The organism is Saccharomonospora piscinae (assembly GCF_005862235.1).
Taxonomy (GTDB): domain Bacteria; phylum Actinomycetota; class Actinomycetes; order Mycobacteriales; family Pseudonocardiaceae; genus Saccharomonospora; species Saccharomonospora piscinae.
The window spans coordinates 906,017-1,018,251 of the sequence record NZ_VCEK01000001.1 but is presented as its reverse complement, the minus strand read 5'-3'; the positions used below and the strand labels follow the sequence as shown (position 1 = coordinate 1,018,251).

General features: G+C 71.4%; 112 protein-coding genes, 1 tRNA gene and 1 pseudogene (2 of these 114 running past the window's edge). 60 read left to right on the top strand and 54 right to left on the bottom strand.

What is annotated here, in order from left to right:
- Positions 1-481, bottom strand: the start of a protein-coding gene (locus FFT09_RS04920) for a N5-glutamine methyltransferase family protein (RefSeq protein ID WP_138381934.1). Its footprint begins 1,013 nt before the window's first position; 481 of the gene's 1,494 nt are visible here — the first part of the coding sequence; it begins with the start codon at positions 479-481; its stop codon lies off the left edge, out of view.
- A gap of 80 nt (positions 482-561) precedes the next feature.
- Between FFT09_RS04920 and FFT09_RS04915 the strand changes: the two genes are divergently transcribed.
- Positions 562-939, top strand: coding sequence for a DUF3099 domain-containing protein (locus tag FFT09_RS04915; protein WP_081190913.1), 378 nt, complete (start codon positions 562-564; stop codon positions 937-939).
- 23 nt (positions 940-962) lie between these two features.
- Here the strand turns inward: FFT09_RS04915 and FFT09_RS04910 are convergent, their stop codons facing one another.
- The gene (locus FFT09_RS04910; protein ID WP_138381933.1) at positions 963-1,829 is read right to left on the bottom strand and encodes a carbohydrate kinase family protein; all 867 of its coding nucleotides are present in this window, start codon (positions 1,827-1,829) and stop codon (positions 963-965) included.
- Positions 1,826-2,812, bottom strand: coding sequence for a pseudouridine-5'-phosphate glycosidase (locus FFT09_RS04905; protein WP_138381932.1), 987 nt, complete (start codon positions 2,810-2,812; stop codon positions 1,826-1,828). Before FFT09_RS04905 ends, FFT09_RS04910 begins: the two co-directional genes overlap by 4 nt.
- Before the next feature lie 8 nt (positions 2,813-2,820).
- Here FFT09_RS04905 and FFT09_RS04900 point away from each other — a divergent pair, with 8 nt between their 5' ends.
- The gene (locus FFT09_RS04900) at positions 2,821-3,078 is read left to right on the top strand and encodes a DUF3039 domain-containing protein (protein WP_176218226.1); all 258 of its coding nucleotides are present in this window, start codon (positions 2,821-2,823) and stop codon (positions 3,076-3,078) included.
- Positions 3,079-3,143: 65 nt separating this feature from the next.
- On the opposite strand, the gene FFT09_RS04895 is transcribed toward FFT09_RS04900, so the two are convergent.
- Positions 3,144-4,415 (bottom strand): YihY/virulence factor BrkB family protein, encoded by a 1,272-nt coding sequence (locus tag FFT09_RS04895; RefSeq protein ID WP_138381931.1) that lies wholly within the window; start codon positions 4,413-4,415, stop codon positions 3,144-3,146.
- Between the two features lie 170 nt (positions 4,416-4,585).
- Here FFT09_RS04895 and FFT09_RS04890 point away from each other — a divergent pair, with 170 nt between their 5' ends.
- The 5 genes from FFT09_RS04890 (at position 4,586) to FFT09_RS04870 (ending at position 11,102) form a co-directional block, all read left to right on the top strand.
- Entirely contained in the window at positions 4,586-6,358 is a 1,773-nt protein-coding gene (locus FFT09_RS04890; protein WP_024874558.1) for a DEAD/DEAH box helicase, read from the top strand.
- Between the two features lie 153 nt (positions 6,359-6,511).
- Positions 6,512-7,648, top strand: a complete 1,137-nt coding sequence (locus tag FFT09_RS04885; RefSeq protein ID WP_081190910.1) for a sugar ABC transporter substrate-binding protein — start codon at positions 6,512-6,514, stop codon at positions 7,646-7,648.
- Positions 7,649-7,656: 8 nt separating this feature from the next.
- Positions 7,657-8,463 carry an ATP-binding cassette domain-containing protein gene (locus tag FFT09_RS04880; RefSeq protein ID WP_024874556.1) on the top strand — a complete coding sequence of 269 codons (807 nt, stop codon included), beginning with the start codon at positions 7,657-7,659 and terminating at the stop codon, positions 8,461-8,463.
- A 25-nt stretch (positions 8,464-8,488) separates the two neighbouring features.
- The gene (locus tag FFT09_RS04875) at positions 8,489-9,907 is read left to right on the top strand and encodes a sugar ABC transporter permease (protein WP_138381930.1); all 1,419 of its coding nucleotides are present in this window, start codon (positions 8,489-8,491) and stop codon (positions 9,905-9,907) included.
- 25 nt (positions 9,908-9,932) lie between these two features.
- Complete coding sequence (locus tag FFT09_RS04870) at positions 9,933-11,102, top strand: ROK family transcriptional regulator (RefSeq protein ID WP_081190909.1); 1,170 nt, start codon at positions 9,933-9,935, stop codon at positions 11,100-11,102.
- A 106-nt stretch (positions 11,103-11,208) separates the two neighbouring features.
- Here FFT09_RS04870 and FFT09_RS04865 read toward each other — a convergent pair whose 3' ends face one another.
- Entirely contained in the window at positions 11,209-11,388 is a 180-nt protein-coding gene (locus FFT09_RS04865; RefSeq protein WP_024874553.1) for a DUF7455 domain-containing protein, read from the bottom strand.
- A gap of 250 nt (positions 11,389-11,638) precedes the next feature.
- Between FFT09_RS04865 and FFT09_RS04860 the strand changes: the two genes are divergently transcribed.
- Positions 11,639-12,493, top strand: coding sequence for an EamA family transporter (locus tag FFT09_RS04860; RefSeq protein WP_024874552.1), 855 nt, complete (start codon positions 11,639-11,641; stop codon positions 12,491-12,493).
- 129 nt (positions 12,494-12,622) lie between these two features.
- Here the strand turns inward: FFT09_RS04860 and FFT09_RS04855 are convergent, their stop codons facing one another.
- Positions 12,623-14,080 carry an RNA polymerase sigma factor gene (locus FFT09_RS04855; RefSeq protein ID WP_024874551.1) on the bottom strand — a complete coding sequence of 486 codons (1,458 nt, stop codon included), beginning with the start codon at positions 14,078-14,080 and terminating at the stop codon, positions 12,623-12,625.
- 196 nt (positions 14,081-14,276) lie between these two features.
- A complete protein-coding gene (ppgK, locus tag FFT09_RS04850) occupies positions 14,277-15,038 on the bottom strand; it encodes a polyphosphate--glucose phosphotransferase (protein ID WP_138381929.1) in 762 nt (253 codons plus the stop codon).
- A gap of 66 nt (positions 15,039-15,104) precedes the next feature.
- Here ppgK and FFT09_RS04845 point away from each other — a divergent pair, with 66 nt between their 5' ends.
- Positions 15,105-15,950, top strand: coding sequence for an inositol monophosphatase family protein (locus FFT09_RS04845; protein ID WP_420852674.1), 846 nt, complete (start codon positions 15,105-15,107; stop codon positions 15,948-15,950).
- 17 nt (positions 15,951-15,967) lie between these two features.
- Here the strand turns inward: FFT09_RS04845 and cei are convergent, their stop codons facing one another.
- Positions 15,968-16,756, bottom strand: coding sequence for an envelope integrity protein Cei (gene cei, locus FFT09_RS04840; RefSeq protein ID WP_425273038.1), 789 nt, complete (start codon positions 16,754-16,756; stop codon positions 15,968-15,970).
- 366 nt (positions 16,757-17,122) lie between these two features.
- Here cei and FFT09_RS04835 point away from each other — a divergent pair, with 366 nt between their 5' ends.
- Positions 17,123-17,431, top strand: coding sequence for a DUF4193 domain-containing protein (locus FFT09_RS04835; RefSeq protein WP_024874547.1), 309 nt, complete (start codon positions 17,123-17,125; stop codon positions 17,429-17,431).
- A 157-nt stretch (positions 17,432-17,588) separates the two neighbouring features.
- Here the strand turns inward: FFT09_RS04835 and FFT09_RS04830 are convergent, their stop codons facing one another.
- A complete protein-coding gene (locus FFT09_RS04830; RefSeq protein WP_138381928.1) occupies positions 17,589-18,113 on the bottom strand; it encodes a DUF3093 domain-containing protein in 525 nt (174 codons plus the stop codon).
- 34 nt (positions 18,114-18,147) lie between these two features.
- Between FFT09_RS04830 and dut the strand changes: the two genes are divergently transcribed.
- Complete coding sequence (gene dut / locus FFT09_RS04825; RefSeq protein ID WP_167305338.1) at positions 18,148-18,603, top strand: dUTP diphosphatase; 456 nt, start codon at positions 18,148-18,150, stop codon at positions 18,601-18,603.
- Complete coding sequence (locus tag FFT09_RS04820; protein ID WP_138381926.1) at positions 18,604-19,350, top strand: DUF3710 domain-containing protein; 747 nt, start codon at positions 18,604-18,606, stop codon at positions 19,348-19,350.
- Positions 19,351-19,416: 66 nt separating this feature from the next.
- On the opposite strand, the gene FFT09_RS04815 is transcribed toward FFT09_RS04820, so the two are convergent.
- Complete coding sequence (locus tag FFT09_RS04815) at positions 19,417-20,136, bottom strand: alpha/beta hydrolase (RefSeq protein WP_244231211.1); 720 nt, start codon at positions 20,134-20,136, stop codon at positions 19,417-19,419.
- Between the two features lie 104 nt (positions 20,137-20,240).
- Here FFT09_RS04815 and FFT09_RS04810 point away from each other — a divergent pair, with 104 nt between their 5' ends.
- Positions 20,241-20,621 (top strand): OB-fold nucleic acid binding domain-containing protein, encoded by a 381-nt coding sequence (locus FFT09_RS04810; RefSeq protein WP_024874542.1) that lies wholly within the window; start codon positions 20,241-20,243, stop codon positions 20,619-20,621.
- Between the two features lie 12 nt (positions 20,622-20,633).
- On the top strand, positions 20,634-21,452 hold the full coding sequence (locus tag FFT09_RS04805) for a DUF3159 domain-containing protein (RefSeq protein WP_138381925.1): 819 nt from the start codon (positions 20,634-20,636) through the stop codon (positions 21,450-21,452).
- Between the two features lie 8 nt (positions 21,453-21,460).
- Here FFT09_RS04805 and FFT09_RS04800 read toward each other — a convergent pair whose 3' ends face one another.
- Positions 21,461-22,120, bottom strand: coding sequence for a potassium channel family protein (locus FFT09_RS04800; RefSeq protein ID WP_024874540.1), 660 nt, complete (start codon positions 22,118-22,120; stop codon positions 21,461-21,463).
- Positions 22,120-22,785, bottom strand: coding sequence for a potassium channel family protein (locus tag FFT09_RS04795; RefSeq protein ID WP_024874539.1), 666 nt, complete (start codon positions 22,783-22,785; stop codon positions 22,120-22,122). Before FFT09_RS04795 ends, FFT09_RS04800 begins: the two co-directional genes overlap by 1 nt.
- A 180-nt stretch (positions 22,786-22,965) precedes the next feature.
- Here FFT09_RS04795 and FFT09_RS04790 point away from each other — a divergent pair, with 180 nt between their 5' ends.
- Together FFT09_RS04790 and FFT09_RS04785 are read left to right on the top strand one after the other, a co-directional pair.
- A complete protein-coding gene (locus FFT09_RS04790) occupies positions 22,966-25,014 on the top strand; it encodes an APC family permease (protein ID WP_024874538.1) in 2,049 nt (682 codons plus the stop codon).
- The gene (locus tag FFT09_RS04785) at positions 25,011-26,213 is read left to right on the top strand and encodes a class I SAM-dependent RNA methyltransferase (RefSeq protein ID WP_081190902.1); all 1,203 of its coding nucleotides are present in this window, start codon (positions 25,011-25,013) and stop codon (positions 26,211-26,213) included. Before FFT09_RS04790 ends, FFT09_RS04785 begins: the two co-directional genes overlap by 4 nt.
- Before the next feature lie 140 nt (positions 26,214-26,353).
- Here FFT09_RS04785 and FFT09_RS04780 read toward each other — a convergent pair whose 3' ends face one another.
- The 4 genes from FFT09_RS04780 to FFT09_RS04765 all read right to left on the bottom strand — a co-directional run bounded on the left by FFT09_RS04780 (position 26,354) and on the right by FFT09_RS04765 (position 31,316).
- Positions 26,354-28,552 (bottom strand): MMPL family transporter, encoded by a 2,199-nt coding sequence (locus FFT09_RS04780; RefSeq protein WP_138381924.1) that lies wholly within the window; start codon positions 28,550-28,552, stop codon positions 26,354-26,356.
- 84 nt (positions 28,553-28,636) lie between these two features.
- On the bottom strand, positions 28,637-29,221 hold the full coding sequence (locus FFT09_RS04775) for a TetR/AcrR family transcriptional regulator (protein WP_138381923.1): 585 nt from the start codon (positions 29,219-29,221) through the stop codon (positions 28,637-28,639).
- Positions 29,222-29,364: 143 nt separating this feature from the next.
- Positions 29,365-30,747 (bottom strand): GntP family permease, encoded by a 1,383-nt coding sequence (locus FFT09_RS04770; protein ID WP_081190899.1) that lies wholly within the window; start codon positions 30,745-30,747, stop codon positions 29,365-29,367.
- 41 nt (positions 30,748-30,788) lie between these two features.
- A complete protein-coding gene (locus FFT09_RS04765) occupies positions 30,789-31,316 on the bottom strand; it encodes a gluconokinase (RefSeq protein WP_081190898.1) in 528 nt (175 codons plus the stop codon).
- Between the two features lie 95 nt (positions 31,317-31,411).
- Here FFT09_RS04765 and FFT09_RS04760 point away from each other — a divergent pair, with 95 nt between their 5' ends.
- Positions 31,412-32,128, top strand: coding sequence for a FadR/GntR family transcriptional regulator (locus FFT09_RS04760; RefSeq protein WP_081190897.1), 717 nt, complete (start codon positions 31,412-31,414; stop codon positions 32,126-32,128).
- Between the two features lie 14 nt (positions 32,129-32,142).
- On the opposite strand, the gene FFT09_RS04755 is transcribed toward FFT09_RS04760, so the two are convergent.
- Positions 32,143-33,699: a GMC family oxidoreductase gene (locus FFT09_RS04755; RefSeq protein ID WP_138381922.1), complete on the bottom strand. Its 1,557-nt coding sequence runs from the start codon at positions 33,697-33,699 to the stop codon at positions 32,143-32,145.
- Between the two features lie 171 nt (positions 33,700-33,870).
- Here FFT09_RS04755 and dxs point away from each other — a divergent pair, with 171 nt between their 5' ends.
- Genes dxs through FFT09_RS04740 form a run of 3 tightly spaced genes read left to right on the top strand, consistent with a single transcriptional unit; the run spans position 33,871 to position 37,685 of the window.
- A complete protein-coding gene (dxs, locus tag FFT09_RS04750) occupies positions 33,871-35,799 on the top strand; it encodes a 1-deoxy-D-xylulose-5-phosphate synthase (RefSeq protein WP_138381921.1) in 1,929 nt (642 codons plus the stop codon).
- A gap of 48 nt (positions 35,800-35,847) precedes the next feature.
- Positions 35,848-36,543 carry a response regulator transcription factor gene (locus tag FFT09_RS04745; protein WP_081190895.1) on the top strand — a complete coding sequence of 232 codons (696 nt, stop codon included), beginning with the start codon at positions 35,848-35,850 and terminating at the stop codon, positions 36,541-36,543.
- Positions 36,540-37,685, top strand: a complete 1,146-nt coding sequence (locus tag FFT09_RS04740; RefSeq protein ID WP_081190894.1) for a sensor histidine kinase — start codon at positions 36,540-36,542, stop codon at positions 37,683-37,685. Before FFT09_RS04745 ends, FFT09_RS04740 begins: the two co-directional genes overlap by 4 nt.
- Positions 37,686-37,690: 5 nt before the next feature.
- Here FFT09_RS04740 and FFT09_RS04735 read toward each other — a convergent pair whose 3' ends face one another.
- The 3 genes from FFT09_RS04735 to FFT09_RS04725 form a co-directional block, all read right to left on the bottom strand.
- Positions 37,691-38,932 carry an HRDC domain-containing protein gene (locus FFT09_RS04735; RefSeq protein ID WP_081190893.1) on the bottom strand — a complete coding sequence of 414 codons (1,242 nt, stop codon included), beginning with the start codon at positions 38,930-38,932 and terminating at the stop codon, positions 37,691-37,693.
- A 68-nt stretch (positions 38,933-39,000) separates the two neighbouring features.
- A complete protein-coding gene (locus tag FFT09_RS04730; RefSeq protein ID WP_037333459.1) occupies positions 39,001-39,717 on the bottom strand; it encodes a response regulator transcription factor in 717 nt (238 codons plus the stop codon).
- A gap of 415 nt (positions 39,718-40,132) precedes the next feature.
- A complete protein-coding gene (locus FFT09_RS04725; protein WP_081190891.1) occupies positions 40,133-40,684 on the bottom strand; it encodes a DUF3000 domain-containing protein in 552 nt (183 codons plus the stop codon).
- 94 nt (positions 40,685-40,778) lie between these two features.
- Between FFT09_RS04725 and hemE the strand changes: the two genes are divergently transcribed.
- The 5 genes from hemE to FFT09_RS04700 are packed head-to-tail and all read left to right on the top strand — an operon-like array spanning position 40,779 to position 44,643.
- A complete protein-coding gene (hemE, locus tag FFT09_RS04720) occupies positions 40,779-41,843 on the top strand; it encodes a uroporphyrinogen decarboxylase (protein ID WP_208544366.1) in 1,065 nt (354 codons plus the stop codon).
- Positions 41,843-43,270 (top strand): protoporphyrinogen oxidase, encoded by a 1,428-nt coding sequence (gene hemG / locus FFT09_RS04715; RefSeq protein WP_138382052.1) that lies wholly within the window; start codon positions 41,843-41,845, stop codon positions 43,268-43,270. Before hemE ends, hemG begins: the two co-directional genes overlap by 1 nt.
- A 4-nt stretch (positions 43,271-43,274) precedes the next feature.
- Complete coding sequence (gene hemQ / locus FFT09_RS04710) at positions 43,275-43,967, top strand: hydrogen peroxide-dependent heme synthase (protein WP_024874522.1); 693 nt, start codon at positions 43,275-43,277, stop codon at positions 43,965-43,967.
- A 20-nt stretch (positions 43,968-43,987) separates the two neighbouring features.
- Positions 43,988-44,248 carry an antitoxin gene (locus tag FFT09_RS04705; RefSeq protein WP_138381920.1) on the top strand — a complete coding sequence of 87 codons (261 nt, stop codon included), beginning with the start codon at positions 43,988-43,990 and terminating at the stop codon, positions 44,246-44,248.
- Positions 44,245-44,643 (top strand): type II toxin-antitoxin system VapC family toxin, encoded by a 399-nt coding sequence (locus FFT09_RS04700; RefSeq protein ID WP_081190888.1) that lies wholly within the window; start codon positions 44,245-44,247, stop codon positions 44,641-44,643. Before FFT09_RS04705 ends, FFT09_RS04700 begins: the two co-directional genes overlap by 4 nt.
- Before the next feature lie 3 nt (positions 44,644-44,646).
- Here FFT09_RS04700 and msrB read toward each other — a convergent pair whose 3' ends face one another.
- The 5 genes from msrB to FFT09_RS04675 all read right to left on the bottom strand — a co-directional run bounded on the left by msrB (position 44,647) and on the right by FFT09_RS04675 (position 49,134).
- Positions 44,647-45,072 carry a peptide-methionine (R)-S-oxide reductase MsrB gene (gene msrB / locus FFT09_RS04695; RefSeq protein WP_138381919.1) on the bottom strand — a complete coding sequence of 142 codons (426 nt, stop codon included), beginning with the start codon at positions 45,070-45,072 and terminating at the stop codon, positions 44,647-44,649.
- Positions 45,073-45,082: 10 nt separating this feature from the next.
- A complete protein-coding gene (locus tag FFT09_RS04690) occupies positions 45,083-45,382 on the bottom strand; it encodes a hypothetical protein (RefSeq protein WP_081190886.1) in 300 nt (99 codons plus the stop codon).
- 46 nt (positions 45,383-45,428) lie between these two features.
- Positions 45,429-46,910, bottom strand: coding sequence for a serine/threonine-protein kinase (locus FFT09_RS04685; protein ID WP_244231209.1), 1,482 nt, complete (start codon positions 46,908-46,910; stop codon positions 45,429-45,431).
- A 190-nt stretch (positions 46,911-47,100) separates the two neighbouring features.
- A complete protein-coding gene (locus tag FFT09_RS04680; protein ID WP_081191035.1) occupies positions 47,101-47,772 on the bottom strand; it encodes a TVP38/TMEM64 family protein in 672 nt (223 codons plus the stop codon).
- 90 nt (positions 47,773-47,862) lie between these two features.
- Positions 47,863-49,134 carry an AMP-binding protein gene (locus tag FFT09_RS04675; protein ID WP_138381917.1) on the bottom strand — a complete coding sequence of 424 codons (1,272 nt, stop codon included), beginning with the start codon at positions 49,132-49,134 and terminating at the stop codon, positions 47,863-47,865.
- Positions 49,135-49,302: 168 nt separating this feature from the next.
- On the opposite strand from FFT09_RS04675, the gene FFT09_RS04670 reads away from it, so the two are divergent.
- The gene (locus tag FFT09_RS04670; protein WP_420852673.1) at positions 49,303-50,085 is read left to right on the top strand and encodes an endonuclease/exonuclease/phosphatase family protein; all 783 of its coding nucleotides are present in this window, start codon (positions 49,303-49,305) and stop codon (positions 50,083-50,085) included.
- Positions 50,086-50,098: 13 nt separating this feature from the next.
- On the opposite strand, the gene FFT09_RS04665 is transcribed toward FFT09_RS04670, so the two are convergent.
- Both FFT09_RS04665 and FFT09_RS04660 read right to left on the bottom strand, forming a co-directional pair.
- Positions 50,099-51,649, bottom strand: a complete 1,551-nt coding sequence (locus tag FFT09_RS04665) for an alpha/beta hydrolase (protein ID WP_138381915.1) — start codon at positions 51,647-51,649, stop codon at positions 50,099-50,101.
- Positions 51,650-51,731: 82 nt separating this feature from the next.
- Positions 51,732-52,499 (bottom strand): pyrimidine reductase family protein, encoded by a 768-nt coding sequence (locus FFT09_RS04660; protein WP_138381914.1) that lies wholly within the window; start codon positions 52,497-52,499, stop codon positions 51,732-51,734.
- A gap of 56 nt (positions 52,500-52,555) precedes the next feature.
- Here FFT09_RS04660 and zapE point away from each other — a divergent pair, with 56 nt between their 5' ends.
- Complete coding sequence (gene zapE, locus FFT09_RS04655; protein ID WP_138381913.1) at positions 52,556-53,590, top strand: cell division protein ZapE; 1,035 nt, start codon at positions 52,556-52,558, stop codon at positions 53,588-53,590.
- Here the strand turns inward: zapE and FFT09_RS04650 are convergent.
- The gene (locus tag FFT09_RS04650; protein WP_244231208.1) at positions 53,515-54,183 is read right to left on the bottom strand and encodes a phosphatase PAP2 family protein; all 669 of its coding nucleotides are present in this window, start codon (positions 54,181-54,183) and stop codon (positions 53,515-53,517) included. The genes zapE and FFT09_RS04650 overlap by 76 nt on opposite strands.
- Positions 54,180-55,418 carry an ornithine--oxo-acid transaminase gene (rocD, locus tag FFT09_RS04645; protein ID WP_138381912.1) on the bottom strand — a complete coding sequence of 413 codons (1,239 nt, stop codon included), beginning with the start codon at positions 55,416-55,418 and terminating at the stop codon, positions 54,180-54,182. Before rocD ends, FFT09_RS04650 begins: the two co-directional genes overlap by 4 nt.
- Positions 55,419-55,589: 171 nt before the next feature.
- Between rocD and FFT09_RS04640 the strand changes: the two genes are divergently transcribed.
- Positions 55,590-57,686 (top strand): S9 family peptidase, encoded by a 2,097-nt coding sequence (locus tag FFT09_RS04640; RefSeq protein ID WP_138381911.1) that lies wholly within the window; start codon positions 55,590-55,592, stop codon positions 57,684-57,686.
- 132 nt (positions 57,687-57,818) lie between these two features.
- Here the strand turns inward: FFT09_RS04640 and FFT09_RS23470 are convergent, their stop codons facing one another.
- Positions 57,819-58,013, bottom strand: a complete 195-nt coding sequence (locus FFT09_RS23470) for an imine reductase family protein (RefSeq protein WP_425273037.1) — start codon at positions 58,011-58,013, stop codon at positions 57,819-57,821.
- On the opposite strand from FFT09_RS23470, the gene FFT09_RS04630 reads away from it, so the two are divergent.
- Positions 58,012-58,233: a MerR family transcriptional regulator gene (locus tag FFT09_RS04630; RefSeq protein ID WP_341868996.1), complete on the top strand. Its 222-nt coding sequence runs from the start codon at positions 58,012-58,014 to the stop codon at positions 58,231-58,233. The genes FFT09_RS23470 and FFT09_RS04630 overlap by 2 nt on opposite strands.
- A gap of 83 nt (positions 58,234-58,316) precedes the next feature.
- Here FFT09_RS04630 and crcB (FFT09_RS04625) read toward each other — a convergent pair whose 3' ends face one another.
- Positions 58,317-58,691 carry a fluoride efflux transporter CrcB gene (crcB, locus tag FFT09_RS04625; RefSeq protein ID WP_081190877.1) on the bottom strand — a complete coding sequence of 125 codons (375 nt, stop codon included), beginning with the start codon at positions 58,689-58,691 and terminating at the stop codon, positions 58,317-58,319.
- Positions 58,688-59,197, bottom strand: a complete 510-nt coding sequence (gene crcB / locus FFT09_RS04620; protein WP_138381910.1) for a fluoride efflux transporter CrcB — start codon at positions 59,195-59,197, stop codon at positions 58,688-58,690. The genes crcB (FFT09_RS04625) and crcB (FFT09_RS04620) overlap by 4 nt, the downstream gene beginning before the upstream one ends.
- 198 nt (positions 59,198-59,395) lie before the next feature.
- On the opposite strand from crcB (FFT09_RS04620), the gene FFT09_RS04615 reads away from it, so the two are divergent.
- The 3 genes from FFT09_RS04615 to FFT09_RS04605 all read left to right on the top strand — a co-directional run bounded on the left by FFT09_RS04615 (position 59,396) and on the right by FFT09_RS04605 (position 62,272).
- Complete coding sequence (locus FFT09_RS04615) at positions 59,396-61,345, top strand: aconitate hydratase (protein ID WP_138381909.1); 1,950 nt, start codon at positions 59,396-59,398, stop codon at positions 61,343-61,345.
- Between the two features lie 78 nt (positions 61,346-61,423).
- Positions 61,424-62,110, top strand: a complete 687-nt coding sequence (locus tag FFT09_RS04610) for a DJ-1/PfpI family protein (protein WP_138381908.1) — start codon at positions 61,424-61,426, stop codon at positions 62,108-62,110.
- Positions 62,111-62,198: 88 nt separating this feature from the next.
- Positions 62,199-62,272, top strand: a tRNA-Pro gene (locus FFT09_RS04605).
- Positions 62,273-62,525: 253 nt separating this feature from the next.
- Here the strand turns inward: FFT09_RS04605 and FFT09_RS04600 are convergent.
- Positions 62,526-63,143 carry an SMI1/KNR4 family protein gene (locus FFT09_RS04600; RefSeq protein ID WP_138381907.1) on the bottom strand — a complete coding sequence of 206 codons (618 nt, stop codon included), beginning with the start codon at positions 63,141-63,143 and terminating at the stop codon, positions 62,526-62,528.
- A gap of 78 nt (positions 63,144-63,221) precedes the next feature.
- On the opposite strand from FFT09_RS04600, the gene FFT09_RS04595 reads away from it, so the two are divergent.
- The 4 genes and pseudogenes from FFT09_RS04595 (at position 63,222) to FFT09_RS04580 (ending at position 65,853) form a co-directional block, all read left to right on the top strand.
- Positions 63,222-64,556, top strand: a complete 1,335-nt coding sequence (locus FFT09_RS04595) for a DUF4241 domain-containing protein (protein WP_208544350.1) — start codon at positions 63,222-63,224, stop codon at positions 64,554-64,556.
- Positions 64,557-64,571: 15 nt separating this feature from the next.
- Positions 64,572-64,835: a hypothetical protein gene (locus tag FFT09_RS04590; RefSeq protein ID WP_138381906.1), complete on the top strand. Its 264-nt coding sequence runs from the start codon at positions 64,572-64,574 to the stop codon at positions 64,833-64,835.
- 41 nt (positions 64,836-64,876) lie between these two features.
- The gene (locus FFT09_RS04585; protein WP_138381905.1) at positions 64,877-65,068 is read left to right on the top strand and encodes a hypothetical protein; all 192 of its coding nucleotides are present in this window, start codon (positions 64,877-64,879) and stop codon (positions 65,066-65,068) included.
- A gap of 106 nt (positions 65,069-65,174) precedes the next feature.
- Positions 65,175-65,853: pseudogene (locus tag FFT09_RS04580) on the top strand (class I SAM-dependent methyltransferase).
- A gap of 30 nt (positions 65,854-65,883) precedes the next feature.
- Here FFT09_RS04580 and FFT09_RS04575 read toward each other — a convergent pair.
- The 6 genes from FFT09_RS04575 to FFT09_RS04555 form a co-directional block, all read right to left on the bottom strand.
- Positions 65,884-66,129, bottom strand: a complete 246-nt coding sequence (locus tag FFT09_RS04575; RefSeq protein ID WP_138381904.1) for a hypothetical protein — start codon at positions 66,127-66,129, stop codon at positions 65,884-65,886.
- A 421-nt stretch (positions 66,130-66,550) separates the two neighbouring features.
- Complete coding sequence (locus FFT09_RS22850) at positions 66,551-66,703, bottom strand: hypothetical protein (protein ID WP_167305331.1); 153 nt, start codon at positions 66,701-66,703, stop codon at positions 66,551-66,553.
- A 76-nt stretch (positions 66,704-66,779) separates the two neighbouring features.
- Positions 66,780-67,460: an ABC transporter ATP-binding protein gene (locus FFT09_RS04570; RefSeq protein ID WP_138381903.1), complete on the bottom strand. Its 681-nt coding sequence runs from the start codon at positions 67,458-67,460 to the stop codon at positions 66,780-66,782.
- On the bottom strand, positions 67,457-67,981 hold the full coding sequence (locus FFT09_RS04565) for a PadR family transcriptional regulator (protein ID WP_138381902.1): 525 nt from the start codon (positions 67,979-67,981) through the stop codon (positions 67,457-67,459). The genes FFT09_RS04570 and FFT09_RS04565 overlap by 4 nt, the downstream gene beginning before the upstream one ends.
- 111 nt (positions 67,982-68,092) lie before the next feature.
- Complete coding sequence (locus FFT09_RS04560) at positions 68,093-68,686, bottom strand: TetR/AcrR family transcriptional regulator (RefSeq protein WP_138381901.1); 594 nt, start codon at positions 68,684-68,686, stop codon at positions 68,093-68,095.
- A gap of 23 nt (positions 68,687-68,709) precedes the next feature.
- Positions 68,710-70,167, bottom strand: a complete 1,458-nt coding sequence (locus FFT09_RS04555) for a glycoside hydrolase family protein (RefSeq protein WP_138381900.1) — start codon at positions 70,165-70,167, stop codon at positions 68,710-68,712.
- Between the two features lie 128 nt (positions 70,168-70,295).
- On the opposite strand from FFT09_RS04555, the gene FFT09_RS04550 reads away from it, so the two are divergent.
- The 3 genes from FFT09_RS04550 (at position 70,296) to nhaA (ending at position 73,563) form a co-directional block, all read left to right on the top strand.
- Positions 70,296-70,904 carry a class I SAM-dependent methyltransferase gene (locus FFT09_RS04550; protein WP_081190865.1) on the top strand — a complete coding sequence of 203 codons (609 nt, stop codon included), beginning with the start codon at positions 70,296-70,298 and terminating at the stop codon, positions 70,902-70,904.
- A gap of 2 nt (positions 70,905-70,906) precedes the next feature.
- On the top strand, positions 70,907-71,956 hold the full coding sequence (locus FFT09_RS04545; protein WP_244231241.1) for a phosphotransferase: 1,050 nt from the start codon (positions 70,907-70,909) through the stop codon (positions 71,954-71,956).
- 299 nt (positions 71,957-72,255) lie between these two features.
- Positions 72,256-73,563: a Na+/H+ antiporter NhaA gene (gene nhaA, locus FFT09_RS04540; RefSeq protein WP_138381899.1), complete on the top strand. Its 1,308-nt coding sequence runs from the start codon at positions 72,256-72,258 to the stop codon at positions 73,561-73,563.
- Here the strand turns inward: nhaA and FFT09_RS04535 are convergent.
- From FFT09_RS04535 to FFT09_RS04525, 3 genes are all read right to left on the bottom strand, one after another.
- Entirely contained in the window at positions 73,560-74,147 is a 588-nt protein-coding gene (locus FFT09_RS04535; RefSeq protein ID WP_081190863.1) for a DinB family protein, read from the bottom strand. The two genes, nhaA and FFT09_RS04535, sit on opposite strands and share 4 nt — an antisense overlap.
- A 98-nt stretch (positions 74,148-74,245) precedes the next feature.
- A complete protein-coding gene (locus FFT09_RS04530; protein WP_081190862.1) occupies positions 74,246-76,558 on the bottom strand; it encodes a beta-xylosidase/alpha-l-arabinosidase in 2,313 nt (770 codons plus the stop codon).
- The gene (locus FFT09_RS04525) at positions 76,555-77,556 is read right to left on the bottom strand and encodes a LacI family DNA-binding transcriptional regulator (RefSeq protein ID WP_208544365.1); all 1,002 of its coding nucleotides are present in this window, start codon (positions 77,554-77,556) and stop codon (positions 76,555-76,557) included. The genes FFT09_RS04530 and FFT09_RS04525 overlap by 4 nt, the downstream gene beginning before the upstream one ends.
- Before the next feature lie 193 nt (positions 77,557-77,749).
- Here FFT09_RS04525 and FFT09_RS04520 point away from each other — a divergent pair, with 193 nt between their 5' ends.
- The 4 genes from FFT09_RS04520 (at position 77,750) to hisS (ending at position 82,224) form a co-directional block, all read left to right on the top strand.
- On the top strand, positions 77,750-79,057 hold the full coding sequence (locus FFT09_RS04520; protein ID WP_081190861.1) for an ABC transporter substrate-binding protein: 1,308 nt from the start codon (positions 77,750-77,752) through the stop codon (positions 79,055-79,057).
- Positions 79,054-79,950: a carbohydrate ABC transporter permease gene (locus tag FFT09_RS04515; RefSeq protein ID WP_081190860.1), complete on the top strand. Its 897-nt coding sequence runs from the start codon at positions 79,054-79,056 to the stop codon at positions 79,948-79,950. The genes FFT09_RS04520 and FFT09_RS04515 overlap by 4 nt, the downstream gene beginning before the upstream one ends.
- Positions 79,950-80,780 carry a carbohydrate ABC transporter permease gene (locus tag FFT09_RS04510; RefSeq protein WP_081190859.1) on the top strand — a complete coding sequence of 277 codons (831 nt, stop codon included), beginning with the start codon at positions 79,950-79,952 and terminating at the stop codon, positions 80,778-80,780. Before FFT09_RS04515 ends, FFT09_RS04510 begins: the two co-directional genes overlap by 1 nt.
- 148 nt (positions 80,781-80,928) lie before the next feature.
- Entirely contained in the window at positions 80,929-82,224 is a 1,296-nt protein-coding gene (gene hisS / locus FFT09_RS04505) for a histidine--tRNA ligase (RefSeq protein ID WP_081190858.1), read from the top strand.
- A gap of 83 nt (positions 82,225-82,307) precedes the next feature.
- Here the strand turns inward: hisS and FFT09_RS04500 are convergent, their stop codons facing one another.
- Positions 82,308-83,861, bottom strand: coding sequence for an MDR family MFS transporter (locus FFT09_RS04500; RefSeq protein WP_081191032.1), 1,554 nt, complete (start codon positions 83,859-83,861; stop codon positions 82,308-82,310).
- Between the two features lie 143 nt (positions 83,862-84,004).
- Here FFT09_RS04500 and FFT09_RS04495 point away from each other — a divergent pair, with 143 nt between their 5' ends.
- Together FFT09_RS04495 and FFT09_RS04490 are read left to right on the top strand one after the other, a co-directional pair.
- Entirely contained in the window at positions 84,005-84,628 is a 624-nt protein-coding gene (locus tag FFT09_RS04495) for a TetR/AcrR family transcriptional regulator (protein WP_081190857.1), read from the top strand.
- A 74-nt stretch (positions 84,629-84,702) separates the two neighbouring features.
- Positions 84,703-84,912 (top strand): hypervirulence associated TUDOR domain-containing protein, encoded by a 210-nt coding sequence (locus tag FFT09_RS04490; RefSeq protein ID WP_024874486.1) that lies wholly within the window; start codon positions 84,703-84,705, stop codon positions 84,910-84,912.
- A gap of 17 nt (positions 84,913-84,929) precedes the next feature.
- On the opposite strand, the gene ilvA is transcribed toward FFT09_RS04490, so the two are convergent.
- Positions 84,930-86,195 carry a threonine ammonia-lyase IlvA gene (gene ilvA / locus FFT09_RS04485; RefSeq protein ID WP_138381897.1) on the bottom strand — a complete coding sequence of 422 codons (1,266 nt, stop codon included), beginning with the start codon at positions 86,193-86,195 and terminating at the stop codon, positions 84,930-84,932.
- Positions 86,196-86,445: 250 nt separating this feature from the next.
- Between ilvA and FFT09_RS04480 the strand changes: the two genes are divergently transcribed.
- Positions 86,446-88,521 (top strand): acyltransferase family protein, encoded by a 2,076-nt coding sequence (locus FFT09_RS04480; protein ID WP_081190855.1) that lies wholly within the window; start codon positions 86,446-86,448, stop codon positions 88,519-88,521.
- Between the two features lie 41 nt (positions 88,522-88,562).
- Positions 88,563-88,829, top strand: coding sequence for a GlsB/YeaQ/YmgE family stress response membrane protein (locus tag FFT09_RS04475; protein ID WP_138381896.1), 267 nt, complete (start codon positions 88,563-88,565; stop codon positions 88,827-88,829).
- A 42-nt stretch (positions 88,830-88,871) separates the two neighbouring features.
- Here FFT09_RS04475 and FFT09_RS04470 read toward each other — a convergent pair whose 3' ends face one another.
- From FFT09_RS04470 to FFT09_RS04460, 3 genes are all read right to left on the bottom strand, one after another.
- Entirely contained in the window at positions 88,872-89,519 is a 648-nt protein-coding gene (locus FFT09_RS04470) for a DUF5134 domain-containing protein (RefSeq protein WP_138381895.1), read from the bottom strand.
- Positions 89,516-90,910, bottom strand: a complete 1,395-nt coding sequence (locus FFT09_RS04465) for a PepSY-associated TM helix domain-containing protein (RefSeq protein WP_081190853.1) — start codon at positions 90,908-90,910, stop codon at positions 89,516-89,518. The genes FFT09_RS04470 and FFT09_RS04465 overlap by 4 nt, the downstream gene beginning before the upstream one ends.
- Positions 90,911-91,047: 137 nt before the next feature.
- Positions 91,048-91,779: a zf-HC2 domain-containing protein gene (locus tag FFT09_RS04460; protein ID WP_138381894.1), complete on the bottom strand. Its 732-nt coding sequence runs from the start codon at positions 91,777-91,779 to the stop codon at positions 91,048-91,050.
- Positions 91,780-91,840: 61 nt separating this feature from the next.
- On the opposite strand from FFT09_RS04460, the gene FFT09_RS04455 reads away from it, so the two are divergent.
- Positions 91,841-92,410 carry a sigma-70 family RNA polymerase sigma factor gene (locus tag FFT09_RS04455; protein ID WP_138381893.1) on the top strand — a complete coding sequence of 190 codons (570 nt, stop codon included), beginning with the start codon at positions 91,841-91,843 and terminating at the stop codon, positions 92,408-92,410.
- Between the two features lie 88 nt (positions 92,411-92,498).
- The gene (locus FFT09_RS04450; RefSeq protein WP_138381892.1) at positions 92,499-93,464 is read left to right on the top strand and encodes an NADPH:quinone oxidoreductase family protein; all 966 of its coding nucleotides are present in this window, start codon (positions 92,499-92,501) and stop codon (positions 93,462-93,464) included.
- Positions 93,465-93,665: 201 nt separating this feature from the next.
- Here FFT09_RS04450 and FFT09_RS04445 read toward each other — a convergent pair whose 3' ends face one another.
- From FFT09_RS04445 to FFT09_RS04435, 3 genes are all read right to left on the bottom strand, one after another.
- Entirely contained in the window at positions 93,666-95,195 is a 1,530-nt protein-coding gene (locus tag FFT09_RS04445; protein ID WP_081190849.1) for an arylsulfotransferase family protein, read from the bottom strand.
- A 211-nt stretch (positions 95,196-95,406) separates the two neighbouring features.
- Positions 95,407-95,643, bottom strand: coding sequence for a hypothetical protein (locus FFT09_RS04440; RefSeq protein ID WP_024874474.1), 237 nt, complete (start codon positions 95,641-95,643; stop codon positions 95,407-95,409).
- 185 nt (positions 95,644-95,828) lie between these two features.
- Positions 95,829-97,091 (bottom strand): NAD(P)/FAD-dependent oxidoreductase, encoded by a 1,263-nt coding sequence (locus tag FFT09_RS04435; protein ID WP_138381891.1) that lies wholly within the window; start codon positions 97,089-97,091, stop codon positions 95,829-95,831.
- A 137-nt stretch (positions 97,092-97,228) separates the two neighbouring features.
- Between FFT09_RS04435 and FFT09_RS04430 the strand changes: the two genes are divergently transcribed.
- Entirely contained in the window at positions 97,229-98,776 is a 1,548-nt protein-coding gene (locus FFT09_RS04430) for a PucR family transcriptional regulator (RefSeq protein ID WP_081190847.1), read from the top strand.
- Positions 98,777-98,785: 9 nt separating this feature from the next.
- Here FFT09_RS04430 and betT read toward each other — a convergent pair whose 3' ends face one another.
- Positions 98,786-100,915, bottom strand: coding sequence for a choline BCCT transporter BetT (gene betT, locus FFT09_RS04425; protein ID WP_081190846.1), 2,130 nt, complete (start codon positions 100,913-100,915; stop codon positions 98,786-98,788).
- Between the two features lie 167 nt (positions 100,916-101,082).
- Here betT and FFT09_RS04420 point away from each other — a divergent pair, with 167 nt between their 5' ends.
- On the top strand, positions 101,083-102,552 hold the full coding sequence (locus FFT09_RS04420; RefSeq protein WP_081190845.1) for an aldehyde dehydrogenase family protein: 1,470 nt from the start codon (positions 101,083-101,085) through the stop codon (positions 102,550-102,552).
- 194 nt (positions 102,553-102,746) lie between these two features.
- Positions 102,747-103,127 carry a PASTA domain-containing protein gene (locus tag FFT09_RS04415; RefSeq protein WP_081190844.1) on the top strand — a complete coding sequence of 127 codons (381 nt, stop codon included), beginning with the start codon at positions 102,747-102,749 and terminating at the stop codon, positions 103,125-103,127.
- A 13-nt stretch (positions 103,128-103,140) separates the two neighbouring features.
- Here FFT09_RS04415 and FFT09_RS04410 read toward each other — a convergent pair whose 3' ends face one another.
- On the bottom strand, positions 103,141-103,476 hold the full coding sequence (locus FFT09_RS04410; RefSeq protein WP_081190843.1) for a cupin domain-containing protein: 336 nt from the start codon (positions 103,474-103,476) through the stop codon (positions 103,141-103,143).
- A gap of 150 nt (positions 103,477-103,626) precedes the next feature.
- On the opposite strand from FFT09_RS04410, the gene FFT09_RS04405 reads away from it, so the two are divergent.
- The 5 genes from FFT09_RS04405 to FFT09_RS04385 all read left to right on the top strand — a co-directional run bounded on the left by FFT09_RS04405 (position 103,627) and on the right by FFT09_RS04385 (position 107,439).
- On the top strand, positions 103,627-103,896 hold the full coding sequence (locus tag FFT09_RS04405; protein ID WP_024874467.1) for a DUF1876 domain-containing protein: 270 nt from the start codon (positions 103,627-103,629) through the stop codon (positions 103,894-103,896).
- A gap of 54 nt (positions 103,897-103,950) precedes the next feature.
- Complete coding sequence (locus tag FFT09_RS04400) at positions 103,951-105,687, top strand: GAF domain-containing protein (protein WP_138381890.1); 1,737 nt, start codon at positions 103,951-103,953, stop codon at positions 105,685-105,687.
- Positions 105,688-105,776: 89 nt separating this feature from the next.
- A complete protein-coding gene (locus tag FFT09_RS04395) occupies positions 105,777-106,088 on the top strand; it encodes a hypothetical protein (RefSeq protein ID WP_081190841.1) in 312 nt (103 codons plus the stop codon).
- Positions 106,089-106,199: 111 nt separating this feature from the next.
- The gene (locus FFT09_RS04390; RefSeq protein ID WP_081190840.1) at positions 106,200-106,526 is read left to right on the top strand and encodes a lipopolysaccharide assembly protein LapA domain-containing protein; all 327 of its coding nucleotides are present in this window, start codon (positions 106,200-106,202) and stop codon (positions 106,524-106,526) included.
- A 55-nt stretch (positions 106,527-106,581) separates the two neighbouring features.
- Positions 106,582-107,439 carry an MEDS domain-containing protein gene (locus tag FFT09_RS04385; RefSeq protein ID WP_081190839.1) on the top strand — a complete coding sequence of 286 codons (858 nt, stop codon included), beginning with the start codon at positions 106,582-106,584 and terminating at the stop codon, positions 107,437-107,439.
- A 35-nt stretch (positions 107,440-107,474) separates the two neighbouring features.
- Here the strand turns inward: FFT09_RS04385 and FFT09_RS04380 are convergent, their stop codons facing one another.
- Complete coding sequence (locus tag FFT09_RS04380; RefSeq protein ID WP_081190838.1) at positions 107,475-107,930, bottom strand: VOC family protein; 456 nt, start codon at positions 107,928-107,930, stop codon at positions 107,475-107,477.
- A 179-nt stretch (positions 107,931-108,109) separates the two neighbouring features.
- Between FFT09_RS04380 and FFT09_RS04375 the strand changes: the two genes are divergently transcribed.
- A complete protein-coding gene (locus tag FFT09_RS04375; RefSeq protein WP_081190837.1) occupies positions 108,110-109,249 on the top strand; it encodes a class I SAM-dependent methyltransferase in 1,140 nt (379 codons plus the stop codon).
- A 17-nt stretch (positions 109,250-109,266) separates the two neighbouring features.
- Here the strand turns inward: FFT09_RS04375 and FFT09_RS04370 are convergent, their stop codons facing one another.
- Complete coding sequence (locus FFT09_RS04370; protein WP_024874460.1) at positions 109,267-109,839, bottom strand: helix-turn-helix transcriptional regulator; 573 nt, start codon at positions 109,837-109,839, stop codon at positions 109,267-109,269.
- Positions 109,840-109,937: 98 nt separating this feature from the next.
- On the opposite strand from FFT09_RS04370, the gene FFT09_RS04365 reads away from it, so the two are divergent.
- Together FFT09_RS04365 and FFT09_RS04360 are read left to right on the top strand one after the other, a co-directional pair.
- Entirely contained in the window at positions 109,938-110,435 is a 498-nt protein-coding gene (locus FFT09_RS04365; RefSeq protein ID WP_081190836.1) for a DUF1059 domain-containing protein, read from the top strand.
- Between the two features lie 181 nt (positions 110,436-110,616).
- On the top strand, positions 110,617-112,235 hold the beginning of the coding sequence (locus FFT09_RS04360; protein WP_138381889.1) for a glycosyl hydrolase family 95 catalytic domain-containing protein. 1,822 nt of this gene lie beyond the right edge of the window; 1,619 of the gene's 3,441 nt are visible here — the first part of the coding sequence; it begins with the start codon at positions 110,617-110,619; its stop codon lies beyond the right edge, outside the window.

Below are 112,235 nucleotides of genomic sequence, written 5' to 3'. Positions count from 1 at the left end.
TGCCGACCGGACGGCGGCTGGTGGCGCGCACCAGGCTCAGCGAGGCGTGCCCGACCCCGAGCACGTGGTCCGGCGAAACCGGCCCGCCCGCCTGGTCGGGGTCGAGGTCCGAGACCACCCACCAGCTCGTGTCCTCGTCACCGTGCGGGCGCACGTCGAAACCGGCGCGCAGTCCGTCGCCGTCACCCGGCCGAACGAGCCCGGTGCCGAGCGCGTCGTCGAGCGCCAGCGGATCCAGCGCCGTGCGCACCGCGTCGGTGGGCTCGGTGTCGCCCAGCAGGAAGAGCCGGATCAGCACGCCCAGCGCACCGGCGTCGCGACTGGCCCGGCGTGCGGGCTCCGGCTCGCCGCGACCCAGCGCGGCGTGGGCCTGCGCGCCCAGGACGCCGACCACGCCGTCGGCGTCGTAGCGGGCGGCCCGGAAGGCGTCCCGCAACCGGGCGCAGACCTCGGACGAGAACTGGGGGAGGGTATCGCTCACGGTCGTTATCGTCGCACGGCCCGCATCGGCGTGTTCTCGGCGCGACGCCCGGCTGTCAGCATCGGCCGCCCGGTGGGAGCATGGAGCGTGGAGGTGAAGCGGTGAACGAGCACGACAGGCACGCTGCTCCGGTGCTGATCACCGAGGCTGCGCCCTCCTACGAGGACGAGCAGGCCGCGCGGCGGCGCAAGTACATCCTCATGATGGGCATGCGGTTCCCCTGCCTGGTGCTGGCGGGGGTCTTCCACCAGATCTGGTGGCTGGCGCTGGCGTTGCTGGTGCTGTCGATCCCGTTGCCGTGGGTCGCGGTGCTCATCGCGAACGACCGCCCGCCCCGCAAGTCCGAGTCCGTGAGCCGGTACCGGCGGCGGGCCCCGTCGCTGGAGGACGGGCAGCACCGCGTGATCGACTCGTCCGACCCGGAGCCCGGCTCCGGCTCCGGCTCCGGCCGGAACTGAACGCGCCGTGCGGGCGCCCGGTCTCACGGCTGGGCGCCCACCTTCCCGACGGCGTGCGCGCCCAGCACGGCGCCGTGCCGCAATGTCTCCCGCGGCGACTCGCCCGCGAGCCACGCGGTGAGCACTCCGGCGTCGAAGGCGTCCCCGGCTCCCGTGCTGTCCACGCACGGAGCGTCCTCGGCCTTCGCGGTCACGATGCCGTGGCCGTCCACCCACGCGGCGCCGTCGAGGCCGAACGTGACCGCCACCGCGCCGACCGTGCCGAGCAGTGAGCGGGCGGCCCCGGGCTCAGCGGACCCGGTGAGCGCGCGCAGCTCGTCCGCGTTCGGCAGCAGCAGGTCGACACCCCGCACGTCCGCCAGGAAAGCCCGGGGATCGTGCAGGAGCGCGGCGGCCTGCGGGTCGACCGACGTCGTCATACCCCGCTGCCGGGCCAGGGCCAGCGCCGCGAGACCCCCCTCGCGCGACGACGGGTCCAGCAGGACGTAGCCGGACAGGTGCAGGTGCCGCGCGTCCGCGAGTGCCTCGTCGGTCACGTCGGCCGGCCGGAACCGCTTGTTCGCGCCCCGGTCGGGCAACATGGTGCGCTGCCCGTCGCCGTCGACGAGCACCACGACACAGCAGGTCGCCGTGTCCTCGTCGAGGGCGAAGGCGCAGCGCACTCCCGCGGTCTCCAGTTCGCCGCGCAGCAGGCGCCCGCCCGCGTCGTCGCCGACCCGCGCCACCAGCGTCGTCTCGGTTCCCCTCTCACGCAGCCACAGCGCCGTGTTCGCCCCGGCACCGCCACCGGTGACGGTGACCGCCGCGCGCGCGTCGCCGCCGTAGACGATCGGCTCGTCGTGCCGGGCCACGATGTCGAGGCCCACGTCACCCACGACCGCGACCCTCATCGGGTGCGTTCCGCGAGCGTCGTGAGTTCGCCTGCCACCTGTCCCGCGAGGGCCGCGTTGGCCACCACCAGCGCCTCGTTGGCGTCGAGGCTCGCGCCGCCGCTCGCGGTGTGGAAGTGCTCCAGCAGGACCGGGGTCACGTCCGACCCGCTGACGCCGCGTTCCCGCAGCAGTTCGAGTCCCTCGGCCAGCAGGCGGTCGTGTACGGCGCGGTCGAGTTCGTGCTCACCCGGCACGGGGTTGGCCAGCAGCACCCCGGAATCCGAGAACCGCCGGTGGGCGGCGACCACGGCCGCCGCCCGCGCGGGGTCGTCGACGCGGTGCGGCACGCGATGGCCCGACGAGCGCAGGTAGAACGCCGGGAAGTCGTCGGTGCGGTAGCCGAGCACAGGGACCGACTGCGTCTCCAGCACCTCCAGGGTCGCGGCGATGTCGAGGATCGACTTCATCCCCGAGCACACCACCAGCACGCCCGTGCGCGCCAGCGTGGCGAGGTCGGCGGAGACGTCCCACGTCACCGACTCGCCCGGGACCGGGTGGTGAACGCCGCCCAGCCCGCCGGTCGCGAACACCGCGACACCGGCCGCGGCGGCCAGCGCGGCCGTGCTCGCCACGGTGGTGGCTCCGGAGCGGCCCAGCGCGACGGCAGCGCCGACGTCGCGCAGCGAGAGCTTGTCGAGCCCGGCGTCCGGGGCGCAGACCCGCTCCAGCTCGGCGTCGGTGAGGCCCACCCGTGCGGTTCCGTCGAGCACGGCGATCGTGGCGGGGACCGCCCCGGCGTCGCGGACCGTGCGTTCGAGGCGGCGTGCCACCGCCAGGTTGCGACCCGGCGGTAGCCCGTGGGACAGCAGGGTGCTCTCCAGCGCGACGACCGGCCGCCCGCCGGCGATCGCGTCGGCCACGTCGGCGGACAGCGTCAGGATGGGGCCGTGCTGTGTGTTCACGAGGGTGCATCCTCGCCCATCGAACTCGCGGCGCCGCATGGGGCATCATGGAGGGCGTGAGTACCACGACGCTGCCAGAAGTCGAGACCCGTCCGGAGAGCACCGAGACCACGGACGACGACGCGCCCAAGATGTTTCACTACGTGCAGAAGAACAAGATCGCCGAGAGCGCGGTCACGGGTTCGCACGTGGTGGCACTCTGCGGCGAGGTCTTCCCGGTCACGAAGTCACCGAAGCCGGGCTCGCCCGTGTGCCCCGACTGCAAGCGCATCTTCGAGGGCATGCCCCCCGGCGGCGGGGACTGAGCCAACCGCGTAGCGGCCCCGCGCTGCCGTGGTGGCCTTCGCGGCATACGCGCCGCGGCACCGGCTCAGTGCTGCTCGTGCCGGTGCGGTGTCTCCACCGGCCGCTCCGGGGGCGGCTCCGCCCCGGAGCCGGTGTGAGAGCCGGTGTCGGGCTCGGTGCTCGTGCTTGGCTCGGTGTCGGGCTCGGTGTCGGGCCCGGTGTCGGTGTCCGCGCCGGGCCCGGAACCGTCTCGGGGTGCGGCGGCGGGACCGTCGTCGGCAGTGCTCTCGGATCGCTTCGGCCTGCGCAGCGGCTGGGTGGTGCGCTGCCACAGCGTCGCGCGCTCTCCCGCCGCGGCCTCCTCCCGCATGCGCTCGGTGACCCGCTCCATCTCCAGCCGCCGCCACTTCCGGCGTTGCCTGCGCGTCATCTTCGCGGGCCACAGTTCCTGGATCGCGCTGTTGAAGTAGGCGCCCGCGACGATGGCCAGCCCGATGAAGAACGTGAACAGCAGGAACGCGATCGGGGTGGCCAGTGCGCCGTAGGTGTAGCCGGTGGTGGTGATCCAGCTGATGTAGAAGCGCAGCCCCACGCTGGACAGCAGGAAGATCACCATCGCGAGCACGGCGCCGGGAAGGCCCCGGTGCCAGGGCAGCTTGCGTGGCAGCGCCAGCTTGTACAGCGTGGCGAGCGCGACGACCAGCAGCACCGCGGCGGTGGGGAAGTAGAACACCCCGAGCCAGTGCGCGATCGTGGGCTGCCATTCGACGGGGAAGAACTCCGGCAGCAGGTCGGGCCCGATCGCGATGATCGGCAGCCCGATCACCAGCAGGACCAGGCTGGCCAGGTACAGCAACAGCGCGAAGATCCGCTGCCACACCTCGTTGCGCACGCCGTACTGGTCGTGCGCCACCGTGATGGCGTCCACGAACGACGACATCGCCGACGATCCCGCCCACAGCGAGATCAGGAATCCGACGGACACGATCTCGCCCTTGCCCGTGGTGAGGATGTCGTTGACCGTCGGCTCGATGATCTGGCCGACCACGCTGCGGCTGAAGATCGTCTCTGAAAACGAGATGATTTTGTCCTGCACCTGGCGGACGATGTTCTCGCCGAACCAGTCGCCGATGAATCCCAGACTGCCGAGCAGCCCCAGCAGCAGTGGCGGCAGCGACAGCGTCTGCCAGAACGCGGCCTCGGCCGATTCGGAGAAGATGTTGCCCGCCCACGCCTTGTTCAACGTGCGGCGCACCAGGAGCAAGGGACCTTTGCGCCTGGCCGGGGGCGAGGGCCGGCCTTCCCCCTCGCCGTCGCTGGTGCCGCCGTTTCGCGTGTGCATCGCGGGTTCAAGCATGGTCCATCCCGCGGTGATCGGCGCGGCCACCCCTGCGGCGTGTCCTTTCGGCGCCCAGCGGCGGGCTGCCAGGTAGGCTTGCCGGGGCACCCTCACCGACCCCGGCGCGGCAGCCGGCCACCCGTGGTGGGGGTTTTCGCATGTGCGTGTGTCGAGGAGCAGGAGCGTCGGTGTCGGAGACCGCCAGGGCCCGGGAAGGCGCGGACGGCCACGTCACAGCCGCACCCGAGTCCGCGCACGACGCGACGGCTCGGCCGCTGCGCGCGTGGCAGCGCCGCGCGCTGACGAAGTACCTCACCCGCAAGCCACGCGACTTCCTCGCCGTGGCGACGCCGGGTGCGGGCAAGACGGTGTTCGGCCTGCGGGTGGCGGCCGAGCTGCTGTCCGACCGGACCATCGAGGCCATCACGATCGTCACGCCGACCGAGCACCTCAAACACCAGTGGGCGGCCTCGGCCGAGCACGCCGGCATCGCGATCGACTCGAACTTCCGCAACACCACCGGCGTCACCTCGTCGGATTACCAGGGTGTCGCGCTGACCTACGCTCAGGTCGCGGCTCACCCGAACCTGCACCGGGTGCGTACCGAGAACCGCAGGACGCTGGTGATCCTCGACGAGATCCACCACGCCGGTGACGCGAAGTCGTGGGGTGACGCGGTCTCGGAGGCGTTCACCCCGGCCGTGCGGCGGCTGGCGCTGACCGGGACGCCGTTTCGCAGCGACGACACGCCGATCCCGTTCGTGACGTACGAGCCCGACACCGACGGGGCGCTGCGCAGCCGGGCCGACCACGCGTACAACTACGCGGACGCGCTGGCCGACGGCGTCGTGCGGCCCGTGGTCTTCCTCGCGTACTCGGGGGAGGCGTCGTGGCGCACCAGCGCGGGGGACGAGTTCTCGGCGCGGCTCGGTGAGCCGCTCACGGCCGAGCAGACGGCGAGGGCGTGGCGGACCGCGCTCGACCCCGGCGGTGAGTGGATTCCCGCCGTCTTCCAGGCGGCCGACACCCGGCTGACCCAGCTGCGCGCGGGCGGCATCCCCGACGCGGGCGGGCTGGTCATCGCCACCGACCAGGAGCAGGCCCGTGCCTACGCCAAGCTGCTGGCCGGCATCTCCGGGGAGGCGCCGGTCGTGGTGCTCTCGGACGACCCGAAGGCCACCCGGCGCATCGCCGAGTTCGGTGAGTCGCGCGACCGCTGGCTCGTGGCCGTGCGCATGGTGTCCGAGGGTGTCGACGTGCCGAGGCTCGCCGTCGGCGTGTACGCCACGAGCGCCTCGACCCCGCTGTTCTTCGCCCAGGCGATCGGCCGGTTCGTGCGGTCGCGGCGGCAGGGGGAGACGGCGAGCATCTTCCTGCCGAGCGTGCCGGTGCTGCTGGAGCTGGCGAGCGAGCTGGAGGCCGAGCGCGACCACGTCCTGGGCAAGCCGCACCGCGAGAAGGACGGCTGGGACGACGAGCTGATCGTCGCGGCCAACCGCACCGACGACGAGCGCGGCGAGGAGGAGAAGGCGTTCACCTCGCTGGGCGCCTCGGCCGAGCTCGACCAGGTGATCTACGACGGCAACTCGTTCGGCACGGCCGTGTTCTCGGGCAGCGAGGAGGAACAGGAGTACCTCGGCCTGCCCGGTCTGCTGGACGCCGAGCAGATGCGGGCACTGCTGCGCAAACGGCAGTCCGAGCAGCTCGCCGACGCCGAGCGGCGCAAACCGGCGAAGGCCGAGCGTGAACCCGAGGCCGCACCGAGGCCCGCGTCGGTCAACGAGCGCATCAAGTCGCTGCGCAAGGAACTGAACACCCTGGTGGGGCTGTACCACCACCGGACCCGCAAGCCGCACGGCGCGATCCACAACGACCTGCGGCGAATCTGTGGCGGGCCCCCGACCGCGATGGCGACGGTGGAACAGCTCGAGGAGCGTATCGCCACGCTGCGGTCCTGGTAGCTCGCGACTTCCGGTTCCGCGCCCCGCGCACCACATCACGGTTACGTCTCGAGGCAGGGTCCTGTATCGATACAGGTTTCCCTTCGCTGTGATCGGGCGCATATGTTGTCGCGCACAACATTTCCCCGTTCCCCGCCCGAAGAAGGTGTGACGATGCGACGACGCTTCCCACTCCGCGCCAGCGCAGCCGCGCTCGGTGCTCTGCTCATCCTGTCGGCCTGCGGTGCCAACGCCGGAGGGGGTTCCGGCGACTCCGACGACTCCGCCTCGGGGGCCGAGGGGGGCGACGGCGAGCTCGGCACGGTGGGCGTGATCCTGCCCGAGACGGCATCCTCCGCCCGCTGGGAGGGCTTCGACAAGCCGATGCTCGAGGAGGCGCTGCGGGCCGAGGGCTTCGAGCCCGACGTCCAGAACGCGCAGGGCGACGTGCAGAAGTTCTCGACCCTGGCCGACGGCATGATCGCCCAGGGCGTGTCGGTGCTCGTCATCGCCTCGATCAACAGCGAGGTCGGAGGCGCCGTCGCGAGCAAGGCGCAGGCCGCGGGCATCCCGACGATCGACTACGACCGGCTCAACCTCGGCGGCAGCTCCGAGTACTACGTGTCGTTCGACAACGTCCGCGTCGGCGAGTTGCAGGGCGAGGGCATGGCGCAGGCGCTCGAGGACGAGCCCGGCGCCCAGGTCATCGAGATCGAGGGCGCTCCCACCGACAACAACGCCACGCTGTTCCACGAGGGCCAGCGCAACGTCCTGCAGCCGCTCTACGACTCCGGGGACCTGGAACTCGTGCAGAGCCAGCCCATCGACGACTGGAACAACCAGGAGGGCGGTCAGGTGTTCGAGCAGATCCTGACCTCCAACGGTGGCGAGGTGGACGGCGTGGTCGCCGCCAACGACGGGCTCGCCCTCGCGGTCATCACGGTGCTGCGCAAGTACGGCCTCAACGGCACGGTGCCCGTCACCGGTCAGGACGCCACGGCCGAGGGGCTGCGCGCCATCCTGCGTGGCGACCAGTACATGACCGTGTTCAAGCCGGTCAAGGAGGAGGCCGAGGCCACGGCCAAGCTCGCCGCCGCGCTGGCCGAGGGTGACACGGCCGCCGCCGACGAGATCGCCGGAGACGTCAGCGAGGACCCGGAGGGCGACCGCGAGGTCGCGTCGGTCCTGCTGGAGCCGTACCTGATCACGAAGGACTCGGTGAAGCGGGTCGTGGACGAGGGCTACGTCTCCGCCGAGGACGTCTGCATCAAGGACGTCGCCGACGTCTGCTCCGAACTCGGGATCGGGTGAGGTCGGCCGTGACCGAACTCGTGAACGACGAGGGAACCGGCGCCGGTGACGCCGTGCTCGAACTGCGGAGCCTGAACAAGAGCTTCGGGCCCGTTCACGTCCTGCACGACGTGGACTTCCTCGTCAGGCCGGGCGAGGTCACGGCCCTCGTCGGCGACAACGGCGCGGGAAAGTCCACGCTGGTCAAGTGCATCGCCGGCATCCACGCCGCCGACTCGGGCAGCGTGCGCTACAAGGGCCGGGACGTCACCATCCGGACCCCCAAGGACGCGGCGGACCTCGGTATCGAGGTCGTGTACCAGGACCTGGCCCTCGCGGACAACCTCGACATCGTGCAGAACATGTTCCTCGGCAGGGAACGCGGCAGCGCCTGGCTGCTCGACGAGGCCGGGATGGAGGAGGCGGCGCGGCAGACCCTCGCCTCGCTGTCGGTGCGCACGGTGAAGTCCGTGCGCACCCCGGTCGCGGCGCTGTCCGGTGGGCAGCGCCAGACCGTCGCCATCGCCAAGTCGGTGCTGTGGGACAGCTCCGTGGTCCTGCTCGACGAACCGACCGCCGCGCTCGGCGTGGCCCAGACCCGGCAGGTCCTCGATCTCGTGCGCAGGCTCGCCGAACAGGGACTGGGCGTGGTGCTCATCAGCCACAACATGGCCGACGTGTTCGAGGTCGCCGACCGGATCGCCGTGCTCTACCTCGGTCGTCTCGTGTCCGAGGTCCGCACCAAGGACGTCACCCACGGGCAGGTGGTGGAGCTGATCACCGCGGGTCGCTCGGGCGACCTCGGTCTCGCCCGACCCGAGAACGCGGCCCTGTGACCGGAACCCAGCAAGAGGACCCGTGATGACTCAGACCTCCACCGCGCGACAGAGCGCGGCGATCTCCGACTTCGGCATCGACACCACCGCGATGTCCACCTCCGAGGCCGTGCGCGACTACGTCGCGCGGCTGCGAGCGGGCCAGCTCGGCTCCCTGCCCGCGCTGCTCGGACTCGTGGCGCTCGCGGTGATGTTCGCGGCGCTGTCGGACGTGTTCCTGTCGCTGAACAACCTCGCCAACCTGCTCGCTCAGGGCGCCGGCCAGACCATCATCGCGATGGGCATCGTGTTCGTCCTGCTGGTCGGCGAGATCGACCTGTCGGCGGGGACGGCCTCCGGCGCGGCCGCCGCCGTGCTCGCGATGCACTTCGTCGAGAACGGCAACCTGCTCGGCGGCATGGGCTCGACCGTGTTCGTGATCTTCAACGCCGTGCTGGCGCTCGCCGCGGTGCTGGCCGTCCTGCTGCGGATCTGGGCGGGCGCCGTCATCTCGGTGGTCGGCATCGTCATCGCGGTGTCGGGGCTGACGGCGAACCCGTGGATCGAGATCCTGCTCGCGCTGTGTGTGGGCACGGCCATCGGCTGTATCACCGGATTCCTCGTCGCGAGGGTCGGTATGCCCGCGTTCGTGGTGACACTCGCGCTGTTCCTCACCTGGCAGGGTGTGATCCTCCAGCTCATCGGCGAGGGCGGCGTGCTGGGCATCTCCACCTCGCCGGTGCTCAACGCGGTGGCCAACGGCAACCTGTCGGTGGTGGGCAGCTGGGCGCTGTTCGTCGTCGCGGTCGGCGGCTTCGCGGCCGTCACGCTGGGCAGGCACGTGCGGCGGCTGCGGCGCGGCCTCGTCACGCAGCCGACTCCCATCGTCGCGCTGAAGGTGGGCAGCCTCGCCGTGATCGGCCTGGTGACCACCATCCTCCTGACGGTCGACCGCTCGCCCAACCCGATCGTCGAAATCCGAGGGGTGCCGTACGTGGTGCCCATCGTGCTCGCGCTGCTGGCCGCCGGAATGTTCGTGCTCAACCGCACGCGCTACGGCAGGCACATCTACGCCGTCGGCGGCAACCGTGAGGCGGCGCGCCGCGCGGGGGTCGACGTGACCCGTATCCGTGCGAGCGTGTTCGTCGTCTGCTCCTCCGTCGCCGCGCTCGGCGGGATCGTGTACTCCTCGAAGGTCGGCTCGGTCGACCCGCAGGCAGGCGGCCTGAACACGCTGCTGTTCGCCGTGGGCGCGGCCGTCATCGGCGGCACGTCGCTGTTCGGTGGCCGCGGCCGGGTCTCGGACGCCGTCATCGGTGGCACGGTGCTCGCCGTGGTGTCGAACGGACTCGGCCTGCTCAAGCAGCCCGCCGCCGTGGTGTCGATCGTGACCGGCCTGGTGCTGCTGCTCGCCGCGACGGTCGACGCGGTGTCGCGCCGCCGCGCGGCCGCGGGGTCACGGTGAGGAGCGTGATGCGACGATTACAGCTGTGACCAGCACGCCCGTGGCCCGGCCCGACGAGGTGCGCCGGTACAACAGAGCCAGTCTGTTACGCCGGTTGCATCTCGGCGGGCCGAGCACGCGAGCCGAGCTGGCTGGCGAGCTCGGCCTCAACCGGAGCACGATCAAGGCTCTGGTGGACGGGCTCGCCGGCTCGGGAGTCGTCGTCGAGCGGGTGCCCCGGCCGGGCAGGCAGGCGGGCAGGCCGTCGCTGCTCGTGCTGCCGCAGCCCGAGGCCGCCGTCGTCCTGGCCGTCGATATCCAGGTCGAACACGTCGCGCTGGCGCTCGTCGGGCTCGGGGGCGAGATCCTCGGGCGCAACAGCTGGAATCTGCACCGGCGCACCAGGACGCCGACCGAGGTGCTGACCCGGATCACCGAGTCGACCGCGCTGCTCGCGGCCGACCTGGGCGTGCGTCCGGCGGGGTGCGGCGTCTCGGTGCCGGGTGTGGTGCGCAGGCTCGACGGGCACGTCCACGAGGCACCGAACCTGCGGTGGAGTGACGTGCCGCTGGGCGAGCGGCTCGCCGCCGTCCTGGACACCCGTGTCGTGGTCGGCAACGACGCCGAGCTCGGTGCGCTGGCCGAGTACCTGCGCGGCACGGCCCAGGGCTCCGGCGACGTCGTGTTCGTGTCGGCCGACATCGGAGTCGGGGGCGGCGTCATCGCCGAGGGAGCGTCGCTGCGCGGCACCACGGGCTACGTCGGCGAACTCGGGCACATGGTGGTCAATCCCCGGGGCCGGGACTGCTACTGCGGCAGCAGGGGCTGCTGGGAGACCGAGGTGGGGGAGGCCGCCTTCTGCCGCGCCCTGGGACTGCCTGAGGGCAGCTCCCGGGGGGCCGTGCGGGTCGAGCTCCGGGAGCTGGACGCCACCCCGGAGCTGGCCCGCTCACGCCTCGCGGAGCTGGCCGAGTGGCTCACGCTCGGGCTCGTGAACGTCGTGAACCTGCTGGGGCCCGAACTGGTCGTCCTCGGAGATCTGTTCACGGACCTGCCCGACGCGGTGCTCGACGACGTGGCCGGTGCGGTGCGGCAGCGCAGCATGGTCAGCCGCGCGCTCGGCGGGGTCAGGGTCGAGCGCTCGTCACTCGCGCGGGACGCCAAACTGCTGGGCGCGGCCGAGGTCGCGTTCGAGGAGATCATCGACACGGTGTAGGCCGGGTGCCTACTCCGTGCCCCGGCCCCGGACATGCCGCGGGGGCGGGGACCCCTCACCGGGAATCCCCGCCCCCGAACGCTTCTCGAAGCGGCTGTTGACGGCGTCAGCGCTGGATGTCGGCGTCCAGCTCCTTCAGTTTGGCCTCGTACTCACGGCCGTGGTGGCCGCAGAACAGCAGCTCTCCGCCCGTGGGGAGAACGGCACGCATCTGCGCGGCTGCTCCGCAACGGTCGCAACGATCCGCAGCGGTCAGTTCGGGGCGGGTGAGCGTCGTCGTGGTCATTGGAGTCTCCCTCCGTCCCGGCATCGCCAGCCGATGCCATCGTTCAGCCGCGACCACCGTGCTCCGCGTCACCGCCGAGAAGCGGTGGCTCGCTGCCTCCACTCTTGCAGACGTTCGGGCTCGTGCAAGTGTTCCCGTGCGGCGTGGGAGCCGTGTCACGTCGGATTAGCCCGAACGTCGCAGCGGTGCCGGGAGGGCGCCACCCACCCTGCCTGGCTGCCCGTTTCCGGTGGTCAGGCACCATCGGGGCGTGACGATCTCCCGCCCCACCCGAGCACTGGACGCGGTGCCCGCACCCGCCGTGTTCGTTCTCAGCGGAATTTCCCTGTACGTCGGTGCGGCCTTCGCCGTATGGCTGTTCGACGTCGCGAGCCCCGCCGGAGTGGCCTGGCTGCGCTGCCTCGGGGCGGCGTTGATCCTGCTCGCCTGGCGACGGCCGGGCCGCGCCGCCTGGCGCGGGAGGCCGCTGCTGCTGGCCGCCACGTTCGGCGTGGTCACGGCCGGGATGAACGTGCTGTTCTACGAGGCCATCGCCCGGCTTCCGCTCGGCACGGCGGTGGCGATCGAGTTCGTGGGCCCCATCCTCGTGGCGGCGTTGGGCTCCCGGGGAGTGCGCGACCTGGCAGCCCTCGCCTGCGTCGTCACCGGCGTGCTGCTCATCGCGGACGTGCAGTGGGAGGGCAGCCCCGCCGGGCTCGCGTTCGCGCTGGGCGCGGCACTCGCGTGGGCGGGCTACATCGTGCTGGGAACGCGCGTGGCCCGCGCGGGAAACGGAATCGACAGTCTCGCCGTCGGATTCGCCGTCGCCACGGTGGTGCTGTCGCCGCTCGCGCTCGGCACCACCGCCGTCTGGGGCGATGCCGGACTGCTCGCCTTCGCCGTCGGGGTGGGCCTGCTGTCCACCGTGGTGCCCTACGCGCTCGACCAGGTCGTGCTGCGGCGCGTGCGGCGGTCGCGCTTCGCCCTGTTGCTGGCGCTGCTGCCCGTCACCGCGGCCGTCGTCGGGTTCGTGGTCCTGCGGCAGGTGCCGACCCTCGGCGAGGCACTGGGCATCCTCGCCGTGGTCGTGGGTGTGGCGCTGCGCTCGGGCACCCGGTCCGGCTGAACCGCTACCGCGGACCGGCCGCCGTTCAGCCGGACCAGCGCGCACACGCGCCGGGGCCGGGAGAAGCGGCGAGGCAGCGCGTGCACCGGCAACCTCTCCCGGCCCCGGCGTGGTGTCGGTCCGTCCGGCTCAGTCCAGGTAGTCGCGCAGCACCTGGGACCGCGACGGGTGCCGCAGCTTCGACATCGTCTTCGACTCGATCTGGCGGATCCGCTCGCGCGTCACGCCGTAGACCTGGCCGATCTCGTCGAGGGTGCGGGGCTGGCCGTCGGTGAGGCCGAAGCGCAGCCGCACCACACCGGCCTCGCGCTCCGACAGCGTCTGCAGCACCGACTGCAACTGGTCCTGCAGCAGGGTGAACGACACGGCGTCCACCGCCACCACGGCCTCGCTGTCCTCGATGAAGTCGCCGAGCTGCGAGTCGCCCTCGTCGCCGATCGTCTGGTCGAGCGAGATCGGCTCCCGCGCGTACTGCTGGATCTCCAGGACCTTCTCCGGCGAGATGTCCATCTCCTTGGCGAGCTCCTCCGGAGTGGGCTCGCGACCGAGGTCCTGCAGCAGCTCACGCTGTATACGGCCGAGCTTGTTGATGACCTCGACCATGTGGACCGGTATACGGATGGTCCGCGCCTGGTCGGCCATGGCCCGGGTGATGGCCTGGCGGATCCACCAGGTGGCGTAGGTGGAGAACTTGAAGCCCTTGGTGTAGTCGAACTTCTCCACCGCGCGGATGAGACCCAGGTTGCCCTCCTGGATCAGATCCAGAAACGCCATGCCTCGCCCGGTGTAGCGCTTGGCCAGCGACACCACCAGCCGGAGGTTCGCCTCCAGCAGGTGACTCTTGGCGCGCTCGCCGTCCCGCACGATCCACTTGAGGTCGCGGCGCATCTGGGTGGTGAGCTTCTCGCCCTCCTCCTCGATGACGCGCATCCGCTCGGCGGCGTAGAGGCCCGCCTCGATCCGCTTGGCGAGCTCCACCTCCTCCTCGGCGTTGAGCAGCGCGACCTTGCCGATCTGCTTGAGATAGGCGCGCACGGAGTCGGCGGAGGCGGTGAGTTCGGCGTCCTTGCGCGCCTGCCGCAGTGCCTCCGACTCCTCCTCGTCCCAGACGAAGTCGGGGTCGTTGCGGGTCGTGCCCGCGTTCGGGGACGCTCCGGCGCCCTCGGCGCTCTCGGCCCCGTCGGACTCCTCCGTCTCCTCGGTGACGGTGGCGTCGACGACGTCCACCTCCACGGCCTCGACGTCGAGGTCGGACAGGTCGACGTCCTCGAGTTCGGCGCCGTCGACGTCCTCGCCCGGCTCGGCGGAGTTTTTGGCCTTGGCCGCCTTCGCGCCGGTCGCCTTGGCCTTGTCCGACTTCGCGGTGGTCTTGCGCGTCCGCGTGCCCTTGGCCGACTTCTCGGCCTTCGCGGGAGCCTTCTTCGCGGTGGTCTGACGACCCGGCGCCGTCGCGTCCGGCGCGGCTCCACCGTCGGCCGCCACACCCTCGTCGGCGGTCGTCGGTTCGGCGGCGCTCGTTGTTTTCGTCCCGCTTCGGGTTGCGGTCTTTGCGGCTGCCACGTACGCCCTTTCGCAGCGGTCGGTCACGACGAACCGAGACGCACGGTCCCGGCTGCCTCAAGTTCGGGGAACATGCCCCGGCCTGCGGTTCTGTCTCCCGCAGCCGAGAGCCGTGTTCCATTGTAACGACGTCCGCCGACGCGGTCGCGAGGCCGATCATCTTTCGGGGCGCCGGTTCCGTGCCGCGCACTCGGGCAAGGCGTGGCACGGAACCGGGTCGCGCTCAGTGCACGATGCCCTCCGTGCCCGCGGCCGCCGCGCCGACGATCCCCGCGTTGTTCAGCAACGATGCGGTCACGACGGGGGTGCGGATGTCGAGCAGCGGCACCCACTTGCCCGCCTTCTTGCTCACTCCGCCACCCACGATGAACAGATCCGGCCAGATCAGGTTCTCCAACACGGTCAGGTAACGATCGACCCGCTTCGCCCAGTCGGGGTAGGACAGGCCCTCGTTGTCCTTCACCGAGGCCGCCGCCTTCTTCTCGGCGTCGTGCCCGTCGATCTCGATGTGACCGAACTCGGTGTTGGGCATCAGCTCGCCGTCCTGGAACAGGGCGCTGCCGATTCCGGTCCCGAACGTCAGCAGCGCGACGACGCCCCTGCGTGCCCGTGGGTCGCCGAACCGCATTTCGGCCATGCCCGCCGCGTCGGCGTCGTTGAGCATGGCGACGTCCGCGGCGTCGCGGCCGAGGCGGTCGGCGAACAGCGCGTCGGCATCGAGCCCGATCCAGCTCGGGTCGATGTTCGCCGCGGTCTGGGCGACGCCCTTCTTGATCACCGAGGGCAGCGTGACACCGACCGGGCCGTCCCAGCGGAAGTGGCGCACGATCTCGGCGACGACGTCGGCCACCGCGTCGGGCGTCGAGGGCCGTGGCGTGTCGATGCGCAGCCGGTCGCCGATCAACTCGCCCCGGTCCAGGTCGACGAGCGCGCCCTTGATGCCGCTTCCACCGATGTCGATGCCGAACCCACGGTTCGCCGTCATGGGCGAAGCCCCTTCCTTCTCGATTCAGAAGTCGTTGTGCGCGAGACTGTAGCCAAATGTGGTCCCATACTCGGCGTGGGAGCTGACGAACTCGACTACGAGGCCCTGACCGCGACGGCGGAGCAGGTGGCCGCCGAGGCCGCGGAGCTGGTCCGCGACGCCTACGACTCCATGCTGGCCGGTCACGAGGTCGCCGTCGACACCAAGTCCAGCGAGACCGACGTGGTGACGGCGACCGACACCGCGTCCGAGCGGCTCATCCGCTCGCACCTGGCGCGGGTGCGGCCCGGTGACGCGGTGCTGGGTGAGGAGGAGGGCGGCCTCGCCGCGACCGCTCAGGCGGGCGACGCGCGGGTGACGTGGGTGGTCGACCCCATCGACGGCACCGTGAACTTTCTTTACGGCCTGCCGTGGTTCGCCGTGTCGGTGGCCGCGCAGGTCGACGGGGTGTCCGTGGCGGGAGCGGTGGTGGAGCCGGTCAGCGGGCGGCGCTGGACCGCGACCCTGGGTGGCGGTGCCCGGCTGGACGGGCACCCGCTGCGGGTGTCGCGCCCCGAGCGGCTGGACGTCGCGCTGCTGGCGACCGGGTTCGCCTACACGGCGCAGCGCCGTGCCCGGCAGGCGGCGGTCGCCGCGCGCCTGCTGAGCGGTGTGCGCGACATCCGGCGGCACGGCTCGGCCGCGCTCGATCTGTGCGCGGTGGGAGCGGGGTGGGTGGACGCCTACGTCGAGCACGGCCTGCAACGCTGGGACTGGGCCGCGGGCGCGCTGGTGGCCGCCGAGGCGGGCGCGGTGGTCCGCCTGCCGGGCGAGGACGCCGCGCTCGGCGAGGACGCGACCCTGGCCTCGGCCCCGTCGGTCGCCGAGCCGCTGCGGGCGCTGTTGCTGGAGTCCGGGATCGCCGACGTGTGACGGCCGTGCCCTGGCGCTCAGCAGCGCTCGGGCACGGTCTCCTCGAGCAGGTCGTCGTCGAGCACGGGCCCGTCGGCCGCGCCCTCTCCGGGGGACTGCTCGCCACCGCCCTCGGCCCGGTCCTTGGCCCACGACTTCAACCGGTCCAGGATCTCGATGGCGGCGTCGGACGGGCGGACGTCGTTGAAGTTCGTCCCGACGGCGAGGTCGATCGACGGGTCCTCGCGGTTGTCGCGGACGAGTTCCAGGCATGGATCGACGAGCTGGACGGTGCGGGCGGCGCGCTCGCCGCCCGGGCCGAACCGGATCTGCCCGTGGCAGTCGGCCACCGCGCCATTGGTGTAGACCTCGTCGTTCGCGGGGTCGGTGATGCGGTCGAAGCCCAGCTGCCGCAGCGCCATCGTCGTCATGGACGCCTCACCCCGCGTGCCGTTGGCGTTGAGCACCGTGAGGTCCACGCGCGAGGGCGGTACCGGGGACGTGCCCACCAGCGCGTCGTACGGCAGCGGGGTGAACGTGGTCCCGGCTGGCGGATGCGGCCTCGGGTCGCACGTGATCGCCTCGGACACGTCCGTGGCGGTGCGGACCGCGTTGATCCACACGATCACCGCGGCCACGCCCAGCACCCCGATGAAGAGCAGAGCGGGCAACGGTTTCCGCTTCCGGTACGGCCGGCCCGCGCGCTGCCTGCCGCGCCCGGTCGTTCCCCCTGTCCCCGACGCCACCGTGCCCGTCCCTTCCACGTTCGTCCCCTGGGCCGCCTGTGCGGGTCGTGCGCCGTCGCCGAACCCCAGGTCTGACGACACGGCGTGCCCGACCGCCTTTGGATAGCATCACGGCGGCGCCCCTCCGGCAAGCGAGTGGTGATGGCGACAGCCACCGGAGCCACGTCACAACCCGAACGGTGTAAGCCCTGCTCTGCCGGGCATTAACCCTGTCGGGTGACGTATCTTAGGGCTTGGGTGACCAGCTTCGAGTAGGGGTAGGCGGTGGGCTACCCTTCCCGGGCTCCGTCGGTGGAAGCGGGGTCGCGAAAGAGACCTCACTCACGCCGGAATCCGGGCACAAACACGGGCGCTGGAACGTTGACCAGCGGCACGAGGGACTCCACGGGCACTGCCCTGACGAGTCCGCACACTGGTATCGAAGCTGATCGCAGGGGTGAAGGAACAATGGCGACCGACTACGACGCTCCGCGCCGCAGCGAAGCCGACGAGCTGGCCGAGGACTCGTTGGAGGAGCTGAAGGCGAGGCGCAACGAGACCCAGTCCGGCGTCGTGGACGTCGACGAGGACGCGACGGCGGAGAACTTCGAGCTGCCCGGCGCCGACCTCTCCGGACTGTCGAGCGAGGACGTGACGGTGAAGGTCGTGCCGAAGCAGGCCGACGAGTTCACCTGTTCCGTGTGCTTTCTGGTACACCACCGCAGCAGGCTCGCCGAAGAGGCCGGCGGGCGGCTCATCTGCCGCGACTGCGCCTGACTCGGGCGTGGCCGCTTCGGACGGCTTGGCGGGTCCCGAGGGAGGGGGTTCCGTCCGGCTCGGGTGGCTGGGTGGCTCGGGTGGGTCCGGGTGGCTCCGGGTGCTGAACACCCGGAGCCACCCGTTCTCTGTGGGCTCGCGGGCATGACCGCCGCGCTCACTCCGCCGCGCCGGTCCCGTCCGGGTGGCCGAGCGCGGCCCCCTCGCGCAGCAGCGCGGCCAGGCGAGCGGGGTGTCGCGTGCTGATCAGCCAGTACGGCGTCGGGTCACGGGGATCGTCGAGGTGGACCCGGACCATCGTGCGCACCCACGGCCGGTGTACGCAGAAGGCGGCCGGGTCGAGCTCCGGCCCCAGCGCGCGGCGCTTGTCCTCCTTCGGCACCTCGTCGACCGCGGCGACGTAGCGCAGCGGCAGGTGCGCGTCGCCCACCCACAGCTGTGATTCGTCGGCGTCGGCGGTGAGCGCGACCCGCACGCGGCCCAGCGCGAGCAGGAGCGCCGCGGCCAGCGGCAGGAGCAGGGCGTAGGGCAACCACAGCGGCACGGCGGGAAAGGCCAGCTGGACCTGCGCCGCGAGCAGGCCCGCCCCGATCAGCGGTACCGGCCAGTCCCACCACGGCACGAACAGTCGCTCGCCGTGTGCAAGATCAGAATTTGTCCGCGTGTGCGCGCCGTCCGTCACGCGGCTCAGGGTAGTCTCGCGAGTCGTGTCCAGCGTGCAGGTGCTGATTTCCCGAGTCGACCCCGACGTGACGGTGCCGTCGTACGCGCATCCCGGTGACGCGGGGGCCGATCTGGTGACGACGTCCGACGTGCGTCTCGAACCCGGTGAGCGGGCTGTCGTGGGTACCGGGGTGGCGGTCGCGCTGCCCGACGGGTACGCCGGGTTCGTGCATCCCCGCTCCGGTCTGGCGGCCAGAACGGGGTTGTCGATCGTCAACGCGCCGGGAACGGTCGACTCCGGGTACCGGGGAGAGATCCGGGTGTGTCTCGTGAACCTGGACCCCAGGGAGCCGATCGCGCTGCGGCGTGGTGACCGCATCGCGCAGCTCGTGGTACAGCGGGTGGAGCGCGCCGAGTTCGTCGAGGTCGAACAGTTGGACGAGACGGTACGGGGAGCGGGTGGCTACGGCTCGACCGGCGGCCATGCCACGCTCGGAACGGAGAGCTAGGTGGGCATTTTCGGACGACGCAAGCGCGGCACGGCGGCCGGATCGGAGCCGGAATCCGACGTCGCCGTGCCCACGACCGACGACGATAACGACAACGGCGGCGGCTATGGCGGTGGTCGCGGCGACAGTGGCGGTGAGCCGCACGGCGAGGCCGGTCCCTACGACGTCGACGAGGCACCCGACGACGGTGTCGCGCGCATGGACCTCGGTTCGATCAGGGTGCCGGTGCCGAACGGGGCACAGGTACAGGTCGAGATGGACCAGGCGAACGGGACCGTGCGCGCGGTGCACATCGTGACCTCCCACGGGCAGGTGACGGTGAGTGCCTATGCGGCGCCGAGGTCCGGCGGGCTGTGGCGCGAGGTCAGCGGTGAGCTGGCCGACCAGCTGCGCGCGGACGGTGCCAGGGTCAGTCTCGGCCGGGGCGAGTGGGGCATGGAGCTGTCGGCCATCGTCGGTGAGGTGGCGCTGCGTTTCGTGGGCGTGGACGGTCCACGATGGATGCTGCGAGGAGTGATCGCGGGTCCGCAGTCCGAGGCCGCGCGGGCGCCCGAGGTGCTGCGCGACATCGTGCGGGGCACGGTCGTCGACCGCGGGGAGGCCCCCATGCCCGTGCGGACCCCGTTGCAGATCACGCTTCCCGAGGCCATCGCCGCGCACCTGAAGAACCGGCAGGAGCAGGCCGCGAACCAGCAGTCGTCGCCAAGCCAGGCTCCGTCGCCGCCGCAGCGGTCGCCCCGGCCGTAGCGGGCCGCGGTGTCGGCAAACCCCGGGACCACGGCCACACCGGCGAGTGACGGCCGGACAGCGGGCTCACCGCCGGTGCCACGCGCGCAGCCACGCGAGTGCGGCGGCCCTGCCCAGGCTCTCCCGGTCCGCGCCCAGCGCGGTGAGTGTGGTCTCGACCACGTCGGCGCGGGGGAGTGCCGTGGCCCACGTCCGTGCCACGGCGGCCGGATGCACGGGATCGTCGGTACACGCGGCCACGCCCACCGCGACGGGCAGCGCGCCCAGCTCGGCCAGTGCGGGCGCGGGATGGTGCGCGGCGGCGCGCAGGCCCGGCGCGAGTCCGCTTCCGTGCCGCCGCCACGCGCGGGTGAGTTCGTCGGCCAGCCACGGCGCCACCCCGGCGGTGGCGGCGTCCAGTGCCGCGTCGATGCCCTGCCGTTCCACCAGCTCCGCGGTGGCGGTCGCGGCCAGGGCGGCCGGGGCCCGCGCCGCCGGACCGTGCCACGCGGGAAGCGCCGCGAGCACCCCGGCGCAGCGGTCGGTGTTGCGCAGCGCCCACTCGGTCGCGAGCTGCGCGCCGAGCGAGATGCCGCCCACGAGCAGCGGCTGCCGCTCCGCGTCCGCGAGCCGGTCGAGCAGGGCGAGACTGCCACGCACCACCGATTCGCCCGGTGGGGGCGGCGGCGCGACCGCCGCGATCCCGAACGCCGCCAGCGGGCGGGTGAACACCGAACGGACGAAGACCTCGTCCGACCCCGTTCCGGGCAGCAGCACGGCCCGCTGGACGGGCATTACCGACGTCACGTTGCGATCCTGTCGCAAGTCGTATTCGCTACCCCGGACAGGGTTACGCTGGACACGTGAGGGCCGCAGTCGGGGGCCCCTGATGAGCACAGGAGCAGGCGCCTATGTCCGCCAAGGATGGCGGCTACTTCAGCCGGTTGGTGCGCAAGCTGACGAGTGACATCGACGAACTGGACGCCGACGATCTGTCGGAGCGGTCCGAGGCAGGCGGCGCCCGGCGGGCGTGTGACTGCCGTTCGGGCGAGGAAGTGACGGTGCTGGGACGGCTGCGCAGCGTGGATCTGTGCCCGTCGAGCGCCGCGGCGACACTGGAGGCGGAGCTGTTCGACGGCACCGACGATGTGACGCTGGTATGGCTGGGCAGGCGCAGAATCCCGGGTATCGAGCCGGGCCGGGCGATCAAGGCGCGGGGCCGCCTCGCCGAGCGTGACGGTCACAAGGTGCTGTACAACCCGTACTACGAACTGTTGCAGCCGACCAGATGAGAGTATGCGCGCGTGACTGAGCACCCCGGGCGATCCCGTACCGACGGCGACACCGAGCCCGACGCCACCGAGGACGAGCACCGGAAGCCCGACGACGGTACCGACACCGACGGTGACGACACCGACAGCGTTGACGACGGGGACGCGCGCAAGCCGGAACCCACTCTGCTGGAGCAGATGGGCGGCGTCTCGGGGCTGTTCTACTCGTCCGTCCCGGTGATCGTGTTCGTGCTGGCCAACGCGGCCTTCGGGCTCACGGTGGCCATCTGGAGCGCGCTCGGCAGCGCGGTCGCGATCACGGTGCTGCGGGTGGTGCGCAAGGAGCCCGTGCAGCCCGCGATCTCCGGGTTCTTCGGCGTGGCCATCGCCGCCTTCATCGCCTACAACACGGGCTCGGCGAAGGGCTTCTTCCTCTTCGGTATCTGGACGAGCCTCGTGTACTTCGGGGTGCTCGTGCTGTCGGTGCTGGTGCGGTGGCCGCTGGCCGGGGTGGTGTGGAGCTACCTCAACGGCAGTGGCATGGCCTGGCGCGGCGACAAGCCGTCGCGCCTCGGCTACGACGTCGCGACGCTGGCACTGGCCGCGGTGTTCGCGGCCCGGTTCGTGGTGCAGCGCTGGCTCTACGACGAGGACCTCACCGGCTGGCTGGCCTTCGCCAAGATCGCGATGGGCTACCCGCTCTACGGGCTGGCGCTGCTGGTGGTGGTGTGGGCGGTACGCCGTTCCGACCGGCGGCTGAAGGACGTCCTCGAACAGCGGGCTGAGACCGACGAGGAGATCGAGGCGCGGTTGCGCCTCAAGTACGATCAGCCGCCCGCGCAGGGGGCCTGACCACCGGATCAGCCGACGCGCAGCGCCTGGCGGATGTCGGGTTCCACGTCGCTGGACGACACGAACAGCAGTTCGTCGCCCGGCTCGAGCGGGTCGTCCGGCTGCGGCACGATGACGCGCTCGCCGCGCAGGATGGTGACCAGTGCGGCATCCCTCGGCAGGGCGAGTTCCCGTACCGGCTTGCCCGCCAGCGGGGTGTCCGGGGGAAGCGTCATCTCGACGAGGTTCGCCTGACTCTGCCGGAAGGTCATGAGCCGTACCAAATCGCCGACGCTGACGGCCTCCTCGACCATCGCGGCGAGCATGCGCGGCGTGGACACGGCGACGTCGACGCCCCAGTTCTCCGTGAACAACCACTCGTTGGCCGGGTTGTTCACCCTCGCGACCACCCGCCGTACCGCGAACTCGGTCTTGGCGAGCAGCGCGACCACGAGGTTCACCTTGTCGTCGCCGGTCGCGGCGATGACGACGTCACACAGCTGCAGGCCCGAGTCCTCCAGGGTGGAGACCTCGCAGGCGTCGCCGAGCACCCAGTCGGCCTGTTCCACGGTCTCCGGCACGAACTGGTGCGACTGCCGCTCGATCAGCATGACGGTGTGGCCGGCCTCGATGAGCTCCGAGGCGATGGAGCGGCCGACCGCTCCCGCGCCCGCGATCGCGACCCGCATCAGCTCTCCTCCTGGGGCGGCCGGGCGGCCACGCTGGTGACATCGGTGATCGTGCCCGACAGCACGGCGGCGTACACCTCGTCGTCGGCCTGCAGCACGGTCCTGGCGTCGGGCAGGACTCCGGTGCCGAAGCGCATGACGAACGCCACGCGGCAGCCGGTCTCGGTCTCCAGCGTCCGGACGCTGTGGCCGATCCAGTCCTCGTGCAGGGGCAGGCGCAACAGCGCGACCGTGCCGGTCGGTTCCCGCCACGACGTGGCTGTGCCGTCGGGCAGCAGGGTGCGCAGGAACCGGTCGGTCGTCCACGGGACGGTGGCGACGGTGGGGATGCCCAGCCGCTCGTACACCGCCGCCCGTTTCGAGTCGTAGATGCGGGCCACGACGTGGTCCACTCCGAACGTCTCGCGGGCCACCCTGGCCGAGATGATGTTGGAGTTGTCGCCGCTCGACACCGCGGCGAACGCGCCCGCCCGCTCGATTCCCGCCTCGACCAGGACTTCGCGGTCGAACCCCATGCCGAGCACCTGCAGACCGTGGAAGTGGCTTCCCAGCCTGCGGAACGACTCGCGTTCCTTGTCGATCACGGCCACGTCGTGCCCCAGCCGTTCCAGGGCCGCGGCCAGGGAAGCGCCGACCCGGCCGCATCCCATGATCACCACGTGCACGCTGCCGCTCCTTCTCGCCGCCCGCCGGTGTGACACGGTGTCGTGAACTCGGTGCCCACCGGCCAACCTACCCCCTGGTGCGGTCGGCGGCGGCGCGGTGGGTGCGCACGCGCGTGACGGTCTCCGTCCCCGGGTGACGGCGGTGGCGCGGCCGGGGTCACGGAGGTTTACGCTCCTGCCGTGTCCAAGTTCGCCACGGCGACGAAGCGTGTCCTGCTGGGCCGCCCGTTCCGCAGCGACCGCCTGCCCCGCACCCTGTTGCCCAAGCGGATCGCCCTGCCCGTCTTCGCCTCCGACCCGATGTCCTCCGTGGCGTACGCGCCGGAGGAGATCCTGCTGATGCTCTCGGCGGCGGGCGCCTCGGCCTACGTCTTCAGTCCCTGGGTCGGGCTGCTGGTCGCCCTCGTCATGGTGACGGTGATCGCCTCCTACCGCCAGACCGTGCGGGTCTACACGGCGGGTGGCGGCGCGTACACGGTGGCGACCGTCAACCACGGCACCCGGGTGGGGCTCGCGGCGGGCGCTGCACTGCTCGTCGACTACGTGCTGACCGTGGCGGTGTCGATCGCCTCGGCGGCGGCCAACATCGGCTCCATCGTTCCGTTCGTCGCGAATCACCGGGTGGAGTTCGCGGTCGCGGCGATCGTGGTCCTGGCGGCGGTGAACCTGCGTGGGGTCCGCGAGTCGGGCACGCTGTTCGCGATTCCGGTCTACCTGTTCGTGCTCGGCATCCTGGGGATGATCGTGTGGGGCGCGATCAGGACCTTCGGCTTCGGTGACGAACTGCGGGCCGAGAGCGCGGGGCTGGAGCTCGCGGCCGACCCCGACCAGCTGGCCGGACTCGGTTTCGCGTTCCTGCTGCTGCGGGCGTTCTCGTCCGGCAGCGCCGCGCTCACCGGTGTGGAGGCCATCGCCAACGGCGTGCCTGCGTTCCGCAAGCCACGGGGCCGCAACGCCGCCACCACCCTGCTGCTGATGGGCGCGCTGGCCGTGCCCATGTTCCTCGGGCTGCTGTATCTGGCCGACGCCGCCGGCGTGGTGATGGCCGAGGACCCGGCGAGCCAGCTGGTCAACGCCCCGGAGGGCTACGAGCAGAAGACCCTTGTCGCGCAGCTCGCCGGTGCGGTGTTCGAGCCCGGCTCGGGCGCCGTGTGGTACGTCATCTTCGTCACCGGTCTGGTGCTGGTTCTGGCCGCGAACACCGCGTTCAACGGCTTCCCGGTGCTCGGATCGATTCTCGCGCAGGACCGCTTCCTGCCGCGCCAGCTGCACACGCGCGGCGACCGGCTGGCGTACTCCAACGGCATCCTCGTGCTGGCCGGGCTGGCGATCGTGCTCGTGCTGGTCTTCGACGCGCAGGTGACCGCGCTGATCCAGCTCTACATCGTGGGTGTGTTCGTCGGGTTCGTGCTCAGCCAGAGCGGCATGATCCGGCACTGGCGGCGGGAGCTGCGGCACGAGACCGATCCGGCCACCCGGGCGCGGATGCGCCGGGCACAGGCGGTCAACGTGGTCGGGCTGGCGATGACGTCGTGTGTGCTCGCCGTCATCCTCGTCACCAAGTTCCTCGCGGGTGCGTGGATCTCCATCGTGGCGATGGCGGGGTTCTACTTCCTCATGCGCGCCATCCGGGCGCATTACGAACGGGTGGCCACCGAGCTGTCGGAGACCTCCGACGAGGTCACGCTGCCCGCCCGTAACCACGCCGTCGTCCTCGTGTCGCAGCTGCACAAACCCGCGCTGCGCGCGCTGGCGTACGCGAAGGCGACCCGCCCCGACATGCTGGAGGCGGTAACCGTCAATGTGGACGACGCGGAGACCCGCGCGCTGCAACGGGCGTGGGAGAAGCGCCGGATCTCGATCCCGTTGAAGGTGGTGGAGTCGCCGTACCGGGAGATCACCAAGCCGGTGCTCGACTACATCCGCCGGGTCCGCGGCAACCAGCCGCGTGACGTCGTCACGGTGTTCATCCCGGAGTACGTGGTGGGCCACTGGTGGGAGCAGTTGCTCCACAACCAGAGCGCGCTGCGGTTGAAGACCCGGCTGCGGTTCCAGTCGCGCGTGATGGTGACGAGCGTGCCCTGGCAGCTGGCGTCGTCGAAGCGCGTGTCCTCGCGGGCGGCGCGACGTCGCCGCCGCCCCGTGGCCGGGGACGTCCGGCGCGGCCTGCACGACACTCCGCCGGAGGGTTCCGGCACCCGGCGGGGGAACGGAGGAACCGGAGCATGACCGAGAACTGGACCGGGCGCACCGTGGAGCTCACCGTCGGTGCCGTCGCCCACGGCGGGCACTGCGTGGCGCGAGTGGACGGCAGGGTGGTGTTCGTCCGGCACGCGCTGCCCGGCGAGCGGGTGCTCGCCGAGGTGACAGAGGACGGTGGGAAGTCGTTCTGCCGCGCGGACGCCGTGCGGGTGCTCGCGCCCTCGCCCGACCGGGTGGAGCCGCCGTGCCCGGTCGCGGGGCCGGGGTTGTGCGGCGGCTGCGACTGGCAGCACGCGAGTGGCGCGGCGCAGCGCGCGCTCAAGGCGAGCGTGGTGGAGGAGCAGTTGCGGCGCCTGGCCGGGCTGGAGTGGCCGGTCAGTGTGGAGGAGCTGCCCGGCGGTCTGGTGCGGTGGCGGACCCGGACCCGGTTCGTGGCCGGGGCCGACGGGCACGCGGGACTGCGGGCCCACCGTTCGCACCGCGTGGTGCCGTTGACCGACTGTCCCATCACCACGCGCGGTGCCGTGGAGGCGGTACTGCCGCTTCCGTGGTCGCCGGGCGACGAGATCGAGACGACCGAGGACGCCGACGGCGCGGTCCACGTGCGGCGGCTGCCCGAGGGCGGTGGGCCCGGCGAGCAGCGGCGCGGCGGGGTGGCACGTGAGCGCGCCGCGGGACGGGACTGGCGCCTCGGCGCGCACGGGTTCTGGCAGGTCCACCCCGAGGCCGCCGCCACGCTCGCACGGGTGGTGGGGGAGTGGGCCCGCGCGGAGCCGGGCACGCGGGCCTGGGACCTCTACGCCGGTGCCGGGTTGTTCGCCGCGGTGCTCGGTGAGCAGGTCGGCGCACGGGGGACGGTGCTGGCGGTGGAGTCGGCCCGCCGAGCGGTGGCGGACGGCAAGGCCAACCTCGCCGCGCTGCGGCAGGTGCGGTGGCACTGCGCACCCGTCGAGCGGGTCCTGCGCGACCGGCGCGACCGGCCGGGCGTCGTGGTGCTGGACCCGCCGCGCAAGGGAGCGGGCCGGGCCGTGGTCGAGCGGATCGCCGGTGCGGGCCCGCAGCGGGTCGTCTACGTGGCCTGCGACCCGGCCGCGCTGGCGCGCGACGTCGCGACCTTCGCCGGCCTGGGCTACCGCCTGACCCGGCTGCGGGCCTTCGACGCCTTTCCCATGACCCACCACGTCGAGTGCGTGGCGCTGTTCGAACCGGCGGCCTCCGGGCACTGACACCGGTGCCGGACAGGTGAGGGCCCGGTCGCCCTCCCCCCGAGGAAGGCGACCGGGCCCTCGGTCACACCGTCGTCGCCCCGGGGACCACGGTGTGGCGGGGCGGGCACGAGGGTTTCCCGTGCCCGCCCGGGTGTGCGTCAGGAGCGGCTCGACACCGGCTCCCGCTCCGGCTCGGCGTCGCCGAGTTCGCGCTGGAGCTTCTCGCCCTCGACGTCGACGTTGGGCAGGACCCGGCCGAGGCCGCGCGGGAGCCACCACGCCGTCCTGCCGAGCAGGGCGAGCACGGCGGGCACGATCGCCATGCGGACCACGAAGGCGTCGAACAACACGGCGATGGCGAGGCCGAAGCCGATCATCTTGATCATCGACTCGGAGGAACCGATGAAGCCCGCGAAGACGCTGATCATGATCAGTGCCGCGGCGGTCACCACACGGGCGCCGTGCGTGAATCCGGTGACCACCGCCGTGTCCGGGCTCTCGCCGTGGACGTGGGCCTCCCGCATCCGGGTCACGAGGAAGACCTCGTAGTCCATGGCCAGGCCGAACACCAGCCCCACGAGGAAGATCGGCATCAGGCTCATCACCGGACCGGTCTGTTCCACGCCGACGAGTTCGGACAGCCAGCCCCACTGGAAGACCGCCACCACGGCGCCGAGTGCGGCCACGACCGAGAGCAGGAAGCCGAGCGCGGCCTTGAGCGGCACCAGGATCGAACGGAACACCACCATGAGCAGCAGGAAGGCCAGTCCGACCACGAGCACCAGGTAGGGCACCAGCGCGGCGTCGAGCTTCTCGGACACGTCGATGCCCATGGCGGTCTGCCCGGTGACGAGCAGGTCCGCGCCCGTGCGCTCGGCGATGGTTCCCGCCTCGCCGCGGATGTCGTGGACGAGGTCCTCCGTGTCGACGCTGCTCGGCGCGGACATCGGGATAACCGTGAGCATCGCGCTGTCCCCGCTCTGGTTGAACGTGGCGGGGGTCACCGCGGCGACGTTGTCGAGTCCCCGCAGTGCGTTGCCGGTCTCCTCGGCGGCGGCCGCGGGGTCGTCGCTGCCGGTGGCGTCCAGGGCCACGACCAGCGGGCCGTTCGTGCCGGGACCGAATCCCTGGGCGATCAGGTCGTACGCCTGCCGCTGGGTGGTGTCGGCGGGCTTGGCGCTGTCGTCGGGCAGGCCGAGTTGCAGGTCGGCGGCGGGCACCGCGATCACGCCCAGCCCGGCGACACCGGCGATCAGCACGGCGACCGGGTGGCGCAGCACGAACCGGGCCCAGCGGGTGCCCGCGCCGGGCTTGCCCTCGGAGGTGGGAGCGGCGGCGGAACGCTGCTTGCGCGGCAGGACGCGACGGCCCGCGAATCCGATCAGCGCGGGGATGAGGGTCAGCGCCACGAGCACCGCGAGCACCACCGCACCGGCCGCCGCGAGACCCATCTTCGTCAGGATGGGGATGTTGACGACCGCGAGGCCCGCCAGCGCGATGATGACGGTCAGCCCGGCGAACACGACGGCGGACCCCGCGGTGCCGGCGGCACGGCCGACGGCGTCGAGCGGGGCTCGGCCCTCGCTCAGCTCGGCCCGGTAGCGGGACAGGATGAACAGCGCGTAATCGATGCCGACGGCGAGCCCGATCATCGTCGCGAGGATCGGGGTGGTGCTGTCGAGTTCGAGGACGCCCGTGAGCGCGGTGATCACGGAGACGCTGATGCCCACGCCGATCAGTGCGGTCAGCAGCGGGAGCCCGGCCGCGATCAGGGAGCCGAACGTGATGAGCAGGACCACGGCGGCCACGATCACACCGATCACCTCGGTGGCCCCTGTCTCGGGAATGGTCGTCAGCGCGTCCCCGCCGACCTCCACGCGGAGCCCGGCGTCCTCGCCGGTCTCGACGGCGGCGTCCAGCGCGTCCCTCGCCTCGTCGGTCAGTTCGAACGCGGTCGTGGAATAGCTGACCTGCGCGTAGGCGATGCTGCCGTCCTGGCTCACCGCACGGGCCTGGAACGGGTCGACGGCCTGCTGCACCTGCGGGCTGCCGTTGAGGTCGGCGACGATCCCGGAGACCGCCCGCTGGTGGGCGGGATCGGTGAGCTGCTGGCCCTCGGGGGCTTCGAAGACCACGCGCGCCGTCGCGCCGTCGGGGCTGCTGCCGGGGAAGCGCTCCTCCAGCAGTTCGAACGCCTGCTGTGCCTCGGTGCCCGGGATGGAGATCGAGGTCGAGGCTGTGGATGACGCGGAGGCGGCGGCACCGCCCGCGGCGGCGAGCACCACCACCCAGAACACGGCGACGAGGCCGCGACGCCGGAAGGCGAAGCGGCCGAGCCGGTACAGCCACGTGGCCATGGGCAAGACTCCTGTTATCTGTGTGGGTGGAAACGGGCAGGCGGCGGCCGGGGTCACTCCGTCGGGGGGCCGAACCTCCGCCGGTCAGTCGATGCCGAGTACGGGAAACACCACGCCCTTGAGGTAGCTGTCCATGTAGTCGCCGTCGGCGTCGCGGTTCTCGAGCAGCCTGCGGGTGCCGAACGCGCCGAGGATGAGCTGCGGGACGAACGGCCGTGCGGGATTGTCGGGCGCCAGCTCGCCCCGCTCCACGGCGCGTCGCAGTACGGTGTCGACCAGTTCGAGCCCCGGCCGGATGTGGAGGTCGTAGAGCGCGCGCCACAGGTCGGCGTCCTTCGACACCGCGTGGGCCAGGCCGTTGAGCAGCGCGGTGTCCTCGGTCGCGTGATGCAACAGGTGCCCCACGAGGCTCCGCAGGTCCTCGGCGAGGGAGCCGGTGTCGACGTCCTCGGACGGCCCGGCGAGGTGGCGCAGCGCGGTGGCGATCAGGGTCGGCTTGCTCTCCCACTGCCGGTAGAGAGTGGCCTTGCTGGCGCGGGTGCGCGCGGCGATGGCGTCCATGGTGACGGCCTCGTAGCCCTGTTCGCGCACCAGTTCGATGACGGAGGTGAACAGCTCCCGCTCGCGCTCCGGCGTCAACCGGGTGCGGCGGGATGCCGACTCCACCATGCCTGCCCCTCAGCGAACGAAACTGTTTCGTACACCTTCGAGAGTAGGGACGGCGGCGGTGAGGTCGCAAACTTCTCGATCACTTCGCGGCCGTGAGCTGCGACACGGCCGCGCGGGGCGGCCGTGTCGCGAGCGAACGGAGTTCAGGCCACGAGGTAGAGCACGCTCGACAGGCCGAAGCCGACGAGCCCGATGGTGGTCTGCATGACCGTCCACGTCTTGAGCGTGGTCTTGACGTCCATCTGGAAGAACCGGCCCACGAGCCAGAAGCCCGAGTCGTTGACGTGGCCCGCCGTGACCGAGCCCGCGGCCAGTGCCAGCACGATCGCCACGACCTCGACGGAGTTGAACGCCCCGTCCGCCACCAGCGGTTGCACCAGCACCGCCGCCGTGGTGAGCGCGACCGTGGCCGAGCCCTGCGCGATCCGCAGCGCGGTGGCGATGACGTACGCGGCCACGATCACCGGCAGCCCGAGGTCGGACAGCGACTCCGCCAGGGCGTCGCCGATGCCGCTGGCCTGGAGGACCCCACCGAACATGCCGCCGGCACCGGTGATCAGGATGATCGCGCACACCGGGCCGAGCGCCGAGTCGAGCACCCGCTCGACCACGGCCATGCCCTTGCCGCGCCGGGTGCCCAGCACGTAGCTGGCGACGAACACCGTGATCAGCAGGGCGATCGGCGTGGAGCCGAGCGTGAGCACGACGTCGTACCAGCCCGCGTCGGTGGAGATCCAGCCCGCGTCACCCGCCGTGCTGAGGCCCGTGTTGGCGAAGATGAGCACCAGCGGAAGCAGCAGCAGTCCGATGACGGTGCTGGGAGCGGGCGGCTGCTCGTCCTGGTCGGCCTCGGTGTCGCCCAGGATGTCGGGCACCGGCAGCACGATGCGCTTGCCGATCCACATGCCGTACAGGTAGCTGGTGAGGTACCAGGTCGGCACGGCGATGAGCACGGCGAAGGCGATGACCAGGCCGATGTCGGCGCCCAGCAGTGTGCTCGCCGCGACGGGTCCGGGATGCGGCGGCACGTAGATGTGCATGACCGAGAAGGCGCCCGCCGCGGGCAGGCCGTAGAGCAGCACGCTGCCACCGAGCCTGCGCGCCACCGAGAACACGATCGGCAGCATGACGACGAGCCCGGCGTCGAAGAAGATGGGGAAGCCGAACAGCAGGGACGCGATACCCAGTGCCAGGGGTGCCCGCCGTTCGCCGAATCGCCGGATCATGGCGTCGGTGAGCGACTGCGCCCCGCCGCTGACCTCCAGCAGTCTGCCCAGCATGGCGCCGAAGCCGACCAGCAGCGCCACGCTCGCGAGTGTCGAGCCGAATCCCTCGGTGAGCGTGTCGAGGATCTGGCCTGCCGGGATACCGGTCGCGAAGGCGGTCGCGATGCTCACCACGACGAGTGCCAGGAACGCGTGCACCCGCAGTGTGATGATGAGCACCAGCAGGACGGCGATCGCACCCGCGGCGATGCCCAGAAGTGGGCCGACGCCGAGGGTCTGCGTCCACTCGTCGGTGTTCATACGAAGCTCCGTTGCTGTCGCGGTGGGTGGGGAGTGCGGACTTACCGTCCCGGGGGTGCGCCGGGGTGGAGGTCGAGCCGCAGCAGGGCGGACTCCACGATCTCCTCCGGCGACCGGGCGAGGTCGACGGTGACGCCGTCCTCGTCGGCGGCCAGTTCTTCGAGGTCGCCGAACTGTGAGTCCAGCAGCGAGGGCGGCATGAAGTGACCGGACCGGGTGCTCAGCCGATCGGTGACGAGATCCTGCCCGCCGGCCAGGTGGACGAACCGCACCCGGGCGCGGGCCTCACGCAGCACGTCGCGGTAGCCGTGCTTGAGCGCGGAACAGGTGACGACGGTGTCGATCCCGTTCCGGGACTGCTCGGTGATCCAGTCCCGCAGTGCCGCCAGCCACGGAGCCCGGTCGGCGTCGGTGAGCGGCACCCCCGCGGTCATCTTGTCGATGTTGGCAGGGGGATGGAACTCGTCGGCTTCGGCCATGGGCCAGCCGAGGGAGTCCGCGAGCCGGCGGGCGATGGTGCTCTTGCCCGCTCCGGACACCCCCATCACCACCAGGCAGGTGGCAGTCATGTCGCTCCTCGATCAAAAGGTGTTACTTTTGACGGCGAAAGATAACACCAATGAGTCCTCCCTGTGAAGACACGGTGCCGGGATAGGGTCGGTGCGTGAGCGTTGAGCCCGAGGCGGGCGTGGAGGTCCTGCACAACACCGTGCTGGACACCATGGGGTCCGAGATCACCAGTGGCGAGCTGGCCAGCGGCGACGTGCTCACCCTGGACCGCATTCAGGAGCGGTTCGGGGTGTCGCGCACCGTCGCCCGTGAGACCATGCGGGTCCTGGAGTCGATGGGCCTCGTCCGCTCCCGCAGACGCATCGGCATCACCGTGCAGGCGCGGTCGAGCTGGAACGTCTTCGACCCGCGCGTCATCTGGTGGCGCCTTGCCGGTCCCGGTCGCGACGACCAGCTCCGCTCGCTCACCGAGCTGCGGATCGCGGTGGAGCCGCTGGCGGCGGCCGCGGCCGCCCGCAGTGCCTCGGCCGAGCAGCGGGCCGAGGCCGTGGACATCGCCGCCCGCATGCGTGGTCCGGGTGAGGCGGGACGGCTCGACGAGTTCATGGAGGACGACGTCGCGTTCCACACCCTGCTCCTGCGCGCGAGCGGCAACGAGATGTTCGGCGCGCTCGCCGACGTGGTGGCCGTGGTGTTGCGCGGGCGCACCCAGCTCGGGCTCATGCCACACCAGCCCGTGCCCGAAGCGCTCGACCTGCACGAGGAAGTCGCGCAGGCGGTCGCGCGCGGAGTGCCCGCCGACGCCGAGGCCGCCATGACGGAGCTGCTGGCGGAGGTGCGCGACGCCATGCTGCCCCTGTGGCGGCGCTGAGAGCGCGAGCACGGTCAGCCGCGGCCCGCGTCCTCGGCGAGCAGGTCGGCGGCCTTCTCCCCGATCGCCATGGTGGTGATCCCCGGGTTGACCGCGACGAGGAACGTCATGACGGAGCCGTCCGCCACGCGCAGCCCGGAGACCCCGCGAACCCGCAACCGCTCGTCCAGCGGCGCCATGGGGTCGCTGGCCGGGCCCATCTTCACCGTGCACGCGGGGTGGTACACGGTGTTGTGGGTCTTGGTGATGTAGTCGGCGATCTCCTCGTCGGTGACCGTGGCGGGGCCGGGTGCCAGTTCCTCGCCCGCCCACTCCCGCATCGCGGGTTGCGCGACGATCGAGCGGGCGAGGCGGATGCCGTACGTCATCACGCGCATGTCGTGGGGATCGGTGAAGTAGCGGGGGTCCACTCTGGGCTTGTCGCGGAAGTCCGGCGTCCGCAGACGGACGGTGCCGGTGGAGCGCGCCCGGGTGACGTTCGGGGTGAGGCAGAACCCGTTCTCCGTGGTGGGGTAGCCGTGGCGCAGCGTGTTGAGGTCGAACGGCACCGAGCCGTAGTGGAACATCAGATCCGGCCGGTCGAGGCTCGGTTCGGTGGTGGTGAAGATCCCGATCTCCCACCACTGGGTGGATTCGGCCATCATCGGTCTGCGGGCCTCCCACTGGACCAGCCCTTCCGGGTGGTCCTGAAGGTTGCGGCCGACGCCGGGGGAGTCCACCAGGACGTCGATGTCGAAGCCCGCGAGTTCCTCGGCCGGGCCGATACCGGAGAGCATGAGCAGCTTCGGGCTGTCGATGGCGCCGCAGCTCACCACCACCTCATGGCGGGCGCGAATCTGTTCACTGTGGACCAGGTCCTCGCCGAGGATCTCCACGCCCGTACAGCGCAGCCCGTCGAAGGTCAGCCGCTTGGCTCGCACCCCGGTCCGGACCGCGAGGTTCGGCCGCCTGCCCAGGACGGGATGCAGGTAGGACACCGACGCCGACGCCCTGGTGCCGTCCTCTCTCGCGTTGATCTGGAACCAGTTCGCGCCGTGGGTGACGGTGGTGCCCGAGTTGAACCCGGTGGTCGGGATTCCCGCCTGCTCGCAGGCGCGCAGCAGCGCGGAACCCGCCGGGTCGTGCGGCGGCACCGAGCGGATGCGAACCGGGCCGGCCCGGCCGTGGTGCTCCCCGGGCCCGTCGTTGTTCTCCAGCTCGCGGTACAGCGGGAACATGTCGGCGGCCGACCAGCCCGGCAGCCCGAGCGAGGCCCACTCGTCGAGGTCCTCGGCCGGCGCCCAGAAGGCGATGCACGAGTTGTGGGACGAGCAGCCGCCCAGCACCTTCGCCCGTGCGTGGCGCAGGAACGAGTTGCCGTTCACCTGAGGCTCCACCGGATAGTCCCAGTCGTAGCCCGACTCCAGCAACGCCATCCACCGGTCGAGCCGCAGCGCCGCCTGGTCGTCCACATCGGAGGGACCGGCCTCGACCAGGCAGACGGAGGTGTTCGCGTCCTCCGACAGCCGCGCCGCCACCACCGCGCCCGCGGTGCCGCCACCGACCACGACGTAGTCGAACTCGCGCGCCATGGGCCTCCCCTCTCGTCCCGCTCGCCGCCGCGCGGGCGTGTCGAAGCCGTACGCGGCCCACGGACCAGTATCCGGCCGGATGCGCTCCGAAGCAGCGCTTCGCCCGACGGTGGGCGGTGTCCCTAGACTGAGCAGGACGAGGCAGCGACAACAACGGTAGCGAGGTGGAGCGTGACGTTGCTGGAGTCCGTGCACGGGCCGGCCGACCTCAGGCGGATGGACCACGAGGAACTGGCCGAGCTGGCCGGGGAGATCAGGGAATTCCTCGTGGAGAAGGTGCGCAGGGTGGGCGGTCATCTCGGGCCGAACCTCGGTGTCGTGGAGGTCACGCTCGCCGCGCACCGGGTTTTCGATTCCCCGAACGACGCGCTGCTCTTCGACGTCGGGCATCAGTCCTACGTCCACAAGATCGTCACTGGCCGTCACGGCGAGTTCGACACGTTGCGCCAACTCGGGGGCATCGCGGGCTATCCGGCGCGTGCGGAGAGTGAGCACGACGTCATCGAGAACAGCCACGCCTCCACCGCCCTGTCGTACGCCGACGGGCTCGCGAAGGCGTACCAGCTGGCGGGCGAGGGCCGGCACGCCGTCGCCGTCGTGGGCGACGGCGCCCTGACCGGCGGCATGTGCTGGGAGGCCCTCAACAACATCGCCGCCGATCCCGAGCGTCCGGTCGTGATCGTCGTCAACGACAACGGCCGGTCCTACTCGCCGACCATCGGGGGCTTCGCCGAGCACCTCGCCTCGCTGCGGCTGCGCAGGGGCTACGAGCGCCTGCTCGACGGCGGGAAGGAACTCCTGCAGAACACCCCGGTCGTCGGCAGGCCGATCTACACCGCGCTGCACGCGGCCAAGGCCGGCATCAAGGACGCCCTGAGCCCGCAGGTCATGTTCTCCGACCTGGGCATGAAGTACATCGGCCCGGTCGACGGGCACGACCTGGAGGCGCTGGAAAAGGCCCTGCTCAACGCCAGGGCCTTCGGCGGCCCGGTCATCGTGCACGCCGTCACCGAGAAGGGGCACGGGTACCCGCCTGCGGTGAACCACGAGGCCGACCAGATGCACCAGACCGACCCGATCGACCCGGAGACCGGCAGGCCACCGGCCAAGGGCACCAGCTGGACCTCGGTCTTCGGCGAGGAGCTGACCAAGATCGGTGCCGAGCGCGAGGACGTCGTCGCCGTCACGGCGGCGATGCTGCGCTCGACCGGCCTGCACACCTTCGCCGAGGCGTATCCCGACCGGTGGTTCGACGTCGGCATCGCCGAGCAGCACGCGGTGACCTCGGCCGCCGGGCTCGCGATGGGCGGCCTGCACCCGGTGGTGGCGGTCTACTCCACGTTCCTCAACCGCGCGTTCGACCAGTTGCTCATGGACGTGGCGCTGCATCGCCAGCCCGTCACGCTCGTGCTGGACCGCGCTGGCATCACGGGCCCGGACGGGCCGAGTCACCACGGCATGTGGGACCTCTCCCTGCTCGGCATGGTGCCCGGGATGCGCGTGGCCGCGCCCCGCGACGCGGCCACCCTGCGCGAGGAACTGCGGGAGGCCGTGGCCGTCTCCGACGGGCCCACCGCGTTGCGCTTCTCCAAGGGCGGCGTCGTGGAGTCGGTCCCGGCCGTGGAACGTCTCGGCTGTGTGGACGTCCTTCGCCGCGACGAGCAGAAGGACGTGCTGCTCGTCGCCGTCGGCGCCTTCGCCAAGCTCGGGCTCGCCGCCGCGAGCCGGCTCGCCGACCAGGGCATCGGCGTCACCGTGGTCGATCCGCGCTGGGTGCTGCCCGTTCCGGAGGAACTGGTCGCGCTCGCCGCGTCGCACCGGCTGGTCGTCACGCTGGAGGACAGCGGGCGGCACGGTGGCGTCGGGTCGGCGACGGCGGCGGCGCTGCGCGACGCCGACTGTGACGTCCCGTTGCGCGCTCTCGGGGTGCCCCAGCGATTCCTTCAGCACGGCAGCAGGGACGAGGTGCTCGCGGGCATCGGGCTCACCGCGCAGGACGTGGCGCGCCGGGTGACGGAGTGGGCCGCGGGCAGGCTCGGTGGCGCGACGAGCGGGGCGGAGGAGCGCGCCGATGAGGCGGTCGACACACCGCGGGACTGACGCGGTGTCCATCAGGTCTCTCTCAGGTAGCTGTGACACGGTGTTGACGTGCGCGTATTGGTGGTAGAGGACGAGGCGCCGCTGGCGGAGGCCGTCGCGCGGGGCCTGCGGCGCGAGGGCATGGCCGTCGATGTCGCGTTCACCGGGGACGACGGTCACGAGAAGGCGACCGTGACGCGCTACGACGTCGTGGTGCTGGATCGGGACCTGCCGGGAATGCCCGGTGACGAGCTGTGCCGGGAGATCGTCCACTCGGGAGAGCTGACGCGGGTGCTGATGCTGACCGCGAGCGGCACGGTGTCCGACCGGGTCGAGGGCCTCTCGCTCGGCGCTGACGACTACCTCGCCAAGCCGTTCGCGTTCCCCGAGCTGGTGGCCCGGGTGCGGGCGCTGGGCCGCAGGGCGACTCCGGCGACCCCGCCGGTGCTCGTCGCGGGCGACGTCGAACTGGACCCGGCCAAGCGGATCGTGACCCGCGCCGGGGCACCGGTCGAGCTGACCCGCAAGGAGTTCGGCGTGCTGGAGGTGCTGCTCGCGGCGAAGGGCGCCGTGGTGAGCAGTGAGGAACTGCTCGAACGGGTGTGGGACGAGAACGCCGACCCGTTCACCACCACGGTGCGCGTGACGGTCATGACGCTGCGCAAGAAGCTCGGCGAACCGGGGCTGATCGAGACGGTGGTGGGTTCGGGATACCGGGTGCCCGGCGCGGGGCCTGCCGGGGACTCTGGTTCGCTGGAGCGGTGATCCGCCGCAGCGGCCTGCCCGCGCGAAGCCTGCGTGCCCGCGTCACCGTGCTGGCGACGACGCTCGTCGCCGCGGTGAGCGTGCTCCTGCTGTGGCTTGCGTGGCAGCTCGTCGGCGACTCGGTCGCCGCCGTGCCGCAGCTGCCGCCCGGAACCCTGGTGCGGGTCGACGGCGTCGACGTGGAGGCGTCGGTACTGGCCGACCACCTGCGGGAACAGGCACGGGAACGCATGGTCGCCGCGGGCGTGATCTCGTTCGTGTTCGTGGTGGTCGCCGCGGGCATCCTGGCGTGGACGCTCACGGCCCGGGTGCTGCGGCCACTGCGGGAGATCACCGGCACGGCGCGCAGGTTGTCGGTGGAGTCGATGGGCGAGCGCATCGGCGCGGTGCGGACCCGCGACGAGCTGGCCGAGCTCGCGCACACGTTCGACGCGATGCTCGACCGCCTCCAGGGCGCGTTCGACGCCCAGCGGCACTTCGTCGCCAACGCCAGTCACGAACTGCGGACGCCGCTGTCGGTGATTCGGACCGAGCTGGAGGTCACGCTCGCCGACGAGCACGCCGACGAGGCCGAGCTGCGTCGCATGGCCGGCGTGGTGCGCGACGCCACAGACCGCGCCGAGCGACTCGTGAACTCACTGCTGTTGCTCGCCCGCACCGACGGTGCCGAACTCGCCGTGCGCGAGCCGGTCGACCTCGCCGCGGTGGTGGAGACCGCGTGGCGCGCGGCCCGGGCAGGTGCGCAGCGCAGGGGCCTGCACGTGGAGTTCGACCTCGCCCCCGCCCTGACCCGGGGCGATCCCGCGCTGCTCGAACGTGTCGCAGGCAACCTGCTGGAGAACGCCGTCAACCACAACGTCGAGGGCGGGTGGATCGCCGTCTCCACCCGGCAGTGGAGCGGGCCGTGGGTGGGCCTGTCGGTCCGCTCGTCCGGAGACGTCATCGACCCGGAGGCGGTGGCCGGGCTGTTCCAGCCGTTCCGGCGGGCGGGAGTGGCCCGCACCGCCCGGACCGGCGCGGGCCTGGGTCTGTCGATCGTGCAGGCCGCGGTGCGCGCGCACGGCGGAACCGTGGGAGCCGAACCGGTGGGCGACGGTGGGCTCGCGGTGTCGGTGGTGCTGCCGGTCGCCGCCCAGGGCTGAGGTGATCAGCCCCGCGCGTGCAACGCGCGTGCGAGGGCGGGCACCGTCAGCTCGATCTGCCACGGCCGGGCCCCGCCCAGGGCGAGCGCGTCGGCCACCCGCTCCGGAACCGGGTCGGCGGGCGGGCTCCAGCAGAGGCGGCGCACGAGTTCCGGCAGCAGCAGGTTCTCCACCGGAAGCTGATGGTGCTCAGCGACCTCGGCCAGCGACGCCTTGGCCGCGCCGAGCCGGGCCGCCGCGTCGGGGTCCTTGTCCGCCCAGCGGTTCGGTGGCGGTGGGCCGTCGTTCGTGACGGCGGTGCTGGGCAGCTCGGCATCGGCAAGGCTGCGCGCGAGTTGCAACTGGCGCAGCCAGCGCGTCGTGTGCCTGCGCTGCATCTTGCCGCCGAAGACGGGAAGCTGTTGCAGCTCGGCCGCGGTGCGGGGATCGGTCAGGACCGCGTTGACGATGGCGCTGTCGGGCAGGACCCTGCCGGGTGCGCGATCGCGCCTGCGGGCCAGTTCGTCGCGGGCCTCCCACAACGCCCGCACGGCGGCGAGTCCCCGTGCGGTTCGGATCTTGTGGATTCCCGAGGTACGCCGCCATGGCTCGGTCCTCGGTGCGGGCGCCGGTGCGGTTCGCACGGCCTCGAACTCCTGCCGGGCCCACTCCAGCTTGCCCGACTCCGCCAGCTGCGCCTCCAGGCGCTCCCGCAGCGGGAGCAGCAACTCGACGTCGAGAGCGGCGTAGTTGAGCCAGTCGACCGGCAGCGGGCGCCGGGACCAGTCTGCCGCGCTGTGCCCCTTCTCCAGCCGGTAGCCGAGCAGCGACTCCACCAGCGTGCCCAGGGCCACGCGCTGGTAGCCGGCCAGCCGTCCCGCCAGTTCCGTGTCGAACAGCGACGGTGGGTGCAGCCCCAGCTCGGCCAGGCACGGCAGGTCCTGCGACGCCGCGTGCAGAATCCACTCGTCGGAGTTGAGCACCTCCGCGAGCGGCGCGAGATGGTCGCGCACGGGAATGGGGTCGATGAGGAACGTTCCGGCGCCCTCGCGCTTGATCTGCACCAGGTAGGCCCTCGGCCAGTACCGGTAACCCGACGCGCGCTCGGTGTCCACGGCGAGCGCACCATGGCCGCCCGCCAGCCGCTCACAGGCGTCGCGCAGCGCGTCCGGGTCGTCGACGACGTCCGGGGTGCCGTCCGCGGGCTCGGTCAGCGGGAGCGGCGCAGCGTCGCCCGCCGCCTCGGAGCCGTGAGCTGCGTTGTCCACGACAGTGAACCCTACGGGACGGGTATACCGCGCCTGGTCCGCCCGCCCCGTAGGGTCCTGTTCGTGCTCTAGCGGATGACGCCAGCACGCATCGCCAGCGCCACCATCTGCGCCCGGTCACCGGTGCCGAGCTTGCGGCCGATCCGCGACAGGTGCGATTTCACCGTGAGCGCGGAGAGGCTGAGCTCCTCACCGATCTCCTTGTTGGACTGGCCGTCGGCCACGAGTTGCAGCACCTCGACCTCGCGGGCCGACAGCTCCCTCGGAGTGTTGTCGGTGCCGGCCACGCGGGTGCCGGTGGCCAGGACGGGCGCCACGCTCGGGTCGGCGTACACGCCGCCCTCCAGTACCCGCCGGACGCCGTCGGTGACGACCACCGGCGACGCGGACTTCAACAGGTACGCCTGCGCCCCGGCCTGGAAGGCCGAGCGGACGGCGTACGGATCGTCGGAGGACGCCAGGACCACGACGCGGAGCCAGCCGCTGCTGCGCAGCTCCGTGACGAGCTCGATCCCGCTTCCGTCCGGCAGTCCGAGGTCGAGTATCGCGAGGTCACACGGGCCGGTCGCGGCCGCTCTCGCTCTCGCCTCCGCGACGGTCGCGGCCTCGTGGACCGTGCCCGCGCCCATTTGCGCAAGTCGTGCGGCGATCGCCTCCCTCAACAGTGGGTGGTCGTCGACCACCAGCACAGAGAACAGTTCCTCCCGCGGGTGCGGGACCATGCTCGCCGGCAAGGTGCCGGCTGGCGTGGATCGGACGGCCTGAGTAAAGCCGACGGCAGCCACGTCACTACCTCCCTGGAGTCGGTCGTGCCCCCCGACCGGCACCGGGACTTTCGGCCAATCAGCCGCGCCAGCTTTAGACCGAAAGTGGTGTCGTCGAAAGCACTCTAGCCGCCCAAGTGGGTCAGTGGGGGCAATCACCGTGGATCTATCCCTATCGGGTAACTCCTCACCACCTTGTGGATAGCGCATTCGGGTTCTTGTACGCAAAGTGGTTAACGGCTCGCGCTGTGTCGACGATGTACACAAGTTCCCGGGGGCCACGCGCGCGTGCATCTGCGCTGTGCACCGGCCCGAGACGACGGTTTCCGGCGCCACGGCGGGAGGTTCGGCAATACACCGGATCGGCCGGATCGGCGAGGAATCTTCCCTGACGTGAGGGAAGAGTACGGGGTGTGCGGAATCGGGGGCGCGCCGGTCAGCCCCGGCGTTGCCCGAACGCCGTGACCCCGACCGGAGGGAGACCCGCGTAGTGCGCGAGGGTCTGGGAGAACGCCTCCCCGTGGGGCTCCAGCTCGGGGCTCGTCGGGGTCCACGACGCACGAAGTTCGACGTCGTCCGTGCGCGAGGGCCCCGAGATGTCGCCGAAGCGCGCCGACGACGTTCCGGTGACCGTGCCGCCGAGCGCGGTCCACGAGGCACCCGACGCGTCGAGCGCGTCGGTGAGCCACGACCAGCCGACGGCGGGAAGGAACGGATCGGTGGCCAGCTCGGGGTCGAGCTCGGCGCGCAGGTAGACGACGAGGCGGAAGACCCCGTCCCAGCCGTCGTGGCCGTCGGGATCGTGCAGCAGGACGAGCCTGCCCGTGGCGGGAACGTCGTCGGGTCCCGTGGTCTCCGCGGCGAGCGCGAACGCCCAGGGCGCCAGGCGCTGGGGCGCCTTGATCGGCTCCAGCGTCACCTCGGGCCGCGTCCTCACGGAACGCAACGCGGCAACGGCGGCACGAAACTCTTCGGGCGCCTGGGTCATCGCGGTCACCGTCCGACTGTAGGACGCCGGGCGTACCGGCTGGGAACAGGCGCGCCGGGGGTGGCCCGACCAGGGCGGCATGGCACGATTGTCGGTGATGACAACTACTCCGGTGCCGGCCCGCCGTGATCTCTCAGAAGCCCCGCTGCTCGTCGCCGCGCGGGGCGGCGCGCCCGCTCACGTGCCCGTGTGGTTCATGCGCCAGGCAGGTCGGTCCCTGCCCGAGTACCGGCGACTGCGGGAGGGAGTACCGATGCTGTCGGCGTGCTTCGATCCCGAACTGCTCGCGGAGATCACGATGCAGCCCGTCCGCAGGCACGGGGTCGACGCCGCCATCCTCTTCAGCGACATCGTGGTCCCGTTGCGCGCCGCGGGCGTGAACATCGACATCGTCGCGGGCACCGGGCCGGTCGTGGCCGAACCGGTGCGCTCCCGCGACGACGTGGCCCGGTTGCCCGAGCTGGAGCCCGAGCAGCTGCGCCCGGTCGCCGAGGGCGTGCGCCTGCTGGTGGAACGGCTCGGCCGGACCCCGCTGATCGGGTTCGCGGGAGCACCGTTCACGCTCGCCTCTTATCTGATCGAGGGCGGCCCGAGCAAGCACCACGCACGGACGAAGGCGCTGATGCGCAGCGAACCCGAGCTGTGGCACGCGCTGGCCGCGACACTCGCCCGGACCACGTCGACGTTCCTGCGCGCCCAGCTCGACGCGGGTGTCGACGCCGTGCAGCTGTTCGACTCGTGGGCCGGAGCGTTGTCGGAGAAGGACTACCGCGAGTTCGTGCTGCCGCACTCGGCCGCCGTGCTGGCCGACGTCGCCGAGTACGGCGTGCCGCGCATCCACTTCGGTGTGGGTACCGGCGAGCTGTTGCCCGCCATGCGCGAGGCCGGTGCGGACGTGGTCGGCGTGGACTGGCGGCTGCCGCTCGACGAGGCCGCCCGCAGGCTGTCCGTGCCGGGGCTGCCCGCGCCGGTGGTGCAAGGCAATCTCGACCCGGCGCTGCTGGCCGCCTCGTGGCCGGTCGTCGAGGACGAGGTGCGGCGCATCGTCGCCGAGGGCCGCGCCGCGGGCGGGCACATCCTCAACCTGGGCCACGGCGTGCTGCCCGAGACCGATCCCGAGGTCCTGACCCGCGTCGTGGAACTGGCGCACAGCCTGTGATCTCCCGCGACGCCTCCACCCCCTCGCGCGTCGTCGTGGTCGGCGCGGGCATCGCGGGGCTCGCCGCCGCGTGGCGGCTGCGCGCGGAGCTCGGCGCGTCGGCTCGCATCGTCGTGTGCGACTCCGCGTCCCGGCCCGGAGGGAAGATCCACACCGCCGAGCTGGCCGGAAGGCCGTTCGACATGGGAGCCGAGGCCGTGCTCGCCCGCCGCCCCGAAGGTATCGCGCTGCTGCGCGAGGTCGGGCTCGGCGACCGGATCGTGCACCCCACCGCCGCCTCGGCCACGCTGCGCGCGCGGGGAGAGACGGTCGCGCTGCCCAAGGGCACCCTGATGGGGCTTCCCGCCTCGCCCGACCCGATGGCGGGTGTGCTGTCCGCCGACGGGGTGCGGGCCGTGGCGGCGGAGGCGGAGAAACCCGCCGTGCGGCTGCCGGACGACGACGTGTCCCTGGGCGGCCTGGTACGCGAGCGGTTCGGCGACGAGGTGGTGGACCGCCTCGTCGACCCGCTGCTCGGTGGCGTGTACGCCGGGGGAGCGGACGGGCTGGGGCTGCGGGCTGTGCTGCCCCCGGTGGCCGCGGCGTTCGACGCGGGCGCCGCCACCCTCACCGAGGCCGTGGCCCGGTCGTTGCCCGCCCGGTCGAGCGCGGCCCCGGTGTTCGCCACGCTGCCGGGCGGGCTCGGCGAGCTGGTGGACCGGCTGGTGGCCGGCAGCGGGGCCGAGCTGCGGCTCGGCGAACCGGTGCGCGAGGTGCTGCGACACCCGGACGGCGGCTGGCGGGTGCGCCTCGGCGCCGCGGCTGCCGCACACGCCCCGGCAGAGCCTGAGCTGGCGGCCGACGCCGTGGTGCTGGCCGTGCCGCCACCCGCCGCTAGCAGACTGCTCGCCCCGCTCGCTCCCGAGGCCGCCGCCGCGTACGCCGAGGTGGAGCTGGCGTCGATGGCCGTGGTCGCGCTCGCCCTGCCGCCCGGAACGGAGCTGCCGCCGTCGTCCGGGGTGCTCATCGGGGAAGGTGAGCGGCGCCGGGACTCCAGCCACTTCACGGCGAAGGCGTTCACGTTCTCGGCGCGGAAGTGGGAGCACCACGCCCGGGCGGGCGAGCCCGTGCTGATGCGGGGTTCGGTCGGCCGCTTCGGGCAGGCGGACGTGCTGCGGGTCTCCGACGACGAGCTGGTCGAGCGCGTGCGCTCCGACCTCGCGGAACTCACGGGTGTCACCGCGTCGCCGGTGGACTCCGTGGTCACGCGCTGGGGCGGTGGGCTGCCCCAGTACGGCGTGGGCCACACCGCCCGCGTCGCCCGGATCGAACGGGCCGTCGAGCGGCTCGACGGCCTCGCGGTCGCCGGGGCGGCGCTGCAGGGTGTGGGGATCCCGGCATGTGTCGCGACCGGAGAAGCCGCCGCCCTGCGGCTGGTGGGACGATAGCGTCATGGCGCGGTTGAACTATCAGGAACTGAACGACACCATCCGCTACACGGCCTGGTCCGTCTTCCGGGTCGAGCCGGGCAGGCTCGGCGAGGACCGGCAGCGGGCGGCCGCCGACACGACCGCCTACCTCGACGGCCTGGAGAACAAGGGCGTCGTCGTCCGTGGGGTGTACGACGTGGCGGGGCTGCGCGCGGACGCGGACTACCTGATCTGGTGGCACGCCGAGGAGATCGAGCAGGTGCAGGCCGCCTACACCGGCTTCCGCCGCACGCCGCTGGGGCAGGCGTCCACGCCGGTGTGGAGCCAGGTCGCGCTGCACCGGCCCGCCGAGTTCAACAAGAGCCACATCCCCGCGTTCCTGGCAGGCGAGGAGCCGCGCAAGTACGTCTGCGTGTATCCGTTCGTGCGCTCCTACGAGTGGTACCTGCTGCCGGACGCCGAGCGTCGCACCATGCTCGCCGATCACGGCAAGGAGGCGCGCGACTACCCGGACGTGCGCGCCAACACCGTGGCGTCGTTCGCGCTCGGCGACTACGAGTGGATTCTCGCGTTCGAGGCCGACGAGCTGCACCGGATCGTCGATCTGATGCGGCACCTGCGCGCCACCGAGGCCCGCAGGCACGTCCGCGAGGAGACGCCGTTCTACACCGGCACCCGCGTGGAGCCCGGCGAGCTGGTTCTCGCCCTGCCGTGAATTAGCGCTAGAATAGCGCTATGGCCACCATTCAGATCAGAAACATTCGCGAGGACGATTACGAATCGTTGCGCCGGGCTGCGGAGTCCGAAGGCAAGTCGTTACAGGCCTACATGCGGGAGCAAGCCGGAACTCTCGCCCGCCGAGCCAGGAGGAAAGCCTTGTTCGACAGTGCTCGCGAGTCCGCGGCCGCGAGCGGTCAGGGTGAGATTAGCCGTGAGAGCATCCTCGCCGATCTAGATGCCATCCGCGGTCCGTGGCCCGAAGGAAGCGACGAATGAACGCGGAGTACGTGCTGGATGCGTCGGCCGCGCTGCAACTGCTGCTCGGACCGGCGGGCACTACGTCACCGCTTGAACTGGTACCGAACGCCGATTTGCACGCGCCACACCTGTTCGACGCTGAAGTTGGTGACGTCCTCCGCCGCAAAGTAACGTCGGGTGAGCTTGACGCTGACTGGGCGGCCTCGGTCGTGTGGGCACTGGACGCGCTGGTCGACCAGCGGTATCCACACGCCGGGGTGATCGGGCGACAGGCATGGGAACTGAGGCATCGCGTTCGTTTCTACGACGCGCTCTACGTTGCGCTAGCGGCTCGGCTTGATCTTCCACTGCTGACGGCGGACCTGCGCCTCAGCCGCGCGCACGGGTTGCCCTGCAAAGTCGAGACGGTATGAAGCTCAGTCCTCGGCCGGGACCAGGCGCAGGGCGAGCGAGTTGATGCAGTAGCGCTGGTCGGTGGGCGTGGGGTAGCCCTCACCCTCGAAGACGTGGCCGAGGTGGCTGTGGCAGGTCGCGCACAGCACCTCGGTGCGTACCGCGCCCAGCGAGCGATCCTCGCGCAGCAGGACGGCGTCGGAGTCGGCGGGGTCGAAGAACGACGGCCAGCCGCAGTGGCTCGCGAACTTCGTGTCGCTGCGGAACAGCTCGGCGCCGCAGGCGCGGCAGTCGTAGACGCCCGTGGTGGTGGTGTCGGTGTACTCGCCGGTGAACGGGCGTTCCGTGCCGGACTGTCGCAGGACCGCGTACTCCTCGGGCCGCAACTCGGCCCGCCACTGCTCGTCGGACTTGACGACCTTCGGGTTCGGTTCGGTACGGGAGTCCATGGTCTCCAGGTTAACCCGCGAGCCAGGCGAACAGATCGCCCAGGATGTCCCATGCGCTGAACAGGACACCGACGAGGATGAGGCAGATGATGAGCAGGGCCACCCACCAGCGCAGACCGCCTGCTCGCGTGCTGCCCTCGGCGAAGTCGGCGACGCCCCGCAGCGATCCCTCCACGGTGAAGTTCGGGTCACAGCGCTGCATCCGGTCCAGGTGTTCGGCGAACTCCCGAGCTTCGGGATCCTGCGGATCCAACCCGACGAGGTCGTCGTCGAAGCGAGGGTGCCGCTCGGCGCCCGGGTTCTCGGCCATATCTCCACGGTAAGCCACGTGGCGGGCTCCTCCCACGTGACGAGCGTCAGAGCTGCTGATTGTTCTCCAGCCGGGGGTCGCTGGCGATCAGCAGGTCGTCGCCGGACCGGATGACACGCACGAACATCGGCTGTTCGGTGCCCCCGAGCACGACGGTGACCCGGATGTCCACCGAGCCGTCGTCGTTGTTGGCGCGCTTGTACGCTTCGGCGCCCCGCGCGTACTGCACGTCCTTCGGCTCCCAGTACTGCTCGTAGGCGTCCTCACCGGCCCACTGCGCCTGGATCTGGGGCGCGAGCATGTCCCACTCGTCACCGGGATCGGTGTAGTAGTCGATCAGCAGCTGGCCAGCCTCGCCCCAGCCGACGGGGCCACCGCTGTTGACCGCGGTCGTGGGTGCCGGGTTCTCGGAACTGGGCGGGGGCGCGCTGGGCGACGGGCTCGGGCCCCCTCCGGCGTTCGGGTTCTCGTCTCCGCCACTGGACAAAGAGATGACCAGCGCCGCCGCCGCGAGGAGCACGACCGCGGCCAGGGCGCCGAACAGCAGGTTCTTGCGTCCGTCGGGCCCGGCGGTCCCACCCGTGGTCGTGGCGTTCGAGGTCGGTGGGTAGGGATTCGCGGCCCGGGGCGCGGCGGCCTGCTCGGGCGCGGCGTCGCGCCGCCACGGCGGCGGTGCGGCCGGGCTCGCGGCGGAGGCGCCGAGTTCGCGCGTCTGCTCCTTGGGCGCGGGTGGGGCGGCGCCCACCGCACCGACGGCCGCCGCGGGTTTGGCCTTCCCGAGCGCCAGAGCGGCGAGCGTGTCGCGGGCCTCCGTCATGCTGGGCCGGTCGTCGGGCTCGGCACTGAGCAGGCGCATCAGCAACGCCGTGGCCTGGCCCGCCTGGGCAGGCGGGTTGATCTTGCCGCTGGCCGCCGCGTAGAGCAGGGCCAGCTGGTTGGTGTTGTCGCCGTAGGGCGGCAGGCCCTCGATGGCGTGGTAGAGCGTCGCGCCCAGCGCGAACACGTCGGAGCTGGGCTTCGGGTCGGCGCCCCGCGCCAGCTCGGGAGCGAGGTAGGCGGGAGTGCCCCCGATCAGTCCCGTCTGCGTGAGCGTGAGGTCGCCCGTGGCCCGCGAGATACCGAAGTCAGTGATCTTGCAGACACCGCTGTCGTCGATGAGGATATTGCCCGGTTTGATGTCGCGGTGCACGATTCCGGCGCGGTGGGCGGCGATGAGCGCCGAGGCCACCTGCTCCCCGATACGGGCGACTTCGGGCACGGGCATCGTCTCGTGCTCGGTGAGGATCGCGGACAGACTGCGCGACGGGACGTACTCCATCACCAGGCACGGATCGCCGTCGTGCTCGGCGATGTCGAAGACCACGACCGCGTTGGGATGCTGGAACCGGGCCGCGTTGCGTGCCTCCCGCATCGCCCGCTGCCGCATCGTGTCGCGCTCGGCGTCGGAAAGCCCGGGCTGCGCGATGATCTGTTTGACGGCGACGGAGCGTTCGAGGCGCTCGTCGACCGCACGCCACACGATGCCCATGGCACCGCTTCCGATGTGCTCGACGAGGCGATAGTGACCTGCGATCAATTGACCGGTGTTGATGGCACTACTCCTCGGTTACGTTCCGCGATCGTGAACTCGGCTCCGGGTGCGGCGACCCCGTCCGCACACTCGGTCGAGTGTAGCGGCCCTGCCCCCGGACCCGACGTCAACCGCCGGGCGGGGCGCGTCATCGCGTCCGCGAATCCTCCACGACCACAAGGGTTTCCGGTGCCGCCGACCGCACGGCACGCCACAGTCCCAGTGCACCGAGCAACGCGAACGTGGCGTAGCAGGCGATCAGCGCGGGTGGTGTGGTCCCGGTGAGCGCGTCGCCGAGCACCACGACGGCCACCGTACCCGGAAGGCTGCCGAGCGCCGTGCCCACGAGGTAGGGCCGCAACGTGAGCCACGAGACCCCGCACAGGTAGCTCAGCGGAGCGAACGGGATGACCGGGATGAGGCGCAGGGAGGCGACGGCGAGCGTGCCGCCACGCCGGAGCCGGTCGTTGACCACCCGTACCGGCGCGCGGTGCAGGTGCCGCAGCACCACGTCGCGGCCCAGCGCGCGGGCGAGGAGGAAACCGAGCAGGCCCGACAGCGCGGTGGCGAGCACCGCGACCGCGATCCCGACGAACTCGCCGAACAGCAGGCCAGCGGCGAGGTTGAACACGGTGCGGGGAAACGGTGCGGCGGTGAGCAGGACGTAGGCGGCGACGAACGCCGCGACCCCCGCCATGCCCAGACCGTCCGCCCACGCGCGCAACTCGGCGGGTCCGGGGACCGGCAGCAGCGCGGCGGCGACGGCGGCCACGACGACGAGGACGGCGAGCCCCACGACGATCCTGGCCCGCGTTCGCACGGTGTCCACCGTAGCCGACGGCGGGCGGGCCGGGCGACGGGCGCGACGCGCCACCGACCGCACCGGAGAACGCTTGGGTGCGTGGCGGTGTCAGTCCCGTGTGGTGGCGGTGACGCGGCCCGTGCGGCGCAGGACGCCACCGCTGTCGAGCGTGCCCGCGTCTCCCGTTCCGAACCAGCCGTCGCTCGTGCGGCCCGGTACCGGATCGCCCGGAGCGTCGAGCACGGAGCACGCCGCCATCGAACCCCGCAGCTGGATTTCGCCCGATTCGCCGTGTTCGCGCGGGATGCCGGTGGCGGGATCGACGATCCGCACTTCGGCGCCGTGCCCGAGGGGTTCGCCGCCCGGTCGCACCCGGTCGGCGAGCGGTGCGCCGGTGGGCCAGAGCGCGGCGGGGCACAGCAACCCCGGTGCGGTGTAGACCGTGGTGAGGACGGCGCCCAGAGCCTGCTCCGCCTGCCGCGCCGTCCCCTCCGGGAGGGTGTCGCCGAGGACGCCGAGCCAGCGCACGGTCGTCGCCGGTGTACGGCCGGGTCCGGTCAGCGGCGGCACGAGCCGCTCGGGGAGCGCGAGGTGGGAGACACCGAATCGGGTCACGTCGTCGAGGACCGCGTGGGGAGACGGCGCCGGTTCGAGCAGGCAGGTGCCTCCGCCCGCGACGGCCGCGAGCGCGAGCCCGAGCCATGCCGGATGGTCCGGTCCGGTCGCGCAGAGCAGGACGTCGTCGCCGAGGCCGAGCGCGGCCGCGACCGCTTCCGCGTGCCGCGTGAGGGCCGACTCGCGGTGCGCCGCCAGGGAGGGCGGGAACGCCACGGCGAGTTCGTCGTCGCCCCGCACGTCCGGCATCGGCATCCCCGCCGTCGCGGCGCTGGGAAGCCACGCCCCTGCGCCGACGTCGTACGGCGAGGGGTCGACCGGAGGCCGCCCGCCCGGGGCCGTCACCACGGCCACGGTCGGCGGCGGCGCACCCTGCGCGAGCGACACCGCGTCGCGCAGGGCGGGGCGGGCGTCGTCGCGTCCGAGGGGAGCGAGGTGGGGCAGCGCGACGACTTTCGGCCGGACGCGCAGCAGCAGGTCGGCGAGCCCGGCGGCCGCCGCGCCGGAACCGGCCGGGACGACGCGAGCGCCGAGCGAGGCGGACGCGATGTGCCACTCGAGTACCGAGGACCACGCGGGCAGCGCGACGAGCACGCCGTCACCGCGTCCGACACCGGCCGTCGCGAGATCGGCGCGCAGCTGCAGCGTGCGGCGCCACAGTTCGGCGCGGCTGACATGCTGCGGCTGGTCGGGATCGGCGTCGATCGCGATGATGGCGTGCGGGTCGTGCTTGGTCTGGCCTGCGAGCAACGACAGAAGGTTCACCGACGGTCAGCGAAACATCTGCCCCGGGTTCAGTCAAGACCGGGCATACCGCACTAGTGTCCCGGCATGACGACTCACCGTACGCACTCCGCCGCGCCTCGTCGCCGGCCGCCGCGGCGGGCGCTGACCGCCCTGTCCGCCGCCCTCGTCACCGCGCTGCTGGCCACCATGCTCGCCGCACCGGCCACGGCCTCCGTGCCCCGTGCGCTGCGCGTGATGAGCTACAACATCCACACCGGCATCGGCACCGACGGGCGGGCCGATCTCGGCCGCGTGGCCGCCGCCGTCCGCGCCGCCGACGTGGACGTCGTCGCACTCCAGGAGGTCGACGTCCACTGGTCCGACCGCAGCGGCTACGCCGACCAGGCCAGGGAACTGGCCCGGCTCACCGGGATGTCGGTGTACTTCGCGCCGATCTACGACCTCGATCCGGCGCCGGGCCGCGACGAGCGCCGCCGCTACGGGGTGGCGGTGCTGAGCCGCCACCCGATCCTGTCGGCCACCAACCACGACATCACGCGCTGGTCCACGCTCGATCCCGACGCCGTTCCCGAGCCCGCGCCGGGCTTCGCCGAGGTCGTCGTGTCGGTTCGCGGCACCCCGGTCCACGTCTACGACACCCACCTCGACTTCCGGGGCGATCCCTCGGTCCGCGCGGCCCAGGTGGACGACATGCTCGGCATCCTCGCCGAGGATCCCCCCGGCGCGCGGCAGCTGCTGCTGGGTGACTTCAACGCCGAGCCCGCCGCGCCCGAGCTGGCACCGCTGTTCGAGCACGTCCGCGACGTGTGGGGCTCACGCGCGGGTGGCCACACCTATCCGGCAGGCGACCCGGCTTCGCGCATCGACTACGTGACCGTGGCCGGTCCCGTGCGGGCGCTCAACGCGACCGTGCCCGGCACCCTGGCCTCCGACCACCGGCCCGTCGTCGCGACCCTGCTGCTGCGCTGACGGGCGTAGCAGGTCACGCCGGGCAGAGCGTGCCGTCGCGGGGCACGGTGCCCTCGACCAGGAAGTCGCTGACCTCCTCGGCGACACAGGCGGACCCGAGCGCTCCGTGGCCCACGCCCTGCCAGGCGACCCGCACCGCGCTCGGGATCTGCTCCACCGCTCGCACGGTGCCCGGTTCGGGGGTGAGCGGGTCGGTCGCGGTGCTGAGCACGAGGATCGGCGGCGCGCCGGACGAGCCGAGTTCCGGGACGCTTTCCTGGCGGCTGGGCCACGGACCGCACCACGCGAGGTGCTGGGCGACGACGGCGCCGAACACGGGGTGCTCGGACCCCAGCTCGCGCGAGACCTCGCGAAGCTGATCGCCCGGAAGCCGGGTGGCGGTGTCGTTGCAGCGGGTGGCGAGTGCGCCGTCCGTCCTGGCGGGCCACGCACCGCTGTCGGTGAGCCACGGCTGGACGAAGGCGAACAGGGACTCGCCGTCGCCGTCGCGCGCCGCCGCGATCGCCTCAGCCAGCTCCGGCCAGCGATCGGGCTCGGCCAGGCCGGCCACCACGGCGCGCCGGACGAGCGCCGACCCCATCCGGTGCTCGTCCACCCGCAGCGGCGTCGCACCGGCCTCGTCCGCGAGCGCGGTCACGGCGGCGCGGGCGTCGTCGCCCAGCGGGCAGTCCCGCCGGGCGCAGTCCTCGGCGAACGCGTCGAGTGTGGCCTCCGCCCCCTCGGCGACATCGGCGAGCACGCCGGGCACGTCGGAGGACGGGTCGGGAACGCCGTCGAGCACGATCCGTCCGGCCTGCTGCGGGAACCGGCTCGCGTAGTAGGCGGCGGGGGTGGAGCCGTCGCCACGGGCGAGGATGTTGAGCCGCGCGACGCCGAGCTGCGCGCGCAGTTCCTCCAGATCACCCGCGGTGCGCCAGCTGTCGTACGCGGTCTGCACGTCCTCCAGGTTGATCGCGCACTGCTGTCCCGCCGTCCGCGCCGCGTCGAGGATCGGTTCGACCGTGGTGGTGGGGTCGTGGCCGAGCAGCACCTCCCGTTCCTCGGCCGGCACGCAGCGCACCGCGTCCGACGCTCCGGTGCCCCTGCGGTCGACGCCGATCAGGGAGAACCGCTCGCGCAGCTCCGCGGGCAGCGTCCGCGCCAGCTCGACCGCGTGGCGGGTTCCCGGCACACCACCGACGTCGTTGAGCACCACCAGCGGGATCGGGCCGTCGCCGACCTTGCTCAGCGCCAGCCGGGTGAGGCCGAGGCCCGGCAGTCCGGGGGCGTCCAGCGACATCGTCAGGCGGGCACACGACACCGCCGGGGCGTCCGGCCCACGGTCGAGGCCGGTCAGCAGATCCGGAGCGCACGCCTCCCAGCCGATCGACGACCCGCGAGGCTCCGCCAGCTCCGGCAGCGGCACCTCGCGCGGGGACTCGGTGGTGGAGGGAGCCGGGGGCCCGCCGTCGTTCTGCACCACGGCGGGCCGAGTCGACGGTCCCGCCGTGCAGCTCGCGGCCAGCAGCCCCGTCAGCGCGGCGACGAGGACGATCTGGCGGCGAGCACGACCACGGCGCGGCACGGAACGAGCCCTCACTTCCTGCTGAGCTTCCCTCGACACTCCACTGTGGCACGAGCGCGGTGAGACGCACGTGAGCGGGCCCTCACCCGGGGCTCTCACCCGCTCTGCGGTAGCGGAGCAGCAGGAAACCGTCCTCGTGCAGCACGGAGGCCAACCGCAGCGAGCGGGGTGCCGGGCTCGGCGCGCCCGCGACGACCCGCCCGGCCCCCGCCCCGGCCAGCAGCGGTGCGACGGTGAGACACAGCTGGTCGACCAGGTCGGCCGCGGCGAGCGCCCCGAACAGCTGCGGGCCGCCCTCGCAGTCCACGCGCAGCAGCTCACGATCGGCGAGCGCGGCCAGCGCCGTGGCGGGGTCCACGGTGTGCGTACCCGCCTCGATGACGTCCACGCCCGCGCCGGTGAGCGCGGCCTTGCGCTGCTGGGGCGCCTCGCGGGTGGTGATGACCAGCGGCGGCACCGCCGTGTCGGCGACGAAGGGGTCGTCCGGGGTCACGCCGCAGCGGCCGGTCACGACGGCGATCGGGGGCAGCGGGCTCAGACCGAGCCTGCGGCGCCGTTCGGTGCGCACCTCGCGCGCCCGCACCCCGCGGTACCCCTCGGCTCGCGCGGTTCCCGCGCCCACCAGAACGACGTCCGCCAGATCGCGGCCGAGCGCGAACACGCGCTTGTCCGCCGGGTGCGACAGGCCCTCCGACCGTTCCGCCACCGACACCGCGCCGTCGGCCGAGGACACGAAGTTCACCTGCACGAACGGGCGCGTGAGACCGGCGGGGTAGTCGTAGAGCCGCTCCAGCCGGGCGTCGGTCAACGGTCCGGCCGGGTCGGGCAGCAGGCGGTCCACGACCGCCATCACAACACGGCCCGACCGGCGATGCCATGCCGGGGGCGGCACATACGCTGAGCCGTATGCCGACCGAGCAGTTGACCGCACGCCACCCCGAGATCGCCCCCGACGAGCTCGTCTCCACGCTGGTGCCGCCGCCCCGGTTCGACGGCGTGCGGTTCTCCACCTACGTGCCCAACCCGGCCGAACCGAGCCAGGCCGAGGCCGTGAGCGCGTGCGCGCGCTTCGCCGAGCGGGTGGGTGAACCGGCCGGGCGCGGGGGATGGCGTGCCCTGCTGGGCCTCGGCGGCCGGTCCCGGTCCGCGCAGCGGCAGGGGCTCTACCTCGACGGCGGGTTCGGGGTCGGCAAGACACACCTGCTGGCCTCCGTCTGGCACGCCGTGCCCGGCCCGAAGGCCTACGGCACGTTCGTCGAACTCACCCATGTGGTGGGTGCCCTCGGGTTCGGTGAGGCCGTGCGGCGACTGTCCGGGCACCGGCTGCTGGCGATCGACGAGTTCGAGCTGGACGACCCGGGCGACACCATGCTCGTCAACCGGTTGCTGCGTGAGCTGACCGACGCGGGCGTGTTCGTGGCGGCGACGTCGAACACCCTGCCCGGAAAGCTCGGCGAGGGCCGGTTCGCGGCCGAGGACTTCCTGCGCGAGATCCAGTCCCTGTCGGCGCGCTTCGACGTCGTGCGCGTGGACGGCCCCGACTACCGCCACCGGGGGCTTCCCGACCCACCCCCGCCGGTGAGCGATAAGGAACTCACCGCGTCGGCACGGCGATGGCCGGGCGCGACGCTCGACGACTTCGACGCGCTCTGCGAGCACCTGGCCCGGCTGCACCCGTCGCGGTACGGCAGGCTCGTGGACGGGGCCGCGGCGGTACACCTGCGAGGCGTGCGTCCCGCGGGCGATCAGGCCATCGCGCTGCGGCTGGTGGCGCTGGCCGACCGGCTCTACGACCGTGCGGTGCCCGTGCTGGTGTCGGGCGGCTCGCTGGACGAGCTGTTCGACGCCGAGATGCTGGCGGGTGGCTACCGCAAGAAGTACCTGCGGGCGGTGAGCAGGCTGACCTCGCTGGCCCGTGAGGCCGTCGGGTCACCGGGCTGAGCCAGCCGGCCGGCCGGGTGCTCCGTCGCACGTCGGTGCGTCCACCGCCGCAGCGCCACGGCGACACCGAGGGTCAGCGCCACGGCGGTGGCGGCGCCGCCCACCACGTCGGTGACGTAGTGGTAGCCGAGCCCGGCCATGCCGACCGCCGCGCCACCCGTCAGCAGTACGCCGGTGACCGCCGTGGCGACCGCGCCGCGCGGTCCGCACACCAGGACCACCACGGTCACCGTCGCGACGAGACTCACCGTGTGCCCGCTGGGGTAGGCGAGGTGGTCGTCGTAGTACCGGTCGAACGCCGGTTTCAACGCGAGGGTCGTGAGTGAGACGGCCAGCGCCGGCGCGGCCACGGCGAGCGCGGCCACGGCGGGGCGGCGCCGGACCACGGCGACGCCGACGACCACGGCGAGCACCGTCAGCACCGCCCACGGTTCCGTCGGTGCCACCAGCACGGACCACAGCTCGGGCCCGCCCGCGACCTCGTGGACCCAGCTTTCGAACACCCGGTCCACCTCCGAGGGCCCGCGCTGTCCCGCCACGACCATGCCGAGCACCAGAGCGAGCGCGCCGCAGGCCGTGGCGGCACCCCTCACGCCGGGCGACCGGCGACCTCGGCGAGTGCGTCGATACCCCGGTCGAGGTCGGACTCCTCGATCACCAGCGGGGGAGCGAGTCGCAGCGTGTGGCCGTGGGTCTCCTTGCAGAGGACGCCCCGCGCCCGCAGCGCCTCCGACGCCTCCCGCCCGGTCGGACCACCGGATGCCAGGTCGACCCCGGCCCACAGCCCCCTGCCCCGGACGGCGGACACGCCGTGACCGACCAGTTCGGACAGCCGCGTGTGCAGGTGCGCGCCCAGCGACGTGGACCGCTGCTGGAACTCGCCCGTGGACAGCAGGCGGACCACCGCGCGCCCCACCGCACAGGCGAGCGGGTTACCGCCGAACGTCGAACCGTGCTCTCCCGGCTTGAGGACGCCGAGCACGTCCGCGCGCCCCACCACCGCCGACACCGGCACGATGCCACCGCCGAGTGCCTTGCCCAGCGTGTAGAGGTCCGCGGTCACTCGTTCGTGGTCCAGCGCGAAGACAGTGCCCGTGCGGGCGAGACCGGACTGGATCTCGTCGGCGATGAGCAGCGCACCCGCCTCGTCACACAGCCTGCGTGCCTCGGCGAGGTAGCCGTCCGGGGGTACGACGACCCCGGCCTCGCCCTGGATCGGCTCCAGCAACACCGCCGCGGTGCGGTCGGTCACCGCCTCGGCCAGCGCTGCGGCGTCGCCGTAGGGCACCACGACGAATCCCGGGGTGAACGGGCCGAAGTCGGCACGCGCGGTGTCGTCGGTGGAGAACGAGACGATCGTCGTGGTGCGACCGTGGAAGTTGGAGTCCGCGACCACGATCTGCGCCTGCCCCTCGGGCACGCCCTTCACCCGGTAGGCCCACTTGCGCGCGACCTTGAGCGCGGACTCGACCGCCTCGGCACCCGAGTTCATCGGCAGCACCAGTTCGGTCCCCGTCAGCTCGGCCAGTTCGCGGCAGAACAGTCCGAGCTGGTCGTGGTGGAACGCCCGCGAGGTCAATGTGACCCTGCCGAGCTGTTCGACGGCGGCCGAGACCAGTTCGTGGTGCCGGTGCCCGAAGTTGAGGGCGGAGTAGCCCGACAGGAAGTCGAGGTAGCGTTCGCCCTGCACGTCCGTTACCCACGCGCCCTCACCCTCGGCGATCACGACGGGCAGTGGGTGGTAGTTGTGTGTGCTCCACCGCTCGTCCAGGGCGATGAAATCGGCGCTGCTGGCGGTCCGGGCAGGCTTGTCGGCGAACGTCGTCATGCGTTCAGATTAGGGCGAACGCATGACGAAATCATCCGGCGAACATTGCTGGACGCCGTTGTTCGTTGCGCATTCGAGGCTGAGTGGCTACGGATCGTTGCGCGCCGAGGATCTTCGACGGCACGGGTGTGGTGGCCGCCACCTGGCCCCTGTCTGCGACAGTGGTACACCGTGACGGACGATCTCAGTTTCCTGCGTCGCCAGGCCCGCACCCAGCGCTTCACCCTGGGCACTCCCAAGAGCTTCCGGGTCTCGCCGGACGGCACCCGGGTGCTGTTCCTGCGCTCCCGCACGGCCACCGACCGGCGCCACGACCTGTGCTCGCTCGACCTGCGCACCGGTGCGGAGTCGGTGCTGGTGGACGCCGTCGCGCTGGTGCCCGGCGAGGAGGACCTGCCGCCCGAGGAGCGGGCGCGCCGCGAACGCGCGCGGGTGACCTCCGGCGGGGTCGTCGGCTACGCCACTGACGAGGCGTTCGGGCTGGCCGTCTTCTCCCTGTCCGGGACGTTGTACGCCGTGGACGTCGACGGCGGGGGCGAGCCGGAGCCGCTCGTGGACGCCGCCGTGATCGATCCCCGGCCCGACCCGGCCGGCACGCACGTCGCCTATGTCAGTGACGGTCGGCTGCGGGTCGTCGAGCGGGCCACCGGCGTCTCCCGCGCGCTCACTCCCGACGAGGGTCCCGACGTGAGCTGGGGGCTGGCCGAGTTCGTCGCGGCGGAGGAACTGAGCCGCACACGCGGCTACTGGTGGGCACCCGACGGCAGCGCACTGCTCGTCCAGCGCACCGACCGCTCGGACGTGCCGGTGTGGACCATCGCGGACCCCGCGAACCCGCAGTCACCGGCCACGACCGTGGCCTACCCCGCCGCGGGCACGCACAACGCCGCGGTGTCGCTGTCCTTCGTCGACCTCGACGGCGGCAGAGTCGACGTCGAGCGTGGTGACTGGGAGTACCTCGTCGCGGCCCACTGGTCCGCGGCGGGTCCACCGTTGATCGCGGTCGCGCCCCGGGACCAGCGGCGGCTCGACATCTACGCGCTCGACCCGCAGGACGGCTCCGCGCGACTGCTCCACAGCGAGGACGACGAGCGCTGGGTCGAGATCGTCACCGGCGTCCCGGCGTGGACGGCGGACGGGCGGCTCGTGCATGTCGGCGTCCGCGACGACACCTACCGGCTGTGCGTGGCGGGCCGGCCCGTCACCCCACCCGGGCTCCAGGTGCGGTCGGTGCTGGACGTGGGGGAGGAGGTGCTGTTCTCGGCCTCCGAGAGCGATCCGACCCAGATCCACGTCTACCGCACCGAATCCGGCGGCGTCCGGAGGCTGTCCGGAACGGAGGGCGTCCACATCGGATCGGGGACCGCTGTCACGACCGTGCTCTCGTCGTGGAACCTGGACCACAGTGGACCGGCGGTGTCGGTACTGCGCGACGGCGAGCCGGTCGCCACCGTCGGCTCCCATCCGATGGAGCCCGGCCTGGCGCCGGAGCCGATCTGGCTCACCGTGGGCGAGCGTGAGTTGCGGGCCGCGCTGGTGCTGCCCTCGGGGCGCCGTGCCGACGACGGCGGTGACCCGCTGCCGGTGCTGCTCGACCCGTACGGCGGACCGCACGCGCAGCGGGTGCTGCACAGCCGCAACGCCTTTCTGACCGCGCAGTGGCTGGCCGACCAGGGCTTCGCCGTGCTCGTCGCCGACGGGCGCGGCACCCCGGGCCGGGGACCGGCGTGGGAGAAGGAGATCCACCACGCCTTCGCCGACGTCACGCTGGCCGATCAGGTCGACGCGCTGCACGCGGTCGCGCGGCGGTGGCCCGAGCTGCTCGACCTCGACCGCGTGGCCATGCGCGGCTGGTCCTACGGCGGCTACCTCTCCGCGCTGGCGGTGCTGCGCAGGCCCGACGTCTTCCACGCCGCCGTCGCCGGAGCCCCGGTCACCGACTGGAGCCTCTACGACACCGCCTACACCGAGCGCTACCTCGGCCATCCCGATGACCAGCCCGAGGTCTACGAGCGCAACTCCCTGCTCGCCGACGCGCCGTCGTTGCGCAGGCCGCTGCTGCTCGTCCACGGTCTCGCCGACGACAACGTCTTCGTCGCGCACGCGCTGCGGCTCTCGGCGGAACTGCTCGCGGCGGGCCGGGACCACACGTTCCTGCCGCTCGCGGGCGCCACGCACATGACGCCCCAGGCCGAGGAGGTGGCCGAGAACCTCATGGTCACGCAGGTGCGCTGGCTGAAACGGCAATTGGGCGTGTCCACGGACTGACGCCGTGTCCGCAGCCTGCGTAGCCGTGTCCGCAGCCTGCGTAGCCGTGTCCGCATTCTGCGTAGCCGTGTCCGCATTCTGCGGTGCGAACTCGGCTACCCAACGTGCGGACACGGCGTCGCGGGGTCGTGTTCAGTCCTCGGAACGTCTGCCGAACTCCTCGATCAGCACGGGATACTGCTCCCCGCCGTGTCCTGCGGCGATCGCGCGGTCGGCCATCGCTTTGATCAGCTTCGGCAGCTCGGCGTTGACGCCAGGTCGCTCTCTCGACACCAAACCGTCGGCCTTCGACGTCGTAGGTTTCAGACTGTCCTCTGAGGACATCATGTACCTGCTTCCCTGCGCGGTCGGGGAGGCGCCGGAACTGCTCGGGTGTCCCGAGTTGCTCGCCGCCATGCGCTCGCGGCTGCGGCTGCTGGATGAGCAGTTGAGCCGGCTCGCGCAGTCCCGCGACGCTCTCAGCGACTACATCGACGCGGCCGAGCGGGTGGGCCGGGAGAGCTATCCGCCGTTCGACCACGCTGACCTGGAACCCGTGTCCGGTTAACGCAGGCTGCGGATTCGGCTACGCAGGCTGCGGACACGGCTACACAAGCTGCGGACACGGCTACGTAGGCTGCGGACACGGCGTCAGGGCCACAGGGTGTTCGCGAGCACCGTGCCCAGCACGACAGCGCCCAGGCCCGCCACCACGCTGAGGGCCACGTTGGCCGCGGCGAGCAGCCGCGCACCGGTCTCGGCGAGGCGCAGCGTCTCGAACGAGAATGTCGAGTAGGTCGTCAACGCGCCGCAGAGCCCAGTGCCGAGGAGTAGCCGCACCGGCTCCGGGGCCCCGCCCGCCGTCACCGCGCCGGTGACGACGCCGAGCAGCAGACATCCCGCCACGTTCACGGTGACGGTGCCCCACGGGAACACGCTGCCGTGGCGGGACTGCACGGCACGGTCGGTGAGGTAGCGCAGCGGGGCACCCACCATGGCGCCCGCGACGACGAGAACCCAGCTCATGCTCCGGCCTCCCCCTGCCGCCGGGAACCGCGCACCCGCCGCGACACCGCGCGGGTCGCCGTCACAGCCAGCCAGACCGACGCGAGCGCGGCCACCAGTGTCGCGGCGGCCGACGTCAGGGCCAGGCCCGGGCGTCCCGCCTGCACCAGCGCCTGCGCGTCGACGGCGTAGGTGGAGAACGTGGTGAAGCCACCCAGCACGCCCGTGCCCAGGAACGGGCGCAGCAACCGGTGGGCGTCTCGCACCTCGGTGACCAGCACGAGCACCACGCCGAGCAGCGCGCACCCGGCGACGTTGACGCTCCAGATCGCCCAGGGAAAGCTGCCCGCGGTGGTCGGCCAGGCCAGCGTCACGCCGTAGCGAGCCGCCGCGCCCAGGCCCCCGCCCAGCGACACGGCGACGACGATCGGAAGCTGCCCCGCCGCCCGGGGACGCGGCGGGGCGGTGGTGACGTCAGTGACGTCGAGATCGGGGTCGACGGACTCCTGAATGCGATCACCCGTCATGACGGGACCTCCTACTCACACGGCGTGGCTGGTGGTGAGCAGGGACCGTTGGCGGCCGACGAGCCGCGGTTGTCCTCCGGCGGGCCCCACCGCCGTGCGGCGCCGGTGCGCCGCCACGGCCACCGTACCCCCGCCCCGGCCGGTCGGGCCGCCGGTGCGGCGTGGTTGGTGATCCGCTCCACAGGGTAGCCGAGCGGCATGGGCAGGACGGTGGCGCAGAAACTCATCGCCGATCACCTGGTCGAGGGCGGCCTCGAACCCGGCTCCGAGGTCGGCTTGCGGATCGACCAGACACTCACCCAGGACGCTACGGGCACACTCGTGATGCAGGAACTCGAGTCGATGGGACTGGACCGTGCCCGCACCGAGGTCAGCGTCCAGTACGTCGATCACAACCTACTGCAGACCGACGAGAAGAACGCCGAGGACCACGCCTACCTGCGCTCCGCGTGCCGCCGCTTCGGGATCTGGTTCTCCAAGGCGGGAAACGGGGTGTCACACCCCACCCACATGCAGCGGTTCGGCGTGCCGGGCAAGAGCATGGTGGGGTCCGACTCGCACACCCCCGCCTCCGGTGCGCTGGGCATGCTGGCGATGGGGGTCGGCGGGCTGGAGGCGGCGCTGGCGATCGCCGGTCGGCCGGTCTACGTGCGGATGCCGGAGATCTGGGGAGTGCGCCTGATCGGGCGGCTGCCGCCGTGGACCTCCGCCAAGGACGTCATCCTGGAGATGCTGCGCCGCCACACCGTGAAGGGCGGCCTCGGCCGCATCGTCGAGTACCACGGTCCCGGCGTGGCGACGCTGTCGGCGATGGACCGGCACGTGATCGCCAACATGGGTGCCGAGCTGGGTGCCACGACCACCGTGTTCCCCTCCGACGACGCGGTGCGCGCGTTCCTGCGGGCCGAGGGACGCGAGGCCGACTTCCGGGAGATCGTCGCCGACTCCGACGCCACCTACGACGTGACCGACGAAATCGATCTGTCCACAATCGAGCCACTGATCGCGATGCCGTCGTCGCCGGACAACGTGGTCCCGGTGCGCAAGGTCGCGGGAACGCCGGTGAGTCAGATCGTCATCGGCTCGTCGGCCAACCCGGGGCTGCGCGACTTCGCCATCGCGGCACGGATGGTGCGGGGCAGGCAGGCCAGTGACGCCGTCAGCTTCGACGTCAATCCGAGCTCGCGCGAGGTCCTGGCCGACCTGACGAAGCTGGGCGGCACGACCGACCTCGTCGCCGCGGGGGCGCGCATCCACCAGGCGGGGTGCATGGGCTGCATCGGCATGGGCCAGGCGCCCGCCGTCGGACACAACTCGCTGCGCACCTTTCCCCGCAACTTCCCGGGTCGCAGCGGCACGCGCGAGGACTCGGTGTGGTTGTGCTCGCCGGAGACCGCGGCGGCGTCAGCGCTCACGGGCCGGATCACCGACCCACGAGATGCCGCGGACGAACTCGGGCTCGACTACCCGGACCTGGGCCTGCCCGAGCGCGCCTCGGTCAACACCGCCATGCTGATGCCTCCGCTGCCACCGGAGGTGGCGCGCCGCGAGGAACTGGTGAAGGGACCGAACATCTCCGCCCTGCCCGACCTTCCGCCGCTGCCGGACGGGATCGAGGCTCCGGTGCTGTTGAAGGTCGGCGACAACCTCTCCACCGACGAGATCTCACCGGCCGGGGCACGCGCCCTGCCGTATCGGTCGAACGTGCCCGAACTGGCGCGGTTCACCTTCGACCAGGTCGATCCCACCTACCCGGACCGGGCGGCCGAGTGTTCGGGCACCGGGCACGTGGTGGTGGGCGGCGACAACTACGGGCAGGGCTCGTCCCGCGAACACGCCGCGATCACCCCGCGCTACCTGGGGCTGCGGGCCGTGGTGGCGAAGTCGTTCGCCCGCATCCACTGGCAGAACCTGGCGAACTTCGGCATCCTCGCGCTGGAGTTCACCGACCCCGCCGACTACGACCGGATCGAGCAGGGCGACGTGCTGGCGCTCGACGCGCTGCGCGACCGGCTCGGCCGGGATCGCGAGCTGACAGTGCGCAACGCCACGCGCCACGAGAACTACCGGCTGTGCCATCGGCTGTCCGCCCGGCAGGTGGAGGCCGTGCTGGCCGGGGGCCGCATCCCGCTGCTCGCGAGGCAGTGAGCCAACCTGGCGGCCGGACTTGCGGCGTTGGCGGACATCGCGGCTCCCCGGGGCAGCGCGCTCCCGGACCGTGGCGGTATGAAGACGATCGCTTTCGTGCTGTACCCGGGCCTCACTCCGCTGGACCTGGTGGGACCGCTGCAAGTGCTGTCGAATCTCGGTTTCCTGCGCCCCGAATTCGAGACCGTGGTGGTGGCGGAGCATCCCGGAGTCGTGCAGTCGGATTCCACGCTGCGAATCGAGCCCGACCGCACGTTCGACGAGGTGCCCGAGCCGTTCGGGATCGTGGTCCCGGGCGGGCTGGTGCCCACACTGCGCGCGCTGACCGACGAGACGCTGCTCGGCTGGCTGCGGCGCGCCTCAAGCGGCGCCGACGTCGTCGGGTCGGTGTGTACGGGCGCGCTGATCCTCGGCACGGCGGGCCTGCTTGAGGGTCGCAGGGCCACGACGCACTGGGCGTTTCTCGACCTGCTCGAGGTTTTCGGCGCGGTGCCGGTGTCGCAGCGTTGGGTCGCGGACGGTCCCGTGTTCACGGCGGCGGGCGTCTCGGCCGGCATCGACGCCGCCCTGCACCTGGCCGCGACACTCGCGGGCGAGGATGTGGCCAGGCAGATCCAGTTCGGTATCGAATACGATCCCCACCCGCCGCTGGGGCCGCTGAACTGGGACGACGCTCCCCGGCAGGAGTGGGCGGCGGCACGGGCCCGCGCGGTGGCGGCGGCCACCGACGGTGACTCCGAGCTTGCCCGGCGTCTCGGGGTGTGAGGCGCAGCGCTACGAGGCACCACCCCCCGTGCGCGCCGGGACGGAGGCGCGGTAGGCTCTCTGTCATCGCCACCGAGGTGGTGATGGCCGGGCTGTGGCGCAGTTTGGTAGCGCACTTGACTGGGGGTCAAGGGGTCGCAGGTTCAAATCCTGTCAGCCCGACAGAACAGGGGCCGTCTACGCAGGTGGGCGGCCCCTTCGTCGTGTCGGAGCTGGTGTTGACCGGCCAGCGGCCGACACTCGTTCAACACGGTCGCGGAGAGGCTTGCCAAGTGAGGCAGCCGTATGCCGCAGCTTGTGTGTGTGTCTTCTCTTGTTCGAGGCGGCCCCGACACGGTGTGATCGAGACGCCATCAGGCGACGGATGATCACCAAGCAGGCGGTCATCCGCAGGCTGACTTTCTGGGTCCGGTAATCAGAGAAAGTCTCGCCAGAAGGGCACGGTCGCCCGCGGTTGCCAACGTTCGTCTGTTCTGTCCATGCCCGAACCGCCGAACTCCTGATGAAGGTAGTCGGTCAAGTCCATGCCGTAGTAGATGATGTCGGTCTGCCACATCGAAAGCACCGGATGGCCAAAAGTTCCCCGTCCGGCAGGCAGGTACCGATGCCCGTATACCGGGACCAGTTTCGGCACCTGCGCCAAATGAAGTCGCGCCGTCGCCAGCGCCTCGTCACGGCCAGATGGACGCTCGCCCCAGGCAGGATGCCACATCCCGTTGTGCTCGACATCGAAGATCACTCCATCGACTGGCCAGGCGAGGCGTTTACGCAGTGAATCTGGGTCGCCATCGCGCCAGTTCGGCCAGGGAGCCTTCCGTGTTCGGTCCACGCCGTGCGCCTCGACGACAGGACCGTTCAGCGGCAACCCTTCCGCAAGGAAGGCCCGATGATCGTCGGCGAACTCGAACCCGAACTCGTGCTCGATGCGGGCGAACTCCGCCTCCGTCAGCCCTGGCCCAATCGCACAGCACCCCCTCCGCCGCAGACGATGCGCGGCTTCCGTTCCGATTCGAACCCCTTCACTGCTCAACACCCTGGAACAGTAACCCCTCCTCGCCGAGCCGCCAGTGCCGACGCCTCAGTTCCTCGCGTTCTGATCGTCGGCTGCCGGATGGTCAGCGGCCCCGGAACGGCATTGCTGTGTGTCGATACCTCGTCTCGTATCTGCTGGCCTGGTCCTGCCTGGTCGTTCCCGGAAGTGTCGGTGGCGCGCCGTACGGTGCGGAGCATGAACGTGCGTGTGCCGCTGGACGTGGTGTATTGCGAAGGATGGGACGGAGAAGCCCGTCGTATCGTGGGACGGTTGACCACGGGCACGGCCCGGGGGCGCGACGATCGTGGGGAGCAGTACGCCGTTGCCTTCGTCGCGCCGGGCACGGAGTCGCCGCAGGCGGTACTGGAAGTTGCCTGGGCGCACCGCTTCGCGCGGTACTGGCACTTCGATCAGGCCGCAAGACGGGATCGCGAGATCGAATTCCGTCTCCTCGGCGACGGCCGGTTGTTCTGCCTCCACTCCACCGTCTGGGACTACACGGACCCGGACCAGGCCGAGTTCGACGAAGAGCAGGTCCGGCACGTGGTGACCGCGGCCAGGCCGGACGGCACGGTTCGCACCAGCACCCGTGTCCCCGACGAAGGCACCTCGGAGACCATCGAGCAGAAACGGGTCGACGAACTGCACCTCCCCGCGCCCCGATTCGGTGAGTGGGCGGATCTGCTCGGGTGGCCGACCGAGACACGGCACCACGACACCCCGGACGAAGCGGCCGGCCCGCCGTGGCGGCCTGCCGTTCCGCTGCAACCGCGCAACGTGGAACTCTTCTTCGAGCCGGGCCTGCGCTGGCCGAGCGCGGACGGTGTGGTCGAGACGGAGGTGCGCCGCGCCGGCACCGTCCGGCTGGTCAGCGGCCGGGTGGTGGCAGCCGACCCGGGATGGCTGCAGCCCGACCTGCTCGAGCCGTTCACGGTCACCGCCGCACCGGGCGAGTACCCGGTGGACCTGGCGGTTGTGCGATTCGTCGACGAACCGGACCACGAACGCGTGGCCGCGGCCAGGCTGGTTATCACGCCGGAGCGGGTGGTGTCGTGGGAAATGGCGCTCCGACCGGGACAAGACCCGCTGCTGCTGAGTGATGAACGCTTCTATGGCTTCAGTGTGGACGCGGGCCTTGCCTGCTTCGTGGACGCCGATGCTCTCGGTGCGATGGAGGCGATGCTCGAGGAGACGTTCGAGGAGTTGCTTGCCGGCCTGACCGGTGGCACGGCGGCGCAGGTGGCCGACCCCGCCTCCGGCGCCACACTGGTCGGCTTTCCCAGTGGATGGGGTGACGGCGTCTATCCCACCTGGGTCGGCCGCACCGCTGCGGGTGAGGTCGCCTGCTTCGTCGCGGACTTTCTCGTCCTGTACGAAGCCGAACGCCCACCCGTGAGCGAGCCCGTGGCGTGAGACTCATCCTCTGGCATGGTGATCACCGTGGCGAGATCTAAAGCGGACAGCCGTACAGGCGCAAGCCCGTTGCTGCCGGTGCTGTGGACGTCGATATCGCTGTTCTGGCTTGTGGCGACACTTGCCGGTGACCGGTTCGAGGTGCTGCGGCTGCTGAACACGGTAATGGCGGGCTCACTCGCGATGATTCTGTGGGGCGTTGGGTTAGACGGCGTCGGCGCGGCGTCGAGACCGGGAGTGCGCAGACCGATGGGGGGGGACCCGACCACTCGGAACTGACGCCCACCCGGGGCGAAGGGCGAGCATTCCTGATCGCGGCGGTGTTACTGACGGTGCTCGCCGTCGCGTTGGGAGGAGCCGGAGTCTTCGCCGGTTACGATCGGTGGCAGTACTGGATCGCGGCGCCGTTCGTCGCGATCGGCGCGCTCGGGAACTGGATTCGTTACGAGTCCATTCGGGACGATCGCCGCGCCAGGACCTCGCTACCTAGCAGGCGGGACGCCTCGCGCTAGTCTTTGGAGAAGCCGAGTTACCGGGGGTGTCTACGTGGTCCGTAGGGAGCTTTACGACGAGATCGGCGTGGGGTACTCCGTGGGGCGACGCACAGACCCACGGTGGATGAGACCCATCTGCGCCGCACTCGGCGACGCTCGATCGATCGTGAACGTGGGCGCTGGCACTGGCTCATATGAGCCCGACGGCGATCGGACAGTGATCGCTGTTGAACCGTCGTGGGAGATGATTTCACCAGCGGCCGCGAGGCGCTGGCCCCGCCGTTCGCGCGATCGCCGAAGCGCTACCGTTCCGCGAGCAGGCGGTTGACGCCGTGCTGGCCGTGCTGACCGTCCACCATTGGCCCGACTGGCGACACGGACTCGCCGAATTGCGCCGAGTGGCCCCGGTTCGAGTCGTCCTCGCCTACGACACCTCCTGGCACACGGATTTCTGGTTCGTTCGCGAGTACGTGCCCGAAATCGCCGAACTCGAACTTTCCCGCCCCTCGTCCGACGACATCGCCAGCGAACTCGATGCCCAGACCGTCACATCGCTGCCATTGCCGTGGAACTTCACCGATGGCGTGTTCCCCGCCTACTGGCGACGACCAGCCGCCTACCTGGATCCGCGGATCCGACAGGCTTGCTCCGCTCTGGCGCAGACCGATTCACAGGCTGTCGAGAGGGGAGTGCGCCGGCTACGTCGCGATCTTGAGAGCGGCGACTGGGACGAAGCCCACCAGGACCTGCTCAAGATGAGTGAGTGGGACGCCGGATTCCGGCTCATCGAGTCACATGGCTGACTACCGCGAGGAACGGGAACTTGCGTGGTCCTACTCGGCCCGCAGGCCGTCCAGCGTGGTCACCTGGCGCAACAGCGGCAGGGCGACCGCCGTGGCCGTGAGCACGGCGAGTACCGCCGCGCCACACACCGTCCCGATGAGGCCGGCGTCGACGGTGAAGTCGAGGCCGCCGTAGCGCAGGGTCGGCAGCGTGATTCCCACTCCGGCCCCGACCGCGAGCACCATTCCCACGCCCACCGGAATCGCGTTCTGCCACAACGAGCCACGGGCCAGCACCGACAGCGGAACCCCGGCCGCAGCCTGCGCGGCCAGCGGTCGGCGCCGGCTTCCACGTACTGCCCTGCGGAGCGGACAAGCTGAGGGCGCCGACCAGTGTCTGGATCAGGATCGCGCCGGCCACCACCACGACCAGGCCGGAGACGACGCGGCTGGCGGTGCCGCTTTCCAGTTGCAGTCCCCGCACGGCGAGCTGCCAGGACGGCGACCCGCCTCGCAGCCGGGCGACGGTCTTCTGCACGGCCCCGAGCAGCGGCCACGGCGGCACGAAGGTTTCAGCGAAGAGGCGCACTCCGAACAGGTCCACGTCGGCGATCAGCGGCCGTAGCGCGAGGAAGAGCCCACCGCCCAGCACGAGCCCGGCCGGCGCGCCCGAGTAGCGATTCGGCCGCGGCGATGCGGGACGCCGACGTGATGAAGATCAGCAGAGGGATAGCATGATCACCGCGACGGTCGAGGCGAGTGCGGTCATGGTGACGTCGCGAGTTCCACCGTCCGGCGCGACACCGAACCCGTAGACAACGGCGCGCCCGGCCCACTCGGTGCGACCACGAACGACGCCGAGCGTGGTCATGCACAACCGCAGCAGCGCCTGCCCCGAGATCCGGCACTCCCGACGGCCGGCCGGAGCCCCAGCAGGAGATCGCGGATCATGCGACCAGTTCCCGGTCGGTGGCCTGCCCGTCGCGCACGACGATCTCGCGGTCGGAGTGTGCCGCCACCCGTGCTTCGTGGGTCACCAGTACGACGGCGGCGTTGGCGCCGCGGGCCGCCTCGGTGAGCAGCTCCATCACCTTCTCGCCGTTGAGCGAGTCGAGCGCACCCGTGGGCTCGTCGGCGAACACGACCGTGGGGTCGGCGACCAGTGCCCGGGCCACGGCCACCCGCTGACCCTGTCCGCCGGAGACGTCACCGGGCCTGCGGGATCCGAGTTCACCCACCTCGATGCGGTCCAGCCACTGCTGCGCCCTGGCTTCGGCGACCTTGCGCCGGACGCCGGAGAGCCGCAGCGGCAGTGCCACGTTCTCCAGGCACGTGAGCTCGGGCACCAGCTGACCGAACTGGAACACGAACCCGAACTCGGTGCGGCGCAACGCACTGCGCTCGGCGTCGTTCATCGAGCCCAGGTCCCTGCCCCGGTACTCGATGGAGCCCGAGTCGGGCGCGACGATCCCGGCCATGCAGTGCAGCAGGGTGGACTTGCCCGAGCCGGACGGGCCCATGATCGCGAGTACCTCGCCCGCGCTCACGCTGACGTCGGCGCCGCGCAGTGCCCGCGTGGGACCGAACGCCTTGTGCAGGTGTCGCCCGAACAGCAACGGAGCGGTCATGAGCGCACCACCTCCGCGAGCCCGTCTAGTCTGGCCGCGGTGAGCTCCAGCCAGCGCAGGTCGGCTTCCAGGTGGAACAGGGCGTGATCGCAGATCAACTGGTCGGCGAGGTCGCCGTCCTTCTTGCGCCGGGTGAGCTCGCGCATGATCTTGAGGTGGGCCGAGCGCTGGGTGTCCAGCACCTCGGTGGCGCTGCGCCCGGACAGCAGGGCCAGCACCACCTTGGTGTAGAGCGTGTTCTGCAGGTACGGCTCCGGGCTCTCCGCGGTGCGCAGCCACGACTCGACGTCGGTGACCCCGGCGTCGGTGATCGTGTACCGCTTGCGGTCCGGGCCCGCCCCGTGCTCGACGCCTGCCTCCTCGACCAGGCCGTTGCGCAGCAGGCGCGACAGCGTCGAGTAGACCTGGCCGTACGCGAGCTGCCTGCCCTGGGCGAACTGCTCGTCGTAGGCGCGTTTGAGGTCGTAGCCGTGTCGTGGTCCTGGTTCGAGCAGCGCCAGCAGTGTGCGCGAGACCGACATGACCCCTCCCTTCTCTGGTTCGGCTTCCGGTGCCGACCACTATACACGCGGTGTATTCAACCGGTGTATACTTTGAGAGGATAGCGAGGTGTCCGCAGGTCCGGGTGGCCATTACTGCATCGGCGGGAAACCGACCGCGGGCAGGATGGCCTGGTCCACGATCGCGGCGAGGGTGTGCTCGGTCGGCAGCTCGTCGGAGTCGAACGCGAGCTTGAGCACGAGCGCTTCGCCGATGTCGGCGACCACCGGGGTGAGCAGCGCGGGATCGAGGGCGCCCGCGTCGGCGTAGTGGCGCAACACGGTGCTGGTGAAGCGCCCGCCCTTGGAGTCGAAGACGTGGGCGTAGATCGCGTCCGCGAGTTCCGGGTAGCGGTCCCGCTCGGCGAGGACCGACGCGACGGCCCGCGCCGTGGGCGTGGCCATCCAGCGCACCATCAGCGCGAGCGCCTCGATCAGGTCCTGCCGCAGGTCGTCGCTCGTCGTCCTCGGCCGCTCCTGCGGGAACTCCGCGCGCAACGCGTCGAGCAGTACCGCCTGCGGGCTGTCCCAGCGCCGGTACAGCGACGTCTTCGCGGTGCCCGCGCGATGCGCGATGCCTTCCATGGTGAGCTTGCCGAGGCCGACCTCGGCGAGTTCCTCGACGACGGCGGCGCGGACGGCCGCCACCAGCTCGGCGTCGGTGCGGCGAGCGCGGGTGCCGGCCATTGCCCTCGCCTCCTCAGAGCGCTCTAACGCATCGTGACGACCATGGTCGCGAACGGTCCGAGCGTGATGGTATCCCCGGAGACCGTGTCGGTGACGGCTGGAGCGCCACCGGTCCCGGCGTCGACGTGCGCTGTCGTCGCTGCTCCGGGAAGCTCGACGTCGACGTGCTCGGCGTACTTGTTGACCAGCAGCACCCTGCGCTGCCCGTGTGTGGTGGTGAATGCCTGGGCGTGGAACCGCGACTCGGGTGACCACAGCCCGCCGATGCCGGTGGTGTGCAGGGTGTCGCCGGGGTCGAAGTGCTCCAGCAACAGTTTCACCACCTGGTAGCGGGCGTTCGGTTCCCCGGTGTTCCAGTCCAGCATCGACACACCGGGAACCATGCCGGGGTAGCCGACGAACTCGGCGACCCCGACCAGGTCGACGCCGAGCCGGGTGAGTTCGGAGAACAGGTAGGCGACGACCGCGCCGCCGAGTGCCCAGTACTGCTCCGGGACGTCGGGCTCGGGGTTCATCACGTCGGGGTTGAAAGTCCCGATCTCGTTGATGAAGGTCTTCGTGCCCGGCGAGAGCCTGCGGCGGATCGAGTCGATCAGCCGCACCTGCCGCAGGAAGCCGTCGGCCTGGGAGAAGTACGAGGACCGCCAGTGGTCGAACGGCAGGTTGCCGTCCGGGCCGAGCGGGTTCAACAGCTCCGGGCTCCCGTAGAAGTGGTAGGAGATCGCGTCGAGTGGAACGCCTTCCCTGTGGTTGGCCGGGTCGAGGAAGTGCCAGAAGTACTCGGGGTTCAGCTCCACCAGTGAGAGTGACAGGCCGACGAACTTCATGTCCGGATCGAGGTGGCTCAACCGCCGCACCACCTCGTCGTAGAGGCGGGTGTAGACCTCGGGAGACAGTTCGTGGCCGATGTCGGGCTCGCAGAGCACCTCCCAGTAGTCGAACCGGTGACGGCGGCCGGACTCGTGCCGCACTCCGAACTGGTCGGTGAACCCGCCGTCGAGGTACCAGCGGCCGATCCGTTCGAAGTGGTCGGCCACCTCGGTCAAAGTGGGGTCGCGGAACTCGGTGCCCTGCTCGTAGTTCCAGTGGATCGCCGCGGGATCGTCCGCGAGGCGCGCGGGCTCGGGAGTGTCGAACATCCAGGTGGGGATCGTGGCGAAGTTCGCCACCACCGGCCGCCCCTGTGCCGAGTCGAGGAAGTCGTCGACGAACGGGTCGAGGTTGCCGAAGTCCCACGAGGTGCGGCCGTCGGCAGGCGGGTCGAGTTCGGGCACGGAGAGCCTGGGGGAGGACCACCACGGCAGCAGCCTGACGTGGTTGGCCTTCAGGTCCCGCAGCGCGGCGAAGGCCTTGTCGTGGATCGGCGAGCCGCGACGCAGCGGCGGGGCGGTCCAGACGTGGGTGGTGAGTTCGGTGCGGGAGGTGGCGGCCGGTGTGTCCCAGTCGACGACGACGGGCTGCGCTGACCTCGGTGACGTCATGGTGGTGGACCTTTCGTGAGCGGGGTCGGTGAGGACCCGGGAACGCCAATATAGCTACGCTGACGTAGCTACGCAAACGTATCGAAACCCTCCGTAGGAACGCGGCCCGCTCCGGGCAGGATGGAGCCATGACGACTCGACCCCGGTGGTTCACCGACACCACGCCCGGCCACTCCGAGTGGTACGTCGAACGGTTCCGCACGATGGCGGACGAGGGCGCGGACCTGGCAGGGGAGGCGCGGCTGATCGACGCGATGGTGCCGCCCGCCTCGCGAATCCTGGACGCCGGTTGCGGGCCGGGCCGGGTGGGCGCGGTCCTGCACGAGCGCGGACACACCGTCGTCGGGGTCGACGCCGATCCGGTGCTGATCGAGGCCGCGGAGCGGGACCACCCCGGACCGCGCTGGGTGGTCGGCGATCTGGCGACCGTGGACCTGGCGTCGCTGGGCGAGACGGAGCCGGTCGAGCCGTTCGACCTCGCCGTGGTGCCGGGCAACGTGATGGTGTTCCTCGCTCCGGACTCCGAGCGGGAGGTCCTGCGGCACCTGCGCGACTGCGTGCGCAAGGGCGGGCGGATCGTGCTCGGGTTCCGGCGCGAGCGGACCTATCCGTTCGCGCGGTTCGACGACGACGTCGTGGCCGCCGGGCTGACGCTGGAACACCGGTTCGCCACCTGGGAACTCGATCCGTTCACCGAGGACTCCGACTTCGCGGTGAGCGTGCTGAGGGTCGGTTGAGAGTGGAGGTCGACCGCGACGCCGTGGCGACGCGGCGGGACACGGCCGGTCTGCTGGCCACGCACTACGGCATCGTCGTGCACGACGTCGCGCCCGTCGCCGGTGGCGCGGATCTCGCCGCGTCCCTGCTCCGGGTCACCGACCGGGCCGGCCGCCGCTTCGCCGTCAAACGCACCTCGGGCGGCTCGCCCGGTGGGCTCGTGGTGGCCGCGGCACTGGCCACCGCCTGCCCGGGTGGTACGCCGTGTCCGGTCCGGACCCGCGACGGGCGGCTGTGGGTGGAGGTCGACGGCAGCCGGGTGTCGGTGGCGGAGTGGCTCGACGGCCCATCGAGCCACTCCGCCACCGACGTCACGCCGGACCGGCACGGTTGGGAGTCCTACGGACGGCTGCTCGCGCACCTGCACGCACTGCCCCTGGACGCCGAGTCGCGCCGCCTCGTGCCCCGGGAGCGGTTCGACCCCGGCCACTGGGTCACGGTGTTCGACCGGGTCGACTCCGCTCTCGGCGGGGACCCCAGCGCCGCGACCGCACACCACGCCCGGCTCGCGACGGAGTGGGGCCGGCACCGCAGCGCGCTGCACGCGGTGCGGGAGCGGGTGCTGTCCTCGGCCGACCGGCTGGCACGGCGGGTCGAGGCGGCCCGGTTCGTGCCGTGCCACGGCGATCCGCATCGGGGCAACGTCGTCAGCACGGGCCCCGGTGCCGTGGCACTGCTCGACTTCGACGACGCCGTGCTGGCTCCGCCGGAGCGCGACCTCATGTTCGTGCTCGGCGGCGGCGTGCTCGCCGACCTGCCCGTGACACCCCGGCAGCGGGAACGGTTCCGCCGCGGCTACGGTCGCGCGCAGGACGCCGACGCCGAGTTGCTCACCTACTACCGCTGCGTGCGCGTGCTGGAGGATGTGGCCGAGCCCGCCACCGTCGTGCTGGACGCGGCGGCCACGCCCGCACTGCGGGAGACCCACCTCGGTCACGTCCGCTCCGTGCTCTCGCCCACCGGGCTGCTGGCGCAGGCCCTCGGCCCGGACTTCCTACGAAGATCACCGTGACCCGGACCCTGGCCGCCGTCGTCGTGACGACGCGCGGGCGGTGCCGCTGACCGAGCTCACGCCGATGCGGCAGGGCTCACTCGGCAACGCGGGTAGGGACGTGGTGTGTCTCACGCCGCTCGGCGGGTGGTAACCGGGTCGCTGACCAGGGCGTTCGCGCGGCCGTCCGATCGGGCGACACACGACGGCACCTGGGATGTCCGATTCACCCGGTTGGGTGCCTTACGCTGAGCGCCAGGTGTGCCGGGAAGTCTGGTCGGCGAGAACGGGTACGACTCGGACTTTCTGGAGGTAACAGGGTGCACGCATCTCGCAACGGCACTGTCTTCGGCCGCGGCTCCTGGCGCGAGGCCAGCCGGATCGCGGACATTCTCCGCAAGGAGACGATCGGTGGTGCGTTGCTGCTGGCCGGCGCGGTCATCGCGCTGGTGTGGGCCAACTCCCCGTGGTCGTCGGCCTACGAGGACTTCCGCTCGTTCACGATCGGGCCCGCCGCCCTGCACCTCGACCTCTCGATCGCGACCTGGGCGGCCGACGGCCTGCTGGCCATCTTCTTCTTCGTCGCGGGACTCGAACTGAAACGGGAGTTCGTCGCCGGTGACCTGCGCGATCCGCGCAAGGCGGCGGTACCCGTCGCCGCCGCCGTCGGCGGTGTGGTGCTGCCCGCGTTGCTGTACCTGCTCGTCAACGCGGGCGGCGCGACCGAGGGATGGGCCATCCCCGCCGCCACCGACATCGCCTTCGCGCTGGCCGTGCTCGCGGTGGTGGGCCGGTTCCTGCCCACGGCGCTGCGCACGTTCCTGCTCACCCTGGCCGTCGTGGACGATCTGATCGCGATCACCATCATCGCCGCCTTCTACACCGACGATCTCGCGGTGGGCGCGCTGCTCGGCTCGCTGGTCCCGCTGGCGCTGTTCACCGTGCTCGTGCAGCGCCGGGTCCGCTCGTGGTGGCTGCTACTGCCGCTGGCGGTGCTCACGTGGGTGCTCGTCCACGAGTCGGGCGTCCACGCCACCGTGGCCGGGGTGCTGCTGGGGCTCGCGGTGCCGGTGATCCGCAGCCAGGCCGCCGGTGGCCCGGACGCGGGGCCGGGGCTGGCCGAGCACTTCGAGCACCGGTTCCGGCCGCTGTCGGCGGGGGTCGCGGTGCCGGTGTTCGCGCTGACCGCCGCCGGGGTCCAGGTCGGGGGCTGGAGCGGGCTCACCTCGGCGCTGACCGACCCGATCGCGATGGGCATCATGCTCGGGCTCGTGGTCGGTAAGAGCGTCGGCATTCTCGGCACCACATGGCTCGTCTCCAAGCTCACCCACGCGAAGCTGGCCGAGGGGTTGAAGTGGATCGACGCGGTCGGCATCTCGTTCCTCGCCGGTATCGGGTTCACCGTCTCGCTGCTGATCGGGGAACTCGCGTTCGGTGAGGGCAGCGACGCCGACGACGTCGTGCGTGTCGCGATCCTGACCGGCTCGCTGGCCGCCGCGGTGCTGGGCACGATCGTGCTCCGCATCCGCAACCGCACCTACCGGCGCATCCACGAGGAGGAGACCGTCGACGCGAACAAGGACGGCGTCCCCGACGTCTACGAGCGCACCGACGAGCAGGACCGCTAGGGACGCCCGGCCTCGCGCGCGACGCGTTCGAGTCTGGCGTGGTACTCACGCCACCAGCTGGCGTCGGCGTCGGGCAGGTTGCCCGTGTCGCGGCGGAGTCCGGCTGCGCCGTCGACGAGTTCGCGGACGAGGTCCGCGTGCCCGGCGTGCCGGTGGGTCTCGGCGATCATGTGGACGAGGATGGCGTGCAGCGTGACGTGTCCACGCTCGCCGGGCCAGTGCGGGACCACGCCGGGTGCGCCGAGGTCGAGCGCGCCGATGGTGGCGTCCGAGTGGGCGCTGACCCGCTCGTAGAGGCCGAGGACGTCGGCACGGGACTCGTCGGCGCTCGCCCACATGTCGGCGTTGGGCTCGGCGTCGTCGGCGAGCCAGGGCATCGGTTCGGGGCAGGGCCGGTGGAACGTCGCGCCGAAGTAATCGGCCTCGCATCCCGCGAGGTGCTTGACGAGACCGAGCAGGTTGGTGCCCGTGGGAGTCAGCGGGCGGCGGACGTCGTAGTCCCCGAGCCCTTCCAGCTTCCACAGCAGCGCCGCACGGCCGTCGCGCAGGTAGCGGTGCAGCACGGTCTTCGCCTCGATGCTCATGGCGGGAGATACTGCCACCCGCCACCGACGGGTCTCGCGCGCCTGGTCGGCGAGCGAGCGAGACCCGTCGGTGGGGAAGGGTGCGATGACGGGATCGCTTACCGCGTCACGGTGACCGGCGTGGTGAGTACGCGGTCGTGGCCCACCTCGCGGACGGGGCCGGTCAGCTCGAACGACGTCGTGCAGGGCAGATCCTCCGCCGAGCGGCCCACCTCGACCTCGATGCGTCCCGGCTCCACGATGCGGCGCAGATCGAGGCCGGTGAAGCTCGTGCGGTCGGCGTGCAGCGTGAACGTCACCCGCGCGCTCCGCCCGGGCGCGAGGTCCACCCGGGCGAACCCGGCCAGCTGCCGCACCGGCCGCGTGACCTGTGCCTGCACGTCGTTGAGGTAGAGCTGCACCACCTCCGAACCCGCGCGGTCGCCGGTGTTGCGGACGGTCACGGCGATCTCCACACTGCCGTCGGTCGGGATCTGCTCGGCCGACAGCGCCAGGTCCTCGTAGGCGAACGTCGTGTACGACAGGCCGTGGCCGAACGGGAACAGGGGAGTGGGATCGAGGTTGCTGATCCCCTCGCTGTCGCCGCCCAGCGGGGGACGCAGGTACGTCGTGGGCTGCCCGCCCGGGTCCCGCGGCACCTGCACCGGCAGCCTGCCGGAGGGCATCGTGCGGCCGGACAGGACGGTCGCGAGCGCGCTGCCGCCCTCCTCACCGGGCAGGAACGCCTGCACCAGCGCCGCGGCCCTGCCGGCGTGGGCGCCCAGCGCGTACGGGCGGCCCGACACGACCACCACGACGACGGGCGTCCCGGTCGCGAGCAGCGCCGAGAGCAGCTCGTCCTGCACACCGGGCAGGCGCAGGTCCGGCGCGTCGCAGCCCTCTCCCGAGGTGCCCTCGCCGAACATGCCGGCACGGTCGCCGACCACCGCGACGCACACCTCCGCCTCCGAGGCCGCCGCCACCGCCTCGGCGAACCCGGAGCGGTCGTCGTCGCGCACCTCGCAGCCGGGGACCACGTCCAGTCGCGCTCCCGGCAGCTCGGCCCGCAACGCCTCCGCCAGCGACGGCACGTCGAGCCCCCGGTCGAGATCGGGATACCGGGGAAGGACGTGGTTGGGGTAGGAGTAGCAGCCGAGGAAGGTCAGCGGGTCGTCGGCACACGGCCCGACGAGCGCGATCCGGCGGGTCGCCGGTGGCAGGGGAAGCGCCCCGTCGTTGGCCAGCAGCACCACCGACCGTTCCGCGAGGTCCCTGGCGAGCGCTCGGTGCCGTGGCGCGTCGAGGTCCACGGTGGAATCCACTGTGGATTCCGGTGCCCAGTCCGCGTCCAGCAGCCCCAGCGCCGCTTTCTGCCGCAGCACGCGCAGTACCGAGCGGTCCACCAGCGCCTCGGGCACCTCCCCGCGACGCACTCGCTCGGCCAGACCGTCGCCGTAGCAGAGCGTGTCGGGCAGTTCCACGTCGATGCCGGCGCGCAGGGCGAGCACACCGGCGTCGTCGGCGGTCGCGGCGACGCGATGCTGGGTCGCGAGGAAGGCCACGGCCCAGTAGTCGGACACGACGGTACCCTCGAACCCCCACTCGCCCCGCAGCACGCCGTCGAGCAGGGAGGCGTCGGCCGCGGCCGGCACGCCGTCGAGATCGACGTAGGCGTTCATCACCGAGTCGGCGCCGCCCTCCCGCAGGGCCATCTCGAACGGCGGCAGGATCACGTCGCGCAGCTCGCGCGGACCGATGGCGACCGGTGCGTGGTTGCGGGCGCCGCGGGAAGCGGAGTACCCGGCGAAGTGCTTGAGGGTCGCGATCACGCCCTCGCCCTGTAGCCCCCGGACGTAGGCGGTGCCCAGCGTGCCCGCGAGGTAGGGGTCCTCACCGAGGGTTTCCTCGACGCGGCCCCACCGGGCGTCCCGCACCACGTCCAGCACCGGCGACAGGCCCTGGTGGACGCCCACCGCACGCATGTCGGCCCCGATCGCGGCGGCCATCCGCTCCACGAGGCCGGGATCGAACGCCGATGCCCACGCGAGGGGGGACGGGTAGACCGCCGCGCCGTAGGTGGTGAACCCGGTCAGGCACTCCTCATGCACGATCGCCGGTACGCGCAGTCGCGTGTGGTCGACGATCTCGCGCTGCAGCCGCACCACACGTGCCGTGCCCTCGGCCACCGTGACCGGCGCGGTGCCGAACACCCTGGTGAGATGTCCGAGTCCGTGCGCGCCCCGCCGGTCCGCGGTGGCCGATCCTTGCGCGAAGACGTCCTGCATGGGGGCGACGTTGCCGCCACCCGCGCCGTTGCCCGGCCAGGCGCTGCCGAGCTGCGCGATCTTTTCCTCCAGCGTCATCGCGGACAGCAGCGCCGCGGCGCGCCGTCCCGGTTCCAGCGAGGTGTCGTGCCAGTCCTGTTCGGTCATCGTTCTCCTCGGGGTGGTGCCGTCGAGTCCCGCACCACGAGATGCGTGGCCAGTTCGACGTGGTGTGAATCGAGGGACTCCCCGGCCGCCAGGCGCAGCAGCGTGCGCAGCGCCACCCGGCCCATGTCCGGAAGCGGCTGACGCACCACGGTCAGTGCCGGGGTGGCGAGCGTGGCCAGGATGGTGTCGTCGAAACCGACCACGCTGAGGTCGTCGGGCACGCGCAGACCACGCCTGCGGGCGGCCTCCACCACGCCGAGCGCGGTGGTGTCGCTGGCCGCGAAGATCGCGGTCGGCGGGCGGGGAAGGTCGAGCAGGCGCGTGCCCATCTCCAGGCCGGCCGGGTAGCTGAACGCACCGTGCAGCGCGAGGTCCGGCTCGGGCCGGACACCGGTCTTCTCCAGCGCGGCGCGGTGGCCGTGCAGCCGTGCCTGCCCGCAGGCGGCGCGTTCCGGTCCGCCCGCGAAACCGATCCGCCGGTGCCCGAGCGAGAGCAGGTGCTCGGTGGCGGTCAGGCCACCGGAGAAGTTGGTGGCGCCGACGCTGGTGACCTCGACCCTGGGCAGGTTCAGCGGGTCGATCACCACGAGTGGCAGGCCGGCCCGGTCGAAGCTCTCCACCTGTTCGAGGGTCAGCTCGGAGGTGACGATGATGATCCCCTCCCGTCCCGCGGCCTTGAGCCTGCCCGCCCAGTCGTCGGCGGAGCGGGCCCCGGCGTCGTCGCGGGGCGCGCGGTTGACCACGACGTCCACACCCGCCTCGGTGCCCGCCTCGGTCACGCCGCTGAGTACCTCCAGCGAGTACGGGCTCACGAGGTCGTCGAACACCAGATCCACGGTCCGGCCGGGCAGCCCGCCGCGGCGGTCGGACGGGGAGACGTACCCGAGATCGCGTGCCGCCACCTCGACCCGGGTGCGGGTGGCGGAGGCGACGTCCCCGCGTCCGTTGAGCACTTTGGACGCGGTGGGAAGGGATACGCCCGCGGCGTCGGCCACCATCGCCAGTGTGGTGCGCCGGGTGGCTTCGGTCGGCACCCGTGACCTCCGATCTGTCGAAAACTTTCGAAAAGAAGTATAGCCGCTCTGGCGTGAAAATCACCCCTTGACCTGGCCGATAGCGGCTTCTATGGTCCGTATCCACACCCGAGTGGTTTCCGAAAAATTTCGGTCCCTTCGACGAGGAAGGCGTGCCATGGCACTGGGTACGAGACGCAGGACGCTCTGCGCGGCGGGAGCGGTGACCGTGCTGGCTCTGTCCACCGCGTGCGGGACGAGCGGCCCCGGCGGCGGGTCGGGAGCCGACGCCTGGGCGCTCACGGGCGGCGACGAGCAGACCATCCGAGGGTCCTTCGACAACTGGGCCGAGCGAAGCCCCGACCAGGCCTTCGCCGTCGAGTTCTTCGCCAACGACGCCTACAAGCAGAAGATCCGGACCTCCATCGGTGCGGGCGGCGCGCCTACCCTGATCTTCGGCTGGGGCGGTGGCTCGCTGCGGGAGTGGGTCGACGCGGACAAGGTCCTGCCGATGTCCGAGATCCTCGACGATGACGCGGCGGTCGGCGAACGGTTCCTGCCCTCGGTCCTCGACACCGGGGTGGTCGACGGCGAGACCTACGCCCTGCCGAACAACGGGATGCAGCCGGTCGTGCTGTACTTCAACCGGGCGTTGTTCGACCGGATCGACGCGCAGCCGCCGGAGACCTGGGACGAGCTCATGGCCCTGCTGCCCAGGTTCAACGACGCGGGGATCGCGCCGTTCGCGATGGGCGGGCAGAGCAAGTGGCCGCAGCTGATGTGGCTGCAGTACCTGGTCGACCGCATCGGCGGCCCCGAGGTGTTCGACGCCGTCGTCGCCGGCGAGCCCGGCGCGTGGTCCGATCCCGCGATGGTGCGGGCGGCCGAGATGATCCGCGAACTCGTCGACGCGGGTGGGTTCATCAACGGCTACAACTCCATCGCCGCCGACACCGGTGCCGATTCCGCCCTGCTCTACACCGACAAGGCGGCGATGTATCTGATGGGGTCGTGGGCCTATCCGAGCATCAAGGACGCCGCCCCGGACTTCATCGAGTCCGGTGAGCTCGGCTGGACGACCTTCCCCACGGTGGAGGGCGGTGCGGGCGACCCCGCCAACATCGTCGGCAACCCGGCCAACTACTGGGCGGTCAGCGCGGACGCCACGACCGAGCAGCGCGAGGCCGCGGCGGCGTATCTCGCCGACGGGCTCATGACCGACGACGACGTGACCTCGTTGCTGGAGAACGGCTCGGTGCCTCCCGTGAGCGGGATCGAGGACAAGTTGTCGGCCACGGACGCGCCCGACTACCTGTCGTTCGTGTACGAGCTGGCGAGCGAGGCGCCGCACTTCCAGCTGTCCTGGGACCAGGCGCTGCCGTCGAACCAGGCCGACGAGCTGCTGACCAACCTGGAACAGCTGTTCACCGGGCAGCTCTCGGCGGAGCAGTTCTGCGCCGCCATGGACGCGACGCTCGGGCAGTGAGCACGGTGGGACAGTCACGCGGCGCGAGCCGCACCGGGCCGCACCCGGTCATGGCACTTCCCGCACTGGGGTTCTTCGGGGTGTTCGCGCTCATCCCGCTGGTGGGGGTGGTGGTGCTGAGCCTGGTTCACTGGGACGGCATCTCGGCCATGACCTGGGCGGGGCTCGACAACTGGAGTGACGTGCTCGCCGACCCGGGCACGTGGCGGGCGGTGTGGCTGTCCGTCCAGGTCATGGTGTTCAGCTGGCTGGTGCAGACGCCGATCGCCCTGCTGCTGGGCGTGCTGGTGGCGGCACGGGGCCGCTACCGCGCGCTGCTCGGCGTGCTGTACTTCCTGCCGATGCTGCTGTCCTCGGCGGCCATCGCCATCGCCTTCAAGGCGCTGCTCGATCCCAACTTCGGCCTCAGCCTGGCTTTCGGGGCCCGGTCGCTGGCGCAGGACTGGCTGGGGGACGCGGACCTGGCGCTCTACGTGGTCGTGTTCGTGATCGCCTGGCAGTTCGTGCCGTTCCACACCCTGCTCTACCAGGCGGGGGTGCGGCAGATCCCCGGGTCGCTGTACGAGGCGGCCGAGCTGGACGGTGCGGGGCGCGTTCGGCAGTTCTTCCACATCACGCTTCCGCAGCTCCGCTACACGATCATCACGTCGTCCACGCTGATGATGGTGGGGTCACTGACGTACTTCGACCTCGTTTTCGTCCTGACCGGGGGAGGGCCGGGTGAGGCGACGCGCATGTTGCCGCTCGACATGTACCTGACGGGCTTCTCGGGCAACGAGATGGGCCGGGCCAGCGCCCTCGCGGTGCTGCTCGTGGTCACCGGGCTCGCACTGGCGCTGGGGCTGTCGCGCTGGGCGAACTTCCGCCGCGGCAGTCAGCTGGAGGGAGCGTGATGGTGACGAGACCGCACGGCAGGCCCAACGTCGCGGGCGGGCTGGCCGGGTTCGCGTGGCTGCTCGTGGTGCTGGTGCCCGTGTACTACGTGGTGATCACCAGTCTCCGCGACCAGGAGGGCTTCTTCTCCTCGAACCCGCTGGTGCCGCCCTCGGAACCCACCCTGGACAGCTACCGGCTGGTGCTGGAGAACGACTTCCTGCGCTACCTCGCCAACAGCGTGGTGGTGACGCTGGCGACGGTGGTGATCACCGTGGCGGTGTCGCTGCTCGCGGCCTACTACGTGGTGCGCGCGGACAGCAGGCTCTCCCGCCTGACCTACCGCTCCTTCCTGCTGGGGCTGGCGATCCCGCTCCAGGCGACGATCATCCCGGTCTACTACCTCATCACGCAGGCCAGGCTGTACGACACGTTGCTGGCGATCATCCTGCCGTCGGCGGCGTTCGCGATCCCGCTGACGGTGATCATCCTGGCCAACTTCCTGCGGGACGTGCCCTCGGAGCTGTTCGAGTCGATGCGGCTCGACGGCGCCGGTCACGGGCGCATGGTGTGGAGCCTGGTGCTGCCGCTGGTGCGGCCCGCGGTGGTCACGGTCGCGGTCTACGACGCGCTGCAGGTCTGGAACGGGTTCCTGTTCCCGCTGATCCTCACGCAGAGCCCCGACCAGCGGGTGCTGCCGTTGGCGCTGTGGAGTTTCCAGGGGCAGTTCACCGTCAACATCCCGGCGGTGCTGGCCGCCGTGGTGTTGTCCACGCTGCCCGTGCTGGCCCTCTACGTGCTGGGGAGGCGGCAGCTGGTCAGCGGCCTGACGGCGGGCTTCGGCCGCTGACCAGCACCGGCGGCGTGTATAACGCCCTACACGCCGCCGGCCGAGTGCCGGGGGTCGCGCGCGGGGTTCCGGTCGACGCGCGACAATGGACGCCGGTCGTCACCGGACGGCCGGGACGTCAAGCACGACAACGGAGGACACCAGCACCATGGCGAAGGCCGCCGAACCACCCTCAGGCACCCGGGACTTCCTCGCGGACGACATGCGTCGCCGCAAGGCTGCGTTCGACGCGGTGGCGGGTGTGTTCGAGCATTACGGCTTCGATCCGTTGGAGACGCCCGCGTTCGAGCGGCTGGAGGTGTTCGCGGGCAAGCTGGGTGACGAGGCCAGCGCGCTGATCTTCAAGATCCTCAAGCGCGGGGTTCACGAGGCCACGGGTGAGGCCGATCTCGCGCTGCGCTACGACCACACCGTGCCGCTGGCGCGGGTCGTCGGCACCTACGGCAGCAGGCTGCCCTCGCCCTACAAGCGCTACGCCATCGGGCCGGTGTGGCGGGCCGACCGGCCGGCCAAGGGCCGGTTCCGCGAGTTCACGCAGTGCGACATCGACACGGTGGGCTCATCCTCGCCGATGGCGGACGCCGAGATTCTCTGGGCCGTGCACGACGGGCTGATCGCGCTCGGGGTCGACGACTTCCGCGTGCTGGTCAACAGCCGTCAGGCACTGCACGGACTGCTGGAGGCGTACGGCATCGCCGAGGACCAGGGAACGGCGGTGCTCGGCACGCTGGACAAGCTGGACAAGCTGGCGGCGGAGGACGTCGTGGCCGAACTCGCGGACCGGGGCCTCGATCGGCGCACGGCGCAGGATCTCGTGGGTGACGTGACCGCCGCCGACACCGACCGGGTCCGCAAGCAGCTCGACACGACCGAGCGGGGCCGGGCGGGCCTGGCCGAGATCGACCGCGTGCTGGAGCTGACGTCGGGCCTGCCCGAGGGGCGCGTGGTGTTCACGCCCAGCATGGTGCGGGGTCTCGACTACTACACCGGGCCCATCTTCGAGGTCATCGCCGAGGGCTACCCGGGTTCCATCGCCTCCGGTGGCCGCTACGACGGCCTGGTCGCCAAGCTGGGCGGACCCGACCTGCCCGCGTGTGGCGGGTCCATCGGCATCGAGCGCATCCTCGCCATCCAGGCCGCCGACGCCGAGGCGGGCTCGGGGCTGGACGTGGCCCTGACCGTGCTCGGCGCGGAGGACACCATGATGCGGATGGCGGCCGACCTGCGGGCCAGGGGCCTGCGCACCGGCGTGTACCTCGGAACCTCCGGCAAGCTGGGCAAGCAACTCAAGTGGGCGAACGACAACCGGGCCCGCACGGTGCTCATCCACGGACCCGAGGAGCAGGCCGAGGGTGTCGTCACCGTGCGCGACATGGTCAGCGGGGCGCAGTCCGCCGTGCCGGTGGCCGAGGTCGCCGAGCACGTCCGCTCGTCGTCGGCCTGAGCGGCGAGAGCCCCCGCCCGTCCGTTCGGCGCGGGCCGGGGGCGTCGGGGGCTCTGCCGTCGGTCGCCGTCGAGCGCCGCCGGTCAGCTCGCCTTTGGCTCGTCCAGATCCAGGCTCGTCCGCAGGGGAGCGGGTTTGAGCAGCAGCGCCGCGACGACGCCCACCACGGCGATGGCCGTGGAGATCAGGAAGATGTGTCCGGTGGCGTCACCGTAGGCGGCGCGCACGATGTCGCGGACCGGCTCGGGCAGCGCCGCGAGGTTCAGATTGCTCGCGCCGCCCGCCGCCGACGCGGGGACCCCGGCCTCGCGTAGCCCGGCGGTGACACTGTCGCTGACCCGGTTGGCCAGCACCGCTCCCAGCACCGAGATGCCGATCGTGCCGCCGAGGGAACGGAAGAACGTGATCGACGCGCTCGCCGCGCCCACGTCGCGCAGCGCGACCGTGTTCTGCACCGCGAGCACGAGATTCTGCATCGACATTCCCACGCCGATCCCCACGAACGCCAGCCCGGTGAACACGACGGCCAGTGAGGTCTCGTGGTCCAGTGTGGACAGCACTGCGAATCCCGCGACCAGCACCACCGTGCCCGTGACGATGTGGGCCTTGAGCTTGCCCGACCGGCTCACGAGCTGCCCGGACACGGTGGACGACACGAGCACGCCCAGCATCATGGGAATCATCAGCAGGCCGGCCTCCGTGGGGTCGTAGCCCCGGCTGACCTGGAAGTACTGCCCGAGGAAGACGGCGCCGCCGAACATCGCCATGCCCACCGCGAGGCTCGCCAGGATGGCCAGCGCGGGCCCGGGTTGTCGGATGACGGACAGTGGCAGCACCGGCTCGGGCACGCGCGATTCCCACCACACCGCGAACACCAGGATCGCGAGCGCGGGACCGACCATCGCCGCCGTCTGCCACGAGATCCACGCGAACGAGCCGTCGACGAAGCTGATCCAGATCAACAGTAGGCTCACTCCGGCCGCGATGAGGGCGGCACCGACGTAGTCGACGCGCACGCTGCCGCGTTCCCGGACGGCGGGCAGGTGCAGGGAACGCTGGAGTACCAGCAGCGCCACGGCCGCGAACGGGACGCCCACGAAGAAACACCAGCGCCAGCCGAGCCACGGGGTCTCCGTGATGATGCCGCCCAGCAGCGGCCCGCTCACCGTCGCCAGCGCCATCACGCCGCCCAGCAGGCCGTTGTACCGGCCGCGCTCCTTGGGCGGGATCATCGCCGCGATGATCGTCTGCACGAGCGCCTGGAGTCCGCCCACTCCCAGTCCCTGGAACGCGCGGGCCGCGATGAGCTGATCCGCGCCCTGCGATATCCCGCTGAGCAGGGACCCGGCGAGGAAGATGCCGATGGCCACCTGTACGAGCGCCTTCTTGCTGTACAGGTCGGCGAGCTTGCCCCAGACGGGCGTGGACGCGGTGGCCGCGAGCAGCGTCGCGGTGACCACCCAGGTGTACTGCGTCTGGCTGCCGTTGAGTGAGCCGATGATCCTCGGCAGCGCGGTCGACACCACGGTGGAGCTGAGCATCGCGACGAACAGCACGAGCAGCAGCCCGAGCAACGGGCGCAACACTCCCGTCGTGCGGGTCTCGCCGGACGCGGAAAGAGTCGTGGAGGAAGTCACCAAGTCTCCGGGCTGGTCGAATCGGGGAAGCGTGCGGACGGCGACCGACAATGATTGCCTGCTGCAACTATCCTCGTGAACTTGCCCACTGTGCAAGTTTGCGCGTTGAGAAACGTGTCACGTACCCGCCTACGATCGCGAACGTGGACACTGAGCTCGGCCTGCGGGAACGGAAGAAGATCGCCACGAAGACGGCGCTGCACGAGGCCGCGATGCGGCTCGCCGTCGCCGACGGCTACGACACCGTCACGGTGGAGGCGATCGCGGACGCGGCCGGCGTCTCGCGCCGCACCTTCTCCAACTACTTCACCGGCAAGGAGGAGGCACTGCTGCACGGGGACAGCACTCGTCTGGCCGCCCTGCTCGACAGCGTGGAGGCCCGGCCTGCCGATGAGTCCGCGTGGCCCGCACTGCGCGCGGGTACCGACCTCGTACTCGCGGAGTTGCAGCGCCGCCACCTGCAACGGCGCGACAGCGGAACCGACGCCGGGCCCGGCTGGCTGACCCGGGCGCGGCTCATCCGGTCACACCCGGCGTTGCTGGCCGAGCAGGTCGCCACCTACGCGTCGTTCGAACGCGCTCTCGCCGAGGAGATCGAGCGCAGGCTGCCAGCCCACCGCTCGACCAGCCGTGCGCGCGTGGTGGCCGCGTGCTTTCTCGCCGCCCTGCGGGTCGGCATTCAGACGTGGCTGGACCAGCCCGGTGACCTGACACTGCGCCTGTGCGTCGATCGGGCGCTCGCCGAGGCGGGGGAGAACTTCGGCTGAGGTGGGAGTCGTGGCCGCCCGACGGGGTAGCACGAAAAGACGAGGTCGGGGCAATCGCGAAGGGAGCGAGGTCGATGGCGGAGTTTCGCAAGGGCGACCGCGTGCGCTGGGACGCGGGCAACCAGAGCTCGGTCGGCACCGTCGAGGAGAAGATCACGTCGGACACCGAGGCGGGCGGACGCACGGTGCGGGCGTCGAAGGAACACCCGCAGTACCTGGTGCGCAGCGAGAAGTCCGGAAAGACGGCCGTGCATCACCCGGACAAACTCCACCCGGCGGACTGAGGGCCTTCGCGGCACCGTCAAGTCAGGAAGGTGAACAGCGGGCTGTCCGGTTCCACCCGTTCGATGCGGTGCGGCACCGTGCGCATACGGTCGAGGATGCCGGCCAGGTTCTCGGCGGCTCCGAGTTCGAGCCCCACGAGCGCGGGCCCGGTCTCCCGGTTGTTGCGCTTGACGTACTCGAACAGGGTGATGTCGTCGTCGGGCCCGAGCACGTCGTCGAGGAACCGTCGCAGCGCCCCGGGCTCCTGCGGGAACTCGACCAGGAAGTAGTGCTTCTTGCCCTCGAAGATGAGCGCTCGCTCGACGATCTCGGCGTAGCGGCTGACGTCGTTGTTGCCGCCGGAGAGCACACACACCACCGTGGCACCCCGGGGCAGGTCCGCGAGCCCGAGCGCGGCGGAGGCGAGCGCTCCCGCGGGTTCACTGATGATGCCGTCCGACTGGTAGAGATCCAGCATCTCGACGCAGATCCGGCCCTCCGGCACCGCCAGCAGTCGCGGCGCGTGCCGTGCGGCCAGCGCGTGGGTGTGCTCGCCCACCTGACGCACCGCGGCTCCGTCCACGAACGGGTCCACGGATTCCAGCGGTGCCGGGCGGCCCCGCTCCAGTGCCAGTGCCATGCTCGCCGCGCCGAGCGGTTCGGCTCCGGCCACTCCCACACCGGGGTGCCGTTCGCTCAGCCAGGTCAGCATCCCGCCGAGCAGGCCGCCGCCACCCACCGGGACCACGACGGCGTCCGGCGGTGAGCCCAGCTGCTCCACGATCTCCTTCGCCACCGTGCCCTGCCCCGCGATGGTGCGCGGGTCGTCGAACGCGGGGATCAGGGCGGCGCCCGTCTCCCGCGCGTAGGCGCGGGCCGCCGCGGCGGCGTCGTCGTAGGTGTCGCCCTCGACCACGACCCGGACGTGCTTGCCACCCAGCCACGCGACCCGCTCGCGCTTCTGCCTCGGTGTGGTCCTCGGCAGGTACACCCGGGCCTCGACGCCCAGCGCGGCGCTGGCGGAGGCCACCCCCTGCCCGTGGTTGCCGGCACTGGCGCAGACCACGCCCCGCGATCGCTGGTCCTCCGGCAGCCTGCTCACCAGGTTGTACGCGCCCCGGACCTTGTAGGAACGCACCGAGTTCAAGTCCTCGCGCTTGAGCCACACGTCGAGCTCGTGCTGCCGCGACAGGCGTTCGTTGCGGTGCAGCGGCGTCGGGGGCAGCACATCGGCGAGCCGATCGGCCGCCGCCTCGATGTCGGATGCGGTGACGGTCGGGCTCGTCCCGGTCGGCTGGGCCACGCTCTCTCCCTGCGGCTCGACAACGCCGGTACACCCGGCGTAACCTGCGAGTTTTCACGCTAGCAGGGGCTGAGGGGCCAGCGAACAGGACCGGTGCCCGCCCGGTTTGTGACCGGATGCCCGCTGACAGTGCCCACCCGCGCGTCGGTTCACCCGGTTGGGGCGCTACCGTGCCAGGGCTGCGTGACCTGCGTCAGCTCCGGCCGCACTCGGCGGCCCGAGCCAGGAAAATGGGGAGGAACTTCCGGCGATGACGACGTTGCGGGACCCTCTGCACGAAGAGGTCAAGACTGTGCCGTCGGCACCCCGGCAACGCAAGTTCCGCCCCGAGCTGCAGGGACTGCGTGCGCTGGCGGCTCTGCTGGTGGTCGTCTACCACGTGTGGCTGGACCGGATCTCCGGCGGTGTGGACGTCTTCTTCTTCGTGTCCGGGTTTCTCATCACCGGCCAGCTCTTCCGCGCGAGCCTGCGGGGACGCATCGAGTTCCAGCCGTTCTGGGGCCGGATGTTCAAGCGGCTGTTCCCCGCCGCGCTGACGGTGCTCGTGGCGTCGATGGGCGCGGCGTTGCTGTTCCTTCCCGAGCACCGGTGGGTCCAGACCGCCAAGGAGATTCTCGCCTCCGCGCTGTACTTCGAGAACTGGCAGCTCGCGGCCGACTCCACCGACTACTTCGCCCAGCACAGCAGTGCGAGCGTGGCGCAGCACTTCTGGTCGTTGTCGGTGCAGGGGCAGTTCTACCTGGTCTGGCCGCTGCTCATCGGGCTGCTGTTGCTGGTGGTGCGCCGGTTCCGGTGGAGCATGCGCCCCACGCTGCTGACGATGCTGGCGGTGCTGTTCGCCACGTCGCTGGCCTACTCGGTGTGGCTCACGATCACGAACCAGCCGCTGGCGTACTTCAGCTCGCTGACCCGCGTCTGGGAGTTCGCGCTCGGCGGGTTGTTCGCGCTGACCGTCGACCGCATCTCGCTCCCGCGCTGGCTGGCGCTGCTGCTGGGCTGGATCGGTGTGGCGGGCCTCGTGTCCTGCGGTCTGGTCCTCCAGGTCGGGACCATGTTCCCCGGGTACGCGGCGCTGTGGCCGATGACCTCGGCCGCGCTGGTCCTGCTGGCCGGTGTCACCGAGAGCAAGATCGGCGCCGACCGTTTCCTGTCGTCGCGGCCGTTGATCTACCTGGGCAACATCAGCTACGCCCTGTACCTGTGGCACTGGCCGGTGCTGCTTTTCTACTTGGTCATCCGGGGCCGGACCGAGGTCGGCCTCGTCGGCGGTGCGGGCATCATCGGCTTGTCGATCATCCTGGCGGTACTCACCTACCACCTGATCGAGACGCCTGTCCGCGAGTCGAAGATCGGGGTCGAGAAGCGCTGGGGCGCGTACCGCTTCGCGGTGCTGGTGCTCGTGCCGGTTCTCGCCTCCGCCGTGGTGTGGCAGGTGATCGCGAATCAGCGGTCGCAGTTCGAGTTGCGCGCCGACGACCTCGCACACGCCGGAGCGCAGGCGCTGGCCGCGGGCGAGGAGGCCTACGACGCCGACGGCACTGTCGTGCCGCCTTTCGCCGCACTCCCCAACGAGTGGATCGACTGGAAGCCCGGCGAGTGCGTTGAGGAGGACGTGAGTGGGGTGGAGGTGCGCACCTGCACGGTCGACCCGCTCGACGGTGCCGAGCCAAGGCGACGCGTCGTCGTGGTGGGTGACTCGCATTCCATGCAGCTCATGGGATCACTGCGCCCGATCGCGGAGCAGCTCGACTGGCAGCTCACGGTGCTCGGTAGGCCGGGTTGCCCGCTGACCGCGACGCGGGACCTGCCCAACAACCAGATCTGTGTCGACTGGAACGACCGCATTCTGCCGATGATCATCGAACAGGCGCCGGACGCGGTGATCACGATGGCGACCCGGGACGTCCGCCCCGGTCTGAAGGAGTGGACTCCTGAGGGTTACGTGGCACAGTGGCGCAAGCTTGACGACGCGGGCATTCCGGTCGTCGCCATCCGCGACAACCCGCGCTTCGATTTCGAGCCCTCGGAGTGTGTGCAAATCCACGGGATGACTGCGGACCAGTGTGGTCGCCCGCGTGGCGAGATGTACCATCAACGGCCCCCCTACGAGACCATGCAGAATGTGCCGCCCGGCACCATGTTCATTGATCTCAGTGACTACTATTGCACGGCGATCACCTGCCCGCCCGTGATCGGGAATGTGCTGGTGTACATGGATGACAACCACGTCAGCGACACCTACGGCGCCACCCTTGCGCCGATTCTCGAGGAGAAGCTGCTCGAATCGCTGGGCTGGCAAGACCGGTCCTCCGCCGCGCCGAGGTGACGGGCGTTCGAGTGCGAGCCGCCCGTCCGTAGGGTGTCGGCATGGGTGTACTCGGTTGGATCGTGCTCGGCCTGCTGGCCGGAGGTATAGCCAAGCTGCTGATGCCGGGCCGTGATCCCGGCGGTTGCCTCATCACGGTGCTGCTCGGTATCGGCGGTGCGCTGCTCGGCGGATGGATCGGCCGGACGCTGTTCGAGGTCGATCTCGGCACCTTCTTCGACCTGCGCACCTGGGGCCTGGCGATCCTCGGCGCGCTGGTGATCCTGCTGCTGTATCGGCTGGTCATCGGATCACGCCGACGAAGTTGAGCGACGTGGTGCGGCGAAGGTGGCCTTCGCCGCACCACGCACTCAGCCGGTCGCCGTGGCCAGCGCCAGGAACAGGACTCCCATCCCGAAGCTCATGAGGGCGTGACACGTGCTGTCGGCGACCACGTGGCCAAGCCGGGGCGCGCCCGGGTCCGGCAGCCTGCGGCCCAGGTCGAACGCCCGCGCCAGCCACGGCAGGCACAGCGCGACGAAGACCACGCCGAGCACGATGTGCCCCACCAGCAACGCCGTGGTGGCGGTGTCGGCGGACATCGACGCCGCACCGCCGCCCGAGGCGTGGTGGTGACCACCGGAGCCGCTCCCGGGCGCGCCGAGCGGTCCCGGCATCGAGACGGCCATCCACGCCATGCCCGCCATCAGCACGGCATGGTGTGTTCCGGCCAGGCGTGGCCGAGGCGCGTGTGCTCCGCCGTGCTCGGCCCCGAAGGCCACCCGGCTCGCGAACCACAGGCAGGCCGTCCCGAAAATCACGACCTGCGGTGTGGTGGGCACGGTCATGCCCCACGGCCAGGTCATGGCCACCATGGCGAGTCCCATCAGCACGTGGCAGGCGGCGTCGATCCGGCCCGCCGGGCGGGTCGGCCTGGCGAGAAGCACCCGCGCGCACCACACGGTGATCGCGGCGAACACTCCGGTCAGCACCCAGCGCAGCAACAGCGACTCGATCACGACCCCGCCTCCTGCCTGACCTTCGACCTTCGCGCCCGCCACCCCAGAAGCGCGTCCCACGCCCAGAACGCCAGCAGCGACACACCGAGCAGCGGCACGAAGTAGGCGACGAACGCCAGTAGCACCACCAGTGGTGCGAGCACCGTGCCCGGAACCCGCCGCCACGCGCCGCGCTCGGGTGGCCTGCCGAACGCGCTGGCACCGTCGCGGCGGGGACGGCGGAGCCACCACATGCGGTAGCCCCAGAAGATCACCGAGAGCAGGCCCGTGCCGAGTGCGACCAGCACCAGCTGGTTCACCCACCCAAACAGCAGGCCCATGTGGGCGTCGATGCCCCACCGCGCGAGCTTCGCCATGAGCGGGTAGTCCTCGAAGCGCAGTGTCTCGACCACCTGGGCGGTCGCGGGATCGATCGCCACCGAATCCTGTTGGCTGGGCCACTGCCTGCCAACCTGCTGCACGACGTAGGCCTCGCCCGGCATCGCCGGGCCGACCACCTCGATCTCGCCGACGACGCCGTGGTCGCGCGCAACGGCCACGACGCGATCCAGTCCGACGTCGGGTCCGGGCATGGCCGACTCGGGCAGTGCCGTGGACACGGCGGGCGTTTCCCACGACAACGCCGAGCGGACGTCGGTGATGTTCGCACCGGCGTGCTGCGACCAGGTCAGTCCGGTGGCCGACAGGAAGACCAGCCCGACCGCGACCCACAGGCCCGTCGCACCGTGCCAGGTCAGGACCCGGCGCCGCCCCGTGGCGCCCGGCTCCGGTCGCAGCAGGGTCCGCCTGCGGCGTTTGCTCAGCCACAGGACCACACCGCCGAGAGCCACGACCCAGAGCCAGCTGGCGGCCAGCTCGCTGTAGAGGCGCCCGGCATCGCCGAGGTGAAGACCGCGGTGCAGGTTGTCCACCCACGCCCGGATCGGCAGCGCCTGCCCGCTGCCGTACGTCTCCAGCACCCCGGTCACCTCCGCCGTGTGCGGATCGACGAACGCGGTACGGCGGTAGCTGGCGGGAAGGTCGGGCGCCTCGAAGATGACCTGCGTCGCGTCGGTGCCGGTCGGGGCGGGCCGCACGGCCAGCAGGTCGTCGCCGGGCCGCGCGGCCATACCCGCGTCGACCTGCTCGGCAAGGGGCACCGAGGTGCTCTGGTCGGGGACGTGAACGATGTCGTGGTACACCGCTTCGTCGAGTTGCGGCGTGAAGACGTAGAGCAGCCCGCTGAGCGCGGCGACCACGAGAAACGGCGCGACGAAAACGCCGGCGTAGAAGTGCAGTCGAAGCAGGAGCGGTCGCAGCCCGCTCCAGGTGCCCGGCGGTCCGGACCGTGTGGGTGGGTCCGGTTCCGTTCGGGCGTCGTGCCGCGTGTCGGAGGTGTCGTCGACGCTCATGACATCCACTTTCCTGTCGCCTCGGGCGCGAGAGCGCGATGGTCCACACCACTGGTCGCGTTCTCAGTCGGCCGAGTTCGGCGCGCCGCAAACTTATGAGCTAGATCACATCGCGAGTGGCCCGGGTCGAGTGCGGGTCACGCGGCGCGCCGCCGGGCGAACGGGCGGCGGCGCAGGCGATCGCGAGGCGCGGCCGTCCGCCCGTGCGCGAGCGTGAGCCGCCGTGCAGTGTCGTCGGCGACGCGCTCGGGAAGCGCGCTCGCGCTGGTGGGCGCGGGGTCGCTCGTCCGGCTCTGCCGATGCACGACGAAGAGCAGGCACAGCCCGGCGAGCATGATGCCGTGGGTCAGCACCCGCTCCGTGGTGACGCTGCCACTCGCGAGATCGGCGGCCGACACGCCTGCGAGTACGAGAGCGAATCCGGTCAGCGCGGGGAGTTGTCCTCCCGCCGACGCCGGACGCAGGGACGCCCACAACAGCCCGATTCCCACCGCCAGGTTCCACGCCGCGCTCTCGTTGCCGAGGTGGGCCGCGCCCTGGCCGGAATGTGCGAGGTGCCCCGCTCCCACGCCGAGCAACTGCGCCACACCGAGTCCGGACTGGGCGAGTGCGACCACCGCCAGGGCGACCCGGGCTGCCCACCTCTCCCGTCGTGGCGGTGCGGCGGCGGTGACGATCCGCTCGCTGAGGTCGGGAACCGGGGGTGCCTCCGTCAGCCGCATCGTCCGATGCAGTCGTGTGCTTCGTTCCCACCAGAGGCGACAGGACGCGCAGCCGTCGAGATGCCGGTCCACCCGCTCGGGGGCCAGTCCCTCGTCCTCGCCGTCCAGTCGTGCCGAGAGGGCCTCCCGGAAACTCGAACAGTCCACCCCGTAATGGTCGCCCAAAGGTGCTGTCGAGTTCCCGCACCCTCGGCTACTGTGCGAGATTGTGAGTTCACGTGGGTGCCGCGACGACGCCGCGATCACCGAGCTGGCGCTGGCGGCCGCTCATGGTGACGACGCCGCGTTCGCGGCCTGGGTCAGGCGCACGCAGGCCGATGTGTGGCGATTTCTCGTGCATCTCAACGGCCACGAGGCCGCGGACGACCTGACGCAGGAGACCTACCTCCGTGCGGTCACCGCACTGCCCCGTTTCGCCGGTCGTTCGTCGTCCCGCACGTGGCTGCTCGCCATCGCACGCCGTGTCGCTGCCGACGCCATCCGCCGCGAGTCGGCGCGGCCCAGGCTCTCGGACCGGGGCTGGGACGCTGTGGCGGAACAGGACCGCCGCGGGCAGGCGCCGTCCCCCGGATTCGAGGCCGCCGTGGACACCCGGATGCTGCTCGACCAGCTCGAACCGGAGCGCAGGGAGGCGCTCGTGCTTACCCAGCTCCTCGGCTTCAGCTACGCCGAAGCCGCCGAGATCTGTTCCTGTCCGGTGGGCACCATCCGGTCGCGGGTGGCTCGGGCTCGGGAGGAACTGCTCGTGAGCCTGGAGCGTCAGGGGTATGCGAGCTGAGGCGTGGTGCCCGTCACACCGGCCTCGCTGTAGTGAGCGCTTGCTCAGTATGGTGTGGCTCTGTCGCGCCCCGACGAAGGAGTCACGCATGCGAGCTGCGCAGATCACCACACTCGACGGACCGGCCTCGGTGCGGGTCGCCGACATTCCGGAGCCGGACGCCGGCGACGCCGTGGTGATCGACGTCCATGCGGCCGGGGTGACGTTTCCCGACCTGCTCCAGACCCGGGGTCTCTACCAGTACAAACCCGATCCGCCGTTCGTCCCGGGCACGGAGGTCGCGGGGGTGGTGCGGGCGGCTCCCTCGGACGCGCCGGTGCGCGCGGGCGACCGCGTGGCGGCGTTTCCCGGGCTCGGCGGGTTCGCCGAGACGGTGGCCGTGCCCTCCGACGCCGTCTTCCCGCTTCCCGGCAGGATGTCCTTCACCTCGGCCGCGGCCGTGCCGATGAACTACCTCACCGTGCACTTCGCCCTAACCCGCCGTGCCGCGCTGCGGGCGGGGGAGACGGTGCTGGTGCAGGGCGCGGGCGGCGGGGTGGGTACCGCGGCGGTGCAGCTCGCCGCCGCGCTGGGCGCGCGGGTCATCGCGGTGACGTCCTCGGCGGAGAAGGCCGAACTCGCGCGGCGTGCCGGTGCGCACGCCACCGCCTCGCCAGGGGACTTCCGCGCGGCGGCGAAGGAGTTCACCGGCGGCCGGGGTGTCGACGTGGTCGTCGACCCGGTCGGCGGGGACCGGTTCACCGACTCGCTGCGCAGCCTGGCTCCCGAGGGGCGGTTGCTCGTCATCGGCTTCACGGCGGGGGAGATCCCCACGGTGAAGGTGAACCGGCTGCTGCTGAACAACATCGCCGTCGTGGGGGTCGGCTGGGGAGCGTTCTGGGCGACGCGGCGTGAGTACCTCCGGCAGCAGTGGGACGAGCTGTACCCGCTGCTCGCCGACGGCGTGCTCGACCCGCCGGTCGGCGCGACCTACCCGCTGGCGGACACCGCCACGGCACTGACCGAACTGGACACCCGGTCGGCGAAAGGCAAGATCGTCCTGACTGTTCGCTGAGCCGGGCCGTGCGCTGCTCCCCGCCGTGCGGGAGTGGCTACGCCTGGGGACCCGCCACGAGGCGGTGGTCCCGCGAGCGAAGAAAGGCCCAACCGGGTTCCCACTGGGAGACGATCCGGCTGGGCTTGCGTGGCTGAGTTTGCCAGAGCCCGGTCGCCGGTCGAGGCACGCCCTACCCTCCGCCGTCCGGCGCCGGGCTCGCTACTCCCGCACGGGGTCGGACTGGGCCAGTTCCTCGCCCTGCTCGTCCAGCGCGATCGCGGCGAAGTACGGCCCCTCGCTACCCGCCACCACGGCCGTCTCGAAACCGCTGCGGGGCGCGGTCGCCACGGTTTCCAGCGACGAGCGCGATTCGCCCGCGAGCACGCGCCACTGCGCGACCTCGGTGGAGCCGTTCCAGCTGACGTAGACGGTGCGGCCACCCGCCGTGTTGGAGCCCACGGCGATCGCGGGCTTCTCGGCCGGGGTGCCGACCCAGTCGAGCGTGCGGGCGCGGTAGGACTGGTCGGGTTCCGGGAACCGGCTGTCGAACACCAGCTCGGCGTCGGAGTCGAACTCGGAGGTGTAGGGCTGCGAACCCCAGCCCACGAGGGCGCCACCGTCCTCGCGCAGCTGCATGCTGCCCTGGTTGTCGGCACGCAGCCGGGCGGGGTGGACGAACTCGTTCTCCACGGCCACCGTGCGGCGCTCGTAGTCCACGCGCAGCACGAGCCCGCGGGAGTGCGGCCCCTGCGGTGGCGACGACGAGTTGTCGAACAGTGCCAGCCGGTCATTCGAGTGCAGGCGCGCGTCGTGCTGCCAGGAGAACCGGGCCAGATCCTCCAGCTCGAAGTCGGACTTGCGGCCGTGCATGCGCCAGTCCACCTCGCCGGTGGATCGCGAGATCCGGTAGAGCGCCCACGTGTTGCGCGCGGAGAGGACGAGCCCGCCGTCGCCGGTCGGTTCGATGGAGTTGAGGTGGATGTAGTCGAAGGGCTTCTCCTCGGTACCGGAGTCGCCGAGGTCCTGGTAGGTCTCGTCCACGGCGATGTGGTCAAGGCTGTTCCACTCGAACAGCACGTCGCCACTGGCGATATCGACCTCCTGCACGATCCCGGCGTGGACCCAGCCGTCGGCGGCGCCGCCGATCGAGGTGAGGTCGGTCCGCACCGGGTGGTAGGCCATCAGCAGGGCGGTGTCGTCCTCGGTGATCAGGAACTCGTGGAGGTCGGCCTGCTTGCCGCCACCCATCCTGACCTCGGCGATCTGCTGGTAGGAGCGGTCGTAGACGATCCCGGCTCCGTGGCCGTAGCCGCTGAGCACCTTGCCCTGCCACCAGGTGAGCACGGGCTCGCCCCGATAGGTCTGCACGGTGAAATCCATCGGGACCAGGTCGGGGCCCTCCCGGGGCAGGAACCAGATCGGCCTGCCGCGCCGGTCGATGACGGCGCAGCCCGGCTGGCTGGGGCTGCTGGCCTGGTACGCCTTGGGGGACAGGAACAGGTACTCCGGCTCCGCGGGCGGGGTGCCCGCCTCGGTGATCGTCAGTTTCGGTGGCCGGAGGTCGGGGCGGGACCGGAAGTGGTGGACGCCGTCGGGTTGGGCGGGCGGCTGGGGCTCCGCGGCGCTCGCGTCGTCGCCTCGCGGGAGGCGGTAGCCCACGTACCCGGAGGTCAGCGGTACCGCGATTCCCGCGCCGACCAGGGCGGTGCGGCGCAGAAACCGCCTGCGGGTGAGATCACCGTCAGCCACAGCAGTCCTTCCTCGACAGGATGTCCCTCGTTCGGGTGGGGTTGAGTCTCACATCGTCCCACCGGAACCGCGCAAGTGGTATGAGGATTCACTGCCGGAATTCACAGCTGCGTCACAGGTTGCCGCGCCGCTCCCGCGTGCCGTCACGTCGGGGCCGGAGACACACGAAGGCGCAGGCGGCGCGCTCGGGCCGCCTGCGCCTTCGCCTCACTCAGTCGCAGTCCACGGAGGCCACGTCGACGACCTTGTCGTGACGCACCCACACGGGTTCGGTGTCGTGGCCCGCGTCGTCGGGCCGGGTCGGGTACCACAGGACGGAGGTGTAGGGATCGGAGATGGGGTAGGCGACGACCTCCCCGTTGCTGAACAACTTCTCCATCCCGACCGGTGTTCCCGCGAGGTAGGTGATCCGGTCACCGACGACGATCTGCTCGGCACTCTTGTTCATGGCTGTCCCCTCCGGACACGCATCCGGACCCCAGGCTGTGCTGACGAAGCATCATCCTTGACGGCATGAACACTAGGGGTGCAAACAGCATGGTGAAAGTCGCATCACAAGGAAGAGTGACAACCGGTCGGGCGGAATCGTTGCCAACGCTGTAACACGGGCACGATACCGGCCACACCGGACGGTCAGCGCAACGGGTCGAGCGGGCGCAGCGCCTCGGGACGCTTGCCCGTGACGATCTGCTCCGCGAGCAGCTGTCCCGTGATCGGGCCCTGGGTCAGGCCCCACATGCCGTGTCCTCCCGCGACGTACACGCCGGGTGCGGCGGTGGCGCCGATCAGCGGCTTGCCGTCCGGAGTGACCGGCCTCGGGCCGACCCACTCGTCCCGGCGCTCGTCCCAACGTACGCCGTCGAGCAGGCCGCGGGCCGAGGCGACGATGGCCTCGATCCGCCGGTGGTCGAGTGCGGCGTCGGGCCCCTGGAACTCCATGGTGCCTGCCACCCGCAGCGCGTCCCGGTACGGCGTACACGCGACCCGCACGTCCGGCAGGTAGACGGGGCCGGGCACGGGACGATCGGTGGGCACCGTGAACGAGTAGCCGCGACCCGCGCGGACCGGAACCCGGACCCCGGCCCGCCGGGACAACCTGCTCAGCCACGATCCGTTCGCCAGCACGGCGGCGCTCGCCGAGACCAGCTCGCCCGAACGGGCCTCCAGTGTGACCGCGTGGTCGTGCGGGCGGACGTCGCGGACGTCGAAGCCCGTGCGGATCGTGCCGCCGCGCTCGCGTACGGAGTCGGCGAGCGCCCTGGTGAACGCGCCGGGGTCGACGAAGCGCTGGCCTTCCAGCCGCACCCCCGCGCCGATGCGCGGCGACGCCTGTGGCGCCAGGTCCCGCACCTCGTCTCCGGAGAGGCCACGGTAGGTGATCTCGCCGCCCTCGGCGGTGATGCGCCGCAGTTCCCGCAGCAGCCCGGTGGCCTGTCTCCGCGACGTGAACAGGGCCGTGATCGGGGCGCTGACCGTCGGCGCGCTCACCCCGCCCGCGGCGAGCACGTCGAACGCGGCGAGGCACTCGGCGTTGAGCGGCAGGTTCGCCCTGGCGGCCCGCTGCCACGCGCCCCATGTGCAGTGGGCCGCGAACCGGGTGAGAAACCGCCACAGGCCGACGTCCAGGGTGGCGGGCACGTGCAGGGGCGCGTCCCGGTCGAGCAGCGTGCGCAGCCCGTAGCGCAGCACGCTCGGCTCGTTGAGCGGGATGGCCAGCCCGGGAGAGAGCCAGCCCGCGTTGCCCCACGAGGCACCGGCCGCGACGTCGTCCCGGTCGACGACGGTGACCTCCACCCCGTGGTCCTGGAGGAACCAGGCCGTCGACAGGCCCACGATGCCGGCCCCGACCACCACCGCCGTGCGGGGACCACCGTCGATCCGCGTGTGTTCGTCCATGACCGCCTGCCTCCTCGTGGGCTCGTGCGCCGTTGCGCTCCCAGCGTGACCGACCGGCGCCGGGGCCAGGTTGTCGGAAGCGGACAATCTCGCCGCCGCACTTTGTGTGTGGCGGCCAGCGAGGGAGACTCGCGGGCATGGTGACACTCGATCGGCTCATCAACGTCCTGAGCGGGTACGGTGTGCGCCCGCTGGCCTCGGTGCCGTCGAGGGAGGCTGCCCTGCACAGCGTCGTCGTACACGACCCGGCGGCACCGGAGTCGGCCACGGGTGACGCCGTGCTGGCGGTGGGTGAGCGTGACCTGGTGCGGGCGGTGGAGCTGGCCGTCGCGGCCCAGGCGGTCGCGGTCCTGGTGCATGAGCCCGACGGGCGCTCCACCGCGGAGGGCGAGCCCGGCCGCGCCGCCGAGCTGGCGGCCCGGCACCGCGTGGCCGTGCTCGTGGTGGAGGCCGCCGTGTCGTGGAGCCAGGTCTGCGGTGTGGTCTATGGCCTGGTGCTGGAAGGCGGCGAGACCGAGTCGGGGCGCGGGCCGAGCGACCTTTTCGCGCTGGCCGACGCGATCGCCGCCACCGTGGGCGGGCAGGTCACCGTGGAGGATCGGTTGTCGCGGGTCGTCGCCTATTCGTCGTGGCAGCAGGACGCCGACCCGGCGCGCCTCGACACCATTCTCGGACGGCGGGTGTCGGCGGCGGTGCGGGAGTTGTTCGAGCGGCGCGGGGTGTTCCGCCATCTCGCCGTCAGCGCCGAGCCGCTGTTCGTGGCTCCGTCGCCGGAGCACGGGCTGCGGGGGCGCATGGTGGCGGGTGTGCGCGCGGGCAGGGAACTGCTCGGCTCCGTCTGGGTGACCTGCGACGAGCCGCTGACGGGCCGGGCCCTGCGCCAGCTCAGGGACGGGGCCGAGGCGGTCGCCCTGCACCTGCTGCGGTCCCGGGTCAGCGCCGATCTGGAACGCCAGGTCGAGTCGGAACTCGTCCTGCAACTGCTGGAGGGCACGCCCGACGCGGCGTCGGTGTGCGGCAAGCTCGGACTGCCGCCCGGACCGTGTCGCGTCGTGGCGGTGCAGGCCCACGCCGACGACGAGCGGCACGCCGCCGTGTTGCTGGCCTACGACAGGGCCACGACGGGTTTCGGGTGGTCGCGGCCGGGGCGCAGCACGCTGTTCGGCAACACCGTCTACACGCTGCTGCCGGGTGGCGACGACCCGGAGGCGGCTCGCGCGTGGGTGGCCGAACTCGTCCGTGACCTGCCCGACCAGGTCACGGTGGCGGCCGGGATCGGCGGGCTGTGCGAGCTGAGCGAGATCCCGGCGGGCCGCCACGAGGCCGACGAGTGTCTCGCGTTGCACGTCACCCGCCCCGGCGGCGAGCCCGTGGACCACGACGAGTCCTGGCACGAGATCCTGCTGCAACGACTGCGCACGGCCGCCGAGGCCGGCCGGTACCCGACGCGCGGGCCGGTCGTAGAGCTGGCCCGGCACGACGCCGCCCGCCACACCCGCTACGTGCCGACGTTGCGGGCGTGGCTGGAGGCGCAGGGCGATCTCGGCGCGGCGGCGGCGGCCCTCGACGTCCATCCCAACACCGTGCGGTACCGCCTGCGCAAGATGGGCGACGTGGTCCGGCTGAACCTGGGTGATCCGGCCACCCGGCTGGCGCTCGTGATCGCGTTGGCGGTGAGTGCCTGAACCGCTCGGTCACCGCTCCTGGCGCGGGGTGGGTTCCTCCGGTGGGTGGGCAGCGTGGTCGGGCAGCACCTCGCCCGCCTCGGTCTCGCGGTGCAGGCGCAGGAATTCGAGGTGCCGTTCGTACTGGTCGAGGACGTCGCCGATCAGCTGGTCGCGCGTGTAGCCCATGACGTCGTAGCCCTGGCCGCCCTCGGGAAGGTGGACCTCCATGCGGTAGTAGGTGTCGTGCTCGGCCACCGAGCGCATCGCGAAGGCAGGGGTCCGCCGCCGCACCGGCCGCAACCGGTAGCCGAAGTGCTGCTCGGCGCCCATCGGCACACGCAGGGCGAGGTGCGGCAGCCCGGTGTCCGGGTCGGGCTCCTCGGAGACCGTCGCGGGGACACCGCGAGCGCGCAGCTCCTCGGCCACCTCGTGCAGCGCCGGACGGCAGACCTCGTCGGTGAACCGGGTCGCGGCGCGGGTGCCGGGGTAGCTGAGCGCGCGCCCGAGCCGGTGGCGCCAGGTTCCCGGCGCCTGCCCCGGTGAGGTGGTGGTACGGACCGACAGCGACGACGGCAGGGTGGTCCGCAGCGCCTCCTCCCGGAACCGTTCCACCCGAAGCGCCTTGTGCAGGCCCCAGATGATCAGAAACATCACGAACGAGAACGGCAGGCCCATGATGATCGTCGCGCTGGTGAGGGCGTCCACTCCGCCGACGATGAGCATCGCCATCGTCAGCAGGCCCGTGGCCAGGGCCCAGAACACGCGGACCCACGGCTTGGCGTCGGTGATGGGTGTCGGCAGCCGGGAGCTGAGGTTGGCCATGACCAGGGCGCCCGAGTCCGCCGAGGTCACGTAGAGCAACAACCCGACGAACGTGGCGAGCCCCGCGCTGAACGTGACCCCGGGGTACTGGGCGAGCAGGCCGTAGAAGCCCTGCTCGGGGGCGTTCATGGCGGTCTCGCCGAACGCCGTGTTGCCCTGCCGGACCACGCTGATCGCGCTGTTGCCCAGTACTGACAGGAACGTGAGGGTGAACAGGAACGGCACGATCAGCGTGGCCGCCACGAACTGGCGAATGGTGCGCCCACGGGAGATGCGTGCCAGGAACAGGCCCACGAACGGCGCCCACGCGATCCACCACGCCCAGAAGAACAGCGTCCAGTCGTTGAGCCACTCGACCGGTTGTTCGTAGGCGAAGGTGTTCAGCGTCATCGACGGGAACCGGCTGACGTAGTCGCCGATGTTGAGGATGAGCGCGTTGAACAGTCGCGCGGGGCTTCCCAGCACCAGGACGTAGAGCATCAGCGCCGCGGCGAGGATGACGTTGAGCTGGGACAGCCTGCGGATTCCCTTGTCCACACCCGACACCGCCGACACCGTGGCCATGACGACGGCGAGGGCGACCAGGGCGAGCTGGGCGCCCACGTTCTCCGGGACACCGAACAGGAAGCGCAGGCCGTAGTTGAGCTGGACGACCCCGATGCCCAGCGACACCGAGATGCCGAAGATGGTGCCGATGATCGCCGCGAGGTCCACGGTGTCGCCGACGCGGCCGTGGATGCGCCTGCCGATGATCGGGTACAGCGCGGAGCGGATCGCCAGCGGCAGCCGGTAGCGGAACGCGAAGTAGCCGAGCACCATGCCCATGAGCGCGTACATCGCCCATCCGGTGATGCCGTAGTGGAAGAGGGTCCATACGACCGCCTGGCGCGCGGCCTCCACGGTCTGTCCCGGCCCCTCCGGTGGGGCGAGGTAGTGGCTCACCGGGCCCGCCACGGAGAAGAACATGAGATCGATGCCGATGCCGGCGGCGAACAGCATCGCCGCCCAGGAGAACACGCCGTAGTCGGGTGTGGAGTGTTGCGGCCCGAGCTTCACCCTGCCGTAGCGCGACAGTGCCACGAAGACCACGAAGACGAGGTACAGGGTGGCCGCCAGGAAGTAGTACCAGCCGAAGCTCGACGAGATCCACGCGACCGCGGTGCCGATGGCGTCCGCCGCGCCGGTCGGCGTGACGATGGCCCAGACCGACAGCGCGACGATCAGCGTGGCCGAGCCGACGAACACCAGCCGCTTCAGCTCGCGCCGGCCCTGCCGATCACCGTCCGATGTGTCCGGTACCCGAGAACCGTCCGTGCCGTGGTTCGTGCGCGCCACGCCGCTCCTCCGATCACTCCCGCGCCTCGCTCGCACTGTGGGTGCGCCGAAGGGCCCTTATGGTGTGCCAGGAGGGGTTGCAGCACACGCCCTCCACGGTAGCGAGACCAGTGCCGTCGTGCTGGCCGCGCCCGACACGGTCTGCGCACCCCGGAAGGTGAACCGCCATGCCGACACTGTTCCTCGACGGCCGCTGGACGTCCGCGTCGGCGGGCGGCACCAGGGAGGTCGTGAATCCCTACGACCGGTCGCTGGTCCGCACGGTCGACGAGGGGGAGGAGACCGACGCGCATTCGGCGGTGCGGGCCGCGCGCAGGGCGTTCGACCACGGGCAGTGGCGCGGCTGGACCGCTCGCCGCCGCGCGCGGTTGCTGCGCAGAGTGGCTGAGTTGCTGCAGCGCGACCGCGCGGAGATCGCACGGCTGGAGACGCTGGACACCGGCAAGACCCTCGTGGAGGGCGGCATCGACGTCGACGACGTGACGGGCGTGTTCGAGTACTACGCCGCGCAGGCGGAGTCGGACCCCGGCCGGCTGGTGGACGCGGGAAACCCGGCCGTGCGCAGCCGGGTCCTGTACGAGCCGGTGGGAGTGTGCGCGCTGATCGCGCCGTGGAACTACCCGCTGTTGCAGATGTCGTGGAAGGTGGCACCCGCTCTGGCGGCGGGCAACACGATGGTGCTCAAGCCCAGTGAGCTGACTCCGCTGACGACCGTGAAGCTGGTCGAACTGGTGGCGGAGGCGGGGGCGCCACCCGGGGTGGTGAACCTGGTGCTCGGCTCTGGCACGACGGTGGGGGCGGCCCTCGTCGACAGTCCGGAGGTCGATCTCGTGTCGTTCACGGGCGGTCTCGACACCGGCCGCGCGATCATGAGTGCCGCGGCGCGGACGGTCAAGAAGGTGGCGCTGGAACTCGGCGGCAAGAACCCCAACATCGTGTTCGCGGACGCCGACTTCGAGGCCGCCGTCGACTACGCGCTGCTCGCGGTGTTCTTCCACGCGGGCCAGGTGTGCTCGGCGGGGACCCGGCTGGTGGTCGAGGAGTCGGTACACGAACGGTTCGTGGCCGAGCTGGTGGCCCGCGCGGAGCGCATCCGGCTCGGTAACGGGCTCGATCCCGACACCGAGAGCGGACCGCTGGTGTCGGCGGAGCACCGCGAGAAGGTGGAGTCCTACGTCGACATCGGGGTGGCCGAGGGCGCGCGGCTGCTGACGGGCGGGCGCCGTCCCGACGACCCCGCGCTGGCGCAGGGATTCTTCTACCTGCCCACGGTGTTCGACGGCTGCCGCAGCGACATGCGGGTGGTCCAGGAGGAGACGTTCGGGCCGATCCTGTCGGTGGAGCGGTTCCCGGACGCCGAGTCGGCCGTGCGGATCGGCAACGACACCACCTACGGGCTCGCGGCCGGGGTCTGGACCGGGGACGCCCGCAAGGCCGAGTACGTGGCCAGGGGGTTGCGGCACGGCACCGTGTGGATCAACGACTTCGGCCCGTATCTTCCGCAGGCGGAGTGGGGTGGTTTCAAACGCTCCGGTGTGGGCCGCGAGCTGGGGCGGGCCGGTCTGGCCGAGTACCAGGAGGCCAAACACATCTACGAAAACACCGCCGTCGAGCCGCAGCGGTGGTTCGCGCGCTGACCGAGTTCTCCGGGGTGGGAATCCGGGCGAAAGGTGTGCCACGATAGGGAAGTGGAACGGCCGGAGGCGTCCGGCCCGACGACGCTTCCGGCAGGCCCCGGTCACGGGGCCGCCCTGGTGGACGTGCCCCCGAGCTACCCACCCTGTTCTCGACCGGTGGGAGTTCTCATCCCCTCCTTCCCGGAGGTCATGTCATGCGCGCAACCCACCGCACCCTGTCCTGCCTGATCACCGGCGTCACCCTCGCCACCGCCGTGACGGCGTGCCTGCCCGCGCACCTGGCCGCGGGAACGGACCGGGCCGGCTCGACCGAGTCGCGCGGGCCCGTACCGATGCCCCCGCTGCGCGATGTCGGCCTCGATCCCGCACGCACCGTCCTGCGGGAACTGGACATCGACGAGATCACCACCGTGCCGGTCGACGGTCATCTTTTCGTGCTCAACCGCCGCAACTGGGTGGTGGTGCGGCAGGCACCGCGCCCGGGCGAGGCGGTGGCGGCCGACCGGGAGGTGACGCTGTACGTGCGCAAGACGGCCGAAGCCGAGGCCCGGTTCTGCTTCGACGGCGACTGCTGACGCCCGGGGTGTCTCAGTGCAGTGCCACGGTCAGCAGCATGGTCGCGTCCGTGAGCGCGTGGACCGAGTGCCGTTCCGGCGGCAGCGCCACGATGTCGCCCTCCGTCAGCTCCCACTGGCGGCTCGGCGTGCGCAGCAGCACCTCACCACCGAGCACGTGGACGGTGCCCGCGGCCGGTGAGTCGTGTTCGGCCAGCTCGGCCTCGGCCAGCATCGCGATGAGCGTGGCCCGCAGCGAGTTGCCCGACACGAGGGTGCGGGCGGTGCGGCGGGCGCGGTGGGCGGCGGCCTCGTCCAGCAGCTCGGCGGCGAGGGCGTCGACGGCTGTCACGGTGGGGTGCTCGCTCACGTGTCCTCCTCGCGGCCGGTTCGTGCTGCCATCGTGCTGCCCTCGCCGGTGGCGCGCCACTCGCGCCACCGGCCGGATGCGGTGGTTCGGGACGAAAGCCCCTCCACGACGGCGCCTGCCCGGCACACGATCGGGGCGGAGGCGGAGGACATGGAACACACGACGACGTGGACGATGAACATCGTCATCGACGAGCACGACGGGCAGACCCGGGCGGAGGCCCTGCTCCGTCACGGCGACGGCACCACCCGCACCGGTACCGGGCTGGCGCGGCGCAACCCCCGGGACACGGACGTGCCGGAGATCGGCGACGAACTCGCGGTCGCGAGGGCGCTGGCCGACCTGTCACACCAGCTGCTGGAGTCGACGGCCACCGACATCGAGGCCGTGACGCACCGGCCCGCCCACCTGGCGCGGTGACGGTCCGGGCCCGCACGCCCGGTTGGCGGCGTCGTACCCGGGTACACGCCGCCTATGTCCAGCAGTGCGGACGCGGGAGGCAAGCAGCGCGACGCGAACGAGTCCCGGCCGCTCATCCGGGAGCTCGCGGGGCTGAAACTGGACGAGTTACTGTCCGGTGTGCAGACCCGGCTCGCCGAGATCTCCCGGACCGGCGACCGGTTGCAGTCGCTGCTCGGTGCGGTGCTCGCGGTGAGCGGCGAGCTGGAACTGGACGTCGCGCTGCGCCGGATCGTGCGCGCCGCACTGGATCTGGTGCACGCACGCGCCTGCACGCTCACCGTGTTCGACCCCGACGGTGGCCGCCCGGACACCGTCACGGAGGTCGTCGACGCCGACGGCAATGAACTCGGCGAACTCGGCCAGCTCGGCGCCCCTGGCCACGTCCCCGGCCAGGCCCGGGAGCCCGGCGAGGTGACCGTGCCCGCCGCGCGCGACCCCGAGTCGCGTACGGCGCTGGCGGTGCCCGTCCGGGTCAGGGACGAGGTGTTCGGCACGCTCTACGTCCACAGCAGGCGCACGGGCGGGGAGTTCCGCGCCGACGACGAGATCGTGTTGCGGTCGCTGGCCGCCGCAGCCGGGGTGGCGATCGACAACGCGCGGCTGTTCGAGCAGTCCCGGGTGCGGGAGCGCTGGCTGGGGGCCGTCGCCACCGTGAACTCGGAGCTGCTGACCGGTGCCTCACCGGGTCAGTCGCTGCGCCGCATCGCCGAGGTCGCGCGGGAACTGTCCGGAGCCGACGCCGCGGTGGTCCTGCTCGACGAGGGCGACGGCGTGCTGGGCGTGGGGGCGGTGTCCGGTCCCGTCCGGGACCTGGAGGCGGGAGCGATGCTCGCCGCGGGACCGGTCCTCACCGACGTGCTGCGTACGGTCGAACCGACCCTGCTGGACGACCTCGGCGACGCGGCGACCGCGCTGCCGGCCTCGCTGACCCGCCGGTTCGGTCCCACCGTCGTGAGCCCGCTGCGCAGCGCCGAGGGTGTGCAGGGACTGCTGGTGGCCGTGCGGGGCAAGGACGCCGCGCCGTTCACGCGGCACGACCTTTCGCTGGCGTCCTCGTTCGCCGCCCAGGCCACGCTCGCGCTCCAGTTCGCCGACAAGCAGGACAGCGATCGCACGATCACGTTGCTCGCCGACCGCGACCGCATCGCCCAGGACCTGCACGACCGCGTCATCCAGCGGTTGTTCGCCACCGGTATGGGCCTGCACGGCGTGCTGCGGCAGGTGCATGACCCCTACGCCGCCGAGCGCATCGGGGACGCGGTGAGGCGGCTCGACCAGACCGTGCGCGAGATCCGCACCTCGATCTTCAATCTGCACTCGACTGGTGGCGCGGGCACCGGACTGCGGCGCAGGCTGCTCGACATCGTGTCCACGCTGCCCGAGGGAGCACCGGTGCCGTCCGTGCGGATCGGCGGCGCGGTCGACACGCTCGTCCCGGAACAGGTGGGGCACGACGTGGAGAGGGTGGTGCGGGAGGCGGTCGGCAGGCTGGCGCGGGAGGCGCGCGAGTTCGGCTCGGCGCCGGACATCGTGCTCGACGTGGATGTCGGGACCGTGCTCGCCGTGGATCTCACGGTGGAGCGAACGGAGGGCTCGAAGGCCACGGCCGCTCTCCCGAGCGCCTGGGCCGACGAGCTGAGCGACCTCGCCACCGCCGCCCTCGGCGAGGTCGCCGTGGACAAGCGCGACGACCTCGTGCGTGCCGTCTGGACGGTGCCGCTGCCCGACCCGGAGGGCTCCGCGTCCTGAGTTCGCGGCACGGGCGCCAGGACCTTCGACTCTGCACCGCTGTGCCCCGTGGGGAGGATCCTGTCGTACAACCGTCGGGGGAGGATGTCATGGCGACAACGGATGCCGAGGATCTCGCACAGCGTGTGGCACAGCAGCTCGCGGCGGTGGTGATCGCCGCGTTGCGCCCGGACACGCCGCCCACGGGTGTCGCGCCCACGCCCACGGTGGTCGGGGCCGCGGTGGACCGCCTCGGTGGGGAACTCGTGATGTTGCTGCGCGATCTCGAACCCCGCCCCGCCCGACCCGATGACACCATGCCGGGAGTCCGGCGCACGGACAGTGCGGTGGCCAGGGCGGCGAACCTGGCCGCGCACATCATGCTGTCGGGCAACCCGGACGGCAGCGACGATCCCGCCTGAGTGTCTCCGGGGCCGTGCGATGGCCCGTCGCGTGTGGACGGACAGGACGCCGGCCGGGTCGGTGAGGTTGATCGTCTGGCGGCACGGGCGCGGGGCGGCGACGATGGAGGCATGAGCACTCCGGCCGAGGGCGCAGCGCCCGGCGCGAACGGCGGGCCGACCCGCTCTCCGAAGGTGAACCGCACCCGGATCAGCGGCCTGTGGGTGGGCGTGTCCGTGGCCGCCGTCCTGCTGGCGCTGCTGCTCGTCTTCATCCTGCAGAACACCGATCCTGTCACTGTCCACTTTCTCGGGACCAGGGCGTCGCTGCCGCTGGGGGTCTCGATGCTGCTGTCCGCCGTAGCCGGCGCTCTCGTCGTCGCCGCGCTCGGGGCGGCCCGCATCGTCCAGCTCCGGCGGACGGTCCGCAGAACCGGCGGCCGTCGAGATACTCGGTGAATGAGGGACTTTAGGACCCAGTTTCCCTGCCCGGGAGCTGCCTAGGGTGAGTCCCATGCGCAGGACAAGCACGCTCACCGTGCCGGTGGGGCACGGCTGGCACGACCACGCATGCTGGTTCCACAGCGGAAACCAGCACTGGCGGGAGGTGCTGGTCCCGTACCTCGGTGAGGGTGTCGCCCGCGACGAGCGGCTGCTCTACCTCTCGGACAAGAGCGAGGACGAACTCGCCGAGGATCTCGCCCTGCTGCCCGGACGCGACGAGCTGGTGCGGTCGGGGCGGCTGACGCTGCTGCCGATGGCGCCGGTCCGCGGTGTCGTCGGTGGTTCCGCCGTCGCCACCCAGCTCGCCAGGGTCCGCCAGGCCGCCGAGGACGCGGTGTCGGCCGGATACCGGTGCCTGCGGCTGGCGGCCGACTCGGCACACCCCGTCCAGGGACGGGATGACGCGATCCGGTTCGTGCATTCGGAGCTGTTGATCGACGAACTCGTGTCCCGCGCACCGGTGTTGCTGCTGTGCGGCTACGACGGGCGGTTCGTGGACCGCAGGGCGGCCGCCGCGCTGGCTTTCGTTCACCCGATCCGGCAACGGGCCGCGTTCGGGATCGAGTCGGGCCTCTACGCCGACATGGAAGATCCCCACTGCTGGCGCCTCCAGGGCGAGCTGGACCTCGCCTCCCGCGAGGTGTTCGAGATCGCGCTCGACGCGGTCCCGATCCACGGGGATCTCCACCTCAAGCTGGGCGATCTGACGTTCATCGACGTCGGTGGAGTACACGCGCTGGCCTCGCTCGCCGAGCGGATCGCGCCCCGCAGGCTGATCCTGGACGATCCGCCCACGACGCTGTCGCGGATCGTGGAGCTCTCGCGGGCCGACTTTCCCGCCATGCGCCGCGTTCCCGCCGTCTGCTGAACTCGCGTTGCCGATCCGTTGTCGAGCACTGTCCCTCACTCTCGCGCCACCGCGTCCCGGATGACCTGGATGTCGATCCGGCGCATGGGCAGCAGGGCCCGCTGGGCTCGTTCGGCTCGTTCCGGGTCGGAATCGGTCAGCAGGGCGGGAAGTTCGGCGGGCACGATCTGCCAGGTCAACCCGTAGGCGTCGGTGAGCCAACCACACTGCAACTCGGTGCCGCCGTCACTCAGGGCAGCCCACAAGCGATCCACCTCCGCCTGGTCGGCGCACGGTACGTAGATCGACGCCGCCGGGGTCAGGTGGTACGAGGGTCCGCCGTTGAGCGCCATGTACCGCTGGCCGTCCAGCTCGAACAGGACGACGAGGGCGACACCGTCGGGTCTGCGCGAGGTCTCCAGCACCCGGAGTCCGGAGAACACCGTGGCGTAGTACCGGACCGCCGTCTCGGCGTCGTCGGCGAACCAGAGACAGGTGGCGAGACGGTCCATCGCAGCTCCTCGGTGTCCGGGGCGACGGGGGCTCACGGCCGCCGCGCGCCCGGTTGTCGTCCGGACACGGCCTACCCGCGACGGCTCCGGTCAATCGCGAGTCCGCCGTGCGTGCTTGTGCGTATGGACGCCGCCCGGCGCGAGGCGTGCGCTGGAGGCAGGACGGAAGGAGACCCACCATGACCACCACCAATCCGGCGTCCGGCACTGCTGGGACCGCGCAGGCCCCCGCCGTCGACCCGGAACGCCTGGAGCAACTGTTACACCACGTGGTGGCCGACGTCGGCGCCGCGATGACCGTTCCCCTGGCGCTGCTCGGCGACCGGCTCGGGCTGTTCGAGGCGCTCGCCCGTGGCGGGCCCATGACCGCACGGCAGCTGGCCGAGGACACCGGGCTCGTCGAGCGTTACGTGCGCGAGTGGCTGCTCGCCATGGCGACCACGGACTACGTGACCTACGACGGCAGCGCGGACGGCGGGACCGGCGGCACGACCGACAATGCCCACGCCCGCTACCGCATGACGCCGGAGCAGGCCGAGGCGTTCACGAACCCGGACAGCCCCGCCTATCTGGCTGGCGCGTTCCAGAACCTCACGGCGGCGACCCGCATCCTCGACCGGCTCACCGAGGCGTTCCGCACCGGCGAGGGCGTGGGCTGGCACGAGCATCACGACGACCTGTTCCTCGGCACCGAAAGGTTCTTCCGGCCCAGCTACCTCGCCAACATCACGAGCACGTGGCTGCCGGCGCTGCCCGGGATGGTGGACCGGTTGACGGCGGGCGCCAGGGTGGCCGACGTGGGCTGCGGGCTCGGCGCGTCCACGATCATCATGGCGGACGCGTACCCGAACAGCACGTTCGTCGGCATCGACTACCACGCCCCCTCGATCGTGCTCGCGCAGCATCGCGCGGCGGAGGCGGGCGTGGCGGACCGGATCACGTTCCGTACCGCGGGGGCGGCCGACCTCGACGGTGACTACGACCTCATCACGTTCTTCGACTGCCTGCACGACATGCCCGATCCCGTGGGGGCCCTGCGCGCGGCGCGTTCGGCTCTGGCCGAGGGCGGTTCGGTGATGCTCGTGGAGCCGATGAGCTGGGACAGCGTGGAGGAGGCGCTGAACCCGCTCGGCCGGTTGCTGGCCGGAGCGTCGATGTTCGTGTGCCTGCCGAGCGGGCTGTCCGCCGAACCCGCCTACGGGCTGGGCAACCAGGCCGGGCCGAGCCGCACCTGTGAGCTGGGGCGGGAGGCCGGGTTCACCGTGGCGCGGGAGGCGGTCGCCACCGACTTCAACCGCGTGTACGAACTCAAGGGCTGACGGTGCGGGCGCGGCGGTCAGCCCAGGACCCGCGCGACCGCCGCGGCTCTGCCGTCGACACGCAGCTTGCGATAGACGTGTTCGAGATGTTTGGCGACGGTGCGGGGGCTCAGAGCGAGTTCGTGGGCGATGGCGGCGTTGGTCCTGCCGAGCGCGACGAGCCGGACGATCTCGCGTTCGCGCAGGGTCAGCCCGGTGTCACCCGGGACGGGCGGGTGGCCGTCGTGGAGCCTCCGCAGGGTGGTGGCGATCGGTTCGCCCAGCAGCTCGCACAGCCCGCGTTCCACGTCGGTGAACGGGCGCTGCTGCCGGAGGAACTCGATCGTGGCGCGGAATCCGGCGAACGGGAGCACCGTGACCGTGACGTGGTGCGCGAACCCGTTCACCGGTGGTGGCCGGACCGTCCGGAACTCGACGTGGTGGTTCTTCCCCGTGTGCAGATCGACGTCGTGGTAGACCACCGCATCGCCCGCCACCAGCGCGCACAGGGAGGGCAGGCAGGCACCGGGGAAGGATTCCGGGTCCGCGATCTCGGCGACGGCGTCCACAGCGGACACGACCTGTCGCACCGTCTCCAACGGGAGGTACATGGGTGGTTCATCTCGTGGTGGGCGCGTGTGTCTCGACCGTGCGCCCGAGGGTGCGGAAAGTCAAGAAGCGCCGACACAGGCGGAAACGGAGGCTGACGATGACGAGGAAGTACGTGGACTGCCGGGAGACACCCAGCGTCTCCGGCTGCACGCTCACCATGAGTGGTGAGGAGGACGAGCTGGTGCGGGCGGCCGTGCGGCACATGTCGGACGTGCACGGGCACCCGGAGAGCGACGAGTTGCGTGAGGCCGTGCGGCGGGACCTGCACGACGAGCCCGTGGCCGACACGAAGCGGGGCGCGTTCGTGCAACTGATCGAGTTCCACACCGACCGCATCGAGGAGATCGAGCGGCTCGCGCAGGAGTGGGCGGAGGCCATCGGGGCCGAGCGGACCGCTCGCTGGGCCGTGGTCGGGGCCGATCGCGACCGGCCGGGCACCTACGTCGAGATCGTGGAGTTCCCGAGCCGCGAGGCGGCGATGGCCAACTCCGCTCACCCGGTCACGGCGCGGTTCGCGGAGAACGTGGGCAAGCTGAGCACCGAGGAGCCGCGCTTCGTGAATCTGGAGGTGCGCCACACGACCGACTTCAGCTGAACCGCGTTCCCGCGAGGGTGGTCATCGGGTCTTTGCTCGGATGACGGGAGGAACAGTCGAGGCGGATGCGATCTTGACGGTTGAGACATCCGATCTATAGCCTCCGCTGTGACCCGCACCATACGAGCAACCCCGCATCGCGTTCGTCGCGGCGCGGGGTGACCCGAACGCGAGGGACGTGATGATCGGACGATCAGGACGGGTACGGCGTGCCAGACCACCTCTTCGCAGAACCACCGCGGCCACGGCGGCACTGGCCGTCGTCGCCGGTGTCGTCGCGGCGATGCCCGCCGTGGGCACGGCCCAGCCCGCCGACGAGACCGGCACGGCGACGTCGCCGGACGGCGGGGACGGCAGGGACGGCCTGACCCTGTGGTACGACGAACCGGCCTCCGACTGGGAGTCGGAGATCCTGCCGGTCGGCAACGGCGCGCTGGGTGCCGGTGTGTTCGGCGGCGTGGAGACCGAACGGCTCCAGTTCAACGAGAAGACGCTGTGGACGGGTGGTCCCGGCTCGGCCGACGGCTACGACTTCGGCAACTGGGATGCCCCCCGGCCGGGTGCGCTGGAGGAGGTCCAGCAGCGCATCGACGAGCAGCGGCGCGCTGACCCCGAGTGGGTGGCGGACAAGCTCGGGGAACCGAAGCAGGGCTACGGCGCCTACCAGACCTTCGGCGAGGTGGCGCTGAGCGCGGCCGAACCGCCCGGCGACGTGTCCGGCTACCGGCGGCATCTCGACATCGCCGACGCGACCGCCGGGGTGACGTACGTGGCCGACGGGGTGCGGCACACGCGCGAGTACTTCGCCTCCGCGCCCGGTGAGGTGATCGCCGGACGGCTGACCGCCGACGAACCCGGTGCCGTCGACCTCACCGTGGGTGTCACCGCGCCGGACAACCGCTCGAAGTCCGCGACCGCCGAGGACGGGCGCATCACCTTCGCCGGGGCGCTGGACGACAACGGGCTGCGCTACGAGGCCCAGATCCAGGTGCTGGCCGACGGCGGTGCGGTGACCGACAACGCCGACGGGTCGGTCACCGTCACCGGCGCCGACGCGCTGACCCTCGTCCTGGCCGCGGGTACCGACTACGCCGACACCTACCCGGATTACCGGGGCGAGGACCCGCACGCGGCCGTGACCGAGCGGGTGGACGCGGCCGTGGCCGCGGGCTACGGCGCGCTGCGCTCGGCACACGTGGCCGACCACCGGGAGCTGTTCGACCGCGTGGGGCTCGATCTCGGCCAGCGGATGCCGGGACAGCCGACCGACGAGTTGCTCGCGGGCTACCGCGACGGGGACCTGCCCGCCGACCATCGCCGGGCCCTGGAGGTGCTGTACTTCCAGTACGGCCGGTACCTGCTCATCGCGTCGTCGCGGCCCGGCTCGCTGCCGGCGAACCTGCAGGGTGTGTGGAACGACTCGACCTCACCGCCGTGGAGCGCGGACTACCACGTGAACATCAACCTCCAGATGAACTACTGGCCCGCCGAGGTCACGAACCTGTCGGAGACGACGGAGCCGCTGTTCGACTACGTGGACTCGCTCGTGCCGCCCGGCGAGGTGACGGCGCGGGAGATGTTCGGCAACCGGGGCTGGGTGGTCCACAACGAGACCACCCCGTACGGCTACACCGGAGTCCACGACTGGGCCACGGCGTTCTGGTTCCCCGAGGCGGGCGCGTGGCTCGCCCAGAGCTACTACGAGCACTACCGGTTCACCCGCGACGAGCAGTTCCTGCGCGAGCGTGCCTACCCGATGCTCAAGTCGCTGTCGCGGTTCTGGATCGACGAGCTGGTGAC

Bases quoted from the DNA above. Each gene is read 5' to 3' on its own strand.
- FFT09_RS04915 (WP_081190913.1), top strand. From the start codon at position 562: ATGGAGCGTGGAGGTGAAGCGGTGAACGAGCACGACAGGCACGCTGCT.
- FFT09_RS04910 (WP_138381933.1), bottom strand. From the start codon at position 1,829: ATGAGGGTCGCGGTCGTGGGTGACGTGGGCCTCGACATCGTGGCCCGG.
- FFT09_RS04905 (WP_138381932.1), bottom strand. From the start codon at position 2,812: ATGCGGCGCCGCGAGTTCGATGGGCGAGGATGCACCCTCGTGAACACA.
- FFT09_RS04900 (WP_176218226.1), top strand. From the start codon at position 2,821: ATGGAGGGCGTGAGTACCACGACGCTGCCAGAAGTCGAGACCCGTCCG.
- FFT09_RS04895 (WP_138381931.1), bottom strand. From the start codon at position 4,415: ATGCTTGAACCCGCGATGCACACGCGAAACGGCGGCACCAGCGACGGC.
- FFT09_RS04885 (WP_081190910.1), top strand. From the start codon at position 6,512: ATGCGACGACGCTTCCCACTCCGCGCCAGCGCAGCCGCGCTCGGTGCT.
- FFT09_RS04875 (WP_138381930.1), top strand. From the start codon at position 8,489: ATGACTCAGACCTCCACCGCGCGACAGAGCGCGGCGATCTCCGACTTC.
- FFT09_RS04865 (WP_024874553.1), bottom strand. From the start codon at position 11,388: ATGACCACGACGACGCTCACCCGCCCCGAACTGACCGCTGCGGATCGT.
- ppgK (WP_138381929.1), bottom strand. From the start codon at position 15,038: ATGACGGCGAACCGTGGGTTCGGCATCGACATCGGTGGAAGCGGCATC.
- FFT09_RS04835 (WP_024874547.1), top strand. From the start codon at position 17,123: ATGGCGACCGACTACGACGCTCCGCGCCGCAGCGAAGCCGACGAGCTG.
- FFT09_RS04810 (WP_024874542.1), top strand. From the start codon at position 20,241: ATGTCCGCCAAGGATGGCGGCTACTTCAGCCGGTTGGTGCGCAAGCTG.
- FFT09_RS04800 (WP_024874540.1), bottom strand. From the start codon at position 22,120: ATGCGGGTCGCGATCGCGGGCGCGGGAGCGGTCGGCCGCTCCATCGCC.
- FFT09_RS04785 (WP_081190902.1), top strand. From the start codon at position 25,011: ATGACCGAGAACTGGACCGGGCGCACCGTGGAGCTCACCGTCGGTGCC.
- FFT09_RS04780 (WP_138381924.1), bottom strand. From the start codon at position 28,552: ATGGCCACGTGGCTGTACCGGCTCGGCCGCTTCGCCTTCCGGCGTCGC.
- FFT09_RS04775 (WP_138381923.1), bottom strand. From the start codon at position 29,221: ATGGTGGAGTCGGCATCCCGCCGCACCCGGTTGACGCCGGAGCGCGAG.
- FFT09_RS04770 (WP_081190899.1), bottom strand. From the start codon at position 30,747: ATGAACACCGACGAGTGGACGCAGACCCTCGGCGTCGGCCCACTTCTG.
- FFT09_RS04765 (WP_081190898.1), bottom strand. From the start codon at position 31,316: ATGACTGCCACCTGCCTGGTGGTGATGGGGGTGTCCGGAGCGGGCAAG.
- FFT09_RS04755 (WP_138381922.1), bottom strand. From the start codon at position 33,699: ATGGCGCGCGAGTTCGACTACGTCGTGGTCGGTGGCGGCACCGCGGGC.
- FFT09_RS04725 (WP_081190891.1), bottom strand. From the start codon at position 40,684: ATGACCCAGGCGCCCGAAGAGTTTCGTGCCGCCGTTGCCGCGTTGCGT.
- hemQ (WP_024874522.1), top strand. From the start codon at position 43,275: ATGGCGCGGTTGAACTATCAGGAACTGAACGACACCATCCGCTACACG.
- FFT09_RS04705 (WP_138381920.1), top strand. From the start codon at position 43,988: ATGGCCACCATTCAGATCAGAAACATTCGCGAGGACGATTACGAATCG.
- FFT09_RS04700 (WP_081190888.1), top strand. From the start codon at position 44,245: ATGAACGCGGAGTACGTGCTGGATGCGTCGGCCGCGCTGCAACTGCTG.
- msrB (WP_138381919.1), bottom strand. From the start codon at position 45,072: ATGGACTCCCGTACCGAACCGAACCCGAAGGTCGTCAAGTCCGACGAG.
- FFT09_RS04690 (WP_081190886.1), bottom strand. From the start codon at position 45,382: ATGGCCGAGAACCCGGGCGCCGAGCGGCACCCTCGCTTCGACGACGAC.
- FFT09_RS04685 (WP_244231209.1), bottom strand. From the start codon at position 46,910: ATGGGCATCGTGTGGCGTGCGGTCGACGAGCGCCTCGAACGCTCCGTC.
- FFT09_RS04670 (WP_420852673.1), top strand. From the start codon at position 49,303: ATGCTCGCCGCACCGGCCACGGCCTCCGTGCCCCGTGCGCTGCGCGTG.
- FFT09_RS04660 (WP_138381914.1), bottom strand. From the start codon at position 52,499: ATGGCGGTCGTGGACCGCCTGCTGCCCGACCCGGCCGGACCGTTGACC.
- zapE (WP_138381913.1), top strand. From the start codon at position 52,556: ATGCCGACCGAGCAGTTGACCGCACGCCACCCCGAGATCGCCCCCGAC.
- rocD (WP_138381912.1), bottom strand. From the start codon at position 55,418: ATGACGACGTTCGCCGACAAGCCTGCCCGGACCGCCAGCAGCGCCGAT.
- FFT09_RS04630 (WP_341868996.1), top strand. From the start codon at position 58,012: ATGTACCTGCTTCCCTGCGCGGTCGGGGAGGCGCCGGAACTGCTCGGG.
- FFT09_RS23470 (WP_425273037.1), bottom strand. From the start codon at position 58,013: ATGATGTCCTCAGAGGACAGTCTGAAACCTACGACGTCGAAGGCCGAC.
- crcB (WP_081190877.1), bottom strand. From the start codon at position 58,691: ATGAGCTGGGTTCTCGTCGTCGCGGGCGCCATGGTGGGTGCCCCGCTG.
- crcB (WP_138381910.1), bottom strand. From the start codon at position 59,197: ATGACGGGTGATCGCATTCAGGAGTCCGTCGACCCCGATCTCGACGTC.
- FFT09_RS04615 (WP_138381909.1), top strand. From the start codon at position 59,396: ATGGGCAGGACGGTGGCGCAGAAACTCATCGCCGATCACCTGGTCGAG.
- FFT09_RS04610 (WP_138381908.1), top strand. From the start codon at position 61,424: ATGAAGACGATCGCTTTCGTGCTGTACCCGGGCCTCACTCCGCTGGAC.
- FFT09_RS04595 (WP_208544350.1), top strand. From the start codon at position 63,222: ATGGTCAGCGGCCCCGGAACGGCATTGCTGTGTGTCGATACCTCGTCT.
- FFT09_RS04590 (WP_138381906.1), top strand. From the start codon at position 64,572: ATGGTGATCACCGTGGCGAGATCTAAAGCGGACAGCCGTACAGGCGCA.
- FFT09_RS22850 (WP_167305331.1), bottom strand. From the start codon at position 66,703: ATGACCACGCTCGGCGTCGTTCGTGGTCGCACCGAGTGGGCCGGGCGC.
- FFT09_RS04570 (WP_138381903.1), bottom strand. From the start codon at position 67,460: ATGACCGCTCCGTTGCTGTTCGGGCGACACCTGCACAAGGCGTTCGGT.
- FFT09_RS04565 (WP_138381902.1), bottom strand. From the start codon at position 67,981: ATGTCGGTCTCGCGCACACTGCTGGCGCTGCTCGAACCAGGACCACGA.
- FFT09_RS04560 (WP_138381901.1), bottom strand. From the start codon at position 68,686: ATGGCCGGCACCCGCGCTCGCCGCACCGACGCCGAGCTGGTGGCGGCC.
- FFT09_RS04555 (WP_138381900.1), bottom strand. From the start codon at position 70,167: ATGACGTCACCGAGGTCAGCGCAGCCCGTCGTCGTCGACTGGGACACA.
- FFT09_RS04550 (WP_081190865.1), top strand. From the start codon at position 70,296: ATGACGACTCGACCCCGGTGGTTCACCGACACCACGCCCGGCCACTCC.
- FFT09_RS04535 (WP_081190863.1), bottom strand. From the start codon at position 74,147: ATGAGCATCGAGGCGAAGACCGTGCTGCACCGCTACCTGCGCGACGGC.
- FFT09_RS04530 (WP_081190862.1), bottom strand. From the start codon at position 76,558: ATGACCGAACAGGACTGGCACGACACCTCGCTGGAACCGGGACGGCGC.
- FFT09_RS04525 (WP_208544365.1), bottom strand. From the start codon at position 77,556: ATGGTGGCCGACGCCGCGGGCGTATCCCTTCCCACCGCGTCCAAAGTG.
- FFT09_RS04520 (WP_081190861.1), top strand. From the start codon at position 77,750: ATGGCACTGGGTACGAGACGCAGGACGCTCTGCGCGGCGGGAGCGGTG.
- FFT09_RS04510 (WP_081190859.1), top strand. From the start codon at position 79,950: ATGGTGACGAGACCGCACGGCAGGCCCAACGTCGCGGGCGGGCTGGCC.
- hisS (WP_081190858.1), top strand. From the start codon at position 80,929: ATGGCGAAGGCCGCCGAACCACCCTCAGGCACCCGGGACTTCCTCGCG.
- FFT09_RS04490 (WP_024874486.1), top strand. From the start codon at position 84,703: ATGGCGGAGTTTCGCAAGGGCGACCGCGTGCGCTGGGACGCGGGCAAC.
- FFT09_RS04480 (WP_081190855.1), top strand. From the start codon at position 86,446: ATGACGACGTTGCGGGACCCTCTGCACGAAGAGGTCAAGACTGTGCCG.
- FFT09_RS04475 (WP_138381896.1), top strand. From the start codon at position 88,563: ATGGGTGTACTCGGTTGGATCGTGCTCGGCCTGCTGGCCGGAGGTATA.
- FFT09_RS04465 (WP_081190853.1), bottom strand. From the start codon at position 90,910: ATGAGCGTCGACGACACCTCCGACACGCGGCACGACGCCCGAACGGAA.
- FFT09_RS04450 (WP_138381892.1), top strand. From the start codon at position 92,499: ATGCGAGCTGCGCAGATCACCACACTCGACGGACCGGCCTCGGTGCGG.
- FFT09_RS04440 (WP_024874474.1), bottom strand. From the start codon at position 95,643: ATGAACAAGAGTGCCGAGCAGATCGTCGTCGGTGACCGGATCACCTAC.
- FFT09_RS04435 (WP_138381891.1), bottom strand. From the start codon at position 97,091: ATGGACGAACACACGCGGATCGACGGTGGTCCCCGCACGGCGGTGGTG.
- FFT09_RS04430 (WP_081190847.1), top strand. From the start codon at position 97,229: ATGGTGACACTCGATCGGCTCATCAACGTCCTGAGCGGGTACGGTGTG.
- FFT09_RS04420 (WP_081190845.1), top strand. From the start codon at position 101,083: ATGCCGACACTGTTCCTCGACGGCCGCTGGACGTCCGCGTCGGCGGGC.
- FFT09_RS04415 (WP_081190844.1), top strand. From the start codon at position 102,747: ATGCGCGCAACCCACCGCACCCTGTCCTGCCTGATCACCGGCGTCACC.
- FFT09_RS04405 (WP_024874467.1), top strand. From the start codon at position 103,627: ATGGAACACACGACGACGTGGACGATGAACATCGTCATCGACGAGCAC.
- FFT09_RS04400 (WP_138381890.1), top strand. From the start codon at position 103,951: ATGTCCAGCAGTGCGGACGCGGGAGGCAAGCAGCGCGACGCGAACGAG.
- FFT09_RS04395 (WP_081190841.1), top strand. From the start codon at position 105,777: ATGGCGACAACGGATGCCGAGGATCTCGCACAGCGTGTGGCACAGCAG.
- FFT09_RS04390 (WP_081190840.1), top strand. From the start codon at position 106,200: ATGAGCACTCCGGCCGAGGGCGCAGCGCCCGGCGCGAACGGCGGGCCG.
- FFT09_RS04385 (WP_081190839.1), top strand. From the start codon at position 106,582: ATGCGCAGGACAAGCACGCTCACCGTGCCGGTGGGGCACGGCTGGCAC.
- FFT09_RS04380 (WP_081190838.1), bottom strand. From the start codon at position 107,930: ATGGACCGTCTCGCCACCTGTCTCTGGTTCGCCGACGACGCCGAGACG.
- FFT09_RS04375 (WP_081190837.1), top strand. From the start codon at position 108,110: ATGACCACCACCAATCCGGCGTCCGGCACTGCTGGGACCGCGCAGGCC.
- FFT09_RS04370 (WP_024874460.1), bottom strand. From the start codon at position 109,839: ATGTACCTCCCGTTGGAGACGGTGCGACAGGTCGTGTCCGCTGTGGAC.
- FFT09_RS04365 (WP_081190836.1), top strand. From the start codon at position 109,938: ATGACGAGGAAGTACGTGGACTGCCGGGAGACACCCAGCGTCTCCGGC.